Consider the following 113,931-nt stretch of genomic DNA (forward strand, 5'->3'; position numbering starts at 1 on the left):
CCCGTCGAAGTTGCCGGACACTTCGAGGCCAGCCAGCAGCACGTCGGGCGCCTGCCGCGGCGCCGCGGCCTGCAGCTGGCGCGCCAGGCTGCGCGCCTCGTCAGCGCCCTGGGTACAGAGCAGGGCGAACCGCTTGAGGATGTTTTCCGACTGCAGCCGGCAGCCATCGACGAAGGCGTCGAACGTGGCCTCGGCCATGGCGAACGGCCAATCGGGGCCGGCGACGAAACAGGGATTGCTGGCCAGGGTCAGCAGGCCGCGGCAGCGTTCGCCGCGCAGCGCCGCCAGTTCGCTGGCGAGCATGCCGCCGAGCGACCAGCCACCCAGCCAGGTGTCGGCGGGCAGGCGCTCGTCCAGCTCCAGCAGCCAGTCGCGCGGCTCGCCGCGGGTCAGCTCCGGCAGCGGTTCGATCTCCACCTTGAGCGCCGGATCAAGTCCGCGCAGGGCCTCGGCCAGTACCTCCAGCGGCAGGCTACCGAGGCCCCAGCCGGGCAGCAGGATTAGATGGTCACGCATCGCCATTCACCATCGGCCAGCATTCGGCCAAGGCAGCGAGCAGGCGCTCCAGCTGCGCCTCGCTGTGGGTGGCGGAGAGCGTCACCCGCAGGCGTGCGCTGCCGGCCGGTACGGTCGGCGGGCGGATGGCGCCGACCAGCAGGCCGCGCGCCTTGAGCAGCGCAGAGAGCTGCAGGGCGCGGGCACTGTCGCCGACCAGGATCGGCTGGATCGGCGTCGGACTGTCCATCAGGCTCAGGCCGATCTCGGCGGCACCCTGGCGGAAGCGTGCAATCAGTTGGTTCAGGTGCTCGCGACGCCAGCCCTCGGTGCGCAGCAGCTGCAGGCTCTTCAGCGTGGCGCAGGCCACCGCCGGTGGCTGGCTGGTGGTGTAGATATAGGGACGGGCGAACTGGATCAGGGTTTCGATCAGCTCCTCGCTGCCGGCGACGAAGGCGCCGGCGGTGCCGAAGGCCTTGCCCAGGGTACCGACCAGCACCTGCACATCGTCCAGGCCCAAGCCGAAGTGCTCGACGATGCCGCCGCCCGTGGCACCCAGCGGGCCGAAACCATGGGCGTCATCGACCATCACCCAGGTGTCTTTCCTGCGCGCCTCGGCACACAGCGCCGGCAGGTCGGCCAGGTCGCCGTCCATGCTGAACACGCCGTCGGTGACCACCAGGGTATTGCCCGTGGCTTTCTCCAGGCGGCTGGCCAGGCTGGCTGCATCGTTGTGCAGGTAGCGCGAGAAGCGCGCGCCGGACAGCAGCCCGGCGTCCAGCAGCGAGGCATGATTGATACGGTCTTCCAGCACCGTATCGCCCTGCCCGACCAGCGCCGTGACTGCCGCCAGGTTGGCCATGTAGCCGGTGGAAAACAGCAACGCGCGCGGGCGCCCGGTGAACTCGGCCAGCGCCTCCTCCAGCTCGTGGTGCGGGGTGCTGTGGCCGATCACCAGGTGCGAGGCGCCGCCACCGACGCCCCATCTTTCCGCGCCGTGGCGCATGGCGGCGATCACCTCGGGATGGTTGGCCAGGCCCAGGTAGTCGTTGGAACAGAAGGCCAGCAGCGTCTGGCCGTCGACCTGTACCTCCGGGCCCTGCGGGCTGGCCAGCAACGGGCGCTGGCGGAACAGATCGGCAGCCTGGCGCTCGGCGAGGCGGGAAGCGAGATCGAAAGACATGAGCAACCTTGATGGCCGTGGGAGCGATTGCGCGGCATTGCGCTGGGCGGCACCCTCGCCTCAACCGCGATGCTGTCTGGTCATCGCGGCTAAAGCCGCTCCCACAAAAGCGTTAGCGTCAGACGGCGGCGTCGTAGAACAGCTGCGAGTCGCGCTGCTCGACCAGGGCCTGCTCGATGGCGGCCTGGTGCACCTCGTCGGCGTGTTCTTCACGCTCCTCCGGCTTGATGCCGAGGCGGGCGAACAGCTGCATGTCCTTGTCTGCCTGCGGGTTGGCGGTGGTCAGCAGCTTCTCGCCGTAGAAGATCGAGTTGGCGCCGGCCATGAAGGCCAGGGCCTGCATCTGCTCGTTCATCTGCTCGCGGCCGGCGGACAGGCGCACATGCGACTTCGGCATCATGATCCGCGCCACGGCCAGGGTGCGGATGAAGTCGAACGGATCGACGTCCTTCTCCTCGGCCAGCGGCGTGCCCTTCACCTTCACCAGCATGTTGATCGGCACCGACTCCGGATGCTCGGGCAGGTTGGCCAGCTGGATCAGCAGGCCGGCACGGTCGTCGATCGACTCGCCCATGCCGAGGATGCCACCGGAGCAGATCTTCATCCCCGCCTCGCGCACATAGGCCAGGGTCTGCAGGCGCTCGCTGTAGGTGCGGGTGGTGATGATGTTGCCGTAGAACTCCGGCGAGGTATCGAGGTTGTGGTTGTAGTAGTCGAGGCCGGCTTCGGCGAGCGCCTTGGTCTGCTCCTGATCGAGCTTGCCCAGGGTCATGCAGGTTTCCAGGCCGAGCTTCTTCACGCCCTCGACCATCTTCAGCACGTAGGGCATGTCCTTGGCGGACGGGTGCTTCCACGCCGCGCCCATGCAGAAGCGCGTGGAGCCGATGGCCTTGGCCTCGGCGGCCGCCTCCAGCACCTTCTGCACTTCCATCAGTTTTTCTTTGTCGAGGCCGGTGTTGTAGTGGCCGGACTGCGGGCAATACTTGCAGTCTTCCGGGCAGGCGCCGGTCTTGATCGACAGCAGGGTGGAAACCTGCACGCGGTTCGGGTCGAAATGCGCGCGGTGCACGGTCTGCGCCTGGAACAGCAGGTCATTGAACGGCTGCTCGAACAGCGCCCTGACCTCGGCGAGGGACCAATCGTGACGGGTGACGGAAGCGGTACTGGCGCTCATCGGGGTAATCCTTGTTCTAGGCTGTGCAACACGGCTGCCGGCATCGTCAAGGGAAGGACCATGCACTGTCAACCATCGCGCGATAACTCGGTTTACAAGTGGACAAAAAACAAACAGCCGTGCCTGATCTGTGACGAGCAGAGCGACACCGGCGAGGCCCTGTGCAGCGCCTGCGAAGCCGAGCTGCCGTGGCTGAGCGGACACTGCAGCACCTGCGCCCTGCCCTTGCCGAGCGAAGGCCTGCTCTGCGGCCAGTGCCAGAAACGCCCACCGAGCTTCGCCCGGGTGGAGGTGCCGTGGCGCTATGCCTTCCCGGTCGACAGCCTGATCACTCGCTTCAAGCATCAGCAACAATGGCCCATGGGACGCCTGCTCGGTGCCTTGTTGTCACATCATCTGCAACACGCCTTCGCCGAAGGCCTGCCGCGCCCGGACCTGCTGCTGCCGGTGCCGCTGGGGCGCAAGCGTCTGCGCCAGCGCGGCTTCAACCAGGCCGGCATGCTCGCCGGCTGGCTTGCCCGCAGTTTGCAGTTGCCCCTGCAGGAACACTGGCTGCTGCGCCCGCGTGAAGGCGCGCACCAGCAGGAACTGGACGCCGCCGCGCGCAAGCGCAACCTGCGTCAGGCCTTCGCCCTGCACGATCGCGCGCAGGTGGCCGGGCGGCACATAGCGCTGGTCGACGATGTGCTGACCACCGGCGCCACCGCCGAGGCCATCGCGCGCCTGTTGTTGCGAGCAGGGGCAACCCGGGTGGACATCTATTGTCTGGCCCGTACGCCAAAACCCGGAGACTGAACCCCCGACGCACAGACGAGAGGGCTACACTGGGCGCCCTGAATGGAGCACCCCATGAGCCACCCCTTCGCCACCTTGACACCCGACCTGGTCCTCGACGCCGTGGAGAGCATCGGCTACCTCAGCGACGCCCGCGTGCTGGCGCTGAACAGCTACGAGAACCGCGTCTACCAGGTCGGCATAGAGGATGAGCAACCGCTAATCGCCAAGTTCTACCGCCCCGACCGCTGGAGTGACGAGGCGATCCGCGAGGAGCACAGCTTCAGCCAGGAGCTGGCCGAGTGCGACGTACCGGTAGTCGCGCCACTGCAGCGCGATGGCGAGAGCCTGTTCGAGCACGCCGGCTTCCGCTTTGCCCTATTCCCGCGCCGCGGCGGCCGCGCGCCTGAGCCGGGCAACCTCGACCAGCTGTACCGCCTCGGCCAGTTGCTCGGCCGCTTGCACGGCGTGGGTGCCAGCCGGCCCTTCGCGCACCGCGAGACGCTGGCCGTGGACAACTTCGGCCACGCTTCGCTGGCCACGCTGCTGGAAGGTGGCTTCGTGCCGCGCAGCCTGCTGCCCGCTTACGAGTCGGTGGCCCGCGACCTGCTGAGACGCCTGGACGAACTGTTCGCCCGCGTGCGCTACACGCCGATCCGCCTGCATGGCGATTGCCACCCGGGCAACCTGCTGCACCGCGACGACGCCTTCCATATCGTCGACCTCGACGACTGCCGCATGGGCCCGGCCGTGCAGGACCTGTGGATGATGCTGGCCGGCGACCGCCAGGAGCGTCTCGGCCAGCTCTCCGAGTTGATCGATGGTTACCAGGAATTCCACGACTTCGACGCCCGCGAGCTGCCGCTGATCGAGGGCCTGCGTGCCCTGCGCCTGCTCCACCACAGCGCCTGGATCGCCCGCCGCTGGGATGACCCGGCGTTCCCGCTGGCCTTCCCCTGGTTCGCCAACGAGCGCTACTGGGGCGATCAGATCCTGTCGCTGCGCGAGCAGTTGGCGGCGCTGGATGAAGAGCCGTTGCGGTTGTTCTGATCCGGCAGGCAGACTGCTAACGATTTCAGCCACTCGACAAGGATCGTCCATGGCCCGCCACACGCTCGCGCTGCTCTGTTTGCTCCCCCTGACCGCCAATGCCGCCAGTTTCGACTGCGCGCAGGCGAGCCATCCGCTGGAACAGAGCATCTGTGCCGACCCCACGCTAGCGGAAATGGACGAGCGATTAAGCACGACCTTCCGTCGAGCCCGTCAGTTCGGCATCGAGGGCGACGACGAACTGCTGAAGGAACAACGCAGTTGGCTACGGGAAACCCGCCAGGCCTGTGCCGCCACATCAGACATCGCGGCCTGCGGTCGCGAGCACTATGGCTGGCGCCTTCAAGAGCTGGCCTCGCTCCCCCACGCGGTCGAGAGCCTGCCTGAAACCGGTGCGCTGCAGCTTAACGAGGCCTCGGCTCAGTTCGATTTTTCCCTCGCCCTGGACGAACCCTGCGCCGACACCAGCTGCGAAGGAAGTGGTCGACTTGCCGTGCTGAAAAAAGGTTCGAGCAAGCCATTGCAGGTCATTGCCCTGCCTGGAGTCTTTCTCTCACGCCGCGCCGATGGCCAACCACTGGTCAACTCGGCACAGCTGTACGCCTATCAGGGGGTCGTCAATGTGGGTGACTTCAACTTCGATGGTGCCGAAGACTTTGCCGTGCAGAACGGCAATCGTGGCTCCTATGGCGGCCCCAGCTACGACGTATTCCTCTACGAACCCCGAGTCAGAGCCTTCCGCTATTCCCGCGCGCTGAGCGCCCTGATCGAATCAACGCTCGGGTTCTTCGCCGTAGACGAAAAGGCCAAGCGACTGGAAACCTTCGCCAAGAGCGGTTGCTGCTGGCACCAGCAGGAGCGCTACAAGGTCACCAACAATCGACCTGTTGCGGTGTGGCGCTTTACCGAAGATGCCACCGTCCAAGGTGACGTCGTGCTTCTAACCACAGAGGAGCTGATCGACGGCAACTGGCAGGTGACAGAGTCGAAGACGCTGCCCATCAAGGACTATTACGCGACGCCCTGAGTGATGTAACGAAGACGTTACGGGAATCCTCGTACGTGCACCCTGCGCAAAGCTGATCACACAGACAAACTCCCTGGACCGGCACTAGAATCAGCTGACTTTGTTAGCTGCCTAACCACCAAGGAAAACCATGGCCACCGCCCACCCCACTCGGGGTTATACCCTCGGCATTGCCGCCTACATCATCTGGGGCCTGTTCCCGCTCTACTTCAAAGCCATCCAGGCCGTACCGCCGCTGGAGATCGTGGTGCATCGGGCGCTGTGGTCGGCGCTGTTCGGCATGATCCTGCTGCAACTGTGGAAACACCCCGGCTGGTGGCGCGAGCTGCGCGACAACCCCAAGCGCCTGGCCGTGCTGACCGGCAGTGGCCTGCTGATCGCCAGCAACTGGCTGGTGTATGTCTGGGCGGTGAACAACGGCCGCATGCTCGAAGCCAGCCTCGGCTACTACATCAACCCGCTGATCAACGTGCTGCTCGGCATGCTCCTGCTCGGCGAACGCCTGCGCCGCCTGCAGTGGGTCGCGGTCGGCCTGGCCGCGGTCGGCGTGCTGCAGCAGTTGTGGCAGGTGGGCAGCATCCCCTGGGTGTCACTGGTGCTGGCGCTGACCTTCGGCTTCTATGGCTTGATCCGCAAGCAGGCGCCGGTTGCTGCGCTGCCTGGGCTGGTAGTGGAAACCTGGCTGCTGCTGCCGGTGGCCATCGGCTGGTTGCTGCTGCACCCGGCAGCGGTCAGTGCCCAGCCCGGCTTCTGGAGCAGCAGCGAGGCGCTGTGGCTGATTTCCGCCGGCCCGATCACCCTGGTGCCGCTGCTGTGCTTCAACGCCGCTGCGCGCCACCTGCCCTACACGACGCTGGGGTTCCTGCAGTACATCGCACCGACCCTGGTGCTGCTGCAGGCGGTACTGCTGTTCGGCGAGACGCTGGAATCGAGCAAGCTGCTGTCCTTCGTCTGCATCTGGGCCGCACTGTTCATCTACAGCCTGGATATCTGGCTGGGCATGCGCCGTCGTGGCCAGGCGGCCTGAGCGAAAAAAAAGCGAAACACTGCAAGCCGCGCCGTCTCAGGCGCGGCGCTATTGCTCCAGTGCTTGTCCACAGCCTCATCCCCAGACTCTGTGCACAAACGGCAACTGCCTGAACAATTCCTGAGCAAAACGCTGAGGCCTGCAGCAGCAGTGGCCCTGAGCCCGATCCCCCCAGGCTATCCACAGACCTGCCCCAGCAATCCGGGGATATCCGCCCGCTCTGCACCTGCGCCTTATATCCACATCCGCGGGCAATCGCTCCAGCAACACATCCACAGGCCTTGCGGATATCCACTGCACGCCCCTTCAGCGCCTCACGCTGAACAAAAAACCATCTAGTGCCGCAAAGTGCCGCACTGACTGGGCTGGAGCCAGTCATACCGACCTTACCCACAGATTCATCCCCGGACTTTGTGCACAAGCTCAGGCCGCTGACGCTTTTTCAGCCACTGCGCGCCAGGCCACGAATGACTAAGGCTATGGCGGCATCCCCCCAGCCTGCCCACAGAGCCATCCACAGTTTTCGGGGATATCCACCGCGCGCGGCAGGCCTCGCAATACGCAGTCGCAAGCTGCGCAAAAAACCAGCGATCACGCGCAGGCCACGTCGCTCCTGGGCTAGCGCCGGTCATACCGGTGTTGTCCACAGATCCATCCCCGGACTTTGTGCACAAGCGACGGCCGCTGGCGCTTTTTCAGCCACTGCGCGCCAGGCCAGGAATGACGGGGGCTATGGCGGCATCCCCCCAGCCTGCCCACAGAGCCATCCACAGTTTCCGGGGATATCCACCGCGCGTCGCCTGCCTCACACGCCGCAACCGCAAGCTGCGCAAAAAACCAGCGATCCCGCGCAGACCGCGTCGTACCTAGGCTAACGCCGGTCATACCGGCGTTACCCACAGCTTCATCCCCGATCTCTGTGCACAACCAGCAGTGGCCTGTGGATTTTCTGATCAGCCAAAGAAAAGCCCCGGGGCACTAAGCAGTGCGCCGGGGCTCCCCAGACTATCCACAGCTTCACCCCCACAAACTGGGGATCAATCCTCGCTGCGCAGGTTCAGCTCGACCATCAGGTCGTCGGCCAGGTTCTCCAGGCGCTCGCGCAACGCATCCAGTGACAGGCTCAACGGCACCGCCAGCAGCGCCTCGGCATGGAACAGCGGCTCGCTACTCATCGGCGCCGGCGCCACCTCGGTGTTGAGGCGCTCCAGGTTGATGCCCAGCTCGGCCAGCAGGCGGGTAATGTCGCGGACGATGCCGGGGCGGTCGTTGCCGACCAGATCCAGGTGGATGGGCTTCCAGGTGCAGGCCGGCTCGATGCCGCTTTCCGCCACCAGCACGCGGATGCCCTGGGTGTTGAGCTCCTGCAAGCCCTCGACCAGCTCGTCATACCCCACGGCCGGCACGGCCACCCGCAGGATGCCGGCGAATTGCCCGGCCATGCGCGACATGCGGCTTTCCAGCCAGTTGCCGCCGTGAGCAGCGATGCACTGGGCGATGCGTTCGACCAAGCCCGGCTGGTCCGGGGCGATGACGGTGAGTACCAGATGATCCACGGGTGACTCCTTGCGGCAGTTCGAAAAAGGGGCGCGCTAGAGCGCGAGCCAATAGGTATAGAACACCTCATCGCGCACATAGCCAAGCTTTTCGTAGAGCGCCTGGCCGGCGAAGTTGTCCCGCGCCGTTTCCAGTTGCAGGCCACAGGCGCCACAGGCAACGGCGTGCTCCCTGGCGGCCTGCATCAGCGCCTCGGCCACGCCCTGGCGCCGCGCCTCGGCGCGCACATAGAGGTCGCTGAGCAACATGGCCGGCGCCAGGTGCAGCGACGCGAAGAAGGGATACAGCTGAACGAAGCCCTGGGCCACGCCGCCAGCGTCGCGGGCGATGAACAGCGCCGAGTCGCCACGTTCCAGGCGTGCAGTGAGGAAGGCACCGATTTCTGCCGGCGCGCGCGGCACCTGGTAGAAGTCCAGATAAGCGGCAAACAGGGTACTCAGCTCGGCAAGATCGGCAATCACGGCGCGACTGACAGGCATGGCGGCTCCAAACACATGAGGGTCCTGCAGTATAGTCGGGCCCTTGCGGCGATCCGCCGGGCGGCCGCAGTTTGTGACTGATTTTTCCTTTCGAGTCATGTAGTATCCCGCCGCTTTTACTACATGGGCGTCCGGCCCGGATTTAGAGCTGTCTGGAATCAAGTGAGGCAAGCAATGACTGAGCGCGTTCAAGTCGGTGGCCTGCAGGTCGCCAAAGCCCTTTACGACTTCATCAACAATGAAGCCATTCCCGGTACCGGCATTGCTGCCGACAAGTTCTGGGCGGGCGCCGAAGCCGTGATCAACGATCTGGCCCCGAAGAACCGCGCCCTGCTGGCCAAGCGTGACGACTTCCAGGCGCAGATCGATGCCTGGCACCAGGCCCGCAAAGGCCAGGCCCACGACGCCGCTGCCTACAAGGCCTTCCTCCAGGAAATCGGCTACCTGCTGCCGGAGCCGGCCGACTTCCAGGCCACCACCCAGAACGTCGACGAAGAAATCGCCCGCCTGGCCGGCCCGCAGCTGGTGGTGCCGGTGATGAACGCCCGCTTCGCCCTGAACGCCTCCAACGCCCGCTGGGGTTCGCTGTACGACGCGCTGTACGGCACCGACGCAATCAGCGAAGAAGGCGGCGCCGAGAAGGGCAAGGGCTACAACAAGGTCCGTGGTGACAAGGTCATCGCCTTCGCCCGCGCCTTCCTCGACGAGGCTGCGCCACTGGCTGCCGGCTCCCACGTCGACTCCACCGCCTACAAGATCGTTGACGGCCGCCTGGTTGTCAGCCTCAAGGGCGGCAGCAACACCGGCCTGCGCGACGACGCGCAGCTGATCGGCTTCCAGGGCGATGCCGCCGCGCCGACCGCCGTGCTGCTCAAGCACAACGGCCTGCACTTCGAGATCCAGATCGACGCTTCCAGCCCGATCGGCCAGACCGACGCCGCCGGCGTGAAGGACGTGCTGATGGAAGCCGCCCTGACCACCATCATGGACTGCGAAGACTCCGTGGCCGCCGTCGATGCCGACGACAAGGTCGTGGTCTACCGCAACTGGCTGGGCCTGATGAAAGGCGACCTGGCTGAAGAAGTCAGCAAGGGCGGCCAGACCTTCACCCGCACCATGAACCCGGACCGCGTTTACACCAAGGTCGACGGCTCAGAGCTGACCCTGCACGGTCGCAGCCTGCTGTTCGTGCGTAACGTCGGCCACCTGATGACCAACCCGGCCATCCTCGACGCCGCCGGCAACGAGATTCCGGAAGGCATTCAGGACGCGCTGTTCACCAGCCTGATCGCCATCCACAACCTGAATGGCAACACCAGCCGCAAGAACACCCGCACCGGCTCCGTGTACATCGTCAAGCCGAAGATGCACGGCCCGGAAGAAGTCGCCTTCACCACCGAGATCTTCGGTCGCGTCGAAGACGTGCTGGGCCTGGCGCGCAACACCCTGAAAGTCGGCATCATGGACGAAGAGCGCCGCACCACCGTCAACCTGAAAGCCTGCATCAAGGCCGCCAGCGAGCGCGTGGTGTTCATCAACACCGGCTTCCTCGACCGTACCGGTGACGAAATCCACACCTCCATGGAAGCCGGCGCCGTGGTGCGCAAGGCGGCCATGAAGGCCGAGAAGTGGATCGGTGCCTACGAGAACTGGAACGTCGACATCGGCCTGGCCACCGGCCTGCAAGGCCGCGCGCAAATCGGCAAGGGCATGTGGGCCATGCCCGACCTGATGGCCGCCATGCTCGAGCAGAAGATCGCTCACCCGCTGGCCGGCGCCAACACCGCCTGGGTGCCGTCACCGACCGCCGCCGCGCTGCACGCCCTGCACTACCACAAGGTCGACGTGTTCGCCCGCCAGGCCGAACTGGCCAAGCGCGAGCGCGCTTCGCTGGACGACATCCTGAGCATCCCGCTGGCACCGAACACCAACTGGACCCCGGAAGAAATCCAGAACGAACTGGACAACAACTCCCAGGGCATCCTCGGCTACGTGGTGCGCTGGATCGACCAGGGCGTCGGCTGCTCCAAGGTGCCGGACATCAACGACGTCGGCCTGATGGAAGACCGCGCTACCCTGCGCATCTCCGCCCAGCTGCTGGCCAACTGGCTGCGCCACGGCATCGTCACCGAAGAGCAGGTGGTCGCCAGCCTCAAGCGCATGGCGCCGGTGGTGGACAAGCAGAACGCCAACGACCCGCTGTACCGCCCGCTGGCCCCGAACTTCGACAGCAACATCGCCTTCCAGGCCGCCCTGGAACTGGTAGTCGAAGGCACCAAGCAGCCGAACGGCTACACCGAGCCGGTGCTGCACCGCCGCCGCCGCGAGTTCAAGGCCGCCAACGGTCTGTAACTCGTAGCCGCTGTGAAAGAACCGCCCTCCGGGGCGGTTTTTTTATGGCCAAGCAGCTGAGGTGCTGCATGGTCTGCTGGGCGGCACCCAGCCTTGGCCACGACAACCGCAGCACGAAGTAGCTCCAAGCCCCGCCATCGCGGCTAAAGCCGCTCCCACAAGGGCCTCGCGGCATGTGCCTACTGGGGCGGCATGGCAGGGCTTGCGGGGGAGGTTGAACGACCCTGCGCTTTAGCCGGGATTACAGAGCCAAGGGCCACGCCGTGCTACCCACCCAAACGCCCGAAACGAGTGCAGCGGGACATTCCTGCTTATCGGGATAACTCGCGGTTATGCGCAGCACACGACGGCAAGCCCCAGCTGGCGGGCTTTGTCCAGCCCCTGGGGGAAACGCATCCGGCTGTCCTCACCTTTGGCTATGGGCATAAGGATTATTCAGAAGTCAGGACAGGGGCAGCCACCTAGGATGCCCCGGCACCTGTCATCAGGCTGCAAAGAAGTGATGCGCCGCGCGGCTCGTGCTGCCGGCCTTCTTTGACCAGCAGGAGAGCTCCATGAAAAGAACAACAACAGGCGCGAGGGCCATGCACCCTCACGCCCTGGCTCTGGCCGTAGCATTGGCAACAGCACTACCGGCCCAGGCCGCCAGTTTCAACATCGGGGAAATCGAAGGGCGCTTCGACTCGGCCCTGTCCATCGGCGCCAGCTGGGCCATGGACGACGCCGACGGCAAATTCATCGGCAAGGCCAACGGCGGCACGGCATCGAGCCGCACCAGCGACGATGGCCGCCTGAATTTCAAGAAGGGCGAGACCTTCTCCAAGATCTTCAAGGGCGTGCACGACCTGCAGCTGAGCTACGGCGAGACCGGCGTGTTCCTGCGTGGCAAGTACTGGTACGACTTCGAACTGAAGGATGAGCACCGTCTGAACTACGACATCGACGACAGCGGCCGCGACAGCGCTGCCAAGTCCTCCGGGGTCGAGTTGCTGGACGCATTCATCTACCACAACTATCTGCTGGGCGATCTGCCGGGCAGCGTGCGCGCCGGCAAGCAGGTGGTGAGCTGGGGCGAGAGCACCTTCATCGGCAACGGCATCAACGCCATCAACCCGGCCGATGTCGCTTCCTTCCGCCGCCCGGGCTCGGAAATCAAGGAAGGCCTGATCCCGGTCAGCATGCTCTACATCACCCAAGGCTTGAGCGACAACCTGTCCATCGAGGCCTTCTACCAGTTGAAATGGGAGAAGACCGTGCTGGACAACTGCGGAACCTTCTTCGGTGCCGACACCGCGGCCAAGGGCTGCAACCTGGGTGTGGCCACCTTCGGAAACGATTTCGACCGCGATCCGGCGGTGTACGGCTGGATACCGCGCCAGAGTGATCAGGAGGCGCGCGACGGCGGCCAGTTCGGCGTGGCCCTGCGCTGGCTGGCGCCGCAGTTGAACGACACCGAGTTCGGCTTCTACGCCATGAATTACCACAGCCGTACGCCGGAGAGCATGTGGACGGTGGGCAACGCCAGCCTCAGCGCCGTCACCGGCGCCCCTGGGCCGGGCAGCGCGCGCTACTACCTGGAGTACCCGGAAGACATCCGCCTCTACGGCATCAGCTTCGCCACCACCACTCCGGACGGCACCGCGCTGTCCGGCGAGATCAGCTACCGACCGAACATGCCGCTGTCGCTCAACGGTACCGACGTGTCCACCGCCGCCAGCGTCGGCGCGCTGGTCAACCTGCTCGGCATCGAAGGCCTGGCGATCTTCGACAGCGGCTGGGCCGATGCCCGCCAGGGCAGCCTGGTGCCGGGCTACCAGCGCCTGCCATTCACCCAGGCCCAGGTCAGCGCCGTGCGTACATTCGACAACGTGCTGAGCAGCGACCGCCTGGCCCTGGTCGGCGAAGTCGGTTACAGCCATATCGGCGACCTCGGCTCGGCCGACGGCTCCGACCTGCGTTTCGGCCGTAGCAGCGTGTTCGGCTACGGCCAGCTACCCGCATCCGCGGCGGCACTCGGCAACAACGGCAACCAGCTCTGCTCCGCCCTGCTCAATAGCGCCAACCCGGGGCAATGCACCGACAAGGGCTTCTACACCCAGAACTCCTGGGGTTATCGCCTGCGTGCACAGCTGGAGTTCAACGACGCCGTCGCCGGGGTCAACCTCAAGCCCAACCTGGCCTTCGCCCACGACGTCGAGGGCAACGGCCCGACCTTCACCGAGGGCAACCGGTCGGTGAGCATCGGTCTCGACGCCGACTACCTGTCCACCTACACCGCCAGCCTGAGTTACACCGATTACTTCGGTGGCGACTTCAACACCAACACCGACCGCGACTTCCTCGCCTTCAGCGTCGGCATGAGCTTCTGAGGTCTCTGCACATGACTCTTTCGATGACCCGCACGCAACTGCTGCGTACCGGCCTGCTCGGCCTCGCCCTGCTCGCCAACCAGACCCTGGCCGCGGTGCCGGCCGAGCAGATCGCCCGCCTCGACCGGGACCTGACCCCGGTCGGCGCCGAACGGGCCGGCAATGCCGACGGCAGTATCCCGGCCTGGACCGGCGGTCTGGCCAGGGACGCCGGCCAGCGCGACGCCGACGGCTTCCTTGCCGACCCGTTCGCCGCCGACCAACCGCTGTTCACCATCACCGCGGACAATCTCGGCCAGTACCAGGACAAACTGACCCCCGGCCAAATCGCCCTGCTCAAGCGCTACCCGCAGAGCTACCGCATCCCGGTCTATCCGACCCGGCGCTCGGTCAGCCTGCCCCCGGACTACCTGGAAGTCACTCGCCGCAACGCCTCCGACACCCAGCTCGCCGAAGGCGGCAACGGCCTGCTCGGCTATCGCAGCGGCGGCCTGCCCTTCGTCATTCCGCAGAACGGCCTGGAAGTGATTTGGAACCACATCGGCCGCTATCGCGGCCGGGCCTACCAGCGCATGGTGGTGCAGGCCTCGCCGCAGGCCAACGGCGCCTTCACCCCGAGCCTGATCAAGCAGCAACTGACCTACCCGGTGGCCCTGTCCGACTACACACCAGAGGAAATGGCCAACTTACTCTTCCTGTACCGCGAGGAGTTCCTCTCCCCGGCCCGCCTGGCCGGCGGCGTGCTGCTGGTCCACGAGACCATCAACCAGGTCAAGGAGCCGCGCATGGCCTGGCAGTACAACGCAGGCCAGCGCCGCGTGCGCCGCGCGCCGCAGGTCGCCTACGACAGCCCCGGTGCCGAAGGCATGCGCACCATGGACGATTTCGACATGTTCAACGGCTCGCCGGATCGCTTCGACTGGCAGCTGGTGGGCAAGAAGGAGATCTACATCCCCTACAACAGCTACCGAATGGGTTCGCCCAAGCTGAAGTACACAGACATCATCCAGCCCGGCCATCTCAACCCCGAACACGCCCGTTACGAGCTGCACCGGGTCTGGCACCTGACCGCCACTCTCAAGGCCGGAGAGCGGCATGTCTATTCGCGCCGCGATTTCTTCATCGACGAGGATAGCTGGCAAGCCGCCGAGGTCGATGCCTACGACGGCCGTGGCCAACTGTGGCGCGTGTCCGAAGGTCACAGCCTGTTCTTCTACGATCAGCAGGCCCCGCAGTTCAGCGCCGAAACCCACTACGACATACTCTCCGGTCGCTACGCCGTCAGCGCGCTGTACAACGAGCAGCAACGCGCCTACCAGTTCGACGTGCAATACAGCCGTAAACAGTTCACCCCCAGCGCCTTGCGTGCCGCGGGCATTCGCTGAGTTCCACGCGATACTCCACCTTGGGCGGCCTACGGGCCGCCGCTTTTTTATCGCTTGCAGCGACAACCTGTCGGTATTTGCCCCCGAGGTGCATCGTCTGCTTTAGAGTCCGCCACTCGCCCATGACATTCCGGCCTTGCTCATGAAGCTGCACCAGCTCCGCGCCATCGTCGCTATCAGCGAGAGTGGCAGTATCCAGGAGGCCTCGCGTCTGCTGTACATCTCCCAGCCGGCCCTGTCCAAAAGCATCAAGGAGCTGGAGACCGAGCTCGGCGTGCCCCTGCTGATCCGCTCCAACCGTGGCATCACGGTCACCGACTACGGCGAGCGCCTGGTACGCCGCGCCCGCCTGATCCTTGAAGAGGTGCGCCGCGCCCGCGAGGAGATAGAGACCCTCAAGGGCACCATGGACGGCAAGGTGGCCATCGGCGTGTCGCCGGTCACCCCCGGCGCCCAGTTCATCGATAGCCTCAACCGCTACCGCAAGCGCTATCCCAAGGTGCAGGTGCAGATCCACGAACTGCGTCCGTCCAAACTGATGGAGGCCCTGCGCGAGGGCCTGCTGGACTTGGCGCTGACTTCGCTACCGTCCAACCGCAACAGCGAAGGCTTTCACTGGATCTCGCTGTACAGCCAGCCAGCGGTACTCGCGGTGCGCAAGGGCCACCCACGTAGCGGCGCGCGCTCGCTGCGCGATCTACTCGACCAGGAATGGCTGGTACAGGAGCTGCTGGAGCAATCACAGATCGGCGCGATCTTCGAAGACAATGGCTTGCCCTACCCACAGCAGGTCACCGTGTGCTCCTCGGTGGTGCTGTTCAGCGAGCTGGTAGCGCAAACCGACGCCGTCAGCTACTGGTCACGCCGTGTGCTCGAGCATGTCCGCAAGCTCGGCCAGGAGCTGGAGGTGCTCGAAGTGAGCGAGCAGATACCGCCGATGAACATTTCGCTGGTCTGCCGCGACCAGGAGCTGATGACTCGCGAGGCCAAGGCCCTGGCCGACGAACTGGTGTACGCCTACAAGAGCCCGCATGCGCCTAGGCTGGGCGAATGAGTCAGGCTCAGCTGTAGCGCGGCTCGCAACTCACTTCGGTCTTTACCGAGCTGGCAATAAAGCATTCCTCGTGCGCCTCGTGGTGCAGAGCATCGAGCTGCACTCGGCTGGGCACGGCACCGTTGAAGCTCACTGCCGGACGTAGGGTGACGCGGGTCATGGCTAAGCGGCCCTCGGCGTTCCTGGCCATACGGCCCTCGGCCTGGTCGCGGTAGCTATCCACCTTCCAGCCGTTGCGCGCCGCCAGCGAGAGGAACCAGAGCATATGGCAACTGGACAACGAAGCGACGAAGGCCTCTTCCGGGTCCACCGCGTCCTCGCGCGAGCTAGGCAACGGCACCACATGCGGCGAGGACGAGGCCGGCACCTCGATGCCGCCGTCGAAGCGCCACAGGTGACCGCGACTGTAGCGGTTGTCGAGGAAGTCCTGGTCGCCGCGTGACCAGAGGATTTCGGCGGTATAGAGCGCCATTGTGGCTCTCCCGAACGGATGGCAGACCAGCATAACCAAAGCCGATACGCATGCGCAGAGGTGATTATCCGGCGCCCTCCGGCCTGCGGCATGCTGCGGCGCATCCTGGACAACACCACAAGGACACCCGATGCAGTCGATCCCGCAGATCCTGTCCTGGCAGGACGAAGTCGCGCATCGCAGGCGACACCTCCCGCAACGCCCGGAGATGGGTAGCGCGGATCACCCACCGGAAAGCCAGCAGAGCGAGTCCTGAGCCATGCAGTCGCCCTCCCCCACTCGCCGCAGGCTGGTGATCGCCATGCTGATGGCGGTGATGGTCATCAGCGTGCTGGACAAGACCATCTTCGGCTTCGCTGGCCTGGCAATCATGGAAGATCTGCAACTGAGCGCGGAACAGTTCGGTTTTGTCAGCAGCGCCTTCTTCTTCCTCTACTCGCTGTCCGGCGTGCTGGTGGGCTTTCTCGCCAATCGCCTGCCGACGCGCTGGATACTGGTCGGCATGTCGCTGGTCTGGGTCACCGCCCAACTGATGGTGACCTTCGCCAGCAGCCTGTGGACCCTCACCGCCAGCCGCCTGCTGCTCGGTGCCGGCTGTGGCCCGGGCAGCGCCGTGACCCAGCATGCAACCTTCAAGTGGTACGCGCCGCACGAGCGCGTGCTGCCGGGCTCGCTGGTCCAGGTAGCGCTGATGATCGGCGCGGCCCTGGGCGCCCTGCTGCTGCCCTTCAGCATCGAACACTATGGTTGGCGCACCGTCTACCTAGCGCTGGCCATACTCAGCCTGCTGTGGATCGGAGCCTGGTTACTGCTCGGCGGCGAGGGCCCCTATAGCGAGAACCAGGAAGAGCTGAAGAGCGCGGCACGGGTGCCCTATCGTCACCTGCTGCTCAACCGCACCTTCCTCTGGCTCAGCTTGGTGTGCTTCCTGGCCTACCTGCCCAGCGCCCTGGCCTTCAGCTGGACCGCAGTGTACGCGCAGAAGGGCCTGGGCCTGACGCCCATGCAGAACGGCTACCTGATGCTCACCGCCACCGTCCTCCTGATCATCTTCAACCTAGTGGTGCCGGGTCTGTCGCACCGCGCCCTGGGCCGCGGCGCCTCACTGCAGCGAGCCATGATCTGGCCGCCGATGCTGGCCTGCATGCTGGGCGGGCTGGCGCTGATCGCCCTCGGATTCATCGCCCAGAGCGTGGCGGCCAAGCTGGTCCTCTATGTGCTTGGCAGCGTGGCCCTGAACCTGGTGTTCAGCTACAGCATGAGCATCACCGCGCACATCTCCCCCAGCGTCCAGCGCGGCGCCATGCTGGCCATCCATGTCGCCAGCCTGACCCTCTCTGGCGCCTTCTATCCCTGGCTGGTCGGCAAGGCCACCACGCTGCTGAGCAATGACGTGAGTCGCGGGGTGGAACTCATCCTCGGCGTGTCCGGCACGGTGATCCTGATCGCCGCTCTGCTCGGCCTGCGCATGCTGACCCCGGAGCCGACTCGCCAGCGCCTGCTGCGGCTGAGCGGCCAACCGGACCAGCCGCTGAATCCCTCCACCCTGAGCGCCCTGAAGAGCCACTGAATCCTTTACCCCCACAGCGCATCGGCACTGGGCCTAACGAGAGCTCCGGCCCAGAGCGCTGAATCCTCCGTCCGATATCCGGCGGTACCACTCACCACACGGAAACACCATGGACCTGACCTGTTTCTCGCAGAGTTATGCCGAAGCCCGGCAGAAATTCCTCGACGCCTGCGCCGATGCCGGCTTCGCCGTCGAGTCGCACATCCACCCCCTGAGTGGTCGCGCTGGTGAACAGCTGGCCATGGACGTGGCCCGCCTCGGCCCGGCTAACGCCGCCAACCTACTGGTGCTGAGCAGCGGCTGCCACGGCGTGGAGGGTTTCTGCGGCTCCGCCGTGCAGCTCGACCGCCTGCGCGATCGCGTCTGGCTGGAACTCTGCCGGAGTGACGATCTGGCCGTGCTGTTCATTCATGCGCTCAACCCGCATGGCTTCTCCTGGCTACGCCGGGTCACCGAGGACAATGTCGACCTCAACCGCAACTTCCTCGACTTCGACCAGCCGCTGCCAGACAACCCCGACTACACAAAGATCGCCCACCTGTTGCTACCGAAACGCCAGCCTCCGACCTTGCTCAGCAACCTGGGGCTGCTCGGCTACGTCCTGCGCCACGGCCCGATGGCCCTGCAGGGCGCCATCTCGCGCGGCCAGAGCAGCGACGCCAGAGGCTTGTTCTTCGCCGGCACCGCCCCGACCTGGAGCAACCACACCCTACGCCAGGTGCTGGGGCGGCATGCCCAGCAGTGCCAGCGCATTGGCTGGATCGACGTACACACCGGGCTCGGCCCGCGCGGCGTCGGCGAGCGCATCTACATGGGCGACGGCAGCGCCACCGGAATGGCTCGCGCTCGCGCTTGGTGGGGCAAGGGCGTGACCAGCTTCCAGGACGGCAGCTCCAGCTCCGCGGTGCTGAGCGGCACCCTGGACCACGTCGTGCTAAAGGAATGCCCGCAGGCCGAGTACAACGGCGTGGCCTTGGAGTACGGCACCCAGTCGCGCCGGCAGGTACTCAATGCGCTACGCACCGACCATTGGCTATACCGCAACCCGCAGGCCCCTCAGGCCCTGCGGGAGCGGGTCGGCCAGCGGCTGCGCGACGCCTTCTACGTGAATACCGAGGACTGGAAGGAGCGGGTGCTTCAGCAGGCCCGGGAAGTACTGCGCCAGACCCTGGACGGGCTCGCCTCACCCCTCGAGCCGGTCGAGAGGAGCTTGGTTGAGCACCGCACTAGCCAGCCTGCGACTCCGGCGGGCTGACCAGTTCGACCACCTTGCTGCGCGACAGCCAGCCGACGAACTCGCCGTCGTCACCGGTCACCGCCAGCGGCTGGCGAGCCTGCAGCATCTGCGCCAGCACGCTGTCCAGGCCGGTGTCGGCGGGCACCGTGGCCACGTCGTCGAGGTAGCCGGCGATGGAGCGGGCACCGTCGGCCAGGGCACGCTGCGCCGCGGCCTGGGTCAGCACACCCCGTAAGGCCTTGCCGTCCAGCACCGGGGCGTATTCCAGGGCCAGCTGCTGCAGGCGCTGCAGGGCCGAGGCCGGCTCGGTGCGGGTGGTCAGGGTCAGCTTGCCCTGGCTAATGGCATGCGACACGGTGAGCACCTTGCCGCGGTTGACGTCCTGCAGGAAGGCCTGCACGTAGTCGTTGGCCGGGTGCAGCAGGATGTCCTCAGGGGTGCCCTCCTGCACCAGCTCGCCGTCCTTGAGGATGGCGATGCGGTTGCCCAGGCGCAGGGCTTCGTCGAGGTCGTGGGTGATGAACACGATGGTCTTGTTCAGCCGCGCCTGCAGCTCCAGCAACTGGTCCTGCATCTCGCGGCGGATCAGCGGGTCGAGCGCGGAGAAGGCCTCGTCCATCAGCAGGATCTCGGCGTCGGTGGCCAGCGCGCGGGCCAGGCCCACGCGCTGCTGCATGCCGCCGGACAGCTGGTGTGGGAACTGCTGTTCGAAGCCGGCCAGGCCGACCTGCTCCAGCCAGTGCCGTGCCTTGGCCTCGCGCTCGGCGCGAGCCACGCCCTGGATCTTCAGGCCGTAGGCAGCGTTGTCCAGAACGCTGTGGTGCGGCAGCAGGCCGAAACGCTGGAACACCATGCTCATGGTGCGCTGGCGAAAGCGCTCCAGCTCGCGCGGCCCCAGCTTCATCACGTCCTGGCCATCGACCAGGATCTCGCCGGCGGTGGGCTCGATCAGGCGGTTGAAATGACGGATCAGGGTCGACTTGCCGGAGCCGGACAGGCCCATGATCACATAGATGCTGCCAGCCTCGATGCTCAGGCTGATGTCGCGCAGGCCCAGCACATGCTTGCCCTCGGCCAGCATCTGTTCCTTGCTCATACCGGCGCGGGCCTTGTCCAGCCAGGCCTGCGGCTGCTTGCCGAACAGTTTGTAGATACCGCGGACTTCGATCTTGCTCATGTGCGGTCTCCACTCTGGCGCTTGCCATAGGCCTGGGTGATGCGGTCGAAGATGATCGCCAGCGCCACGATGGCGATGCCGGCCAGCAGGCCACGGCCGACCTCCAGGCGGTTGATGCCGAGCAGCACTTCCTGGCCGAGGCCACGGGCACCGATCATCGAGGCGATCACCACCATCGACAGGGCCATCATGGTGGTCTGGTTGATGCCGGCCATGATGTTCGGCAGGGCCAGCGGCAACTGCACGCCGAACAGCTGCTGGCGGGCATTGGCGCCGAAGGCGCGCGAAGCTTCCAGCACTTCGCTGTCGACCAGACGGATGCCCAGGTCGGTGAGGCGGATCAGCGGCGGCACGGCGTAGATCACCGTGGCGATGATCGCCGGGATCTTGCCCAGGCCGAACAGCATCACCACCGGGATCAGGTAGACGAAGCCGGGCATCGTCTGCATGACGTCGAGCACCGGCAGCATCAGCTTGCGCAGCCAGTCCGAGCGCGACATGAGGATGCCCATGGGGATGCCGATCAGCACCGAAATGGCGGTGGCCATGATCATCAGCGCCAGGGTCTGCATGCCGCGATCCCACAGGCCGAGCAGGCCGACCACGCAGAGCAGCGCGGCCATCGCCACGGCCAGGCCGATACGCCGACTGGCCAGCCAGGCCAGGCCGGCCACGGCCAGCACCACCAGCCACCAGGGCGTGCCGCGCAACAGTTGTTCGAGCCACACCAGCAGGTGCAGCACCGGGGCGGAAAGGCGTTCGAGGGTATCCGCGTACTGGGTCACCAGCTGCTCGACGAACTGGTCGATGGCCTGGCGCATGTCCCGCGCGGGAAGTAATTCGGGGAAGGAGCTGGACATAGGAATTCTCTAGCGAAAATGGCGGCAGGTGCCGGTGCTACACCGACACCTGCCCGGCACGGCTTAGAGCGCCTGCTTGACGCGTTCGGCCGCGTCCCGCGACAGCCACTGGCTCCAGGACTGCGGGTACTCACGCAGGTACTGGCGCGCGGCCTCGTCGCTTTCCGCGCCTTCGGCGGTGGCCCAGGCCAGCACCTTGTTCAGCTCGTCCGGCGCCACATTGACCTTGGCGAAGAACTCGGTGAGTTTCGGCGCCTGCTGGCTGAATTCGCTGTTGAGCGCAGTCAGCACCGGATTCTTCGGATAGGCGCTGGGCTTGGGATCGGCGCAATCGACGGCGGTGTTGCACTGGTGCGCAGCCTCGTCATAGGGCGGCATGTCCAGCTTGACCAGATCCAGCTCACCGACCAGCGGGGTCGGCACCCAGTAGTAGAAGACGATGTCGCGCTTGCGCTTGTAGGCCGAGGTGATGGCCGCGCGCTGTGCCGCTGCAGTGCCCGGCGAGTAGTAGGTGAAGCTGTCGCCCAGCTTGAAGGCCTTGAACAGGTTGCGTGCCGTGGCGTCGCAACCCCAGCCCGCCGGGCAACCATAGAAGCGGCCCTTGCCCGGCTCTTCCGGGTCGGCGAACTTGTCCTTGAACTTCGGCAGATCGCTGGCCGCCTTCAGCTCTGGGAAACGCTCGGCGGTATAGCGCGGGATATACCAGGCCTCATCACCCTGGTAGGCCTCGCCGGCGGTCTTCACCTTGCCGGTCTTCAGGGCCTTTTCCCACGGCTCGCGCAGGCTGTTGCTCCAGACTTCGGACATCACATCGATGTCGCCGCGCTGCAGGCCAGCCAGGACGGCCACCGACTCGCCGGCCTGAACCTGGGTCTTGCAGCCGAAGCCGTGTTCCAGGATGAAACGCTCGATATCGACCATGACCAGGTTCGAGTCCCAGCTCATGCCGCCGAAACTGATGGTGCGGTCGACCTCACATTTATCGGCGGCATAGGCGCCGAAAGTCGATGTCCCCAGGGTGATGGCCAGACAGCCGGCCAGCTTGGTAGAGAGTTTCATATTGTTCTCCAGTTGCAGTGCTCATGACGAGGCAGAGGAACCGCCGAAGCGGAAATGGACAGTGCGAACGAGGCCGCACAGAAAGCAGGACGCCAAAGCGGGAGCGTCCGGAAACGGATGTTTTGAGGGCGAAACGAAACGCTAAGCATCCCTACAGGTTAGCGAATAATAGTTTCAATAGAAACATTTATATGACGAGGTGCATTTTCAAACCCAGCAGAATCTGGCCATAAAACACAAATCCCATTGGGAAACAGCTCTATTCGTTTCAACTGAAATGATGCGCCACGAAACCGCCTGCCTCGGCGTGGCGCAGGGCAGGTAAAAGTGGCGAAGGCAGGGGGCCAAGATCACCCGCTCAGGTCCGCCACTGCTGCGCGGCGGCCAAGAGGAAATCGACAAACACGCGCACTCGAATCGGCACATGCCGAGCATGCGGATACAGCAGGGTGAAAGGCCGCGACGCGCCCGCGAAAGGCTGCAGCACTTCCACCAGTTCGCCCCTGTCCAGCATGGGCTGCACGGTAAAGCGATAGGCCTGGAACAGACCGGCGCCATGGCGCGCCAGGGTAACCCCTCCGAGCACGTCCGCAGCGCAGCAGTAACCGCCCCGCGTCACCACTTCACGCAATTGCCCATGCTCGTGGAACAACCAGGGAATGGGCCGACCGCTGCTGGGCAATTCGAACTGTACGCACTCGTGCTCGGCCAGATGCTCCAGACGAGTCGGCAGGCCGGCACGCTGCAGATAGTCCGGCGCAGCCACCACGACCAGAGCAGCGTCTTCCAGGTGCCGAGCGATCAGACCGGAGTCCGGCTGGGCGCGGGCGCGAATCGCCAGATCGAAACCTTCCTCGATGAAGTCGATGTTGCGATTGCTCAGATGCACTTCAACCCGCACTCCGGGATGGCGCGCGCGAAAGCTTGGCAGCAGCGGCAGCACCCGGTGATGGCCATAGGTGGTCGGCAGGCTGATACGCAGCGTGCCGAGCGCTTCGAGCTGTTGCCCGGTGACCCGGCGCTCGGCCTCCACCAGTTGCGCCAAAGCCTGGCGGCATTCTTCGAAGTACTCGTGACCGCCGTCGGTCAGGCGAATATGGCGGGTAGTGCGGGTAAACAGCCGCACACCCAGTCGCTCCTCCAGGCGCGCCACCGTCCGGCTCACGGCCGCCGGGGTTACACCGGCCACGCGAGCCGCTGCCGTGAAACCGCCGAGCTCGGCGGCAAGACAGAACAGCTCGATGCTGCCCAACTGGAGGTCGTCAAAACTGCGCCGCATTAGTTACACCATGTATCAGGTGAAGTGTTCGAAGGCTGATTTATCCACAAATCGCAGCTGAATACAGTGCCCGACAGCGCACCGTCCTCGCGGTGCTCCATTTCCGAGGAGAGCTGTCATGCACACCACCACCCCCACCGTGATCATCACCGGCGCATCCAGCGGCATCGGCCTGGCCATTGCCGAGACCTTTCTGGCCCAGGGCTACAACGTGGTCGGCAACGCCCGTAACGCCGCACGCCTCGAACAAACCCTTGCTGCCCTGAACTGCGGCGAACGCTTCCTGGCCGTAGCCGGCGACATCGCCGAGCCGAACACGGCCCGACAACTGGTCACGCACGCGGTGCAGCGCTTCGGGCGCATCGACGTGTTGGTCAATAACGCCGGCGTGTTCATCGCCAAGCCCTTTATCGAGTACGACCAGGGCGACATCGCACAACTGATCGCCACCAACCTCATGGGCACAGTCAACGCCAGCCAGGCGGTTGCCGCGCAGATGATCAAGCAGGGCAGCGGCCGCATCGTCAACGTCACTGCGAGCATTGCCCTGCAGCCACTGCAACGGGTGCCGTCGGCGATTCCGATCCTGATCAAGGGCGGCCTCAATCAGCTGACGCGCGCCCTCGCCCTGGAGCTCGCGCCGCACAACATCCAGGTCAACGCCGTGGCACCTGGACTGATCGACACCCCGATGCATACCCCAGAAACCCACGAGTTCCTCTGCGGACTGCAACCGGCCGGTCGCATCGGCCGCCCGCAGGAGATCGCCGACGCCGTTCTCCACCTGAGCCAGGCCGGCTTTACCAGCGGTGCCATTCTGCCGGTCGACGGCGGCATGAGCAGCGGCGTCTGGTAACCCATTCCCACCAACAGGAGTGCACGAAATGCCTTTCATCAGCCTGCGCATCACCAAGGACGGCGTGACCCGCGAACAGAAAGCCCAGGTCATCGCCGAGTTCACCGAAACCCTGCAACGGGTGCTGAACAAGCGCCCCGAGCTGACCCACATCGTCATTGAGGAAGTCGACACCGATAACTGGGGCGTGTCCGGCGTCACCACCACCGAATACCGCAGCCGCCAGAGCGGTTGACTACGGCAAGACCCGACAGCCCGGACGGCACTCGCCGCTCCGGGCTTTTGCGTGTCAGGCCTGCTCCAGCTCCGCGACCAGGGCTGCCAGCAACTCGGCAGCCGGCAGCTCACGGGCCAGCGGCGCTCCCTGGCCAGCCCACTGCGCGGCGAAGTCATGGCAGCCCTGGGCACTGGCGACGGCATGCAATGCCTTGGCCGCGTCGTAGGCGATGGGATAGTCCGGCAACGCTGCGCCGAGGTCGCCATACAGGCGATTGCTCAGGCCGCGTGCCGGGCGCCCGGAGATATTGGAAGTGATTGCCGTGGCGTGCGCCCGCTCACTCTTCAGCGCCTCACGGTAGGCCGCGTTGGCGGCGGATTCCGGGCACAGCACGAAGGCGGTGCCCAGCTGCACACCGGCCGCGCCGAGGGCCAGCGCGGCCTTGATGCCGGCACCGTCCATGATGCCGCCGGCAGCGATGACCGGCAGGCGGCACTGCCGCACCAGCACCCGTACCAGCGCCAGGGTGCCGATGGCGGCGTCGCCGCGTTCCGGCTCGAATACACCGCGATGGCCGCCGGCCTCGATGCCCTGGGCCACCAGCGCGTCGACGCCAACCGCCTCGGCCAGGCGCGCCTCCGCCGAACTGGTGACGCAGGCCAGCAGGCGAATGCCGGCCGCCTTGAGCGCATCGACCCAGTCCTGCGGCGGCAGGCCGAAGTGGAAGCTGACCACCGCCGGGCGCTGCTCCAGCAGCAGCTCGAGCATGGCCGGGTCGGCCAGGAAGCTCAGGTAGATCTCACGCAGCTGTTGCGGCGGCTCGGCACCGAACTCGGCGAACAGCGGGCGCAGGTGTTCCAGCCAGGCGCTTTCGCGGGTGGCATCGGCGTGCGCCGGACGGTGACAGAACAAGTTGATGTTGAATGGCTTGTCGCTTAGAGCGCGGGTCTGCTCGATCAGCTCACGAGCTTGCGCCGGAGTGCTGGCGCCGACACCCAACGAACCCAGACCACCAGCATTGGAGACCGCCGCGGCCAGCTGCGGAGTGGATACGCCGACCATGGGCGCCTGGATGATGGGGTGACGGATACCGAGCAGAACGCACAGCGACGACATGAAACACCTCGCAGGATTGACCAACCAATCTCTATTTAAGATTATTAACTAAACATTATTCTTTTTTTGAGATTTTTAGAAGCCCATGGATCTCACCAATCTCGCCCTCTTCCGCACCGTAGCCCTGGAGCAGAGCGTGACCCGCGCCGCCCAGCAGCTGCAGCGCGCCCAGTCCAACGTCACCACGCGCATCCAGCAGCTCGAAGAGGAGCTGGGCTGCGCCCTGTTCCTGCGTGAGGGCAAGCGCATGCAGCTGACGGAGCAGGGCCACACCTTCCTCGCCTATGCCGAACAACTGCTGGCACTGGCCGATGAAGCGCGCCAGGCCCTGCACCCGCAGACGCCCAGCGGCATCCTGCGCCTGGGCAGCATGGAGAGCACCGCCGCCGCGCGCCTGCCGAAGCCGTTGGCAGAACTGCACGAGCAATGCCCACAGCTGAGCCTGGAAGTCACTACCGGGCCCAGCCTGCCGCTGCTCGAAGCCGTGCAGGCACGGCGCCTGGATTGCGCCCTGATCGCCATGCCGCACAGCTGGCACAACGGCGCCTGGCAGGCCGACAGCCTGCCGTCAGCGCTGGAGATGGATGTGGTGTTCAACGAGGAGTTGCTGCTGGTGTTGCCGGCCGGCCATCCGCCCGTCAGTTCTCCTGCGGACGTGCTGCCCGATACCCTCGCCGGCTTTGCCCAGGGCTGCAGCTACCGGCACATCGCCCTCAGCTGGCTGGGCAGCAGCGGGAGGGCGATACGGGTGCAGGAGGTCGGCTCCTACCACGCCATCCTTGCCTGCGTGGCCGCCGGGCGCTGCATCGGTGTACTGCCGCGCGCCCTGCTCGACCTGCTGCGCGAACCACCGGCCCTGCAAGTCCAGCCACTGCTGTACCTCGATACCCTGCTGGTGCGCCGCCGGGGTTTCGCCACACCGGCCTTCGCCGCGCTGCGTAGCAGCCTGCTGCGGTCCGCCTGATGCGCGAAATACTGGCGGGCATGCTGCTCCTGGTGATCAGCATGGGCTTCGGCCGCTTCGCCTTCACCGGCCTCTACCCGCAGATGGTCAGCGACGGCATCTTCGACCTGCACGCGGGGGCCTGGGTCGCCTCGGCCAACTATGCCGGTTATCTGGCTGGCGCCCTGCTGCTGACCTGGCGCCACGCCTGGCGCGCAGAAACGCTGTGCCGGGTCGGCCTGTTCGGCAGCCTCGCCTGCCTGTTGGCGATGGCCCTGGTACAGGGTGTGGGCGCTGCGCTGCTGCTGCGCTTTCTCGCCGGGGTCGCCAGCGCCTTCAGCCTGGTCGGCGCATCGCTCTGGTTGCTGCGCCCGGGGCACTCCGCGCAGACCGCACCGCTGCTCTACTCGGGCGTAGGCCTGGGCATCGTGCTGTCGGCGCAGCTGCTGGTCGCGGGCCACTCTGGCGGCCTGAGCAGCAGCGGCCAGTGGCTGCTGCTCGGCGTGGCAGCGCTCCTGCTTAGCTTGCCCGTCTGGCGTGCCTGTGCTCGCCAGGCGCAACCCCGACAGCAGCACAGCGCTCCCGCAGAACACAGCCAACTGCCGGCCTGGCGCCTGGTATCGCTGTATGGCCTGGCCGGCTTCGGCTACATCATCACCGCCACCTACCTGCCACTGCTGCTCGGCGAGCACGGCGCGCTGCAGCCGCTGCAGATCTGGGCGGCCTTTGGCCTGGGCGCGGTGTTCTCATGTTTTCTCTGGCATGCCCTGCGCCAACGTCTGGGCACCTCGCCGTCGCTCATACTCAACCTCGGCCTGCAGGGGCTGGGCGTGATCCTGCCGGCGCTGCACGCCAGCACGGCGAGCTATCTGCTCAGCGCCCTGCTGGTCGGCGGCACCTTCATGGGCACGGTGACCATCGCCATGGCTGCCGCACGCAGCAGTCCGCGCCTGGCCGCCGGCATGACCGCCAGCTACGGCCTCGGCCAGATCCTCGGCCCGCTGCTGGCCGCCGCCCTGCAGGCGCATTACCAGAGCTTCTCGCCGGCCCTGCTGGCGGCCGGCGCAACACTCGGGCTGGCCGCCCTGCTGAGCCTACGACCTAGGTGCAATGGCTGAGCTGGCTATGCTGATCAATCATCAGTCGTAGCCAATCAGGACACCCGTGCATGTCGATTTCCACTGCAGGCAAGACCGCCGTGATGCAGAACATCCACGGCACCATGGAGTTCCTGCGCAAGTACCCGCCATTCAACCAGATGGACAGCGCCCGCCTGGCCTTTCTGGTGGAGCACTGCCAGCTGCGCTTCTACGCCGCCGGTGAGACCATCATCGCGCCGGAAGACGGCCCGGTGCAGTACTTCTACATCGTCAAGCAGGGCCTGGTGGTGGGCGAGCGCCCGCACAGCGCCAAGGGCGGCAGCGAGACCACGTTTGAGATCGCCAGCGGCGAGTGCTTCCCGCTGGCCGCCCTGCTCGGCGAACGTGCCACCCGTACCGCGCATCTCGCCGGCGAGGACACCTTCTGCCTGCTGCTGGGCAAGGAGGCCTTCGTCCGCTTGTTCGCCCAGTGCACCGCCTTCCGCGACTTCGCCCTGCGCGGCGTGTCCAGCCTGCTCGACCAGGTCAACCAGCAGGTGCAGATGCGCGCGGCAGAGAACCTCGGCGCCCAGTACTCGCTGGACACCAGCCTGCGCGAGCTGGCCATGCAGCGGCCGGTCGGCTGCCCGCCGGAAACCTCGCTGCGCGACGCCGTGCGGCAGATGCATGAACAGCATGTCGGCAGCATCGTCATCGTCGATGAAACACAGCGCCCGCAAGGCATCTTCACCCTGCGCGACCTGCGCCGGGTGGTGGCCGCCGGCGATTCGCTGGAACAGCCGATCAACGCGCTGATGACCCAGCATCCATTCCATCTGCCGCCCCAGGCCACGGCCTTCGACGCGGCCCTGGCGATGACCGAACGGCATATCGCCCACGTCTGCCTGGTGGAGGACGAGCGCCTGGTCGGCGTGGTCTCCGAACGCGACCTGTTCTCCCTGCAGCGGGTCGACCTGGTGCACCTGGCCCGCACCATCCGCCAGGCGCCGCGCATCGACACCCTGGTGGCGCTGCGCGCCGACATCCGCCTGCTGGTCGAGCGCATGCTGGCCCACGGTGCCAGCTCGACGCAGATCACCCAACTGATCACCCTGCTCAACGACCACACCGTGTGCCGGGTGATCGAACTGGTGCTGGAGGAACTGGGCGACCCGGGCGTGCCCTTCACCTGGCTGGTGTTCGGCAGCGAAGGCCGCCGCGAGCAGACCCTGCACACCGACCAGGACAACGGCATCCTGTTCGAGGCCGACGGCGCCGCCGAGGCCGAACGCATTCGCCAGCTGCTGCTGCCAAGGGCGCGGCGCATCAACCAGCTGCTCGCCGAGTGCGGCTTCACCCTGTGCCCGGGCAACATCATGGCCGGCAACCCCGAGCTGTGTCTGTCGCGCCAGGAATGGTCGCGGCGCTTCGCCGCCTTCGTCCGCGAGGCCACGCCGGAGAACCTGCTGGGCTCGAGCATCTACTTCGACCTGCGCGTGGTCTGGGGCCCCGAACAGGGCTGCGTGCAACTGCGCCAGCAACTGTTCGCCGACATCGCCGGCAACAGCATCTTCCAGCGCATGCTGGCGGCCAACGCCCTGCGCCATCGCCCGCCGCTGGGGCGTTTCCGCGACTTCGTGGTGGCGCGCAAGGGTGCCGAGAAAGACACCCTCGATCTGAAGAAGGAAGGCCTGACGCCCTTCGTCGACGGCGCCCGTTTGCTGGCCCTGGCCCACGGTGTGGACGAGTGCAACACCCAGCGCCGCTTCGCCGAACTGGTGCGTCGCGAGGTGATCGACGCCCAGGACGGCGCGGCCTACGAGGAGGCCTACCACTTCATCCAGCAGACCCGCCTGGAGCTGCACCAGCAGCAAGCCGCGCAGGGCCTGGCATTCTCCAACCGCCTCGACCCGGACAGCCTCAACCACCTCGACCGACGCATCCTGCGCGAGTCCTTCCGCCAGGCCCAGCGCCTGCAATCCAGCCTGGCGTTGAGGTATCCGTTATGAGCTTCCCCGCAGTTTTCAGACGCACGCTGGGAGCGGCTTTAGCCGCGATAAGACCAGACACCGCTACCGCGACCATTACCCCAATCACGGCTAAAGCGGGGTGCCGCCAAACCGCTCCCACGATGGAACGCACCTACACCTTTGCTCTGGTAGCCCGCCGATGAAACGCGTCCTCGACTGGCTCAGACCCGGCAACGACCCGCGCTGCAGCGAGCTGCCGGCGCCGCGCGCGCTGGATGATCGGCCACTGGTCGAGCAACGCCTGGTGGTGGTCGACCTGGAAACCAGCGGCCTCAACCTGCAGCGCGACCATCTGCTGGCCATCGGTGCGGTGGTGATCGAGCACGGCGCCATCGACTTCGCCCAGCAGTTCGAATGCACCCTGTGCCAGCCCGACCACAAGGCCAGCGCCAGTACCCTGATCCACGGCATCGCGCCCAGTGCCATCGCCGCCGGCAGCGAGCCGACCGAGGCCCTACTGGCCTTCATGGATTTCGTCGGCGATAGCCCGATGCTCGCCTTCCATGCGCCCTTCGACCAGCACATGCTGCAACGGGCGCTGAAGCAGCAACTGGGCTATCGCCTGCAGCATCCCTTCCTCGACGTCGCCGATCTGGCGCCCCTGCTGTGCCCCGAGGGGCCTCAGCGCCGCGCCGGCCTGGACGACTGGCTGAACCATTTCAAGCTGCAGGCTGCCGAACGCCACAACGCCAGCGCCGATGCCCTGGCCACCGCCGAACTGGCGCTGATCCTGTTCAGCAAGGCGCGCCGCCAGGGTCTCGACAGCCTGGCCGAACTGCAGCGCCGCGCGCAGTCCTGGCGCCGCCGGCAGACCGCTCCGTCGCTGTGAACAAAGCCGGCGCGATAACCGCACAGCAATGACACCCTGGCGGCTGGCCAGCCACCATGCGAGGCCCTAGAGTCACGCTTAGCCCCGCACCAAGGACCACAATGCCCAGCACACTCCCGCTCTCCGCCCGCACGGCACGCCTGCTGCCGTGGATAGTGGCGATTGCCTTCTTCATGCAGACGCTGGACGGCACCATCCTCAACACCGCGCTGCCGGCCATGGCCAGCAACCTGCACGAGGACCCGCTGCGCATGCAGTCGGTGGTCATCGCCTACATGCTCACCGTGGCCATCCTGATTCCCGCCTCCGGCTGGCTGGCGGACCGTTTCGGTACACGCCGCCTGTTCTTCGGTGCCATCCTGCTGTTCAGCCTCGGTTCGCTGTGCTGCGCGCTATCCGCCAACCTGACCCAGCTGGTCATGGCCCGCGTGCTGCAAGGTCTCGGTGGGGCACTGATGCTGCCGGTGGGGCGCCTGGTGGTGCTGCGTGCCTATCCGCGCAGTGACCTGGTGCGAATCATGGGTTTCGTCACCATTCCCGGTCTGCTCGGCCCGCTGATCGGCCCGACCCTGGGTGGCTGGCTGGTGGAGTACGCCTCCTGGCACTGGATCTTTCTGATCAACCTGCCGGTCGGCCTGCTCGGCTGCATCGCCGCGCTGAAGCTGATGCCGGACCTACGCGGCCCCGAGCGCAGCCGCTTCGATACGCCCGGCTTCCTGCTGTTCGGCGCCGCCATGGTGCTGATCACCATCGCCCTGGAAGGTTTGGGCGAGCTGCACCTGCCGCACCTGCGGGTGATGCTCCTGTTGTTCGCCGGCCTGGCCTGCCTGGCCGCCTACTGGCTGCGCGCCGGGCATATCGAGCAACCGCTGTTCGCTCCCAGCCTGTTCCGCACCCGCACCTTCGCCGTTGGTATCCTCGGCAACCTGTTCTCGCGCCTGGGCAGTGGCGCCCTGCCGTTCCTGGTGCCGCTGCTGCTGCAGGTGGCGCTGGGCTACTCGCCAGCCCAGGCCGGCATGAGCATGATTCCCCTGGCCCTGACGGCGATGCTGGCCAAGTCCCTGGCCAAGCCGCTGATCGAGCACTTCGGCTACCGCATTGTGCTGACCGGCAACACCCTGGCCCTGGGTCTCGGCCTGGCCAGCCTGGCGCTGGTCGATGCGGACTATCCGTACTGGCTGCTGGTGGTACAGCTGGCCCTGCTCGGCGGCATCAACTCGCTGCAGTTCACGGCGATGAACACCGTGACCCTGATCGACCTCGACGACCATAGCGCCAGCAGCGGCAACAGCCTGCTCTCGGTGGTGGCCCAACTCTCCCTGAGCCTGGGGGTGGCCTGCGCGGCGGCGTTGCTGGGCGGCTTCAGCGCAAGCATCGGCCAGGAGGTCGATAGCGTGCTCGGCGCCTTCCAGGCCACCTTCCTCTGCGTCGGCGTGCTGACCATGCTGGCGGCGGCCATCTTCCTCCAACTGGCCAGCGTCGATGGCCGCCGCGCGCGCATCCTGGCCAGCCGCCCCGAAGACTGAGCACCGTTAAAAACAGGCACTGAAGCGCCGAATGGTACTGGCGCCAGCACGCATCCGGCCTAGCGTTAGATCAGGCAGAGGCCGGATGCACAGGAGTGCGCCGTCCCTTTCTCCCGCGTTGTTCTGCCCCATCGCCGCCACGCCACGGGAGAACAGCCATGCTCTTCATCACCAATCGCTTCCCCACGGCCTCGATCCAGACGGTCGCCGGCCGCCCCTTCGAGTTCGACCTGAGCAACAACGCCCCCAGCCACTCGGTGTACTTCTGCGAGCGCAAGAGCAAGAAGAAGCTGATCGAAGTGGGCAGCCAGGCCTTCCTTGACCGCCTGCAGAAGGCTCCGCGCCGCCAGGTGCTGCTGTATATCCACGGTTTCTCCAACCTGCCGGACGACATCTTCGCCGGAGCGCAGGAGTTCCAGGACCTGTGCGACCTGAAAGATCCCAAGGAGGTGCTGGTGGTGCCGGTGATCTGGCCCTGCGACAACGACTTCGGCATCGTCAAGGACTACTGGGACGACCAGAAGTCCGCCGACTACAGCGCCATCTCCCTGGCCCGTGCCCTCAGTCTGTTCCTCAAATGGCGCGACCAGCGCGAAGAGGCCGGGGAGGACAGCTGCCTCAAGCGCATCAACGTACTGGCCCATTCCATGGGCAACCGGGTACTGCGCGAAACCCTCTGCGAGTGGGATCGCTACGACCTGGCCAACGGCGTGCCCATGCTGTTTCGCAACACCTTCCTGGTCGCCGCGGACATCGAGAACGAAAGCATCCACCGCGGCCAGCGCGGCGAGCTGATCTCCCACGCCTCGCGCAACGTGGTGGTCTACTACGCCTCCGACGACCTGGCCCTGCGCGGCAGCAAGGCTGCCAACCTGAAAAACCGCATCGCCTCGCGCCGCCTCGGCCACAGCGGCCCGGAAAACATGGAGCTGGCGCCGCACAACCTGTACGCGGTGGATTGCGACGACGTGAACACCCGCTACGACATGCCCAAGGGCCACTCCTACTTCCGCAGTGACGACAAGGGCCGCCCCGGCGTGGTGTTCGAGCACCTGTTCGAGTGCCTGCGCAATGGCCGGGTATTCCCCCAGGACGAGGCCAAGCGCTCGACCATATTGCGCGACCTCTCGCCCTGAGCCGGGTTGCCCCAATCCGGGCTGCCGGCTAGTGTGCCGACAGGGGCGCCGCGACGGCGCACCACGCCGCCGTCAAGGAGACTTCATGCGCCCATTGCTCAGCGCCGCCCTGCTACTCGCTACCACCCTCGCCGGCTGCGCCGGCCAAGTGCAGACCAATGCCAGCTCCGGCGAGCTGGAACTGTCCAAACAGGCCCGCCGCCATCTGCTGGTGCATATCGATGGCAGCCCCTCGGCCAAGGCCGACCCGCGCTGGCAGGAGATGGAGTCGGCCATGCGCTCGCACCTGGATCGCCAGGTGTTCAATGCGCTGTATCAGGTGACCTTCGTCGGCGAGCGCCGCAGCATCGCCCAACAGCCAGGCTTGATGGTCGAGGTGCAGATCAGCGACTTCAACTACCAGGAACAGCTGCCACGCTACTTCCTCGGCCCGGCCACCAGCGAAGCCTGGGTCGGTACCCAGGTGAGCTTGTATGACCTGCAGAGTGGGCGCCAGCTCGGCAGCCGCAGCTACCGCAGTTCGTCCTCTGGCTGGGGTGGCGTGTTCTCGGCCATGAGCGAAAAGCAGATCCAGGCCATGAGCAAGCGCATCGTCCAGGACATCCGCCAGGCCGAGGAAGCGCCCCTGCTGGGCAAGGCCGTAGTCATGGCGGACTGAGACTCCCCCCTCAGGGCGGCGCAGCAGTCCTCCACGCGGACGACTCAGTCCCGCAACGGCACCCAGACCTCCACATGGCCGGTGCCGGCCATGGGGTCGAAATCGCCGCTGTAGCGCTCGAACTCCGGCGCATCCGCCGCCTGCAGGCCGGACGCCGGCAGCCAGCGCTGAAAGATCGCGACGAAGGTCTCGTGGATGCTGGAGATATGCCCGCCGTGGCGGAACACCGCGTAGCGCCGCGCCGGCAGGCGCTGCAGGCGGAAGCCCGCTGGCAGTTCGGCGCCGCGGCTCACCCGCACCCCGGCGATGTACTCGAAGCTGCCGTCCTCGTCCGGATTGCAGCACAGGCCGAAGGTCTCCCAGCCCTGCTGCCCCGGCACCTTGCCGATATAGGGCACGAAGCGCTGCCATAGCGCGCTGATACCCTGCGACTTGTCCGCGCTGAAACGCTCGCCAAGGCCGGCGATCAGCAGTTCCTCGCCCTGTTCGAAGCGCGGTTCGGCGAGTGGGTAGGTGGTGGTCGGTTGCATGCGCATGGCCTCCCTCAGATCGATGCCATCCAGTTGGCCGCTCGCCCGCAGGGCCTCCGGCGTGATGCCGAACTGCTCGCGAAACGCACGGGTGAATGCCTCGTGGGAGCCATAGCCCGCCGCCAGTGCCAGGCCGAGAATATCCTGCGCGCCATCGACCAGGCTGTATGCCGCCCGGCTCAGGCGCCGCGCCCTGGCATAGCGCATCACCGGCCAGCCGGTGGCGAGCACGAAGGCCCGCGCTAGACCAAAGCGCGACATGCCACAGGCCTCGGCGATGGTCTGCAGGTCGAAGCGGCCATCGAGATCACGCTCGATCAGCCAGAGGGCCTTGCCGATGGGGTCCATGTCCGCTCCTCACGAATGCCGCCGCAGTATCGGCCCGCAGTATGCCCGCCGCTTGATCGTTCTTGCGCCGCCGGGGCGAAAGAACGCACTCGCATGCGCGTGCGGGCCCGGCAAAGTAGCCTGCCCCGCGGGTTGCCGGCGGAACAGGGGGTGTTTGCGTAGCCCGGGCGGCACTCTGCCCAGGTCGCGAAAGATGCGTGCTCCAAGGCCTTTTCGCAGCCGCAGCGCAGTACCGCCCAACCGCGCCCACTGCCGCAGAGGTGCTTCGGGAAAAGAGCCAAAAAAAGCCCGCCGGGGTGGGCGGGCAAGGGGAATAAACAGGCAGCCGGGGCTGCCAAATGCGCCGCAGTCGGCGCAGGAGCATCGGGGGCAGGAGGGTCAGAGCAGGCGCAGGTGGCGCTGGAAAAAGCGCTTGGCATCCTCGGCCAGGTCGGGGGCGACGAAGGGCCCGGAGCGCGCCACGCCGTCGACCAGCACATACCAGCAGACCAGGTGGCCACTGCTGCGCAGCGCCTCCGGGACGGCGCTGCCGATCATGGACATGATGTCGATACGGGGCATCTGAGTGATCTCCTGTGAACGTGGAGCCACTCTAGGCTGCGGCAGGTTCGAGCGGAAATCGCTGCTTTCGATAGTGTCTATGCGTGCGGCCGATAACAGCCGCTAGTGTCCATGCCGCGCACTGCTGGCCTGGACGATGCGCTGCGCCGGTACGCGCAGCTGGGTCAGCAGGTAAGCCGCGAAATCCGGCGCATAGGGCTGCTCGGCGATGGCCTGCTCCATGCACAGCAGCCAGGCCTCGGCCTGAGCCGGGCCGATCGGCCACTGCGCGTGAAAGCTGGGGATGCCGATGGAGCCGTACCTCTCGGCGAACAGCCGTGGGCCACCGAGCCAGCCACTGAGAAAGCACGCCAGTTTGTCGCGGGCCGAGTCCAGGCTCGCCGGATGCAGGGCACGCACCTCCGCGGCCTCGGGCAGCTCGTCCATATAGCGATAGAAGGCGTCCACCAGCCGGCGCAAGCCATCGATGCCGCCTGCGGCGCGATAGGAGGCGTCACCGACGCCGTACTGCTCGCTCATGTTGTGCCCCTCGGTAAAACCGGGATTCTAACCCCGCCGAGAGTTGCTCAGCCTCCGCCTTCGCCTCGGTAGCGGAGCCAAGGGCCGCTCCGTGCTGCCTGAGTCGCGGCCAAGGCCCCTCCTACGGAGTGTGACTTCACGAAACCAAGCGGCACCCGCCGATTTTGTGGGAGCGGCTGTACGGCACCCCGCTTTAGCCGCGATGACAGTGTATTGGGCAGCGCAGTGTTGCCTGCATCGCGGCTGAAGCCGCTCCCACAAAGCGCTGACATATCCGTGTGGGCGTGGCTTCGGCCGCGACTAACCCAGGCGGTGCCGAGCGGTAGGAGGGGCCTTGGCCGCGATAAATAGAGGTCTGATGAAGGCAGATGCCCTACCCAAACCCTCAGGCCCCGATCACCCCGCCGTCCTCGCGGGTAATCATCACCGTGGTCGAGCGCGGGCGGGTCTGGCCGTCGCTGGCCGGGTAGCTGATGCCGGGGTGCTGGATATTGGCCCACATGGTCCTGCCATCCGGGCTCCAGGCCAGGCCGGTAATCTCGCAGCCGCGCGGGCCAACCATGAAGCGACGCACTTCGCGGGTGCTCGGGTCGGCACACAGCAGCTGGTTGCAGCCCATGGCCTGCATGGCGGGGTCGATGTCGTCGTAGTCGGTCTGGATCCACAGGCGCCCGGCGGCGTCGAAGGCCAGGCCGTCCGGCGAGGAAAACAGGTCGCCGTCGATGGTGCCGGTAAGGTTGGCCGGGACCGTCTTACCGCTCTGGTCACGGGCGCCCTTGGCTTCGCCGGCGAGCAGGAACAGCTCCCAGATGAAGGTGGTGGCGGTCGGATCGGCATCCTGTTCGTTGAAGCGCAGGATCTGCCCGTGCAGGTTGTGCGGGCGCGGGTTGGCCTTGTCGGTGGGCTGCTTGTCGCCACGCCCGTCGTTGTTGGTCAGGGTGACGTATACCTCGCGGGTCTCGGGATGCACGGCGGCCCACTCGGGGCGGTCCATCGGCGTGGCGCCGGCGCGGTCGGCGGCAGCGCGGGCGTTGAGCAGCACCTCGGCCTGGTCGGCGAAGCCATTCTCGGCGCTCAGGCCATTCTGCCCGTGTACCAGCGCCAGCCACTGGCCGCTACCGTCGGCGTCAAAGCGCGCAACGTACAGCGTACCGCTGTCCAGCAGGTCGCGGCTGGCCTTGGGGTTGGCCGCGTCGAAGCGCCCGGCCGGGACGAACTTGTAGATGTACTCGCCCTTGGAGTCATCGCCGGAGTAATAGGCCAGACGCCCGTCATCCGTCATGCTCAGCGCCGCACACTCGCGGCTGAAGCGGCCGAAGGCGGTGCGCTTGACCGGCTGGCTCTGCGGGTCGAACGGGTCGATCTCCACCACCCAGCCGAAACGGTGCGGCTCGTTGACGTGGCCACTGTGGGCCTGCTCGGCATAGGGCGTGGCGTCGAAGCGCGGATCGGCGGTTTCCCAGGCGTAGTTCTTGCTCGTGCCGCTGTTGGCCAGACCATAGCGTTTGTGTGAAACCCGCGCTGCGTAGTCAGCCTGGTCGCGGTTGATAAAGTAGTTGTGCCAGTTCTCCTCGCAGGTGAGGAAGGTGCCCCAAGGCGTGATGCCGGTGGAACAGTTGTTCAGGGTGCCGCGCACCTCCAGACCGCTGGGGTCGCTGGCGGTCTTCATCGCATCGAGCCCGGCCAGCGGCCCGGCGATGCGCATCGGCGTAAGCATGCTGATGCGGCGGTTGTAGGGCGAATCCATGACCCGCTGCCACTGGCCGTCGGCGCCCTGCTTCACCTCGATCACCGACACGCCGTGGGCCGCCTGCTCCTTGCGCACCTCGTCCAGCGGGCGCGGCTGGCTCTGGTCGATCTGCCCGGACGGATGCAGCGGCGGATTGACGTACTCATGGTTCATCACCAGCAGACCGCGGTCGGTTTCGCCGGCGAAGGCGAAGAACTCCATGCCGTCATGGTTATCGCCGGCCTGTTTTAGCTGAGCCTGCCAATCGTCACTGGCATCCGGGTTCCAGTTCGGCGCGCCGGTCTCGACCGGATCGCCCCAGGAGAAGAACGGCACGGCGCGGTAGCCCTCGGCCACCAACACCTGGTCGAACTGGGCGTCGAGCTGCACCGGCACGCCGCGAAAATTCAGCAGCGGGCTGGCGCTGGCCTTGCTGCAGGCGCCGATGCCGCCGGCGAAGAAGCCCAGCGCGGCCAGGCTCAGACCGCCCTTGAGCACATTGCGCCGGCTCGGGTTGATCAGCTCGGCCAGCGGTGCATTGGCGCTGGGGTTGATGGCGATGTCGTCGTGGGCTTCCAGGCGGGTGTGAAAGCGGCTGTGTTCGTTCATCGTGGGCTCGCTGAAAAATGGGAATGATCTGAGCGCCCTCACCCCAGCCCTCTCCCGGCGGCAGAGGGGGTGGTCGAGGTGGGCTGGCGGCTCCTAAAACAGAGCGGTGTTATTCGATGCGGTAGTGGAAGGTGTTCTTCACCCCCTCCACGGCCACTGCCTTGCCGTTCTCCAGGCGCGGCTGGTAGCGGAAGGTCTTGGCGGCGGAGAGCGAGGGCCGGACGAACAGCGGGTGGCAGTCGCCGACCACCTGCGGGTTCTCCACCCGGCCTTGCGGGTTGACCCGGTAGTTCACCGTGCAGTCGCCTTCGATGCCCTTGTTCAGAGCGCGGTCCGGGTAGTCCGGCGCTTCCTTGGCAATCGGCAGGTACTGGCGGCTGGCCGCAGCAGCGGCTTCAGCCTGGTGGGCGCGCTCGGCGGCCAGGGCCTGTTCGGCCGCCAGGCGTTGCTGTTCCTGCTGACGAGCCAACTGCTCCTGGCGCTGTCGCTCGGCACGCTCCTGCTGCAGACGTTGTTGCTCCTGGCGCAGGCGCTCTTGCTCACGCTTGCGCGCCAGCGCCGCCTGCTCCAGACGCTGCTGCTCGATGCGCGGATCGGGCCTGGGTGTTTCCTCCACCACCGGCCGGGCCGGCTCGGGCACCACCGGCGCGGGCGGCACGATCTCCGGTGCGGGTGGCGCGGGCGGTGCCAGGGTGATCAGCCGGGTGGTCAGGGTGCGCACCTGCGGCGCCTCGGGCACGCTGCTCGGCCACTGCGCCAACAGCAAGCCCAGCACCAGCGCATGCAGGCCCACCGCGACCATAGCCGCGGCGCCATTACGCCAGACCCAGGGGCTTGGCAGCGGTGGCAGGTTCAGGCTCGACGAGGACATCAGTGCGGCACTCACTGCGGCGCCTCGGTGATCAGGCCGAGGTTGCTCACCCCGCCCTGCTGCAGCGCGGCCATGCCGGCCACCACGCGGGCGTAATCGACGGCGCCGTCGGCGCGGATATACACCTGGGTGTCGCCATTGGCGGCAATCAGCGCGCCGACCTTGGCGCTCATCTCGGCCAGGTCCACCGCGCTGTCGCCACGGCTGTCGATATCCAGCTCGGGGCCGAGGTTCCAGTAGTAGCCACCGTCGGCCTGCACCGACAGGGTGAGGATCTGTTGCTGGCTGTCGGCTGGCAGCGCTTCGGCGGCGACCTTGGGCAGCTCGACCTTGACGCCCTGGGTGAGCATCGGTGCGGTGACCATGAAGATCACCAGCAGCACCAGCATCACGTCGATATAGGGCACCACGTTCATTTCGGCCTTGGCGCCGTACTTGCTCTGCGGTTTGCGCATGACCTGATCCTCAGGCGGCCTGGGACAGTTTCGGCGCGGCCTGCAGCTTGCGCTGCAGACGGCCCTGCAGCTCATTGCCGAAGGCGTAGAAGCGCGCACTCAGGGTGGCCACGCGGGCGGCGAAGCGGTTGTAGGCAACCACCGCGGGAATCGCCGCGAACAGGCCGATGGCGGTGGCGATTAGCGCCTCGGCGATGCCCGGCGCGACGGTGGACAGGGTCGCCTGCTGCACCTGGGACAGGCCGATGAAGGAATTCATGATCCCCCACACGGTGCCGAACAGGCCGATGTAGGGGCTCACCGAACCGACCGTGGCGAGGAACGGCAGGCCTTTCTCCAGGCGCTCGTCCTGCTCGGCGATGGCCACCAGCAGGCTGCGCTCGACGCCGTCGATCACCGCCTCGGCCGGCACGCCCGGCTGGCGCTGCAGCTGGGCGAACTCGCCGTAGCCGGCGCGGAAGATCCGCTCCAGCGCGGCGTCCTGGTCGGTCTGCTCGCTACCTTCGCGGTGCAACTGAGCCAGGTCGCCCTGCTGGCGGAAACGCTTGAGGAAGTCCTTGTGCAGGCGCTCGCAGCGCCCCAGTAGCAGGCTGCGCTGGATGATCAGGTACCAGCTGGCCAGGGAGGCGGCGAGCAGAATGAGCATGACCAGCTTGACCAGCAGGCTGGCGTCGTTGATCAGGCTCCAGACGGTCATCTGTTCGAGGGTGGCGTGCATGGTGTGACTCCTTGTGCATAACGGGGTGAGGCGCATGCCTTGCCCCGGCCCTCGCCCAAGGGCGAGGGTGGATGGGCGCTATTCGATTACGTGGCGATTACCGGTTGATGACAGTCAGTCCAGCGCCAGGGCGCGGGCGACTTCGCTCCAGGGCACGAACTTGAAGTTCTGCGTGGCCTCGGGCATGCGCTTGCGCCCGTCCTGCACCACCAGCATGCCCTGGCTCCAGGGCCCGCCGAGGTTGGCCGAGGTGACTTCCAGGCCGTCGGTCTCGGAGGCACCGTCGATGCCCAGGGCGCCGTTGAGGCCGACGCGGAACGCGCCCTTGAGCGCATAGGGCGGCTCGGCATCCAGCACCACGTAGCTGTCGTTGCCCTGGCTGGAGATCACCAGGTAGTCGTGCTGACCAGACTGGTAGAGGCCTACGCCCTCCACATCGTCATGCAACACGTCACCGACCTTGAACACGCTGCTCAGCTCGGTCGAACCGTCGGGGCGAGCGTCCACGGCCCATACGCCGGTGTCTTCCTCGCCGAGGAACAGGCGCTGGCGCTGGTCGTCGGCGACGCAGCCCTCGGGCTGGCTGTCCACCGCGAAACGCCGCACCAGTTCGCCCTTCACTTCACCGCCGGCGCCGTCCAGGCGGTATTGCAGGAAGCTGCCGTCCTTGCCGTTGGCGAAGGCGTACAGCTCGCCGGTAGCCGGCTGGAACAGGCAGATGCCGTAGATCTCCTTGATCGGCGTGCGAATCTCGCCGGCCTCGCGCAGCTCACCGCTGCTGCGGTCGATGGCGAACAGGTGGATGCTGTCGTGGTCGCGGTTGCTGGCCACCGCCAGGTCAACAGTGGTGCCGCCGAGGTCGAAGCCGGGACGCACATCGACGTTGTTCAGGCGGCCGACCGGCAGTTCCTGCAGCAGCTTGCCGTCCAGGTCGTAGGCCAGCAGGCCCTGTTTCTTGTTGGTACCGAGCACACGCGACAGCGCCGGCTGTTCGGGGTGCACCCAGATCGCCGGGTCGTCGGCGGCATCGCCGTGACGACCGACCGGCGCGCTCTGGCGCAAGGCCGGCACATTCGCCAGCACCGGCGGCAGCTCGACGGCGGCCGGCTGCCAGTTCAGCTCGCCCTGATAGAAGCGCCCGGCGCCATCGTCCTGCACCAGCAATTCCAGGCCTTTTCCGGTACTGCGCACGGCCAGGCGCTCCGGCTCTTCCAGCCCCTGCAGCGGCAGATTGGCCACCGCGTTCCAGGCGTTGCCCTGCTGCTGATAGAGGTGCAGCTCGGCGGCGGAGGGGTCCAGCGCCAGCAGGCCGCCGGGCACGCTGGCCACGGCCCCGACGCTGTCTTTGAGGCTGCCGAACGGTACGCGGATATCCACCGGCACGCGGCTGGCATCGGCCTCCGGGTGGGCCGGGTAGGCCCACAGGCCGACGGTTTCCTCGTTGACGAACAAGCGGTTGCCGGCGTCGTCGGCCTGGCAATACTCGGCCTGCGGTGGCAGCGGCAGGCCGCGCACGCGCTTGGCCTCGGCGCTCAGCTGGTTGCCGGCGCCGACCAGCCACTGCTCGCCCTGGCCGTCTTCGCCGATCAGGAACAGGTAGAGGTTGGCAGCATCGTCACGGTACAGGCACAGGCCGCTGATGGCGTAGTCGCGCGCCGGCAACAGCTGCGGTCGATTCCACTGCTTCCCGGCGACATCCAGGCTGGCCAGGACGGCCTGCCCGGTGACGTTATCCAGGCTGGCGACGATCAGCGCCTGGCCGGCGCTGCGGCTGTCCAGTGTCGAGTAGCTGCCCGGCAGTCGCGCCAGTTCGGAGCCTTGCTCATCAAGCAGCAGCAGGCCACGACGCTCGCTGGCAGCGATACGCAGGTCGGCGCCAGCAGTCAGCTCGGCAGGCACGAAGCGCAGGTCTTCGGCCTTGACCTTGGCCGAGGCGCCCCAGGGGCTGAGGGCCAGTTTTGGCGTTGCTGCGGAGGCAGTTGGCGGCAACTGCTCGCAGCCGGCGAGCAGCAGGCTGGCGAGCAACAGGGAATACGCAAACACAGGTTTCATACAGCAGATGTCCTTGGCGAAGCATCGAACGCGCGCTCTTAGGAGACACGCAGAGGCAAGACCTCGCGAGCTAGAGCCGGGCTAGGCGGCGCAGGCCGAGGGAGCGGAGTTTGCTGAGAGCAAATGAGCATCCCGAGGTCTGCGCCAACAACGCCCGGCCGACGCGCAGCAGGTCGAAAGGGGTTAGAAATTGGTGTAGGTCAGGCCCAGCTTGTAGGTGGGCCCGTACTCTTCGTACTGGGCGTTGTAGGAGCGACTGCCGGTGTAGACGTAGTAGCTCTCGTCGGTCAGGTTCTGCGCCTCGAAGCGCAGCTGCAGGCCCTTGGTCAGGAAGTAGCCGGCGCTGAAGTCGACGAACACCTGATCGTCCACGTGCTGGTCGTGGGCCTTGTCGTCGATGCTCGCCACTTCGTAGAGGTAGTCGGACTTGTAGTTGGCCGACAGACGCAGGCTGAGCTTGTCGTCCTCCCAGCCGAGCATCAGGTTGCCGACGGTGTCGGACTGGAACGGCAGATCGATGTCGCGCTCCAGCTGGCGACCGCTGGCCAGGTCGCGCCCGGAGATGCTTGCCTCGGAACGGCTGAAGGTGGCGTTGGCGCCCAGCAGCAGGCCATTCCAGGGCGCCGGCAGCCAGTCGAACTTCTGCGAGTAGGCCAGCTCCAGGCCGTACAGGTCGGCGCTGTCGCCGTTGGCGAAGCTGTTGGCCTCGTCGAACGCGGTCCAGGCACCGGTGCCGGCCAGATCGGTGTTGTAGATGAAGCTGTCGATGTCCTTGTAGAACAGGAAGGCCGAGACCACGCCGGCGCGGCCCAGGTAGTGCTCGATCCCCAGGTCGATGTTGCTCGACTCCAGCGGATCGAGCGTCGGGTTGCCGAACTCGGCCTCGTCGCCGTCGATGACGAAGCCGGGGGCCAGTTGCTCGAAGGTCGGGCGCACCACGCTGTTGGTCCAGGCGAAACGCAGCTGGGTGTCCTTGTCCAGTTGGTAGCGCAGGTGCAGGCCCGGCAGCCAGTGGTGGTAGTCGTTGTTGGCCTTGATCGACTCGTAGGCGCCGTCGCGGATACCCGTGCCCTTGGCTTCGAACTCGGTGCCCTCGTAGCGCAGGCCGGCGATGATGCGCAGGTCGTCGATATCCACGGTCTGCATCAGGTACGCGGCGTCGATGTCTTCACTCATCTTGAAGTCATTCACCCGCGACTCTTCTTCGTTGTAGGCGGCGTCGCGATCGAGGCCGCCCAGCAGCGCTTCTAAGGCGTCGGCGCTGATCCCCGGACCGAAATGCCCCAGACCATAGTCGACGTTACCGTGCAGGTAGGCCTCCAGGCTGGTGTCAGCCGCCCCGAAGCTGTCGTAGGTCCACACATCGGTGTCGTTCTCCTTGTCGCGGCGACTGAGCTTGCCGCCGAACTTGACCTGCGCGGCATAGCCGGCCAGGTCGAAGTCACGAGCCAGGTCGAGCTTGATGTTCTTTTCCGTGTCGCTGGTGTCTTCCTCGGCCCACTCGACTTCGTCGAGGCTGAAATTGGCCGGATCATAGAAGTCGCCGCCAATATTCAGGTGCGGCTTTTTCGTGTCGCTGAAACCGGCATCGGCGAAGTCGCCATTGCCCTCGAACACCGCGCCAGCGATATGCCCGGGCGTGTCTTCGCTGGACTTGCTGTAGCCGGCCTGGGCATTGAGCGTCCACTGGCCGATCAGGCGTTCGCCGCCCAGCACATAGGACTGGATTTCCTGGGTCTCCTCGCGGTCCTTCAGCTCACGCCAGCCTTCGGCATCACCGCGTTCACCCGGGCGCTGGGCGTCGTCGAACTCGACGCCGGCAGCGTTACGGGTTTCCGTATCCTTGTAGCGGCTGTACAGGGTGCGCAGGTAGTAGCTGCTGTAGTCGTCGGCCTGGTAGTCGAAGTTCAGACCGAAGCCGGTGCGCTCACGGGTGATCTCGTAGTCGCGCTGCTCCAGCTCTTCGAGTCTGGCGCCGTCTTCGAAGTCCCACTTGCCGCCGGTCTCGACGTTGTCCGAACCGAAGTCACGCTCCTGCCAGCTGAGCGCGGCAGCCACGCCGAAGTTGTCGGTGCCATCACCCAGGCTGAAACGGTCGCTGATGGCGCCGGAGAACTTCGGGCTGGTCTCGCTGGTGTTGTCGTCGTAGCTGGCCTCGGCCGTGCCGGTGTAGAACAGGCCCTTGTGGTCGAAGGCCGACAGGCTCTCCACCTCGATGGTGCCGCCGAGGGAGTTGGCGTCCATGTCCGGGGTGAGCGTCTTGACCACCGACAGCGACTGCACCAGCTCGGCCGGCAGCACGTCGAGCGCCACGGCGCGACGGCCGCTTTCCGGCGAGGGCACCAGGGTGCCGTTGATGGTCACGCTGTTGAGGTCCGGGCCGAGGCCACGAACGCTGACGAAGCGGCCTTCGCCCTGATCGCGTTCGACCGACACGCCCGGCAGGCGCTGCACCGCTTCGGCGGCGTTCTGGTCCGGTAGCTGGGCCACACCATCGGCATGTACCACGCTCTCCACCTGATCGGCACGCCGTTGTTCTTTCAACGCCTGGTCCAGGCTGGCGGCCTGGCCGACCACATTGACGTGTTCGACGGCTTCGTCGGCCGCCCATAAAGGTGTGGCAGCGATGGCCAGCGCCAGGGCGCTGATGCGGAAACCTGCCCGGCGGGCAGTGAGACGCGGCTTGTGCATGTGGCTCTCCCCAAGAGATCGTTGCAACCGGCAGCAGTGGCCGGCGACTGGGAGCGCAAGCTAGGAGTGCGGCATGACGGTTCCGTGACAGCGCACGGCGGCAGCCCGCGAAACACGGGGTTTTGCCGGCTTAATGAACTGAAATGACCCGGCAGATACCTGCTTTTGTGGGAGCGGCTTTAGCCGCGATGCTCTGTGGTTGCAGGGATCGCGGCTGAAGCCACCGCCACAACGACCCGACAACCCGCGAGCGGTGCAAAAAAGCCCTGAGCCAATTCGACCTCCCCCGCTGCAACCATTCCGTCACATGGCTCTGTTCTGCTGGCGCGCAACGCCACTCGGAGCCACCGGACATGCCTTCCCTGCTCAGACTGCACCGCTTGAAACTGGCCGCCCTGCTGCTGGCCAGCAATCTCGCCCTGCTCCTGCACCTGGCCGCCGGCGACCTCAAGCCCATGGCCGAATGGGTCTGGCTGGATATTCTCGGCGAAGGCGGCTCGGCCCTGTTGTGCCTGGTCTGGCTGGGCCTGGTACTGAAGAGCCGTCCGGCTGGCCGGGTCACCAGCTTCCTGGCCATGGGCCTGGGTCTGGTGTTCTTCTCCTGGTGGGTGGACGCCCTCGACGAATTCATCAAGCTGCCCGACAGCATCACCTGGGATCACTGGCTGGAGTCGGCGCCAATGCCCTTCGGCCTGATCCTGCTGACCCTCGGCATCTACCACTGGCACCGCGAACAGCTGGCCATCAGCGCGCAGATGGAGAAGCGCGAACGTCTGTTCCGCGAGCACCGCCTGTTCGACAACCTGACCCCGCTGAACACCGCCGAGTACCTGCGCCGCCAACTGGATCAGGCACTGCAGCATGCCCGCAACGCCCAGCAGCCACTGTCGCTGGTGATCCTCGACCTGGATGATTTCAGCCGCATCAACCACCTGCACGGCCACGCCGAGGGCGACCGCGTGCTGCAGGCCCTGAGCCAGTTGTTGCTGCTCAACCTGCGCCACCAGGACCTGCTCTGCCGCCTGGCTGGCGACCGCTTCGTGGTGCTGCTGCCCAACACCGGCGAAGGCCAGGCCCGGCAACTGGCCGAAGAGCTACGCCGGGCCGTCGAGCACCTGGCGCACAAGGCCCGCGACCACGGCGAACGCCTGCAGCTGCATGCCAGCGTGGCCAGCGTGATGGCCCTGCAGGACGATGCCGAAGGCCTGCTACAGCGCCTCAACCAGGCCCTGGCCCGCGCCAAGCAGCCGCGCTATCCGCGCAGCGCCTGAGGCCCGTTCATGACCCTGAAGACCAACTGGTACGAGAACGACAGCCGCTTCATCCCCGGTCACTGGCAGCCGGCGGTGCTGGTCGACCTGGCGCTGTCGCGCGGCATCGACAGCCACCGCCTGCTACGCGGCACCGGTCTGTTCCACGAAGATCTGCAGGCCGGCCGGGCGCGCCTGAGCCCGCAACAGTTCCTGCAACTGATCGACAACGGCGAACGCCTGCTGGCCGCCGACGACACCCGCTTCCTGTTCGGCCAGCGCCTGCTGCCCGGCCACTACGGCGCCGCCAGCCACGCCCTGCAGCACGCCGCCAACCTGGGCCAGGCACTGGATATATTGCGCCGCCAGCGCGCCCTGCTCAGCCCACTGCTTAGCCCGCGGGTGTTGCTCGACGAACACCACGTGCACCTGTACTGGCTGGACAGTTGTGGCGCCGGAACCCAGCAGCGCTTCGTGGTCGAGGCCGCGATGACCTCCCTGCTGGCGATGAGCCGCTGGCTGGCCGGCGCGCCGCTTCCCTGGCAGGTCAGCATCGCCCAGGCGCGGCCGCGCCAGGTGGAACAGTACTGGGTGCACCTGGGCGAGGAGGTGCGCTTCAACGCGCCACTGGATCTGCTCAGCCTGCCGCGCGAGTACCTGCACCGCCCCTGGCCAGGCGCGGCACAGACGGCCGGCAGCGCCGCCCAGCAACAGTGCGAACAGCTGCTGGAGCAGCTGGGTTTCCACGGCAGCCTGCTCGACCACCTGTACCGCCACCTGCTGGCCAACCTGCGCCGGCCGCCGCAACTGGACAGCGTGGCGCTGGCCCTGGGCATGAGTCCCTCTACGCTCAAGCGCAAGCTGCAGCGTCACGGCACACACTTTCAGGAGCAGCTCGACCTGGCGCGCAAGCACATGGCCCTGTACCTCTATCAGGTCAAGGGACAGAGCAACGACGAGGTGGCGGCTCACCTGCAGTTCCATGACGCCACCAATTTCCGCCGCTCGTTCAAGCGCTGGACCGGCATGGCGCCCAGCGCGCTCCGCCAGCGCTGGCAGCTGGGCTGAACGAGAAGAAGGAGCGTGGCGAAAACTTGCGCGGCGCAAAAAAAGAAACCCCGCTGATGCGGGGTTCTGCAGACTGATTCCTGACATCCGTGATCGGTGCGCCGTCCTGGCGAACAATCCCTCATGTCCCTGTTACTTCTGATGCGCTTCCTGCGCTAAGTCCTTGAAAGCGAGATTAATCTGGCTAGTGGCACACTGATAGCAGCCTTCGCCGGCGCACCTTGTAAGCCAAAGCTTACACGGCCACCGAGCGGGAAAAGGTTCACAAAACCGGTGTGACGGCTATCATCGCGCGCCTTATTCCTGCGCCTGCGCGCACCCGAGTCCCGAAGATGAAACCGCAACTGATCGCCGCCGCCGAAATCGACCGCCTGGAAACCTGGAGCAAGTACAACAAGGACATGTGCAGCAGCTGCATGTCCACCTGCTGCACCATGCCAGTGGAAGTGCGCATCAGCGACCTGATCCGCATCGGCCTGGTCGACGAGTTCGAGCGCGGCGAGCCGCCGAAGAACATCGCCAAGCGCCTGCAGAAGGACGGCATGATCGAGCGCTTCAATGCCAAGTCGGGGATCTTCACCCTGACCCGCATGAGCAACAACGACTGCATGTACCTGGACCGCAAGACGCGCCTGTGCAGCATCTACGACAAGCGCCCGGACACCTGCCGCAACCATCCGCGCATCGGCCCGCGCCCGGGTTATTGCGCCTGGCGCCCGAAGCAGTAAAGCCCTGCGCCAACGCGTGGCACCCGCGCCCCATTTGGTGGCACGGGTGTGGTCTGCGCAAACGATAGAGCCCGCCAAACATCCCCACCGTACACAACAGCATATTTGCGCCAATTTTCAGGCGCCTATAAGGCGCTGTTTTTCAAAACTTTTCATCTACGCCTGAAAAAATCTGCACGCAGTTACGCATGCCGTTCGGCAGGTTCATCTAACTGCAAGAATTTTGGCGCACCCTTTGCAACTGTGAATTAGCCCACGCGACGGCGGCACGAACCGCCCGAAGCAGTCCGCCGGCAGGATGCCGACGAGTACCAAAACCAACAGTTGCGCTGGGCGCTGCCAACTACCTGCCGCCGTGATCCATCACATCGATCAACCCTTTCAGGATGAGAGGCCAGGCAATGGATTTGGGTATCGGATATCCCGGTTGTTCGCCTGTTTGCACGTCGCGCTCACGCGCCTCGGTGCCGACACGCAGCGCCGGACAGCGCGCCTCCACCCGCGGAGGCTGAGCATGAGCAGCCATATTGCGGGCGGCGCCACGGCGCCGCTCAAGAGCGACTTGTGCGCCCGCTTTTTCGGCTGGGCCTGCCTGTTCGCCCTGATCGTTCTGGCGTCCGGGCTGATCGACCCCGATCTGCTCGACCCCGAGCACAAGAAATTCATTCTGCTGGTCGGCGGCATCGGCCTGTGGCGCTATGGCAACGCGGCCATGCACTACCTGCGCGGCATGTACTTCCTGCACTGGAAGTTCCCGCGCATGCGCCGCGCCGTGGAGGCCATGGGCGATGCCGCGCTGCCGTCGCAAATATTCATGGTGGTGACCAGCTTCCGCATCCCCACCCACACAACCTACAAGGTGTACCGCTCGGTATTCGAGGAAGTGCAGCGCCTGCCGGTGCCCTGCACGGTGATCGTGTCGATCGTCGAGAAGGCCGACGAGAACTTCATCAAGCAGATCATGCGCGAGCAGGTGGTCGGTCGTGACGACATCCGCCTGGTGGTGGTGCGCGCCCGCGGCACCGGCAAGCGCGACGGCCTGGCCCACGCCTTTCGCGCGCTGTCGCGACAGATGCCGCTGGAAGACGCGGTGGTCGGCGTGGTCGACGGCGACACCATGATGCTGCCGGGCTGCGTGGAAAACGCGGTGAAGTTCTTCGCCTACCTGCCCTCGGTCGGCGGCATCACCACCAACGAGTTCTGCCAGGTCGAGGGCGGCAAGCTGGTGCGCGAGTGGCACTCGCTGCGCTTCGTCCAGCGCCACATCAACATGTGCTCGATGTCCCTGTCGCGACGGGTGCTGACCATGACCGGACGGCTGTCGTTCTTCCGCGCCAGCCTGATGACCGAGCCGGCCTTTATCCGCGATGTCGAGGCGGACTTTCTCGAACACTGGCGCCTGGGTCGCTTCCGTTTCCTTACCGGCGATGACAAGTCGTCCTGGTTCAGCCTGATGCGCGCCGGCTGGGACACCTTCTACGTGCCCGACAGCAACACCCTGACCGTGGAGCATCCGCCAGACAGCAACTTCTTCCGCGCCACCCGCCAGCTGATGTTCCGCTGGTACGGCAATTCCCTGCGGCAGAACTTCCGCACCACCCGCCTGCTCGGGCTGCGGCAACTGGGGCTGTTCACCATGTATGTGCTCTACGACCAACGCGTGTCCATGTGGACCAGCCTGCTCGGCCTGGCGGCTTCGGCCACGGCGGCGGTGCTGTACGGCGTCGAGTTCATCCTGGCGTACCTGTTCTGGGTGCTGCTGTCGCGCACCCTGGTGACCCTGCTGATGCTGAGTGCCGGGCACCCGGTCGATCCGCTGTATCCGCTGGTGCTCTATTACAACCAGATCGTCGGCTCGGCCATGAAGGTGCACGCCCTGTTCCACATGGATCAGCAGAGCTGGACCCGGCAGAAAACCACCCTCGACCGCAGCGAGACCAATGTCGACCTGGCCATCAACCACTGGTCCTCGAAAACCATGCAGGCCTCCGCCTTCGCTTTGTTCGGCGGCGCGGTAGCCCTGCTCCTGGCCCTATCACAACCCTGAGAGGCAGCCCCATGAACAGCGTTCTTTCCCCGGCAGCCAATGTCGTTCACGAAGCGGTCGACGAGCGCCAGCACGTGCGCAGCAAGCTCCCGGCCCGAGTCACCCTGAGCGGCACCGGCGACAGCTTCGCCTGCGAGCTGCAGGACATCTCCCTCGGCGGTCTCGGCCTGCGCTGCCCGCACGAGCTGAGCCCCGGCGCCCTGTATGCAGCGGCCATCCAGCTCGACCTCAACCGCGTGGCACTGACCCTGGATGTGCAGCTGCGCATCACCTCCCAGCACGATGGCATGACCGGCGCCGAGTTCGTCGACCTCGACCCGCAGAAGCGCGACATCCTGCGCTACCTGCTGAGCGCCTACATGTCCGGCGAGATCGCCGACGTCAACGGCCTGTTCAACGTCATGCAGCGGGAAAACTACATCAAGCAGCGCAAGCAGAAGTTCAGCGCCGACCGCACACCGCTGGAGCGCCTCAAAGCCGTGGCCGGCAGCGCGCTGTACCTGGTCGCCGGCGTCGCCGTGGCCAGTGTGCTGCTGTACAAGAGCTACCTGCTGTTCTTCAGCGTGCCGGCCAGTCAGGCGCTGGTCAGCGCCGATGCACACATCGTCAGCATGCCGGAGAACGGCTACGTGCGCTTCCTCATCCCCGAGGGCGCGACGCGGGTCAAGGCCGGCGAGCCGATCGCCAGCGTCTCCACCCAACTGGCCACCAGCTTCACCACCCCGGCCGACCTCGAAGCGCTGGCGCGCATCTCGCAAACCGACCTGCAGAGCCTGCTCGGCCGCGCCCTGATCGAGACCACCATCGCCAGCCCCTGCGACTGCTACGTCTACTTCCCGCGCAAGCAGAGCGATGGCTACGCCTACAAGTTCGACGAACTGGTGCACCTGATACCCGCCAGCGACGACCTCTACGTCAAGGCCAGCTTCCCGTTCGCCAAGCTCAAGGATCTCAACCGCATCAGCAGCATCGACCTGCAGGTGTTCGGCCAGGCCGAGGCGCTCAAGGGCCAGGTGATCCGCTCGGCAGTGGATGCCGAAACCCAGTCGCTGGTACTCAGCATCCGCCCGGACCAGCCGCTGCCCCTGGAGGCCTACCAGAAGCCGGTCACGGTCGAGCTGTTCAAGGGCCTGCCACTGACCAGCAGCCTGTAGGGAGTCGCGCCATGGTCAAGACCGGAATGACCGCAGCCCTCTGCGCCCTGCTGCTGGCGACCAGCAGCCAGGCCGCCAGCCTGGCCCAGGTGCAGTACCGCCTGCACCAGGATCAGAACGCCGACGTCGAAGCCGACCTGCGCGAGCTGGTCGCGCGTGGCGACCAGGCCTCCATGTTGCTGCTGGCCGACCAATTGGCGCGCCGTGGCCAGCACCAGGACGAAGCCATGCAGCTGTACCACCAGGCCTTCGCCAATGGCCACGGCAAGGTCACTGCCCTGGCGCCGCTGGCAGAGCTCGCCGAGCGCCTGCCCGACGGTCTGGAGCAGCAGCGCGCCTTCTTCAGCGACGCCCTGCGCCGCTACCCACTGACCCGTGATTTCGAGACCCTGAGCACCAGCCTCGACGTGTTCATGGTCTACCCCGAGCTGTTCACGCCCTACGAGCCGCAGGCGCTGATCGAGCTGTACCAGCGCGCCTGCGTGGACAACTGCCATGGCGTGCTGTACCGCGCCCGCCTGGCCGAGCAGCAGGGCAATCTGGCTCTGGCCGAGAACCTCTACCTGCAGGCCATCCACCAGGACGCCCGCGCCGTGCAGCGCCTCTATCAGGCGCTCGGCGACGCCCAGGACGAGCTGTTTCCGCAGAAGGTCAAACCCCTGCTGGCGGAAATCGACCAGTTGCCGGTGGCCAGCGTGCAGGCCATCGGCAGCCTGCTCAGCGGCATCCCCCGCGAGCACGACCCGGAGGTGCTGCTGTGGCTGGACAACGCCATCGCCCGCCAGGCCGACAGCGCCCTGGTGAGCAAGGCCAGCTACATGATGTCGGCGCCGCAGAACTACAGCGCCGACGAGGTGTTCGCCCTGATCGACCGGGTCGAGCAGACCCGCTCCCAGGAAGGCCGCGCCCTGCGCGCCTCGGCTTACCTGGTGCGCGGCTGGCGCAGCCTTGATCCGTTCAAGGCCAAGGCACTGATTGACCAGCTGCTCGCCGAGGGCTACCAGAACGCCTACCTCAACCTCGGCGAGCTCTACAGCATGGGCGGCCTGGATCAGGTCGACCAGGCCAAGGCCATCGCCACCTACCGCCTGCTCGCCGCCCAGGGCGTGGCCTCGGCCTTCTACCGCATCGCCACCATCTATGGCGGCGGCAAGGGCATCTGCCACGACAAGCGCAAGGCCTACGCCTACGCCAGCATCGCCGTGGAACGCGGCGAACTGGGCGCGCGCAAGTTCCTCCACGAGATGGAAAGCCAGCTCAGTGACGAGGATCGTCGCCTGGCCCTGCAGGCTCGGGTCGGCATCCTCGAGGAACTGGAGGCGACCCTATGAGACGTCAGCTCAGTGCACTGTTGTGCCTGCCCTGGCTGGCCCTGGCCCAGGCCGAGGAGTCGGCCCAGGAGATCGTCGACAACGCACCGAGCCAGGAGACGGTGACCGACCTGGGCCGCTTCGAGTTCGCCCAGAAAGTCACCCTGCAGGGCGGCTACGGCCCCGACCAGGGCGTGCTCGGCAATGACCGCAAGGGCTTCTACGGCCTGCGTTACGAACCGACCCTGGCCTGGTATTCCGAGGAAGGCGCCTGGTCGCGCTGGCAGGGCTTCACCCGCGCCTGGCTCAACTACAACTCGGGCCAGGCCAGCACCCCGCTGCAGGACAACGACACGCAGCAGATCGAATACTTCAGCGCCGAGCTGCGCGAGTTCTACCTGCGCCGCAACCTGCTCGGCGACGACCCACGCTTTTCCCTGTCGCTCGGCCGTCAGCGCTTCGGCGACTACTTCGGCCTGTGGTGGGACGACAGCCTGGAAGCCCTGCGCCTGGACTACGACGACAGCTTCGGCAGGGGCTTCGTCGCCGCCGCGCAGAAATTCCACAGCTACAACAGCGACATCAACGGCCTGGACGCCAGCCAGAAGGACATCGCCTACCTGATGGGTGAATACGCCTGGCGCTGGCAGGCCCAGCAGTGGTTCGGCCTGCGCCTGCAGCTGGAGGACGACCACAGCGACAGCGATGAAGCCGACGACCCGCAGGACTTCGACGGCTATCGCGCCGGCCTGTTCGCCACCGGCGAGCAGCTGGACTGGGGCCTGCTCAGCGACTACCGCCTGGAACTGGCCATGCTCGACGGCGACAGCGACTTCAACGACGGCAGCCAGCAGAGCCGCAACGGCTGGGCGCTGCTCGGCGAGGTCGGCAAGCGCTTCGACGAGCTGCCCTGGCAGCCGCGCCTGGTGCTGCACGCCGGCCTGACCGACAAGCCGGACGAGGAAGGCGATGGCTTCTACCTCAACGACATCCAGTCCGACCGCGTCGCCGACCCGCAGACCTACAGCACCGGCCTAGTCAGCGCCTTCATCGGCGTCGACCTGCGCAACCTGGCGTTCTACGGCATCGGCCTGGAAACCCAGCCGCGCCCGCGCCACCAGCTCGACCTGCGCCTGACCGACCTGCACCTGCGCGATGCCGACGGCGAGTTGCCGCTGCGGGTCGATGAAGACTCGCGCAGCGGCAGCCACAGCCTCGGCCAGAGCCTGGATCTCAACTACTTCTGGCGCATGTTCCCGCAGGCCTTCGAACAGCGCCAGGTGCAGGTCAACGCCCTGCTTTCCACCAGCTATTTCCGTGCCGGCAGCGCAGTTCGCGGCCTGGACAATGACTTCCAGGTCGCCTTCGGCCTGGTGCTGCGCTACTGACCGCGAGGTGTCGCCATGGTCTTCACATCCAACCTGTTCCTGTTCCTCTTCCTGCCGGTGTTCCTGCTGGTGTACTACGCGGTCAAGGACAACTGGCGCTCACACGTCATCGTGCTCGGCAGCTACGCCTTCTATGCCTGGTGGCGGCCGGACTTCCTGCTGTTGTTCGTCGGTATTTCCTACTGGAACTACTGGTTCGGCCTGCTGATCAAGCGGCGCCTGGATGCCGACGACAAACAGGGCGCCTTCCGCCTGCTGACCCTTGGGGTGATCGGCGACCTGGCCACGCTGGGCTACTTCAAGTACGCCAACTTCGGCGTCGAAGTGTTCAACGAGATCCTCGCGCCGCTGGGGGTGAACACCTTCACCCTGGAGCACATCATCCTGCCGCTGGGCATCTCCTTCTATGTGTTCCAGGCGATCAGCTACATCGTCGACATCTACCGCAAGGATGCCGAACCGACACGGCGCTTCGTCGACTTCGCCGCCTTCATCGCCCTGTTCCCGCAACTGATCGCCGGGCCGATCCTGCGCTACAGCCTGATCGACCAGCAGCTCAAGCAGCGCACCCACTCGCTGGAGCTGTTCAGCCTGGGCGCCAGCCGCTTCATGCTCGGTTTCGTCAAGAAGGTGCTGATCGCCGACTCGCTGGCGCCGATGGGCACGGTGATCCTCGGCGACGCCGAGCCGCAGATGCTCGACGCCTGGTTCGGCATGTTCATCTGCCTGGTGCAGCTGTACTTCGACTTCTCCGGCTACAGCGACATGGCCATCGGCCTGGGCATGATGATGGGCTTCCGCTTCGCCGAGAACTTCAACCAGCCGCTGCTGTGTCAGAGCATGACCGAGTTCTGGCGACGCTGGCACCTGACCCTGGCGGACTTCCTGCGCGACTACATCTACATGCCGCTGATCCGCTCCAAACGCATGGGCGCCGACGCCGCGCTGTTCTGCACCATGCTGCTGTCCGGCTTCTGGCATGGCGCGAGCTTCGCCTACATCGTCTTCGGCCTGTACTTCGCCGTGCTGATGCTGATCGAGCGGCGCATGAAGTGGGTGACCAAGGTCAACGGCCGCTACCGCTTCTGGCGCAATGTGCTGGCGTTGATGCTGGTGGTCGGGGTGATGCCCTTCTTCGCCACCGGCGACATCCAGCACGCGCTGAACATCCTCACCGGCATGGCCGGCCTGCGCGGCATCGGTTCGCTGGACGGCTACTTCCTCGCCACCTCGCAGATGACCGTGGCCTTCACCGCCGTGGCGCTGCTGTGGATGGCCCTGGCCGGGCGCATCAACGTGCGCTACTACGCCGGCGCCAAGCAGGGCTACTGGATGCAGCACGTCGGCGGCCTGAGCATGGCGCTGCTGTGGGCCGCGTTCGGCCTGTCGCTGACCCGCCTGGCCGCCAATTCCTTCTCTCCCTTCCTCTACTTCCAGTTCTAGGAGCGCGCCATGTTTCCGGTGATGACTTCCGCCCACAAGCTCAACGGCATCCTGTTCATCGTCATGCTGACGGCCATGCTGGCCTACTCCACACCCAAGGTGCTGCAGTTCGCCAGCACCCAGGCACCGGCGCAGGCCGCCGAGCAGTTCATGAGCGGTCAGCTGCTGCGCCAGTTCGAGCGCTACTACGACAGCAACCTGTTCCTCCGCGCGCCATCCATCGAGATGTGGGCCAGCGCGCAGTACCTGCTGTTTCGCGAGGGCTCCAGTGGCGTGGTGCTGGGCAAGCAAGGCTGGCTGTTCACCAATGCCGAGTACCTGGTGCCCAACGCCTACGAGGACAACCTCGACAGCAACCTGGCGAAGATCGCCGAGGTCGAGCGCACCCTGCGTGCGCACAACAAGCGCCTGATCATGCTGCCGCTGCCGATGAAGGTGGATGTCTATGCCGAGTACTCGTCACGCCCGCTCGATGGCCGTGCCCTGGGCCTGTACGAGGACTTCGTCGCCGGCCTGCGTCGCGCCAGCATCGAAACCAGCCCGCTGCGCGACGCCTTCCTCGCACACAAGGATCAGCAGGCGCTGTTCCTGCGCACCGACACCCACTGGACGCCCGAAGGCGCGCGCCTGGCCGCCCAGGAACTGGCGCGCCAGCATCCCGAGCTGATCGGCAGCACCAGCTACACCTCGCATCCGGTGGCGGAAAAGAGCCTGCCGGGCGACCTCAGCAACTACCTGCTGTTCAACCGCAGCCTGGCGCCCGAGCGCTTCCGCCCCAGCCCGCTGCAGCTCTACGAAACCCTCAAGAGCGAGCAGCAGGTCAGCGACGGCGCGCTGTTCGGCGAGGCCAGCCAGCCGATCATGCTGGTCGGCTCCAGCTACACCAAGATCGACGACTGGAACTTCCCCGGCTTTCTCAAGGAGTCGCTCCAGAGCGACCTGCAGACCACCGCGGTGGAGGCCAAGGGCCCCTATGCGGCGATGGAGCAATTCCTCGCCGGCGAGCGCCTCAAAGACCCGGATATCACCACGGTGATCTGGGAATTCCCGGTGCGCACCCTGCTCGCCGAGAAGCCCACCACCGGCGGCTGGCAGGTCGCCGCCAACCAATTCTTCTGATCGGAGACTGACCATGAACAACCTCAGCCAACGCCTGCTCCTGGCCCTGTGCCTCACCGTTCCCGTGCTGGCCCATGCCCAGGATGGCAATGCCGCCCTCTACGACGCCGTGGCCCCGGCCGGTTCGGCCTTCGTGCGCATGCTCAACCTGACCGGCAGCGGTAGCGAACTGATGGTCAGCGGCAAGAGCGCGGCGCAGAAGATCGGCGCCGGCCAGCTCGGCAACTACCAGTTCGTCGCCCCCGGCGCGCACAAGCTGAGCGCCGGTAGCACCAGCCTGCAGACCGAACTGAAGGCCAACAGCGCCACCACCCTGGTCTTCGACGGCCAGCAGTTGAAGCCCATCGCCGACACCTACAGCGAAGACAGCAAGAAGGCGCTGATCGCCTTCTACAACCTCACCGACAAGCCGCTGTCGCTGAAGACCCTGGATGGCAAGCACGCGGTGGTCGAGAGCGTGCCCAGCGGGCAGAGCGGCTCGCGCCCGGTCAACGAGATCAAGATCGGTTTCGCCGCCTATGCCGGCGAGCAGAACCTGGCCAAGTTCGACGAGCTGTTCCTGAAGAAGGGCCGCTCCTACAGCTATCTGGTGATCCCCGATGGCGCCGGGGTCCGCACCATCGCCTCGATGAACGGCCTAGACAGCATCAAGTAGGTAAGCCCATGAACATGCCGCGCCCGCTCCTCGTCGCCCTGCTGTTGTTTCTCGCGCCTGCCGCCCAGGCTGCCGAACAGCAGTGCGAGCTCGATTGCCTGCTGTGCTCCGGCCTGGCCGAGCCGAGCCATTACAGCGAAGGCATCATGAAGTCGATGAAGTACATCGCCCCGGGCGACGACACCTGGCTGTTTCGTTCCGAAGTGGACCTGAGTAACGACTTCGGCATCCCGCCCGACATGCGCGGCGAGTTCAAGCGGCTGATGGATGCCTTCCACGCCAAGGGCACCCAGGTGGTGATCGCCGTGCAGCCGACGCGCGGCATCATGCACCGCGACAAGGTGCGGGCAGATGCGGCCTATGGCTTCGACTTCAGCAAGGCGCGGCGCAACCTGGCCGCCTTCCTCGGCCAGCTGCGCGCCGGTGGCGCCGTGGTGCCGGACATCCTGCCGCTGGTCGACCACCCACCGCAGCAGGACTACTTCTTCCGCCGTGACCACCACTGGACGCCCACCGGCGCGCAGGTCACGGCCAAGGTGGTGGCCGACAGCATCCAGCAACAGCCCTTCTACGCCGAACTGACGAAGAAGAGCTACCGCACCGAGCCAGGCGTGATGCTGCCCAAGGACGGCACCATGAGCCGGGCCCTGAAGAAGATCTGTGGCAACAACTACGGTTTCCAGTACGCCCGCGGCTTCCAGACCGTGCCGGCAGGCGACGACCTCGGCGCACTGTTCGACGAAGAAAGCGAGCAGGAAGTGGTACTGGTCGGCACCAGCAACTCGGCCAGCCGCGACGACGACACCAAGAACTACAACTTCGACGGCTACCTCAAGGAATACCTCAGCGTCGACATCCTCAATGTCGCCCTGCCCGGCGCAGGCCAGGAAGGCGCGCTGCTCAACTACCTGCAGTCGGCCGACTATTCGCCGGATGCGCCACCGAAGATGATCATCTGGGAGCTACCGGCCAGCTTCCACCTGGAGGACCCGCTGCTCTATCGACAACTGCAGCCGGCGATTCGCGGTGGCTGCGCCAAGGCCCAGGTGCTCGGCAAACGCAGCGGCGAGCTGCCGGTCCTGCAACCCGGCCAGCGCCGCGAGCTGTTCAGCAATGCCGGCAGCAGTCGCCTGGATCTGCGCGGCAAGCCCGGCTTCATCGACCTCAAGCTGGGCGACAAGAACCTCAAGGACTTCTACCTGATCGTTTATTACGACAACGGCCAGCGCGACAAGGTGTGGTATCGCCGCGAAGCCATCGTCGAGGGTGGCCAGTATTACCTGGAGCTGAGCCGCGACCCGGTATTTCGCGACGCCAATCTGATCTCGGTGTTCTTCGAGCCCAGCGAGCCGCTGGAACATCCCAGCAGCGTGGAGCTGCAACTATGCCTGTGAAACCGCTGGCCGCCCTGCTGCTGACCCTGGCCGGCAGCGCCCAGGCCCAGTCGATCTGGGCGCCGCAGCCGACGGCACTGAGCAGCCAGGTCGGCGACTATCGCCAGCTGGAGTGCCCGAAGAAAGTCGCCGAGCCCTACACCGGGCCGCTGCAGATCGATAGCAAGTACGACCAGAGTGACGCCAGCCGCTCGACCCTGAGCAACAAGGTGTCGGCGCGCTCCAAGGAAACCCATGCGCGCATCGCCGAGTTCAGTCAGCGCCTGGCCCAGTTCGCCGATTACTACCTGCAGGCGAAGAACGCCAAGCAGGCCGGCACCGCACTGGCCTGCATCGACCAGTGGCTGCAGGCCTGGGCCGAAGCCGGTGCCCTGGAGAGCCGCGACACCAGCAAGACCGGCATGGCCGCGCGCAAGTGGACGCTGGCGGCCATCGCCTCGACGCTGCTCAAGACCCAGGCCGTCAGCGGCGGCCAGCCGCAGCTGTCGAGTGCACAGAAGCAGTGGCTGCAACGCCTGGCCGAACTGATGATGGCCGACTACGCGCCGCGCCTCGCACCCGACTTCGCCTATTTCAACAACCATGACTACTGGGCCGGCTGGGCCATGGCCGCCACCGGCATGCTGCTCGGTCGCGACGATTACATCGCCTGGGGCGAGCGCAACTTCCGCCGCGCCCTGGGGCAGATCAGCGTCTCGCCCCATGGCGACTACGCCTACCTGCCCAACGAGCTGGGCCGGGGGCGCCTGGCGGCCAACTACACCCATTACGCCCTGGTTCCGCTGATGCTGCTGGCTGAGTCATCACGCCTGAACGGCCCCGGCCTGAGCACCGCAGACCAGCAGAAACTGCAGCAACTGGCCAACTTCGCCGCCCTCAGCGTGCTGGACGAGCGCGCGCTGAGCGAGCTGCGCGGCCAGCCGCAATATCCGGTGCCGCCGTACAAGATGGTCTGGCTGCTGCCGTTTCTCAGCCAGTACCCGCAACACAAGCAAGCCCGCCACCTGTACACCAACGTCGGTGTCGCCGCCGATGGCTACAGCCAACTCGGTGGTCGCCTCGCGCCGCTGTATCCCGATGTTCACTGAATCACGAGGTGTCGCCATGCTCCCGCTCGCCATCCTGCGCCGCTGCATCGCGCCGCTCCTGCTGGCCAGCAGTGCCGCCACGGCCCAGCAAGGCCTCTACCACCATCACCTGGAGGCACTCAGCAGCCACCCGCAGCAGGCGCGCATCGCCGAACTGCTGGCGGCGCCAGCCCAGGGCCTGGACCCCGCCCTGTTCAGCGTCACGCCGCCCGGCGGCCGCGCCAGTGTCGGCCTGTCCAACCTGTTCTCGGCCCAGGCCGGCAGCTGGCCGTTCGAGCCCTTCGCCAGCAGCGGCCTGTTCCGCGTGATCGCCGATTATCAGGCGCACCACCCGCAGGCGCTGCTGCTGGACAACGGCAGCCTGAGCCTGGCCGAACTGGCCCAGCGGGTGAACGACCCGCGCGTACTGCAACGGCACAAGGACGGCTACCTGCTGAGCTATCCCCTGCTGATCGGCCCGCAAGGAGCGCTGCGGGTGGAGAACGAACAGCTGTACCTGAACAGTCGCGCCGGCGCCGCCGTGATCAACCGCGGCCTGCTGATCCTGCGCCAGGCCAAGGTGCAAAGCTGGAGCGGCGAACAAGCGCAGCTCTCGGCACAGAGCTTCCGCCCCTTCATCATGGCCTGGGCCGGCAGCACCACCCTGATCGAAGGCTCCGAGCTCAGCCGCCTCGGCTACAACGCCCACCTGGCCCGCGGCCTGACCAGCCTGCGCAGCCAGCAGCAGGCGGCTGCCACACCAGCCGCACGGGTGCTGATTCGCGCCAGCCAGTTCCACGAGATGTCCAGCGGCGCCGAACTGCACGACGCCCAGGCGCTGATCGAAGACTCCAGCTTTCACGACCTGCAGCAGTACGGCCTGGACTTCTCCGCCAGCCTGGTCAGCGTACGCGGCAATCGCATCAGCGGCGTGCGCAACCACAGCGCCATCCGCCTGCGCAACGGCAGCAGTGGCCTGATCAGCCGCAACCTGCTCAGCGATATCGGCAAGTCGGCCATCGAGGCCCAGCTGCAGCAAGGCGCTCTGGCCCTGCAAGGCAACCTGATCGGCGGCACCGGCGCCAGCGCCATCGCCCTGCTGGGCGACCCGCAACACCCAGTGGATGGCCTGCTGCTGGCCGGCAACCTGATTGCCAACAGCGGCGGCAGCGGCATCGAGGGCCAGCACATTCGCCGCGCGCTGATCCTCGACAACCGCATCAGCAGCACACCGGAATACGCCATCCGCATCATCAACCAGCCAGCAGTGGGCGGCAGCGAGATCAGCCTGCTCGATAACCGCCTGTCGGCAATCGGCAAGTCCATGATCAACCTGCAGGGCGTCGCCAGCCTGCTGCTGGGCAACAACAGCTACCAGGGCATGGCCGGCCTGCAGCAGGTGTTCGATGGCGACCTGCTGGCGGTGCAGAGCCTGCTACTGGAAACCACCCTCAAGCATGGCTGCGTGGCCCACCTGCAGGTGCTCGCTGCCAGCCAGGCCGGGCCGCCGCCGCTGACGGCGCCGCGCTGTGGACAGAGCATCTAGCGGCCGGCCGGACTAGTCCTCGGCCAACACCGGTGCCAACAACAGGGCATGCACGCGGCCAAAGGTATTGCGTCCCATGGCCACGATCACGCCCTGATCATTGATGCCCAGCCCCGCTTCGATGAACCAGCCACCGGCATCCGGCAGCAGGTCGTTGAGGTTCTGCATGCCCTCGGCGAGGCTCCAGACATAACCGACCGAGGCTGTCGCGGTATCGGCCTGGCCCACCACGCGCTGCGCACTGTTGACGCCCTTGGCATAGCTGTTGGCGCCGCCCAGGGTGCCCAGGTCCTGCATGCCGCCCGAGGGCGTCCAGATAAAAGCATGCTCGGCGCCGGCATAGCTGCCGTAACCGACCACCGCGCCGCTGCCGCCGATGGCCTTGCCGTAGCTGTTGCCACCGTCGAGGGTGCCGAGATCCTGCATGCCACTGCCGGGGTCCCAGCGAAAGGCGTGGGCATTGCTGCCGACATGGCTGAAGCCGGCCACCTGACCGGCGCTGTTGATGCCGGTGGCGTAGCTGTTGCTGCTGGCCGAGCCCAGGGTGCCGAGGTTGTTCATGCCGCCCTCGGCCGTCCAGCGATAGGCGCGGTACTTGCCGCTGGCAATCTGGCTGTAGCCTGTCACCTGCCCGGCATCGTTGATCTCGCGGGCATAGCTGGCCGCGCCACCGAGCGTGCCGAGCAGCTGCATGCCGGTGGCAGCGGTCCACAGATAGGCCTTGTCGCCCCCACTCTGCACGCCGTAACCGACCACCTGCTGCGCATCATTGACCCCATAGGCGTAGCTGGTGCTGCCGCCCAGGGTGCCGAGATCCTGTATGCCACCGCTGGCCGTCCAGAGGAACGCGTGGGCCCCGGTACCGGCATAGCTATAGCCAACCACATCGGCGTTCTCGCTGAGGCTATGCGGCACGCTGTAGGAGGTGATGATCAGGCTGCCGAGATCGGTCAGTGCATAGAACTGGGCCTGCGCCGGCAAAGCCAGGCAGCCACAACAGATACCCACGGCATAGGCCGTGGCCAAGACAGGATGAGACATGTCGCCGACTCCCGCTACAGGGTTGGGCAGGGGAAAGGCGACTGCTGAACGCGAAATACCAAGAAGGGAGAGAAAGCGGCGCCACATGCACTGTGGTCTGCCAGCGAATGTGCGCCGCAGGCCCGGCCTCGTCAAGCCGCGCCCGGGCTCTGCCGACGAGCAGCAGGGGCAAATGGCGGAAAACCGCCAAGCGCGAACACGACACTGGCGAAAAGTCGCCAACCCTCCAAGCACAGGCCCCGTGAATACTGGGCTGCGGCCGTGTTCCGGGCTGGCATCCGGGTTGCTATAGCTTCTCCCCGATGCAGCCCCGTCTACAGTGTTAGGGAAGCGGGGCGTGCCACGCGCTTCGACCTCACAATCACAACAAAGGAAAACTCCGCATGTTCAAGCAGACCGCCATGGCGCTCGCCTGCGCCTTGTCCCTCGGCATCTCCAGCCTGGCCCAGGCAGCCGACCCGATTGTCATCAAGTTCTCCCACGTGGTCGCCGACAGCACGCCGAAAGGCCAGGGCGCCCTGATGTTCAAGAAGCTCGCCGAAGAGCGCCTGCCTGGCAAGGTCAAGGTCGAGGTCTACCCGAACTCCTCGCTGTTCGGTGACGGCAAGGAAATGGAAGCCCTGCTGCTGGGCGACGTGCAGCTGATCGCGCCCTCGCTGGCCAAGTTCGAGCAGTACACCAAGCAGCTGCAGGTATTCGACCTGCCCTTCCTGTTCAACGACATGGCCGCGGTCGATCGCTTCCAGCACAGCCCGGAAGGCCAGAAGCTGCTGACCTCCATGGAGTCCAAGGGCATCACCGGCCTGGCCTACTGGCACAACGGTCTGAAGCAGCTGTCGGCCAACAAGCCGCTGCGTGAACCGAAGGACGCCCGTGGCCTGAAGTTCCGCGTACAGGCTTCCGCCGTGCTCGAAGAGCAGTTCAAGGCCGTGCGCGCCAACCCGCGCAAGATGAGCTTCGCCGAGGTCTACCAGGGCCTGCAGACCGGTGTGGTCAACGGTGCCGAGAACCCCTACTCGAACATCTACAGCCAGAAGATGCACGAGGTGCAGAAGTACATCACCGAGTCCAACCATGGCCTGCTGGACTACATGCTGATCACCAACACCAAGTTCTGGAACGGCCTGCCGGAAGACGTGCGCAGCGAGCTGGGCAAGATCATGGTCGAGGTCACCGCCGAGGTGAACAAGCAGGCCGACGCCCTCAACCAGGGCGACAAGCAGCGCATCCTCGACGCCAAGACCACCGAGATCATCAGCCTGACTCCGGAGCAGCGCAACGAGTGGCGTGAAGCGATGAAGCCGGTATGGAAGAAGTTCGAGGGCGAGATCGGCCCGGACCTGATCAAGGCCGCCGAAGCCGCCAACCAGTAAGAGTGGCCCGAGCCACCTGATGCTGTAGGCAGCTGCCTGCAGCCAAAGACCCCGCAGTCTGTTGTCGCGGGGTCTTGTCCATCACGCTGGAGAAGAAAACATGAATGCCTTGCGGCGAATCTGGGACCACTTCGAGGAAGCCTTCATCGCCTTTCTCCTGGGGGCCATGACGCTGGTGACCTTCGTCTACGTCATCCTCAACAACCTCTACACCCTGTTCTACACCCTGGCTGACCATTGGCCGGCGGCCAGCGACTTCCTGTTCGCCATCGGTGACGGCATTCTCGCCGCCGCCCAGGCCATGACCTGGAGCAGCGCGCTGACCAAGGCTCTGTTCGCCTGGCTGATCTTCTTCGGCCTGGCCTACGGTGTGCGTACCGCCGGGCACATCGGTGTGGATGCCCTGGTCAAGCTGGCGCCCAAGCACATCCAGCGGGTGATCGGCGTGATCGCCTGCCTGTGCTGCCTGGGCTATGCCGGGCTGATCAGCGTGGCCAGCTTCGAGTGGGTGCAGACCCTGTTCACCGCCGCCATCGGCGCCGAAGACCTGGGCCACTACGGCATCATGCAGTGGCACATCGGCCTGATCATTCCGCTGGGCTTCGCCCTGGTATTCATCCGCTTCGCCGAAATCCTGGTGCGCATCCTGCGCGGCCAACAGACCGGCCTGGGCCTGGCTGACGAAGCCGCCGAAGCCGTCAAACTGACCGAGCATGAGGAGCACAAGCCATGACAGTACTGTTCCTCTTCTTCATGCTGTTCGTGCTGATGTTCATCGGCGTGCCGATCGCCGTGTCCCTAGGCCTGGCCGGCTCGCTGACCATCATCTTCTTCAGCCCCGACTCCGTACGTTCGCTGGCGATCAAGCTGTTCGAGACCAGCGAGCACTACACCCTGCTGGCAATTCCGTTCTTCCTCCTGGCCGGCGCCTTCATGACCACCGGCGGCGTGGCGCGCCGCCTGATCGACTTCGCCAACGCCTGCGTCGGCCACATCCGTGGCGGCCTGGCGATTGCCGCCGTGCTGGCGTGCATGCTGTTCGCCGCGCTGTCCGGTTCCTCGCCGGCCACCGTGGCCGCGGTCGGCTCCATCGCCATCGCCGGCATGGTCCGTTCCGGCTACCCGCAGGAGTTCGGCGCCGGCATCGTCTGCAACGCCGGCACCCTGGGCATCCTGATCCCGCCGAGCATCGTCATGGTGGTGTATGCCGCCGCCACCGAAACCTCGGTGGGCAAGCTGTTCATGGCCGGCGTGGTGCCGGGCGTACTGCTCGGCCTGACGCTGATGATCGCGATCTACATCGTCGCGGTGAAGAAGAACCTGCCGGCCCTGCCGCGCGCCAGCCTGCGCGAGTGGCTGGGTGCCGCACGCAAGGCCATCTGGGGTCTGCTGCTGATGGTGATCATCCTCGGTGGCATCTACTCGGGCATGTTCACCCCGACCGAAGCGGCCGCCGTAGCGGCGGTGTACTCGGCCTTCATCGCCCTGTTCGTGTACAAGGACCTGACCTTCCGCGAAGTGCCGAAGGTGCTGCTGGAGTCCGGCAAGCTCTCCATCATGCTGATGTTCATCATCGCCAACGCGATGCTGTTCGCCCACGTGCTGACCACCGAGCAGCTGCCGCAGCAGATCACCACTTGGGTGATCGAGGCCGGCCTGACGCCGATCACCTTCCTGCTGGTGGTGAACATCGTGCTGCTGATCGCCGGGGCCTTCATGGAGCCTTCGGCGATCATCCTGATCCTGGCACCGATCCTGTTCCCCATCGCCACGCAACTGGGCATCGACCCGATCCATCTGGGCATCATCATGGTGGTCAACCTGGAGATCGGCCTGGTCACGCCGCCGGTGGGGCTCAACCTGTTCGTCAGTTCCGCGGTCACCGGCATGCCGCTGACCGCCACCATCCGCGCCGCACTGCCGTGGCTGATGATCCTGCTGGCCTTCCTGCTGTTGGTCACCTATGTGCCCTTCATCTCCCTGGCCCTGCCCAACTGGATCGGCATGAACTGACCCCCGAGCTACTCAGCAACTTTGCCCGGCCTCGTGCCGGGTTTTTTTTGCCTGCGCCAGGCACAGGCTGCCCGAGTACCGGCCCGGCTTCTGCGGGAGCGGCTTCAACCGCGATAAAGACCACGCGAAGCAGCCCGAGGCGCCGTCACCTGGCGCAAGCGACGTGCCGCCCAGAGGCTCCCAAAGAGCATCTCGCACGCGCAGCATCCAATCTTTTTTTCCTGCACCTGTAACGCTCGCGGGACGACCTACTCTAGTGTCATGTCCGGCAGCCAGCCGGTTCATACCAAGAGGAACTGACCATGACTCACAAGACCGCTTCCACCATGACCGGCGCCGCCCTGGCCCTGGCCGCCGCCGGCCTGTTCGCCAGCCTGCCGACCCAGGTGGTCGCCGAAGAAGCTCAGGTGCACTGCTACGGCGTGACCTCGTGCAAGGGCCAGAACGACTGCAAGACCGCCGAGAACAGCTGCAAGGGCCAGGCGTCGTGCAAAGGCCACGGCTTCAAGGCCATGACCATTGCCGAGTGCAATGCTGCCGGTGGCGAAGTCCGCGAGTAAGCGATGCGCGGGCCGACCCAGTCGGCCCGCACCCCGGCCACAAAAGGACATCCCAGCCCCATGCTTCCCTATCTCGGCCACGGCCTCGGCCTGCGCAGCCAGTACTACCAGGAGATTCTCGACCGCCGCCCGGCTGTGGACTGGTTCGAGATCATTTCCGAGAACTACCTGGTGGAGGGTGGCAAGGCCCTCTACTACCTCGACGCCATTGCCGAGCATTACCCACTGGTAATGCATGGCGTGTCGCTGTCGATCGGCGGCCCGCATGAACTGGATCGCGATTACCTGCAGCGCCTCAAGCAACTGATCAGCCGCGTGCACCCGGCCTGGGTCTCCGACCACCTGTGCTGGACCCGCGGTAATGCCCACCAGCTACACGATCTGTTGCCGCTGCCCTACAACGAAGAAAGCCTGGCCTACCTCAGCGAACGCGTGCGGCAGGTGCAGGACATCCTCGAACGCCCCCTGGTGCTGGAGAACCTCTCCAGCTACGTACAGCCGGCCAGCTCGACCCTCAGCGAGTGGGACTTCCTCGCCGCCCTCAGCGCCGAGAGCGGCTGCCAGCTGCTGCTGGACGTCAACAACGTCTACGTCAGTGCACGCAACCAGGGCTTCGAACCCTGGGACTTCATCAGCGCGTTGCCGCCGCAAAGCATCCGCCAGCTGCACCTGGCCGGGCACAGCGACTACGGCGACTACGTCATCGACACCCATGACCACCCGGTGGCAGATCCGGTGTGGCAGCTGTATCGGCGCACCCTGGAGCATCTCGGCCCGGTGTCCACCCTGCTCGAACGCGATGACCGGCTACCGCCGCTGGACGATCTACTGGACGAGCTGCAGCGCGCGCGCGAACTGGCCCGCGCTGCCCTGGAGGCGCGCCAATGCGCCTGAACGACTGGCAGCGCGAGCTGGAAAGCTACCTGCTGAACGACGACCCGCAGGCCATGCAGGCACTGCTGCCCGAACTGCGCGACGGGCCGACCCTGAGTGGCGCCGGCGGTCTGGGCATCTACCACAACGCCTATCGCGCGCGACTGCTGGAAACCCTGCGCGGCGACTATCCGACCGTGCACGCCTGGCTCGGCGACGCGGAATTCGACGCGCTGATGCACGCTTACCTGCGCGCCCATCCGCCACGCCACTACAGCCTGCGCTGGTTGGGTGAACAGTTGCCGGGCTTCGTCGACCGGCACCTGATCGCCGAGCAGGCCGCGCCACTGGCCGAACTGGCACGCCTGGAGTGGGCCTTTACCCTGGCCTTCGACGCCGCCGATGCTGAACCGCTGAGCCTGCAACAGATCGCCGCCTTGCCCGCCGAGCAGTGGCCGACGCTGCAGGTAAGTGGCCACCCCAGCCTGCAACGCCTGCCCTGCCGCTACAACAGCCTGGCGCAGTGGCGGGCAGTCAAGGCCGCGACCGACTTCCCCGCCAGCCAGGCACTGGCGGCCGAGGAACTGTGCCTGGTGTGGCGTCAGGATCTGGTCTGCCGCTACCGCGCCCTGGCCAGCGACGAAACCGGCGCCCTGCAGGCCATGCTCGCCGGCGCCACGTTCGGCGAGCTGTGCGCAAGCCTGGCCGCCCACGGCGAACAGGCGCCGGCACTGGCCGCCGGCTGGCTCAAGCAGTGGCTGCAGGACGGCCTGCTGGTTACCAGTCGAGCACCAGCCCCAGGCTGATGCCGTGCTGATCGGCGTCGCCGGCGTGCCGATAGCTGTAACCCAGCTGCCAGGCCAGGTCCGCCGCGAGCTGCTGACGCAGCCCCAGGGTGGCGCGGGTCAGGTCCGATTCGGGCTCGTAGCCCTTGAGCTCGAAGTCCACGCCGGCGACGCTGTTCAGCTCCATCTTCACCTCTTGCTGATCATCCTCGAACTCCCGTTCACGAGCGATCTCGCCGAACAGCTCGGCGTCGGCAGCCAGGGCAAAGCGTGCCTGCAGGCCAACCCCCAGGCGCTGCGACTCCACCCGTTGATCGTCATAGCTCAGCGCCGTCGAGCTGGCACCGCTCTCGCGATAGCCATTGACCTGGGTATGGGCGTAATCGGCACTGACGAACGGCCGCAGGCGCAAGCGCTCATCCACCGCGAACTCCATGCCCAGGCGCCCGCCCAGAGCCAGCAGCTGGCCATCGCTATCGCCTTTTTCGGTACGCGTGGTGATGCCCAGGGCGAAGCGGCGTTCGAGGTCGTGGTAATCCAGATAGCCTGTGCTGAGCATGACATCGCCCCACAACTGACCGTCGTCGTACTGGGCGAAGGCGCTGGCCAGGTAGCTGCGCAGGCCGTACTCGGAGTCACGCGGGCCAAGTTGCAGATCCTGATCCTGCAGCTCCAGCGCCACGCCCAGACGCCAGTGTTCGTCCAGACGGTAGCTGCTACCCATGCTCAGCGTCTTGCCATCGCCATCCCCCTCGGCGCTGGTATCGGCAGCGTCGAAATCCGCACGGCTCACCCCACCATCGATGAAGCCGCGCCATTTGCCGACTGCCTGCCAGCGCCCCCAGTCACCCAGCCACTGCTGCTGCAGCTTGCTCCGCGCGCTGCCCAGGGCGGACACGGCCGCTTGCGGCAGCAGGCTGACTTCCCAGGGTGCGGCCAGAATCGACAGCCCCTGGTCGGCGAGAATCCGCTGCATCGCCGCCGTCGGGTGGACCAGATCGGCGTAGATCAGCTTGCTCGGATCAGGCGTGGCACTCAGCGCTCCCCAGGTGGCGTTCTGGCAACCGGTGGCTCCGGTGATGGAGACGGCGTAGAAGCAGGTCCCCAGCAGGTTCTGGCTGGCGTCGAAACCGAACGCCCCGGGATTGGCCAGCACCTCGCGATACAGCAGCGGCACATTGAGCGGGATCACCTCGGCGTCGAGGCTCGCCATCTGCCGGATCAGCTCGCCGTTGAAGGCCTGCGCCAGGGTGTATTGGGCGGGATTGAAGGCGCCACCCGTGGTGGGGTTCGCCACGTCGACCAGCAGCGGGGTCATGAAGTAGCGGCCACCGGCGGCCTGCAGGGCGCGCAGAGAATCGCCGAGGCGCACCGCAGCAGCCTGGGCAGTCGGCACACTGACCACCAGGCCCTGGAGGAAGTCGTTGCCGCCGCCGTTGACGTAGAACAGGGTGTCCGGGTCTACCACCCGGCCGCCGACCAGAAAGCCGTCGCGAGTACGCAGCGGCACGCCGCCAGAGCTGACCACCGAGCCGCCCGGCTGGGTGATCGACTGGTAGATCTGTGCAGTGGTGTAGCCACCGACCGCCCAGTTGTCGCCGTCGGCCTGCCCCAGCGCCTGACGAAGCGGGCTGGTGGAGGCGGTCTGCGAGCCGAGGCCGAGACCTTCACCGATCAGCATCGGTGAAGTGCCGGCAAAGGACTCACTGGAGAAGTAGCTGAAGGTCGGCCCAACCTGGGTGGTGAAGCGAATCGGGTTGAGTCCGTTGGAGAACTGCCCCGCGTCGCTGAGGCTGTCGCCGAACACCACCATGCCGCTGTAGGCGGCGGCATGGATCGAAGATGGACCTGCCAAAAGGCAGGCGAGTGCCAGCGGCGTCAATATGCGCTTCATGAACCCAGTCCCCTGTTGTTCTTGTTGTGTTGGTTACGCGGCGGGGGACTTTAGGGTGTGTGCAGCGGGAACACACGATCGCTCGTGCAATTTCCCTCCTTCGATTGAGGCGCCGCGCGACGGGTTAATCCATTCGCGCGGCGGTCGCTCCAAGGTAGCAGGCGGCTTGTTGCGTTAGAGCGGTCGCTTCACCTCGTCGACGCCCTGTGAGGCGACATCCAGCTGCGCCGCCTTGGGTTTGATCAGACTGAAATCGATCAGGTTCTGCGGTTGCTGTGGATTGCCGATCAGCAGCGGCCGTACCTTGAACTGGGCATTGACCAGGCTCTTGCTGGGGTCGAGCTCGGCGAAGCGCAGCCCGGCCATGTCGGCCCAGGTGTGGATGAAATTGGCGCTGCTGTAGGGGCGCTGACGGGCGAAGCTGTAGTCCTGGCCCTGCCACTTCGGCGCCTGCCAGAGCATGAAGGGAATGGTGTACATCGGACTGGTCGGCGCCGCCTCGTTACGCCCGAGCACCTCGGGCTTGGGCGCATCGAACACCGCCTCGCCATGGTCGGACAGGTACAGCAGAAAGCCGTTGGGGTCGGTGGCAGCGAAGCGCTTGATCAGGCTGGACACCACGAAATCGTTGTACAGCACGGCGTTGTCGTAGCTGTTGTAGGTCGGCAACTGGGCATCGGTAACATGCGCCGGCGCGCCGCTGCGGTCGGTGAAGCGCTCGAACTCCGGCGGATAGCGGTACTGGTAGCTCATGTGGGTGCCGAGCAGGTGCACCACGATGAACTTGCGCGGTGCGCCATCGGCCAACACCTTGGCAAAAGGCTCCAGCACGTCACCGTCGTACTGGCGGGCGTTCTGCTCGCGGTTGTTGTTCAGATAGACCTGCTCGTCGGCCTCCTTGGAGAAGGTGGTGAGCATGGTGTTGCGCTTGGTCATGGTCTGCTGGTTGGTGATCCAGTAGGTGCGATAACCCGCCTGCTTCATCAGCCGGATCAGCGACGGCGTGCGCAGATAGTCATCAGGATGCTGCTGATCGGCGAAGGTCAGCACCTGCTGGAGGGCCTCGATGGTGTAGGGGCGCGGCGTGACCACGTTGTCGAACAGCTGCAGCTGGCTGCGCAGCTTGTCCAGTTCCGGCGTGGTTTCACGGGGGTATCCGTACAGGCTCATGCGCTGGCGGTTGGTCGATTCGCCGATCACCAGCACCAGCGTGGCCGGCTGGCCCGCATGGGCATCCTGCAGCGCGGTCAGCGGGGCGATCTTGCTGGCGCCGTCGAGTAGATCCTGCATGTTGGCCAACTGGCTGCGGTATTGCTGATAACCCACCAGCAGCTGCCAGGGCGTGGCCGGTTCCAGGCGCGCGGTGAAATGCTCGAAGGCCTCATGCAGATCGCCCTGCTTGAGATACTGGCGCAACGCCGGGTAGCCCAGCGAGACCGTGAACAGCACCACACTGGCCAGCACGGCCGCCTGCCGCGGCAGGTACACCGGCCTGATCTTGCGCCACAGCAGCCAGGCCCCCAGGCCATAGGCGAGAAACACCGGCACCATCCACCAGGCAAAGTACTGCGCCAGATACTCGCTGCCTTCGCTGACGTTGGACTCGAAGAGAATGAAGATCACGCTCTGCGAGAACTCCTGGCCGTAGATCAGGAAGTAACCGAACGCCGCCAGCGAACAGAGCCACAATGGCACACCGATGAGCGCAGCCAACAGGCGCGCCCGTGCCGGGAACAGCAGCAGCGGTATCAGCCACAGGCTGCTGAGCAGGAACGCCTGGCGAAAGCCGGTGAAGCCGGCGGTGCCGGTGAACTGGATCAACGCCTGGGTTACGCCGGAGAAATACCAGAAGAACAGGAAGGCCCAGCCCAGGCCGGCCCAGTCGACCCGAACAGCACGTCCGGCGGGAGTTTGCACGGTAGTCATCACGGTTTGCTCGTGGAGGAAACCGCGTCACTGTGCTCGGCTCGCTGTTAAAAAAGTGTCAAACGCCGCAGCGCCCCTCACTCCAGGTGAAAGTGCGCCGTGTTCTGCGCCAGGCTGCGGCTACCGGCGCTGAGGCGATCGGCAACGCCATGCACGGTCTGCGCACCCTGCAGCAGGCTGGCGGCGGCCTGGTCGACCTGCTGGATATTGCCGCTGACTTCCTCGGCGGTCGCCGCCTGCTGCTCAACGGCGGTCGCGATCTGCGCAATCATGTCGCTGACCCGCTGTACGGCGCCGGCGATCTCGCCCAGATGCTCACCCAACTCGGTCACCGCGCCGGCTTCGCTCTCGGCCTGGCTGCAGGCCGTCTGCATCAACTCCACGGACTGCAGCACCACGCGCTGCAGGGCCTCGACCGTGGCGCTGATTTCGCGGGTCGACTCCTGGGTGCGCTGCGACAGCGAGCGCACCTCATCGGCCACCACGGCGAAACCGCGCCCGGCCTCGCCGGCCCGCGCCGCCTCGATGGCGGCGTTGAGCGCCAGCAGGTTGGTCTGTTCGGCGATGCCCTTGATCACATCCACCACCCGGTCGATCTGCTGGGCCTGCTCGCGCAGCTCGCCGAACGCCGCGGCGGTATCGCCCAGGCGTGCGGTGAGCTGGTGCATGCTGGCGGTGGTCTGCTGGCTACGCTGGTTGCTCTGCTCGGCGATATGCCGGGTCTGGGTGGCATCCTGGGCGGCCATCTCGCAGTTCTCCGCCACGCTCTGTGCAGTGGCCGCCATCTGCGTGGCGGCTGCGGCGATCTGGCTGACCTGCTGCTGTTGCTGCTCCACCGCGCCGAGGGCGCGCCGCGCCTCCTCGCTGAGCACCAGCACAGTGTCGCTCAGCTCGGCACTTTCGCGGTTGACGCCCTGCAACGAGCCACGCAGCTGGGCCACGGCATCGTTCAGCGCCGCACCGATCAACGCCAGCTCGTCCTTGCCGTGCACGGTGACATGCCGGCGCAGGTCGCCATCACGCAGCGACTGCGCCAGCGAGGTGATGCGCCAGCTGCTGCCACGAATCGAGGCCTGCAGGCAGGCCAGCGCATAGAGCGCCAGCAGCACCAGCACGCCGAACGCGCCAAGGGTGAAAACCAACGCGCGCAAAGCCTTGCTGCGGTATTGGCTGAGACGCTTGTCGAGCGCCTCCAGGGTCGCGCGCTGCAGCTGCTCGATATGCTGATGGGCGCCATCCATGCCCTGCTCGAACGCCGCGACATCGAGCTTGAGCCCCTCGTCGCCGTACATCTTCTGATCCAGTTGCGCGAGCCAGGCGTCGAGTCCTTCCAGGCTCTGCGCGTAGGCCTGGTTCCAGGCCGACAGCGACTTCGGCAGCTCACCCTGCAGGCGCTCGCCGAGCTTGCCCAACTGCTGGCGCGAGACCCCGGTGGCGCTGCGGATCTCGCGCAACTGCAAACGGCTCTGCAGGCTGAACTGCCCCGCGGCCACCGCACCCTGCCCCACACTGGCCAGCACCCCGAGCTGCTGCTGCAGGCGCGGCGCATCCTGAGTGGCCAGTTGCATCAGCAGATAGGTTTCCAGCCAGGGATCGAGGATCAGGCCGCTCTCGGTCGCAACCTGCTCACGCAACACGTTGAGCTGCTGCAAGGCCAGGGTGAAACGGTCATAGGCATCGGGCCACCAGCCGACGCTGCTCAGGGCCTGGGCACGCAGGCCATCGCGATGCCCGCGCAGGGCCTGCAAACCCGCCAGCACCGGCTTGCCAGCGCCCTCCTCGGTCAAGATCTGCTGCAGCTGATCGAGCGCCTGATCCAGTTCGCCCTCGCGCTGCTGCAGCTGCGCCATGGCCGCCTGGGTCTCATCCGTAGCCTGGCGGCCACGTTCGGTGGATTTCCACCGGGCGGTGAGGTTGCGCTGATTCACCAGGGCTCGTTCGACCCGATCCAGGACCTGTAGCTGAATCACCCCGGAGTGCTCGTTATCCACCACCTCCAGGCGCCCGAGGTAGTTCTCACCGATGGACCAGGCGGCATAACCGAGTGGTAGCAGGAACAGCAGCGCCAGCAACTGGAACTTGCGAGCGAAGCTGAACTTTTCCAGGGCTCCCACCCCAGGCAGCAACAGCGCATTCATCGTCGAACTCCTGAATCGGACGAGACAGCAAAGCGCTTGACCTAGCAAATGCCGAGCCACGCCCTCACTGCCTCCGGACTACCCCTCAATATCGGAAGAGTCACAGACTTCATGAGCTGAACGATAGAAGGCAATGCGCCATCAACGTGCGAAAAAGCGCCAGGCGGCCATCGTTGCGGCTCATTCGTCGTAGGCAGCGATCCCCTGGCGCAGACTGTTGGCCAGGGCCTGAAACCCCTGCAGAAGCAGCTGATCGTCGTGCGCGGCATTGCTGACGCTGGCCCGGACGAACTGGGGTACCGCAGCACGCCCCACGGCGAACGCCTCCGCCGTGGCGATCAGGTAATTCTTCATCTTCAGGTCCGCGGCCACGTCCGAGGCCCGCCAGGGCTCCGGCACTTCGATCCAGAAGTGCGGGCACTGCGCATGGGTCCTGTAGTTCAACCCGTCCAGCAGTGCCTGCACCAATGCCTTGCGGCGGCCGATCTCGACCACCTGCTGCTGCAGCAGGCTCTGCGCCACACCGCTCTCGATCCAGTTGCTCGCCAACTCCATCGCCAGCGGCGTGGCCATCCAGCAGGAGGCACGCAAGGCAGCGGCGATGCGACCGAGCAACGGCGTCGGCGCGTGCAGATAGCCGACGCGCAGCCCGGCCGCCACCGCCTTGCTCAGGCTGCCGATCAACACCGTACGCTCCGGCGCATAGTGGCTCAGGGGCGGTGGCCGATCCGCCACCAGCACGGCATGCGCCTCGTCCTCGATGATCAGCAGGTTGTGTTCCCGACAGACGCCGACCAGCGCTTCGCGGCGCTGTGCGGAGAGCACGCCGGTGGTCGGATTCTGCAAGGTCGGCGTGCAGTAGATGGCACTGACCCGGTTGTGCCGGCAGAGCTCGTCGAGCGAGGCCGGAATCAGTCCCTCGGCATCCATCGCCGCCCCGAGCAGCTTGATGCCCAGCATGCGTGCTGCGGTGATCAGCCCGGGGTAGGTCAGCTGCTCGGTGACCAGGGTATCGCCAGCGCGCAGCAGGGCCATCAGGGTGCAGAGCAGACCGTGCTGACCACCGTTGACGCACAGAATCTGCTCGGCCTGGGGGCGAAAGTCGCCGTGGGCGAGCCAGCGCGCGCCCGCCTGGCGATAGCGCGGCAGGCCGCAGTCGGGCGTATACAGCGCGACCTCGGCGAGGGTCCGCGGGTCCCTGGCGAGTGCTTGCAGGCTCTGCGCCAGCAGGTTGGTTTCCGCACCGGGGATGTGCATGTTGCGGCTCATGTCGTACTGCTCTGGCCGCTCCTCGATAAAGTTGCTGAAGCCGGCATCGCGTTTGCGCTCCAGGTCGCGCTGCCGAACGAAGGTACCGTCCCCCACGCGCGCCACCACCAACCCCAGGCGCTCCAGCTCGGCATAGGCCCGGCTGACGGTGCCGATGGTCACACCGAGGCGGTCAGCCAGACTACGGTGCGGCGGCAGCTTGGCCCCGGCCTCGATACTGCCTTCCTGAATCCTGACCTGCATCGCCTCGGCCAGCCGCTTGTACTTGGCGCCCTGCCCGACACGAAGTGCCTCGCAAAGAATTGACACCGTGTCAATAATTGGTTTGACAGCCATTTTCCGTCCAAATAGCCTGATTGACCAGTATCAATCGCAATTGATTCCTGGATATTAGGGTTCAATTTTGTGATCACGAAGGATTGTCATCATGCCAATGTCTGCCGCAATTGCAAACACCGAGAAACCCACCAAGCAGTGGCTGGCCGCACTGCTCACCAGCCTGCTGTTCCTGATCGTCTGCCTGAGCTGGGGCACCACCTGGCTCGGCATCAAGATCGCCGTGGAAACCGTGCCGCCGCTGACCGCTTCCGGCCTGCGCTTTCTGATCGCCTTCCCGCTGTTCCTCTGCTTCGCCCTGATCCGTGGCGACTCGATTTTCTTCCCGCGCGGCAGCCTGGGCTTCTTCGTCTTCGTCACCCTGTGCTACTTCAGCCTGCCCTACTACCTGCTCAACTACGGCGAGACCCACGTGTCTTCCGGCCTCACCGCCCTGCTGTTCAGCTGCATGCCGGTATTCATCCTGATCTTCTCCGCCCTGTTCCTGCGTGAGCGCATCTACCTGTCACAGGTGACGGGCATCGCCATCGGCTTCGGCAGCCTGTACATGATCCTGCGCAGCCAGGGCCTGAGCCTGGCGCATGACGAGTTTGCCGGGGTGCTGGCGATCCTCGCCGCGGCGGTGATGCACGCGCTGTGCTACGTGATGACCAAACAAAAAGGGGCCGAGATCAGCGTCATCACCTACAACACCCTGCCCATCGGACTGGCCGGGCTGATGCTGTTCCTGGTCGGGCTGGGGGCGGAGCAGCCGGACTTCGTCAGCTTCAGCACGCGCTCCTGGTGGGCCTTGACCTACCTTGGCCTGTGCGCGTCGGTCGGCGGCTTCATCGTCTACTTCTTCCTGCTCAAGCGCCTGAGCCCGGTGATTCTGTCCTTCGTCTTCATCATCTTCCCGGTGTTCGCCGTGATCGTCGGCTCCTGGTACGAAGGGCAGCCGATTTCCCGCGACCTGGCGCTCTATTCCGCCCTGCTGCTGGCCGGCTTTGCCATCACCAAGGTGCCAATGGAAAAGCTCCTGGCGAAGAAGGCCTGAGCCCATGAGCGACACAGACATCCTCGACCAGCAGACCCTGCAGATCATTTACCGCCATGCGGCGCAGGCCTACCCCGAGGAATGCTGCGGCTTCGTCTTCGCCGACGCCCGCGTGCATTGCGGCGAGAACATCCAGAACCAGCTCCATCAGCGCGAGCCCGAGGTCTACCGGCGCAGCGCCGCCAATGGTTACACCTTCGCGGTGGCCGACACGCTGCTGCTCAATCGCAGCCTGCGCAGCGACAACCCGGTGCAGGTGATCTACCACTCGCACCCGGATGTCGGCGCGTACTTCAGCCGCGAGGACGAGGACAAGGCCCTGTTCATGGGCCAGCCCATTCACCCCGTGGCCTACCTGGTGGTGGACGTGCGTGCCGGGACGGCAATGGGCGCGAAGCTGTTCGAATGGAGTGGAGAAGGATTCGTCTGCAGCCGGGAGTTTCCCGGCGCCCTGTAATGGCCTACCGCTAAAAGGAGTTTGGTTATGAGAGTGGTGATAGTCCCGGAAGTGTTGAGCCGCGTCGCCAGGCTGCCCGCCACGCGACTCGAGGGCTCTGGGGACACGGTTCGGGAGCTGGTGGAAGACGTCTGCGCCCGCTATGCGGGGCTGCGCGAGCACCTGTTCTACGCCAACGACCAGTTCAAGGAACACTTCCTGCTCACCGCCGGCGGCGAGCTGGTCGAGGCCGAAAGTCCGCTACCGGCCAATGCCGAGCTGGACATCCTGCTGGCCACATCGGGCGGCCTGGACTGCGACGAACTGAGCAATGACGAAGTGCGTCGCTATGTACGTCATATCACCCTGCCCGATGTCGGGCGCCAGGGCCAACTGCGCCTGAAGAAAGCCCGTGTACTGATCATCGGCACCGGTGGCCTGGGTTCACCGGCAAGCCTCTATCTGGCCGCCGCCGGCGTCGGCACCCTGGGCCTGGTGGACTTCGACCGGGTCGAGAGCAGCAACCTGCAGCGTCAGGTGGTGCATGGCACGTCCACCCTCGGCCAAGCCAAGGTGGAGTCGGCGCGGCGCCGTCTGCAGGACCTCAACCCGGATATCCACATCGACGCCCACGACTGCGCGCTGACCCCGGACAATGCCCTGCAACTGGTGGAGGCCTATGACCTGGTGGTCGATGGCACCGACAATTTCGCCAGCCGCTACCTGCTCAACGATGCCTGCGTGCTGCTCAAGCGCCCGCTGGTCTATGGCGCCCTGCACCGTTTCGACGGGCAGATGAGTCTGTTCAACCATCTGGACGGCCCCTGCTACCGCTGCCTCTATCCGCAGAGCCCGCCCATGGAGCTGGCGCCCAACTGCAACGCAGGCGGGGTGATCGGCGTACTGCCGGGGGTGGTCGGGATGATCCAGGCCACCGAGGCGATCAAATTGATACTCGGCATCGGCGAGCCCCTGGTCGGCCGGCTCCTGCGCTTCGACGCCCTGGCGATGCGTTTCTCCGAGATCCGCTTCCAGCGCCGCCCCAATTGCCCCACCTGCTCGCCCTCGCGCAGCGACCGTGCGCTGCAAGCCATCGCCGCGACACAGTGCTCCAGCGCTTCGCCAGCCGCCGATGCGCTGGCGGCAAGCCTCTACATAACCCCCCTCGAACTGCAGCACGATCTCGCTCTGGGCAAGGAACTGCAGCTGCTCGATGTGCGCGAACCCAACGAACTGGAAGTCTGCCGTCTGGCCGGGTCGGTGAACCTGCCACTGGGTGAGCTCGACGCACGCCTGGCCGAGCTGGACCCGACCCGTCCGCTGTGCCTGATCTGTTACGGCGGACCGCGCGCCGAACGTGCCGCCCGGGTCCTGCTGGACGCGGGCTTCGCTCAACTGCAGGTATTGCAGGGCGGCCTCAAGGCCTGGGCTCGCGCCATCGACCCCGACATGCCGCTGTACTGAGGCCCAGGATGATTCACGACTCCCTGCTAAATGCCATCGGCAACACCCCGGTGGTACGTCTGGCCGCCTTCAGCGCCGAAACCGGGCTGGAGGTCTACGCCAAGCTCGAATCACTCAACCCGGGTGGCAGCCACAAGGCGCGCATCGCCCTGGCCATGGTGCGCGACGCCGAAGCCAGGGGCATCCTGGTGCCCGGCAGCGGCCAGACCATCATCGAGCCCAGCGGCGGCAATACCGGTATCGGCCTGGCCATCGCCGGCAACATCCTCGGCTATCGCGTAGTCCTGGTGATTCCCGACAACTACAGCCCGGAGAAGCAGAAGCTGCTGCGTCTGTACGGTGCCGAAGTGGTGCTGTCCGATAGCCGGCGCGGCAACAACTCGCATGGCGAGCTGGCCATGGAGCTGCAACTGGAAAACCCCGGCTACGTGATGCTCAACCAGCAACGCAACCCGGCCAACCCGGAGGTCCACCGGCGCAACACCGCCCAGGAAATCCTCCGCGACTTCGCCGACCATCCGCTCGACTGCCTGGTGGCCGGCATCGGCACCGGTGGCCATGTCACCGGCCTCGGCGAAACGCTCAAGGCGCACTGGCCGGCACTGCGCGTATACGGCGTGGAACCGGAGCAATGCGACCTGCTCGGCAATCGCCACGCACCACACGAGATACAGGGTCTATCCATCGGCCTGGTGCCGGCGATCCTCAACCTCGACGTACTCGACGGCATGCTCAAGGTCAGCAAGCAGGCCTGCCTGGAACGGGTGCGCCAGACCATGCGCAGCGACGGCGTCAGCCTTGGCCTGTCCTCGGCCGCCAACCTGGTGGCCATTACTCAGCTGGCGGGCGAGCTGCGACCAGGCACACGCCTGCTGACGCTGGTCTACGACAGCGTCGACAGCTACCTGGCGCATTTCGCCTGAGCCCCGTGGAGAACGACAGGATGCGTGGATATCTCGACCGGCTGCGACTCTACGATGGCTTGCTGGACCATCTGGTGCACACCCTCAGCCCCGAAGCCATGGGCCATCTGCTACCGCACCTGGACGGCATCATGGACTGCGCCGTCGAACAGATCACCGAGGATCTGCAAGCCTATGCCGAACGCGACCCCGCGTCCTGCGGGCGCAGCGAACTGATCTTCAGCACCTACGCCTCGTTCAAGGCCGTGCTGTTCCACCGTGTGGCGCATCAGGTCTGGCTGTGCGGCGGGCTGACCGACCGTGAATTCATTGCCCACCGCCTGGCCAACGCCGGCAAGCTGCAGTCGGGCGTCGAGATCCATCCGGCGGCGAGCATCGGCAAGCGCTTCGTGCTGGATCACGGCTTCGGCACGGTGATCGGCGAAACCTGCCGGATCGGCGACGACTGCTACCTGCTCAGCGGTGTCACGCTTGGCGCCGCCGGCATTGCCGACAATCCCGGGGGCAAACGCCACCCGCAGCTGGGCAATGGCGTCGAAGTCGGTGCCGGCGCGCGCATTCTCGGCGCGGTGCAGATCGGCGACAACGTCTTCATCAGCCCGGCCTGCGTCATCACCCGCGACGTACCGGCCAACACGCGCGTCAGCGTCGTCAATCAACTGCAGATGCAACGCAGCAGCTCTGCCTGCAGTCGCGGCTTTCTCGCGGCCTTCGCTCTCGGTGAGCGCCTGCATCTGGTGGGTGAACTGCCGGAGGCGGACGAGCTGTGCGTGCTCGACGCCGAGCATCAGCGTCTCGGCAACCTCAGCCTGGAGTGCACAGTGCGCGAACGCCACCACCGCCAATATCGCCTGCGCAACCTCGACGCCGTGAGCCCTGCGCCACTCTACCCCCTGCACCTGAGCGTCGCCGACACGACGCTGAACATGACCCTGCTGGACCCACCCGGCCTGAGCAGCCTGGTCCGCGCAGTGCTGAAACCTCACCTGCTCAGCATAGGAGGCTGACCCATGTCGGCGTTGACCCTGCAAACCCATGCCCTGTTCGATGAAGCCCCCTACCAGCACACGTTCACCACCCGCGTGGTGGCGGTCAGTGAACAGGGCGTGGCGCTGGAGCAAACCCTGTTCTACCCCAACGGCGGCGGCCAGCCCGGCGACCAGGGGCACCTCCTGCTGCCGGACGGCTCGGCCGTCGCCGTACTCGACACCCAGCGCGACCCGCTGCTGCGCTCGATCATCTGGCACCAGCTGGAAGAAACCCCGCCGGCCCTGCAGGCCGGCATCGAACTGCAGGGCTGCCTGGACTGGCAGCGCCGCTATCAACACATGCGCATGCACACTTGCCTGCACCTGCTGTGCTCGATCATCGACGCGCCGGTAACCGGCTGCAGCATCGGCATCGACAAGGGCCGCCTGGACTTCGACCTGCCGGAGTCGACCCTCGACAAGGAACACATCACGCGGAGCCTGAAGGAGCTGGTCGACGCGGAGCTGGACGTTCGCACCCACGAACTGCCGGTCAGCGAATACAGCCGCATGCTTGACCTCTGCCGCACCCGCATACCCGCGCCGATCACCCAGGGTCTGGTACGGGTGATCGACATCCCCGGCGTGGACATGCAGCCCTGTGGCGGCACGCACGTGGGCAACACCCGCGAAGTGGGAGCGGTGATCTGCGACAAGATCGAGAAGAAGAGCCGCCACAACCGCCGCGTCACGTTGCGCTTCGCCTAGCCCCACCCGCGCGCGGCAGCCACAGGCGGCTGTGCGCCCGCCGGCTTTCCCTTTTTCATCGCCAATGGCATGGCTACCCGCTTTCCGGCGGCGATGAGCCCTCCGCGCCGCCCACAAGGCGGCCGGAACCCAACCCTGCGGAGTACCGCTCCGCCCCCAAGGAGAAAACCATGCATAGGAAGTTGATCCAGCACCCCCTGTTCCTGGCCGCCCTGGCCACCCCGCTCAGCAGCTTCGCGGCGCAACTGGTCGATGTCGCCAGCCTGCCGAGCGCCCGTTCGGGCATCGCTGCCAGCGACATTCACACCGAACTCGGCCTGAGCCGGGATGAGCTCGACGCCGACACCAGCGCCCGCCTGCCCGGCGGTGCCCGCGTGACTCGCTACCAGCAGTACTACAAGGGCGTACGCGTATGGGGCGAGGCCATCACCGAGACCCAGGGCGTGCGCGCCAATCGCAGCGGACGCATGCTGGTCGGCATCGAACAGGACCTGGCGCGCGACGTCACCCCTAACCTCAGCGCCGACCAGGCCCTGCAGCAGGCCCGCCACCTGGCGGACAGCGCCGAGCCTCTGGGTAATGAACAGGCCGAGCTGGTGGTGCGGATGAACGAGCAGGGGCAGACCCAGCTGGCCTATGTGGTGTCCTTCTTCATCGCCGGGCCCACACCTTCGCGCCCACACTTCATGATCGAGGCCAACACGGGTGAACTGTTGCAGCGCTGGGAGGGGCTGGCCCACGCCAATGCCACAGGCCCGGGGGGCAACAGCAAGACCGGCCAGTACTTCTATGGCACGCAATATGGCCCGCTGAGCGTCAACAGCCGCTGCCAGATGAACAGCGGCGACGTGATCACCGTCGACCTCGCCAACCGCTACGACAACAGCAGCACAGTGCCCTTCCGCTTCGCCTGCCCATACAACGACTACAAGCAGGTCAATGGTGCCTTCTCGCCACTGAACGACGCGCATTACTTCGGCAACGTGGTGTTCCAGATGTACGGCAACTGGTTCGGCGGCCTGCGCCCCCTCAACGAGCGCAAGCTGTACATGAAAGTGCACTATGGCAACGGTTACGAGAATGCCTTCTGGGACGGTCAGGCCATGACCTTTGGCGATGGCCGCAACCGTTTCTTTCCGCTGGTATCACTGGACGTCTCGGCCCACGAGGTCAGCCATGGCTTCACCGAGCTCAACTCGGGCCTGGTCTACGACGGGCAATCCGGCGGCATCAACGAAGCCTTCTCGGACATGGCCGGAGAGGCTGCCGAGTTCTACATGAAAGGCCGCAACGACTGGCAGGTCGGCGCCGATATCTTCAAGGGCGACGCGGCCCTGCGCTACATGGACAGCCCCAGCCGCGACGGCGCCTCGATCGAACACGCCAGCCAGTACCACGACGGCATCGACGTGCACCTCTCCAGTGGCGTGTACAACCGCGCGTTCTACCTGCTGGCCAATTCGGTCGGCTGGAACACGCGCAAGGCCTTTGAAGTGTTCGTCGACGCCAACCGCTTCTACTGGACCGAAACCAGCGACTTCGATCGGGGCGCCTGTGGCGTGGCCCAGTCGGCGCGAAACCGCAGCTACAGCAGCGCCGATGTGGTCGCCGCGTTCGCCGCGGTCGGCGTACGCTGCCCCACCCGGCTCTAGGGCAAGCCCGGCAGGCTCCGCACCACGGGGCCTAGCCGACGCAATCGCCCCCCAATTCCTGCAACAGGAAGTCCACGAAGGCGCGCACCTTGGCCTGCAGATGTCGGCGCGAAGGGTAGATGGCATAGATCTGGGTCTGCACCATCTGCCAGTCGCCCAGCACCGCCTGCAGCGTACCCCGGGCCAGGTCTTCGCGCACATACAGCTCCGGCACCAGGCTGATGCCATGCCCACCCCGCAACGCAGCACATAGCGCCAGGCTGGAGTTGACCCGGTAGCGCCCACGCACCGGCACCCGGCGCGTCTCGCCGCCGCGCTGGAAGCTCCATTCCGCGGCATGCCCGGACAAGGTGAAGCTCACGCACTCATGCCGGCGCAACTCCTCCGGATCGGCGGGCACGCCATTGCGCTGGAAGTACGCGGGAGCGCCACACAGCACATGATCGAAGGTCATCAGGTGGCGCGCGACCAGACTGGAGTCCTCCAGGCGATCGCTGCCACGCAGCGCCAGATCGAAGCCCTCCTTGACCAGATCGACGCGGCGGTCGTCCAGCTGCAAGTCCAGGGACAACTCCGGATAGCGCTCCAGAAAACGCGGCACCAGTTCGGCCAGGCGAACCAGGGTGAACGACATCGGCGCACTGACCCGCAGCGTGCCACTGGGCTGCTCCTGCAATGGCCCCAGAGAACTGTCGGCATCCTGCAAGTCATCAAGCACCCGCACGATCTGTTCGTAGTAGCGACTACCGGCCTCGGTCAGGCTCAAGCGCCGCGTGGTGCGGTTGAGCAGGCGCGCCGCCAGATGAGCCTCCAGCTCGTTGATGTTCTTGCTCACGGCGGCCGGTGACAGGCCCAGATGCCGGGCGGCGGCGGCGAAACTGTCGAGTTCGACCACCTGGCGGAAAACATTGAGGGCGGTAAAGCGATCCATGCATTAGTCACTCGGAGTAAATAGACCATGCATCCTAACGCCAATTATCTATTCATCGGTGACGAATTAACCTGTCAGCAACCTACATCGACAGGAATCCCCCATGCATCCGCTACTCGAAGCCATCGCCCAACGCAGCTCCCTCAACCACTTCGACGCCGAAGCACGACTGGATGACGCCGACATCCGCGAGCTGATCGGCTGGGCCAGCCGCGCGCCCAGCGCCTTCAACCTGCAGAACTGGCGCTTCATTGCCGTGCGCAGCGAGAGCGGCAAGCAGCGCCTGCGCCAACTGGCCTGGGATCAGCCCAAGGTCAGCGAGGCGGCCGTGACCTTCATCCTCTGTGGCGTGCTGCCCGACACCGCACAGTTGCCGGCCCGCCTGCAATCCTCGGTGAACGCCGGCTTCATGCCCGCCGCCATGCCCCACACCTGGCAACAGGCGGCCGAGCAGCTGTACAGCGACTCGCCGCTGGCCCGTCGTGACGAAGCCGTGCGCAGTGCCACTCTGGCAGCCGCCACGCTGATGCAGGCCGGCCAGGCCCTGGGCCTGGGCGCCTGCCCGATGACCGGCTTCGACACCGAGGCTGTCGCCAGCAGCTTCGGCCTCGGCGCCGACGAGATTCCGGTCATGCTGGTCGCCATGGGCCGCGCGCGCGCCGGCAACTGGCCGCAGAAACCGCGCCGGCCACTGGAACAGATCCTCGAACTCGCCTGAGGCACCGCCATGAGCCGACATACCGACCTGCTCCTCACTGCCCTGGCCCCGACCATCTGGGGCAGCACCTATGTGGTCACCACGCTGCTGCTGCCGCCCGACTACCCGCTGACCATGGCCCTGTTGCGCGCACTGCCGGCGGGCCTGCTTCTGCTTCTGCTGGTTCGCCAGTTGCCCCAAGGCCATTGGTGGGGGCGCGTGTTCCTGCTCGGCGCCCTCAATTTCTCGCTGTTCTGGAGCCTGCTGTTCGTCGCCGCCTACCGCCTGCCGGGGGGCGTCGCCGCCACCCTGGGCGCACTGCAGCCGCTGCTGGTGATCCTCCTGGCGCGCCTGAGTCTGGGCACCCCGATCCGCGCCCTGGCCATCGTTGGCGCCCTGGGCGGCATCTTCGGCGTCGCCCTGCTGGTGCTCACGCCGCAAGCGACACTCGACCCACTCGGCGTCGCCGCCGGCCTTGGCGGCGCCCTGTCCATGGCGCTGGGCACCGTGCTCAGTCGGCGCTGGCAACCGCCGACCTCCACGCTGACCTTCACCGCCTGGCAGCTGGTGGCCGGAGGCGTGCTGTTGATCCCCCTGGTTATGCTGCTGGAGCCGGTGCCGCCGAGCCTGTCGTTGCCCAACCTGGCCGGCATCGCCTACCTGAGCCTGATCGGCGCCGCCTTCACCTACCTGCTGTGGTTCCGCGGCATCGCCCGGCTGGAGCCGGCAACCGTCTCTTCGCTGGGCTTCCTCAGCCCGCTCAGCGCCGCGCTGCTCGGCTGGGTGCTGTTGCAACAGAGCCTGAGCCCGCTACAGCTGGTGGGTATGGGCCTGGTGCTGGGCAGCGTCTGGCTCGGCCAGCACCGCCCCACTGCCCACCCCGGCCTGTTGCGAACCTGACGAAAAAGCCCCCGGGGATCACTCCACCGGGGGCTTTTCATTCACTGCGCGAGGCTTAGACCTTGCTGCGCTCGTACCGCTTGCGGTCGTTCTCGTTGAGCAGCTTCTTGCGCAGGCGAATCGACTTCGGCGTCACTTCCACCAGCTCGTCTTCGGCGATGAATTCCAGCGCCTGCTCGAGGGTGAACTTGATCGGCGGCACCAGGGCGATGACCTCGTCCTTGCCGGAAGCGCGCATGTTGTCGAGCTTCTTGCCCTTGGTCGGGTTGATCACCAGGTCGTTGTCGCGGCTGTTGATGCCGGCCAGCTGGCCTTCGTAGATCTCGTCGCCCGGAGCCAGGAACAGCTTGCCGCGGCTCTGCAGGGTTTCCAGCGAGTAGGTCAGCGCGGTGCCGGTGGCCATGGAGACCAGTACGCCGTTCTGGCGGTTGGTCACTTCGCCGGCCTTGACCGGGCCGTAGTGGCTGAAGGTCGAGGTCAGGATGCCGCTGCCCGAGGTCAGGGTCAGGAAGTTGTTACGGAAGCCGATCAGGCCACGCGCCGGAATGGTGTACTCCAGGCGTACACGGCCCTTGCCGTCGGGGATCATGTTGGTCAGATCGCCCTTGCGCAGGCCCATCTGTTCCATCACCGAGCCCTGATGCTGCTCTTCGATGTCGATGGTGACGTTCTCGTAAGGCTCCTGCTTCTCGCCGTCCTTCTCGATGATCACCACTTCCGGACGGCCCACGGCCATCTCGAAGCCTTCGCGGCGCATGGTTTCGATCAGAACCGACAGGTGCAGCTCACCACGACCGGAAACCTTGAACTTCTCGGCGGAGTCGCCGGCTTCGACGCGCAGCGCTACGTTGTGCAGCAGCTCCTTGTCCAGACGGTCCTTGATGTTGCGGCTGGTGACGAACTTGCCTTCTTTACCGGCGAACGGCGAGTCGTTGACCTGGAAGGTCATGCTCACGGTCGGCTGATCGACGGTCAGCGGTGGGCGCGCCTCGACGTTCTGCGGGTCGCACAGGGTGTCGGAGATGAACAGCTCGTCCATGCCCGATACGCAGACGATGTCGCCGGCTTCGGCCTCGGACACTTCCACGCGCTGCAGGCCGGAGTGGCCCATGATCTTGAGGATACGACCGTTGCGCTTGGTGCCGTCGTCGCTGATGGCCACGACCGGGGTGTTGGCCTTGATGCGGCCACGGGCGATGCGGCCGATGCCGATCACGCCGAGGAAGCTGTTGTAGTCCAGCTGGGAGATCTGCATCTGGAACGGACCGTCGACGTCGACTTTCGGCGCCGGTACATGGTCGATGATGGCCTGGAACAGGGCATCCATGTTGTCGTCCATGTTCTCGTGGTCCAGGCCGGCGATGCCGTTCAGGGCACTGGCGTAGACGATCGGGAAGTCGAGCTGCTCGTCGGTGGCACCGAGGTTGTCGAACAGGTCGAAGATCTGGTCGATGACCCAGTCAGGGCGCGCGCCCGGACGGTCGATCTTGTTCACCACCACGATCGGACGCAGACCGGCCTTGAACGCCTTCTGGGTCACGAAACGGGTCTGCGGCATCGGGCCGTCCTGGGCGTCGACCACCAGCAGCACGGAGTCGACCATCGACATCACGCGCTCCACTTCACCGCCGAAGTCGGCGTGTCCGGGGGTGTCGACGATGTTGATGCTGTAGTCGCCCCACTTCAGTGCGGTGTTCTTGGCCAGGATGGTGATGCCACGCTCTTTTTCCTGGTCGTTGGAGTCCATCACGCGCTCGTTTTCCGCTTCTTTGCGGTCGAGGGTGCCGGACAGGCGCAGGAGTTTGTCGACGAGGGTGGTTTTGCCATGGTCGACGTGGGCGATGATGGCGATGTTGCGCAGATTTTCGATCACGATGTCGTCTCGATTGATGATTCTGAAAGCGTTGGCGGCGCAGTCTACTCCGCCTTGATGAATACGGGGTTAAGCCACGACCCGATCCGGAGGGCGCCTGCGGCGCACTTCGGCCAGCAGCCGGGTGGTCCTAGCGCGGACGGTAGACGCGCACATTGGCATGCCCCTCGGAGAGTAGATGGTGGGCATGCAGGCGGCTCATCACGCCCTTGTCGCAATACAGCAGGTACTGGCGGGTCTCATCCAGTTCCTTGAAGCGATTGTTGAGGGCATAGAACGGCAGGGGCTGCACCTCGATACCCGGCAGTTCGAGCGGCTCGTCCTCGGCGGCATCCGGATGACGGATATCGATGACGATCTGCCCGGCCAGGGCCTCGGCCACTTCCTCGACCTGCAGGTCTTCACCCAGCTCGTCGATCACCTTGTCCACGGTCACGCGCGTGGCGCGTTCCAGGGCACGCTCGAGCACGGCCATGTCGAACAGGCTTTCTTCGTGCTCGATGCGGCCGCGCTTGGCGCGGGTGGTCGGGTTGACCGAGATCACACCGCAGTACTCGGGCATGTTCTTGGCAAATTCGGCGGTGCCGATGGCCGTGGCGGTGTCGATGATGTCCTGTTTGTGCGCGGCGATCAGCGGGCGCAACACCAGGGTGTCGGTGACCGAGTCGATCACCGAGAGATTGGGCAGGGTCTGGCTGGAGACCTGGCTGATCGCCTCGCCGGTGACCAGCGCATCGATGTTCAGCTCCTCGGCGATGCGGCTGGAAGCACGCAGCATCATGCGCTTGAGCACCACGCCCATCTGGCTGTTGTCGACCTTGGAGAGGATCTCACCGACCACTTCTTCAAAAGGCACGCTGATAAACAGCACGCGGTGCGAGCTGCCGTACTTCTGCCACAGGTAGTGGGCCACTTCCATCACGCCCAGCTCATGAGCGCGACCGCCGAGATTGAAGAAGCAGAAGTGGGTCAGCAGGCCGCGGCGCATGATCTGGTAGGCGGCGACGGTGGAGTCGAAGCCGCCACTCATCAGCACCAGCGTCTGCTCGATGGAGCCCAGCGGATAGCCACCGAGACCTTCGTGCTGGGCGTGGATGATCAGCAGGCGGTCGTAACGCACCTCGAAGCGCGCCTCGACCTCGGGCTTCTTCAGGTCGATACCGGCGGCACCGCACTCGCGACGCAAACGGCTGCCAACATGGGTGGCCAGCTCCATCGAGGAGAAATCATGGGTGTTGCCCGCGCGCTTGCAGCGCACGGCGAAGACCTTGCCCGCCAGCTGGGCACCGAAGTGTTCGCGGCACTTCTCGAAAGTGTCATCGAAATCGAGGTAGGGATATTCGTGTACTTCGAGGAAGTGAGCGATGCCCGGGGTGTTGCGCAGACGCTCGAACATCTCCGCCTGAATCTTCGCATCGCTCACCTGGCTGATCAGGTCGAGGTTGTCCCATTCGCCCTGTACGTCCAACGCCGGGTCCAGATCGCGAAGCACCGTGCGAATGTTCTTCGCCAGCTGGCGGATGAACTGCTTGCGCACCGGCCGGCTCTTGATGGTGATTTCAGCGAAAGGCTTGACGATGAGTTTCATGAAAACCGGGCGCCTGGGAGGCGGTCGAAAAACAGGGGCGCGGATTATAGCGGAAATTGCTCAAGCTTTGATCAAAAACAGCAAAGGAAGATTAATCGCACCAAATAAGTGCTTTCCGGATTTTTAAAGCACCTTAATAGTGCATAAATATGCTCAAAAAAAAGCCGCAACCCCCGCCACCCCTGAGCCGCAGCCTCTTCGTCCATTCCGGGGCACTGGCACGCAATTTGCTCCCTTGTGAGGCAGTCAGGCCTGGCGGACTATCGCGGCCGGCCTTACACCAATTTTTCGGAGACAGGTCAGTACCTGGCTCCTTTCCACCTGGAGGACAGCATGTCGAAGGCGATTCAACTGATCAAAGAACACGACGTGAAGTGGGTTGACCTGCGCTTCACCGACACCAAGGGCAAGCAGCAGCACGTGACCATGCCGGCCCGTGACGCCCTGGACGAAGATTTCTTCGAGCACGGCAAGATGTTCGACGGCTCCTCCATCCACGGCTGGAAAGGCATCGAAGCCTCCGACATGATCCTGTCGCCGGTGGACGAAACCGCCGTACTGGACCCGTTCACCGAAGAGCCGACCGTCATCATCGTCTGCGACATCATCGAGCCGAGCACCATGCAGGGCTACGATCGCGACCCGCGCTCCATCGCCAAGCGCGCCGAGGAATACCTGAAGTCCACCGGTATCGGTGACACCGTATTCGTCGGCCCGGAGCCGGAATTCTTCGTATTCGACGAAGTGAAGTTCAAGTCCGACATCTCCGGCTCGATGTTCAAGATCTTCTCCGAGCAGGCCTCCTGGAACACCGACGCCGACATCGAAAGCGGCAACAAGGGCCACCGCCCGGCCGTCAAAGGCGGTTACTTCCCGGTTCCGCCGGTCGACCACGACCACGAAATCCGCACCGCCATGTGCAACGCCCTGGAAGAAATGGGCCTGGTCGTCGAAGTTCACCACCACGAAGTGGCGACTGCCGGTCAGAACGAGATCGGTGTGAAGTTCAACACCCTGGTCAACAAGGCTGACGAAGTTCAGACCCTGAAGTACTGCGTGCACAACGTTGCCGACGCCTACGGCAAGACCGCTACCTTCATGCCGAAGCCGCTGTACGGCGACAACGGTTCGGGTATGCACGTGCACATGTCCATCTCCAAAGATGGCAAGAACACCTTCGCTGGCGAAGGCTATGCCGGCCTGTCCGACACCGCCCTGTACTTCATCGGCGGCATCATCAAGCACGGTAAGGCCCTGAACGGCTTCACCAACCCGTCCACCAACTCCTACAAGCGTCTGGTGCCGGGCTTCGAAGCTCCGGTCATGCTGGCCTACTCGGCTCGCAACCGTTCCGCCTCGATCCGTATCCCGTACGTTTCCAGCCCGAAAGCCCGCCGCATCGAAGCGCGCTTCCCGGATCCGGCTGCCAACCCCTACCTGGCCTTCGCTGCACTGCTGATGGCCGGTCTGGATGGTATCCAGAACAAGATCCACCCCGGCGATGCAGCCGACAAGAACCTGTACGACCTGCCGCCGGAAGAAGCTGCCAACATCCCGCAGGTTTGCGGCAGCCTGAAGGAAGCTCTGGAAGAGCTGGACAAGGGCCGTGCGTTCCTGACCAAGGGCGGCGTATTCTCCGACGACTTCATCGATGCCTACATCGACCTGAAATCCGAAGAAGAAATCAAGGTTCGTACCTTCGTACACCCGCTGGAATACGACCTGTACTACAGCGTCTAAGCCAGTAGCGTGACTAAAAAGGCCTCCTTCGGGAGGCCTTTTTTATGGCACCGATTTCTGGTGTGAGCGCAAGCCCAGCAGGCACAGCCTTAGCCGCAAATGTGGCCCGTACCGCGCCCAAGCCGCCGCTCTTGACGGCCCATGACAAAGTGCACTGTCGCTCTCTTTTCCGGCAGGCCCGGAACAACTCAACGCCCACCCCGGCAATTCTTTGCACCAGACCACGCCCCTCTGCAACGCAGCTTGCCAACCCGGCATTGCGATGCAACTCTTGCCGCAAGATCAATCAGGAGCTTACCGATGCGCCTGCTCACTGCCTGCCTGCTCTGCACCCTGGCCCTGCCAGCCATGGCACAGATCTACAAGTACACCGACGCCAACGGCAACACGGTATTCACCAACCAGCCACCGGAAGGCCAGAACACGGAAGCCGTGAACCTGCCGCCAACCAATACGGTGGAAGCACAACAGCCTGTGACCCCAGAGCCCAGCACACAGCCACAGGACAGCGGGCCGCCCTATCAGGTACTGGCGCTGTCCGACATCCCGACCGACGAAGCCCTGCGCGCCAACAACGGCACCTTCAGTGTCGGCGTACAGATCGAGCCGCGCCTGATGCCTGGCCACACACTGCGCCTGCTACTGGACGGGCAACCCTATGGTCAGCCGAGCAACGTGCCACGCCTGCAGGTAATCAACGCCGACCGCGGCGAGCACAGTCTTGCCGTGGAAGTGCTGGGCGGCGGACAGCAGATTCAACAGAGCGCGCCAGTGACCTTTACCGTGCAGCGGGTCAATACCAGCAGCCCGGCGCTGCGACCGAAACCGAAACCCGCCCCGTAAACCCGATCAGGTCATCTATGCCTCGCCTGCTGCTCTGCCTGTTGCTCTGCCTTAACGGCATGCCCGCCTACGCCGGCGTCTATACCTACATCGATGCCGACGGCAATCGAGTCTTTACCGATCAGCCGCCCTCGGGCAAGGCCCAGCGCGTCGAGATCGCCCCCAGCAACAACATGGCGCCTGCCGAGGTTCCCGCCAGCAACGTACCGCCTTACCCGAGCGCCCGAGTCGAACCGGCCTACGATGTCCTGCGAATTCTGATCCCCGAGCCAGATGCCACCATCCTGGATCAGAGCGGCAACCTGATCGTCACCGCCAACAGCGAACCGGCCCTGCACAGCGGGCACAGCTACCGTCTGATTCTCGATGGCCAGCCTTTTGGCGAAGCCGGGCGCAGCCCGGTATTTCCCCTGCAGAACATCGACCGTGGCAGTCACCAGGTATCGGTGGAAATCATCGACAGCCAGGGCCGCATCGTCGAGCGCACGCCCAGCCAGCCTTTCCACATGAAGCGCATCTCGCTGTCACAAAAACGGGCAGCGAATCCGTGCAAGAAGAAGGATTGGGGTGTGCGCCCGGAATGCCCCATCAAGGACAAACCCAAAGAGCCTCGCGACATTCCCTTCGTCCCCTTCATCTGAGCAGCGCACCATATCAGTGCATATCAGTGCACCGCTTTCTATGCTCTCCCTGTTTTGGTTCGCCAAACACCTGATCGACTGCGCCGAAACACAGCCCAGACCGCACCCGTAGCGAAAAACACGCGTCTTTTCGGGGCTTTGGTTTGCTTCTTGCATTTTCCTGCCCATAGCCAGGACCCTGCCATGATCAACGACGCACTGCATCGCCTACTGCTGGACAACCTGACCACCGCCACCATCCTGCTCAACGCCGAGCTGTGCCTGGAGTACATGAATCCGGCCGCCGAGATGTTGCTGGCGGTCAGCGGCCAGCGCAGCCACGGCCAGTTCATCAGCGAACTGTTCACCGAATCGCCAGAGGCGCTCAGCTCGCTGCGCCAGGCCGTCGAGCATGCCCACCCGTTCACCAAGCGCGAAGCCATGCTTACCGCGCTGAGCGGCCAGACGCTGACCGTCGACTACGCAGTGACTCCCATCCTCAACGCCGGGCAAACCCTGTTGCTGCTGGAAGTACATCCGCGCGACCGCCTGCTGCGCATCACCAAGGAGGAGGCGCAGCTGTCCAAGCAGGAAACCACCAAGCTGCTGGTCCGCGGCCTGGCCCACGAGATCAAGAACCCGCTCGGTGGTATCCGCGGCGCGGCACAGTTGCTGGCACGCGAACTACCCAACGAAGGCCTGCGCGACTACACCAACGTGATCATCGAAGAGGCCGACCGCCTGCGTAACCTGGTCGACCGCATGCTCGGCTCGAACAAACTGCCGTCGCTGGCCATGACCAACATCCACGAGGTACTGGAGCGGGTCGGCAGCCTGATCGAAGCGGAGAGCCAGGGCAGCATCACCCTGGTGCGCGACTACGACCCGAGCATCCCGGATGTGCTGATCGACCGCGAGCAGATGATCCAGGCCGTACTCAATATCGTGCGCAATGCCCTGCAGGCGCTATCCGCACAGAGCGACCTGCGCCTGGGCCGCATCAGCCTGCGCACCCGCACCCTGCGCCAGTTCACCATCGGCCACACCCGCCATCGCCTGGTGGTGAAGATGGAGATCATCGACAACGGCCCGGGCATCCCGCCGGAAATGCAGGAAACCATCTTCTACCCCATGGTCAGCGGCCGCCCGGACGGCACCGGTCTGGGCCTGGCCATCACCCAGAACATCATCAGTCAGCACCAGGGCCTGATCGAATGCGAGAGCCACCCTGGCCACACCGTGTTCTCGATCTTCCTGCCGCTGGAACAAGGAGCCCCACAGTCATGAGTCGCAGTGAAACCGTCTGGATCGTCGATGACGACCGCTCCATCCGCTGGGTTCTGGAAAAAGCCCTGCAGCAGGAAGGCATGACCACCCAGAGTTTCGACAGCGCCGACGGCGTGCTGAGCAAGCTGGCGCGCCAGCAGCCGGACGTGATCATCTCCGACATTCGCATGCCCGGCGCCAGCGGCCTCGACCTGCTGGCGCGCATTCGCGACCTGCACCCGCGCCTGCCGGTGATCATCATGACCGCGCACTCCGACCTGGACAGCGCAGTGGCCAGCTACCAGGGCGGTGCCTTCGAGTACCTGCCCAAGCCGTTCGACGTCGACGAGGCGGTTTCCCTGGTCAAGCGCGCCAACCAGCACGCCCAGGAACAGCAGAGCCTCGAGGCCCCCGCCGCCCTCTCGCGCACCCCGGAGATCATCGGCGAGGCGCCGGCGATGCAGGAGGTGTTCCGCGCCATCGGCCGCCTGAGCCACTCCAATATCACCGTACTGATCAACGGCGAATCCGGCACCGGCAAGGAGCTGGTCGCTCACGCCCTGCATCGCCACAGCCCACGTGCGGCAGAGCCTTTCATCGCGCTGAACATGGCGGCGATCCCCAAGGACCTGATGGAGTCCGAGCTGTTCGGCCATGAGAAAGGCGCCTTCACCGGCGCCGCCAACCAGCGCCGCGGACGCTTCGAGCAGGCCGACGGCGGCACCCTGTTCCTCGACGAAATCGGCGACATGCCCGCCGATACGCAAACCCGATTGCTACGTGTACTGGCCGATGGCGAGTTCTACCGTGTCGGCGGCCACACCCCGGTCAAGGTCGACGTACGCATCATCGCGGCCACCCACCAGAACCTCGAATCCCTGGTGCAGGCCGGCAAGTTCCGCGAAGACTTGTTCCACCGTCTCAACGTCATCCGCATCCATATCCCGCGCATGTCCGATCGCCGCGAGGACATCCCCACCCTGGCCCGTCACTTCCTCGCCCGCGCCGCTCAGGAGCTCGCCGTCGAGCCCAAGCTGCTGAAGAGCGAGACCGAGGACTACCTCAAGCACCTGCCCTGGCCGGGTAACGTGCGCCAGCTGGAGAACACCTGCCGCTGGATCACCGTGATGGCCTCCGGCCGCGAAGTGCACATCGACGACCTGCCGCCGGAGCTGCTGACCCAACCGCAGGAACACGCGCCGGCCGCCAACTGGGAACAGGCCCTGCGCCACTGGGCCGACCAGGCCCTCGGCCGCGGCCAATCCAGCCTGCTGGACAGCGCAGTGCCCGCCTTCGAGCGGATCATGATCGAGACCGCCCTCAAGCACACCGCCGGGCGCCGCCGCGATGCCGCCGTGCTGCTGGGTTGGGGTCGCAACACCCTGACCCGCAAGATCAAGGAACTGGGAATGAAGGTCGACGGCGGCGACGACGACGACGGCGAAGACTGATCACTCCGCACGCTGAACCACACGGGCCCTCGGGCCCGTTTTCTTTCATGCTGCGTATGCTTTTCGTGGGAGCGGCTTCAGCCGCGAAAGCTGTCCTGTGCCGAACGCCATAGCGCGACCTTTCCACACGACGTCCTGCACCACCAGCCATTGGCTGTCTTGCCATTGCCCCACCGGGCTATCCTCTGAACGAAAGGTCAATAAAATGGTGCCTCATGCGGGCCCGTCGCCGTCTTCTCGGCGCCCCTTTTCTTTTTCCATCAGGCTGCCATGTCCTCATCGTTGAATGACACCTTGCGCCAGCTATGGGCGCGCGAGAAGTTCACCTACGGCGTACGGGTATTCATCGCCCTGGCCGGTGCCATGGCGCTGTGCTGGTACCTGGAACGCATCGAGTTCGTCATCCCGCTGTTCCTCGGCTGCATCGCCAGCGCCCTGGCCGAGAGCGACGACCACTGGCGCGGCCGCCTGCAGGCGCTGATCGTCACGCTGATCTGCTTCGCCGCCACCGCCAGCGCCGTGCAGCTGCTGTTCCCCACGCCCCTGCTGTTCGGCGCCGGCCTGGCCCTGGGCGCCTTTGCCATGACCCTGCTCGGCGGCATCGGCGAGCGCTACGCGGCGGTCGCCTCGGCGACCCTGATCCTGGCGATCTACACCGCCATCGGCCTGGAACACCGTGGCGGCAGCATGGGCAGCTTCTGGCAGGAGCCTTTGCTGCTGATTTCCGGCGCCGCCTGGTACGGCGTGCTGGCCGTGCTGTGGGGGGCACTGTTCAGCCAGCAGCCGGTGCAACAGGCGCTCGCGCGAGTGTTCGATGAACTGGGCACCTACCTGCGCCTGAAAGCCTCGCTGTTCGAGCCGGTGCGCAAGATCGACATCGAGGCCCGCCGCCTGGAGCTGGCGCGGCAGAACGGCCGGGTGGTGACGGCCCTGAACCTGGCCAAGGACATCATCCTCAACCGCATGAGCCGCAAGCGCAGCGGGCAGAAGACCAACCGCTACCTCAAGCTGTACTTCATCGCCCAGGATATCCACGAGCGCGCCAGCTCCTCGCACTATCCCTACAACGCCCTGGCCGAGGCCTTCTTCCACAGCGACGTGATGTTCCGCTGCGGACGCCTGCTCAGCCAGCAGGGCAAGGCCTGCCAGGCGCTGGGCCGCGCCATTCGCCTGCGCCAACCGTTCGACTACAACGACAACAGCCAGGCCATGGCCGAACTCGATGCCTCGATGACCTACCTGCGCGAGCAGAACAACCCGGCCTGGCGCCGCCTGCTGCGCTCGCTCGGCGCCCTGGCCGGCAACCTCGCCAGCCTGGAGCGCAAGCTGACCAGCGCCAGCAACCCGGACGCCCTGGCCGACGAGCAGGACAGTGCCCTGCTCGACCGCTCGCCGCAGAACCTCAAGGACGCTTTCGCTCGCCTGCGCCAGCACTTCACCCCGACCAGCCTGGTGTTCCGTCACGCTCTGCGCCTGTCCATCGCCCTGCTCGCCGGCTATGGCCTGTTGCACTGGATTCACCCACAACAGGGCTACTGGATTCTGCTCACCACCCTGTTCGTCTGCCGCCCCAGCTACGGTGCCACCCGCCTGCGCCTGGTGCAGCGGGTCAGCGGCACACTGATCGGCCTGGTCATCGGCTGGGCGCTGATCCGCCTGTTCCCCGATCCACTGCTGCAATCGCTGTTCGCCGTGGCCGCCGGAGTGGTGTTCTTCACCAACCGGGTCGACCGCTACACCCTGGCCACCACCGCCATGACCCTGGTGGTGGTGCTCTGCTTCAACCAGATCAGCGACGCCTATACCCTGCTCTGGCCGCGCCTGGTGGATACCGTGCTGGGCACGGTGATCGCCGGCCTGGCGGTGTTCTTCATCCTGCCCGACTGGCAGGGGCGCAAGCTCAACCAGGTGCTGGCCAGCACCCTGAGCAGCAACAGCCGCTACCTGCAGCAGATCATGCAGCAGTATGAATCCGGCGCCCGCGACGACCTCAACTACCGCCTGGCCCGACGCAACGCGCACAACGCCGATGCGGCGCTGTCCACCACCCTGTCCAACATGCTGCTGGAGCCAGGGCACTTCCGGAAGGACGCCGAAACCGGCTTCCGCTTTCTGGTGCTGTCGCACACACTGCTCAGCTACCTCTCGGCCCTCGGCGCACACCGTGCCAGTCTCGCCGACGATGCCAGCGATGCCCTGCATGACCGCGCCGTGGCGCATATCAGCCAGACTCTGGAAGCCATCGCCGGCAACCTACGCGATGGCCTGCCCGTGGCGGTGTATGACGAGCAGGATCAGACCCTGGCCGAAGAGCTGGAGCAACTGCCCGAGGAAATGGACGAAGGCCATCGCCTGGTGCAGGTACAGCTCGGCCTGATCTGCCGCCAGCTGGCGCCGCTGCGCACGCTGGTCGCGCACCTGCAGAAGCAGCCGCAGCAGGGCGACAGCAAGGCGGCTTGAGCGATGGCAGGGCCAGCTTTTCTGTGGGAGCGGCTTCAGCCGCGAAAAGCCCTCCCTACAAAAGCGCTGCGCAGGGGGGACTCCTGGGCAGCACCTGAGCCGCCGAGCCATCGCGACTGAAGTCGCTCCCACAAAAAGCGCCTGAACTCCGAGCGACGCGACGACTACCCCTCAGGCACTGCAGCGCTTTCCGCTAGAATGCGCGCCTTCTGCGAACCTTCGAGGATCATCCCTTGCCCTTCTTCCCGGTCATCATCATCGGCGCCGGCGCCGCGGGTCTGATGTGCGCGGCCAAGGCCGCCGCGCGTGGGCGCGGCGTGCTGCTGCTCGACCACGCCAACAAGCCGGGCAAGAAGATCCTCATGTCCGGCGGCGGGCGCTGCAACTTCACCAACATGTACTGCGAGCCGGGCAACTTCCTCTCGCACAACCCGCACTTCTGCAAGTCGGCCCTGGCCCGCTACAGCCAGTGGGACTTCGTCGAGCTGGTGGTCAAACACGACGTGCCCTACCACGAGAAGAAGCTCGGCCAGCTGTTCTGCGACCGCAAGGCCAGTGACATCCTCAACATGCTGCTGGCCGAGTGCGACGAGCACGGCGTCGACCTGCGCCTGGACACCAGCGTCGAACGCATCGCCAAGCTGGATACCGGCTACGCCCTGCAAACCAGTGCCGGCGCATTCACCTGCGAGTCGCTGGTGATTGCCACCGGCGGCCTGTCCATCCCCACCCTCGGCGCCACCGGTTTCGGCTACCAGGTGGCCAGGCAGTTCGGCCACAGCCTGCTGCCGACCCGCGCCGGCCTGGTGCCCTTCACCATCACCGAGCCGCAGCTCAAGGCACTGTGCACCGAGCTGTCCGGCACCTCGGTGGAGGATTGCGTGGTGAGTTGCAACGGTGTGAGCTTCAAGGAAAATATCCTGTTCACCCACCGCGGCCTGAGCGGGCCGGCGATCCTGCAGATCTCCTCCTACTGGCAGCCGGGCGACGCCATCGAGATCAACCTGCTGCCACATATCGACCTGCCCGAGTGGCTGGCCGCCCAGCAGCGCGAACGCCCCAACAGCGAGCTGAAGACCTTGCTGGCCGAGCTGTTCACCAAGAAGATGGCCACCCTGCTGGCCGAGCAGTGGTTCGTCAGCAAGCCGCTCAAGCAGTACACCGTGGCGGAGCTGGAGGCAGTGACCAACAAGCTGGCCGGCTGGAGCCTGGTGCCGGCCGGCACCGAGGGCTATCGCACCGCCGAGGTGACCCTCGGCGGCGTGGACAGCCGCGAGGTGTCGTCGAAGACCATGGAATCGCAGAAGTCAGCGGGCCTGTACTTCATTGGTGAGGTGCTGGACGTCACCGGCCACCTCGGCGGCTTCAACTTCCAGTGGGCCTGGGCCTCGGCGCATGCGGCGGCGGAATACGTCTGAGCGGCGCCTCTCGGAAGTCCCCCCGAACAGCTTCTAGGGCCTGGGTAGCAGCTCGATAAAGCGCCGCATCAACTCATGCATATCACCCGGCCAGCGCCCGGATACATAACTGCCGTCGCGCACCACCCAGGCCGGGCGACTGTCGCTCGGCGTGTCGCGGTGCAGGCCACTGGTCTTGCGCCAGTAGTCAGGGGCGTCCTTGGGCACATCGAGGAAGTCCGCGGGGCTTGCCAGCAGGCGCCCCACCTCGCCCTGCACACTCATGTACCCGCCCGGCTCTCCCGGCGCCTCGCAATAGGTGCGGTAATAGGCGCTGTCCCACCAGCGGCCGTAGAAGCGGGTCAGGTCCCAGGCGGTCTTCTCCATCTTCCAGGTCAGCCCGGTGGTCTTGCGCCCATGCAGCACCGAGCGGCCATCCGCGCCCCGGCTGCGCGCCGCCAGCAGCACGCCGTGGCAGACCGCCGCCACCGGCTTGTCAACGGTGAACCAGGCGGCGACGAAGGCTTGCAACGACTCGCTCTCCAGGTACTCGCGCATGCCACGCGCCCAGTGTCCACCCGGTAGCACCAGGCCGACAAAGTCCTCCAGCCGAAGGCGCTCGTGGCGCAGCGGCTGCAGATAGTCCGGATCGCGCAGCATCTCGGCACAGGCCGCGCGCGCCTCGCCATTGGCTCGCAGCAACAGACCGAGCAGCTTCAGCCGGCGCAGGCCAGGCAGCAGGCCCCAGGCATCCAGGCCTTCGCCACTGATCATCTGCGGGTCCGGCTCCGCCGGCTGGCCATCCGGGGTGGCGAAGCACACCCGGTAGCCGGCCTGGCGGAGCAGGCGCCAGCTGAGTGCGGCCTCGCTGGGATCGTAGTCGCGGCGCGGCAGGGGAATCAGAACACAGGGGGCGGGCATGGCGGGCGCTCTCGGCTAGCAGAGGCCAGACCATAGCAGCTCGGCGCAGGGCTCGACACGCCGTGAGCGCCAAGCCTCAGGGCCAGGGCTGCCAGTCCATCTGCTGGTGCAGGACTTCACCGACACGATCCAGCTCGCCGTTCTCCTTGAGCGCCCGCAACGCCGCACCGAAACGCCGTGCCACGGTAGCGCCAGCGTCGCTATCGGCAACCAGCCAGCGCGCCTGATAGTCCGCGAACGCGACCGCCTGCAGCTGATCGCGCAGGCCCAGGCGATCGATCTCGGTTTCGACATTGATCGGGGCCAGCACATAGCCCTGAATACGCCCGCGCATCAGGCGCTCCAGGCTACCCCGTACCGTGTTGCTGGGCAGTGCCGGGAAGCCGAGTGTCTCGGTATGGGCGCGGTCGGTTTCCACCCGGTAGGGATACGCCAGCGCTTCGAGTTCGGCGTGCTTGCCCACCACGGCCTGCAACTGTTCCAGGCGCCAGCTACGTCCAAGCAGAGGCGCCAGACGCGCCTGCTGCTGTCCACTCAGACCGCTGGCGGCCAGCGCCGAGTCACTGAGCAGCCAGCGTGGGTCCAGCAGTTGCTCACGGGTCAACGGCTGGCCACGCCGGCTATAGAGCGCGAAGCTGACCTGCCCCAGGGGCTCGGCACCGTAGCGCAGCCCCTCGGGCGCTTGCGGCAGGCCGATATAGGGAATCTGGATGTCCGCCTGCCCCTGACGCACCAGCAGCAGGGTGCGGGCGAACGGCAACACCCTCAGCTCCAGGCTGACACCTTCCAGCTGACGATCCAGCGCTCGCAACTGCGCCAGCAACAGACCCTCGCCGTCACGCTCGGCGAGCACCGGCAACTCCGCCACGGCCACCACCCAGCGCTCTTCCGCCAGCAGCGGTGCGGCCAGGCCGCAGAGCCCCAGCAGCAAGCAGCGCAGAGCCCTAGCGCAAGGTTTCGGCAATGGCATGAATGTCCGCCCGATGCTTGACCACCCACTCAAGCTCACCGTTTTCGCCAACAAGGTTCAGGGGTGCTGCCAGCTTGTGGTAGGCCGCCAACTCAACCAGCAGGGGCAGATCGGCTTCGGCATTGCGTTCGCGAATGGCATGGAACAATGCCAGGTTGACCAGATCGATCAGGTCCAGCCCATTGCCCTCGTTGTGCTGCCAACTACCGGCGGCGCGAATCACTCGAATGTATTCGTCATCCACCGCCCACTTCTTCAGCACGATGATGCCCAGCGACTTGCTGTACTCGCGACAGAGTTTGTAATAGAGCTCGGCGGAGGGTATCTGCGCCTCGTCCTTGAAAGCGGACAGCACCGCCAGTGTGCCCACCTCGGCCAGCAGGCAGGCCAATAGCGCATGCTCCGGGGATACGCGCCCGAACAGCCGCGTCAGCATGGCGCAGGTTCCGGCCTTGAGCGTCAGGCGCTCCCAGGCATCCATGAACAGGCGTTTGTGTGCGGGGCTGTGCAGAGTGAACAGGCTCTTGATGCTGTGCACCATGGTGATGCGGTCCACCTCGCCCATGCCCAGCAGAGCGATCACATCCTGCAGTGTCTTGGGCGGTAGCGGATGACGATAGAGGGCACAGGAGGCATGCTTCATCAGCAACGCGGCGAGGGCCGGATCGCGACTCACCAGGCGTGCCAAGGCTCCCGTACTGGTCTGCCCATCGCTCAGTGCGCGACGAATATCCAGCGTCAGGCTCGGCAGACTGGGCAGTTGCTCCTGCCCCTGCATCAACTGCGAGACCACCCGCCGATAGATCGAATAATCGGAATCCTCGACAACCACCGCGCACCTCCAGCCCCAGAAGGAGTGTAGGTGGCGACCGCCAGTATTACCCGCAACTCGATGCGTCGAGACAAGCAACGCCAGCCCAGATGCACAGAGGGCGGATCGCCGGATCCGCCCTCCTGATTACACGAGCCTGGTCTCAGTAATTGCAGTTCTCGCGGTAGTCGGAAATGCTGTAGTCCGCCTCATGGTTGGGCCCACAGAGGAACTGGTTGTAACGGCTGTCGAAGTCGATGAAACGCTTCATCCAGGAGATGCCGTACATGCCCAGCAGGGACTGATCCGGGTAACCGGAGTTGGCGCAGAAGTGCGAGCCGTTGTTGATCTCCAGAAACGCCTTGGGAGTCGAGCTGGGCACGTCGTAGTAGAACGGCGAAGCATGCAGGGCAACCGGCGCCACGACATCCGACTCGCACGCCAGAATCAGGGTAGGCGTTTTGATATCGTCAAAGCTGTTGAAGCCCGCGTAGTAAGGCGCCTGCGGAATGATGGCATTCAGCGAACGCTGGGTCGCCAGCTTCAGCGAGCCACCGCCGCCCATCGACCAGCCGATGGCGCCCAGACGGGTGCTGTCGACCTTGTTGTAGATCGGGCTGGAAAAGGAACCGCTCTGGCTGATCAGGTAGTCCAGTGCCTTGCTCAGCTGGGTGGCGCGGCTATCGGGCTGGTCATAGATGGTATTGGTGTTCATGGTCATCACCACGAAGCCATGAGAAGCCAGGCGCGGCCCCCACCACTCGATGCTGCTCTCGTAGGACAGATACCCCGGGATGACGGCGATAGCGCCCATCTTGCCGGTGGTGTTGGTGGGGTAGTACACGGTGCTGTTGCCGAAACCCTTGAGGAAACCGGAAACATTGAACTTGGAGACGCTGAACGGACCCGAGGAGCTCTTCAGCGAGGCCACGGTCGGGTTCGGCCCACGGGTACAGTTGGAGCAAGGAGCAGAGGGGCCCGGCGCCGAAAAGGCGTAGGAACTTGCCGCCAGAGAGGCGACAAACAGTAGCGTCTTGACGATGGAAATCTTGGCATTCATGCGGTTCACCTTGTTAGTTATTGTTCTTGCGAAGCGATGGTGACCAGCCTGCAACTCACTCACACCGCAGGCTGCAGCAGAAAAACTAACAAGGGCTACAAATGACAACAATTACCAATGCCGCGCATTTCATACAAGCTCTCGCCACTTCGCGGCAGGGGTAGGCAGACCCGCCTGGAAGTCGCCAGCGGCTTGCGAGAAAGGAGGGGCAACACCATTAATGCCCTCCCTTTCCAGCATGCTCACTACTCCGAAAACCCGCGTCCTCAGTAGTTACAGTTCTCGCGGTACTCGGAAATGCTGTAGTCCGCCTCATGGTTGGGGCCACAGAGGAACTGACTGTAACGGCTGTCGAAGTCGATGAAACGCTTCATCCAGGAAATACCGTACAAGCCCAGCAGCGACTGATCCGGGTAACCGGAGTTGGCGCAGAAGTGCGAGCCGTTGTTGATCTCCAGGAAAGCCTTGGGCGTCGCATTGGGAATCTTGTTGTAGAACGGCGAAGCATGCGTCGCGACTGGCGCCACAACATCCGACTCGCAAGCCAGAATCAGTGCCGGAGTGTTGATCTGGTTGAAGTTGCTCAGGCCTGCGTAATACGGCGCCTGCGGAATGATGGCGTTGATCGAGCGCTGGGTCGCCAGCTTCAGCGAGCCGCCACCGCCCATCGACCAGCCGATGGCGCCCAGACGGGTGCTGTCCACCTTGTTGTAGATCGGGCTGGAGCTCGAACCGCTCTGGCTGATCAGGTAGTCCAAAGCCTTGCTCAACTGGGTGGCGCGGCTGTCGGGCTGGTCATAGATGGTATTGGTGTTCATGGTCATGACCACGAAACCATGCGAAGCCAGGCGCGGCCCCCACCACTCGATGCTGCTCTCGTAGGACAGATACCCCGGAATAACGGCGATGGCGCCCATCTTGCCCGTGGTGTTGGTGGGGTAGTACACGGTGCTGTTGCCGAACCCCTTGAGGTAACCGGAAACGCTGAACTTGGCGGTACTGAACGGCCCCGAAGAGCTCTTCAGCGAGGCCACGGTGGGGTTCGGCCCACGGGTACAGTTCGAACAGGGTGCGGAAGGGCTGGCCGAAAACGCATAGGAGCTTGCCAGCAGCGAGGCAGCCAGCAGGAAGATCTTGCTAATGGAAAACCTGGCATTCATTGCATATTCCTTATTGGTATTGTTTTACAGAACATATGTGAACTCGCTCACGCACAACTTGTACCGAGCGGCGGCCAGGCAAACTAACAAGCGCCTTTAACGCCAACAATCTGCAACTCTGCTCAATTCATACAAAGCTTACAGCGCTACCAGAACACCCAATACAAGTTGCTACTTTCCGTCACACCAAGTCCGCGCAAGCAAGAACCGCCACCTCACGCAGTAAAACCATATCCTATTGATTAAATTAAAAAACAAACCATTCATGCTTAACGAATTCAGCGCAAAACATTAAACAAGACCCCTTTCAAAACGCTGTCCGTCATACTTTCGCTCGACACCTAAAAGAGCGACAGAACACCAAGCAACCTGAGCCATTGACAGTTATCCGTAATTGCCTATCCTGCTCAAATCCGTGCAATCAGGATAAGTAGTTGGCCATGCGCACTGGCCACGACATGGAAGTTACAACTTCATATTCAATAATAAAAACCGATATGAACCCTGTAACTACGACCTCTGACCAACCTCCCGCCCTGGTGTATGTCTCCAACAAGAGATACCTCTATCTGGGGCGCACGCAACTACGTATCCGCGACTTTCACTCGGGCGCGTCATCCTTGGTCGTTTGCCTGGAAGGCACCATGAAGTTCTGCATGCCCGGCGAAAGCCACTGGATCAGCGCGAAAAGCATGCTGATCTCGGCGGGCAGTCGAATCGGCATCGATAACCAGGGTGCCGTCATATCGTCCTGTTACCTGGACGCCGCCAAGCCGGACTTTCTGACCCTCAAGAAACAGATGGTGTCGGTCCATCGCGGCGTCTATTACAGGCACGAAAACGAGGACCGACTGATCCGGAGCCTGCTCGGCCTGCGCGACGATGCACCAGGCCTGAACGAGGCGCAGCAGCGCATAGAGTCGATCATCTACCCCCATGCGGCCGATGCTATGGCCAACCTCGACGCCAGGGTTCGACACACGGTCGAACGCCTGAGAAGTACCGCCGCGCAGAATATTTCGGTACAGGCCCTGGCCGAAGAGGTCGGGCTTTCCGCCTCAGGGCTGATACGGCTGTTCAGCCAGCATGTCGGTGCGCCCCTGCGCAAACATCGCCTCTGGTACCGGCTGATCGACTTCGTCGTCCTGTCACTGTCCGGCGTGCCCACCGCCGCCGCCATCCGCGCCGCCGGCTTCACCGATGCCGCACACCTGTCACGCTGCTATAGCGGCTTTTTCGGGGTCAACTTCTCCTACGCGTTTTCGAAGCACACCAACGTGCGCTACATCTACGCCGACGAGCCGAGCCAGAGTTTCCTGCAGTCACCACCCCTTACGCAGACCGGTACGCCATCCGTGATGGCCGCACCCTGGTAGCGACGCCAGACCGCCAGCCGAATGCTGCCGCAACAGCAGATGCGGGCCACTTTTCTCGCGATCTGTATCGCGACCGGAGCGGGTCCACATGCCAGGATCGTGCTATCGCCAGCACTGGAACCCGCGCATGCTCGCCACAACCCTGCAAGCCCTTGCCGCCTTCCCTAGCCAACTGGAGGCCTACCACGCGAGCTTTCCCGCCGAGTTCGTAAACTGGCAACCGCAAAGCTGGCAAGGCATCCCCAGCGAAGCCTTCAGCGCCCTCGAACAGATCTGCCATGTGCGCGATATCGAGGTGGAGGGCTATCAGTCACGCATCCACCGCACTCTGGCGGAGGACAACCCGCTGCTGCCATCCCTCGATGGCGAATCCATGGCTCGTGAGCGGCGTTACAGCAGCGCAGACGCAGTGCTCGCGCTGGCGGACTTTCGCCGGGCACGCCAGCAGACCTTGGCCATGCTCGCCGATCTCAGCCCCGCACAGCTGCAACGCACGGCGCGTTTCGAGGGTTACGGCGCGCTGACCCTGAGCAGCCTGGTGCATTACCTGTGCAGCCACGATCAGCAGCATCTGGCCGGCCTGCAGTGGCTGCTCGGCAAGCTCGCCGCACGGCAGGCGGGTTAAAGTAGCGCCCTTGTCCCGCACGGAATGTCCCTGATGCATCTCGACTGGCACTGCAAACATCACAGCGAACTGAGCAAGGAAGAGCTGTACGCCCTGCTCGCCCTGCGCACCCGCGTCTTCGTGGTCGAGCAGAACTGCCCCTACCAGGAAGTGGATGGTCAGGATCTGCTGGGCGATACCTGCCACCTGCTGGGCTGGCGCGACGACGAGCTGATGGCCTACCTTCGCCTGCTCGACCCGCAGAACCATGCCGGCGAAGCCGTGATCGGCCGCGTCGTGATCGCGCCCGAGGCGCGCGGCAGCGGACTCGGCCACGAACTGCTGGAGCGCGCCCTGCAAGCCTGCGCCGAGCGCTGGCCAGGTCGGCCGATCTACCTCTCGGCCCAGGCCCATCTGCGCAACTACTACGGCCGCTATGGCTTCCTGCCGGTGACCGAGGTCTACCTGGAAGACGACATTCCGCATATCGGCATGCGCCGCCCCTGATACCTCAAGGCCGCCCTGGGGTATCCAGCAGCCCCGCAGGAATCTCCGGGCCCGGCAGCCAGCGCCGATAGATGAGGGCAAAGCTGCCATCGACCTTCATCGAGTCCAGCGCCTGCTGCCATTTCGCGATCACTCGATCATCGGTAGCCGGCGAAAAGGCGATATAGGCCTCGCTACGCAGAAAGCCATGAAGCGGTTCGACATCCTCGGGCCGCAGGCCGCCGAGGGCCAGCAGGTTGGCCAGCGTGACATTGTCGGCCACCACCACCGGCACCCGGCGATGTCGCAGCATGTCCATCATCTGTCGCGGTCCGCTCACCACATAGAGGTTGTCCAGGCCGCGGGATCGCAACTCCTGGTAGCTGTACCACTGACGCGGTACGGCAATGCTCTCCAGAGTGGCGGCCTGCTCCAGGCTCTCGATGGCGATACCCGAGTCTTTCAGCGCATAAAAGCTGGTGATCACGACCGCCACCGGCCCAACCCACTTGAACAGGGACTCGCGCTCGGTAGTGCGCATGGTCACAAACACCCCACTGCCGGCCTCGCCTTGCGCCTCGCGGTAGGCGCGTGCCCAGGGTACCAGGCTGATGCGCGCGCCATCTCCGGTACGCTCCAGCAGCTCGCGCACCAGATCGACGGCCATACCTGTCGGACGCCCCTCGCGGGCGAAATTCAGTGGCGGATATTCCTCGGTATAGAGTTGCAGCGTCTCGCCACGGCAGACGCCTACAAGACACAGAGCGAACAGGCATCCCAGCCAACGCCAGCGAGAGCCATGCATTGCCACCCATCCATCTTGCCGCGATTGCCTGAAGTCTAGTTCGCGACGGCGGCCAGGACGACTGATAACCTGCAGCTTTCGCAGCGCATCGATACCTCCATGAGCAAACTCCTGCTTCAGCAACAGGTCTGCCAGCACCTCGCGGCCGACCTGAACAGCCTGATCGCCGCCGCGGAAGCCGCGCACCAGGCTGCCACCCACGAAGAAAGCAAGGCGGAAAACAAGTACGACACCCGCGGCCTGGAAGCCTCGTACCTGGCTGCCGGGCAGTCGCGCCGGGTCGCGGAGATCCGCCGCGCGCTGGCCGCCTGGCGTAGCCTGCAACTGCGCCCCTACGACGACGCGGCGGGCATACAGCTCGGTGCTCTGGTGTGCCTGGCAGACGAGAAAGGTCGCCGGCAGCGCCTGTTGCTGGGCCCGGACGGAGCAGGCCTCAAGTTGCAGGACGCTCAAGGCGAAGTCGTGCTGATCAGCCCGCACTCACCGCTCGGCCAACAACTGCAGGGCCAAGGGCCCGGCGACTGGGTACAGGTCGCGCAAACGCGCTGGCAGGTGCTGCAGGTGGAATAAGCCCCGCCGCCGGCCCTGCGGCTAGGGCACGCTGACCTCCAGCGGCGCGGCCAGGCGCGCCAACTCGCCGGACTCGACCATCTGCCTGAAGGCCTCGTCGAAACGCCGCCGCAGCTCGAGGTGAAGGGCATCACGAGGAAAAGCAAAATAACCGCGCTGCACATCGATCAGCGGTGTCAGCTCGCGCACCTCATCGTACAGAGCCATGGCCGTTAGATGCGGCGCGGTATTGCGCTGGTTGCTGGCCAGCAGTTCGATACGCCCGGCCATCAGCATGCGCAGGCCGTTTTCCACGCTCTCCACCATGATCGGCTGCAGTTGCGCCCGTACCTCCTCGAACTGGCGGCCATAGACCCAGCCGCGCACCACGGCGATGCGCCGGCCGTTCAAGTCATGGTAATCACCGCTCCAGGTGGAGCCTGCGTCGCGACGGGCATAGAAGAGGATACGGTCCTGGTAGAACGGCTCGGCGGCAAAGGCAAAGCGTTGTTCGCGTTCGGCCGTAAGGTAGGGCCCGACCAGAATGTCCGCCGAGCCAAGCTCCACCATACGCTGGGCACGCGCCCAAGGGTGTAGTTCGAAATGCAGCTCACTCTCCAGGGAGCCCGCCAGCTCACGCAGCACCGCAGGCCCCAGGCCGCTGAACTGGCCATCCTCGGTCTGCTCGTAGACCCGAGGGAAAAAGGTGCCCACCACCCGCAACTCGCGAGCCTGCGCCACGGCGCCGAGGCAAAGCCAGAACAGCACGACCAGCACACTGCGCATGCTCAGATAGCCTCGTTCGAGAAGTCACTCGCAGGCTAGCGCAGTCTGCGCGTATCTGCCTAAGGCGGTGCTATCAGGCCACCGCCGTCGCCTCGCCCAGCAGGTAGGCATCGAAACCCATCTGGTTAAGCAGATGCACGGCCAGCTCGCTGCGAATGCCTCCCTCCGGCGTCACCACATAGCAGATCGCCCTGTCCAGGCTATCGGCATGAGTGCGCAGATTGGCCACCGGCATATTGATGCTCTCCGGCAGATGGCCAAGGCGATATTCGGCGGCCAGACGCACATCCAGCAGCAGATGGCGGCGCCGCCCCTGTTCCAGCTGCTGCAGGCCCTGATGGTCGAGGCGCGGGATCAACGCTGGTCGCACCAGCTCGACAAAGTGCTCGCGGTGCAGGCGCGCCAGCTCGCCCGCCTCCAGCATGACCACGCTGGCCGAACGCACAGCGCCACTGACCAGCGCCTCCTCGCCGAAGAAGTCACCCCGCTCCAGCACCAGGGCCGGTTGTTCGCGATAGGCCGACGGCAGGCTGATCCTGGCACGGCCGCTCTTGAGCACATAGAAGTGCTCGCCTGGCTCGCCATAGCGGACCACCTCTTCCCCGGCCGCCACCGCGACGTACTCGAAACGCGCCAGCAGGGCATGCAGGTGCGACGGCGGCAAACGGCCGAACAGTGGTGTGCTGAGCAGGCGTGCCAGCCAGTCGTCCTCGTCATGTTCCTCGACCATTACGCCATCACCGAGGCTGCTGACCTGGTAGGCGGCCTCCTGACTCCAGCCAAGCAGGCGCTCCAGCAGCTGATGCTCGACGGCGAACAGGCGCACATCACTGAGCGCCCTTACCGTACTCGGATTGACCGGCCCCGGATTCAGCGGTAGATGCGCCTGGGACGAGCCAGCCTCGACACGTTGCTTGGCGGAGCCATCATCCACGCTGACCTGCCCTTCCAGCAGGTAGTACTGGGCCAGCACGCGCTCGCCCTTCTGCAGCAGCAGGGTACCCGCCGGCCGCTGCAGGTAGTTGAGGCTGGCCTGCAGCTGCTGGCGGTAATGCGGGGTGAGAAAGTCCATCGGGCTGAAACTGCTCAGTTGCTCACAGCTCAGCTGGGACGGGGCAGTGCTCATGACTGAACCTCCGCGATAAAGCGCGGCCAAGCGCGCGGGGGAGCTTCCTTAGCAGGCTATGCCTTAACCATAGCGCCTGCCCACGGAGGTGCTACGGACGCTGGTCGGATTACCCATTCGGCGAACAATATCCTTATGCCTCAACGAGTTGCTCACAGAGCCCGGGGATGACTCTGTGGATAACAGGGGGAATAGTCGCTGCAATCCAGGCTACCTGCGGCCTGCACCATACTGCTCAGTTTTCACTCAGGCGCCACCCTGGAGTTCGCGCCAGGTCAGATACAGACGCAAGTCGAACTCCAGCTGGTGATAGTCCGGCAGCATGTGCCGACACAGCTGATAGAAGGCCTTGTTGTGCTCGGCCTCCTTCAGGTGCGCCAGTTCGTGCACCACGATCATGTTGAGGAACTCCGGCGCCGCCTCGCGAAACAGGCTGGCCACGCGAATCTCCTTCTTCGCCTTGAGCTTGCCGCCCTGCACCCGCGACACGGCAGTGTGCAGGCCCAGGGCACGATGGGTCAGGTCGAGGCGATTGTCATACAGCACCTTGTCGATGGCCGGCGCGCTGCGCAGGTACTGCTGCTTGAGATCGACCGTGTAGCCGTACAGTGCCTTGTCGCTCTGCACCTGATGGCGCTGCGGATAGCGCGTAGCCAGGTAATCACCCAGACGGTTTTCCGCGACCATCTGCATCACCTGCTGCTGCAGGTTGGCCGGGTAGCCCTGGAGGTATTTGAAAGGTGTGGTCATACGCGCAGTGTAACCGCAGCAGCCCGCCCCGCGGACGCCATGGACTGAGCAACTAGTTGCGCAACTGCCAGCAAAACAGTGAGCAAACGCATATAAACAGAGAGCACCGCTAACACCCAAGGCCCGCCTGCGGCACTGTCATCCACTTTCGCGCTCGCCGATAAGGAGATTGGCCATGGCTAAACCCGCCGCCCGCGTATCCGACACCGACGCCTGTCCACTGCCAGGCCACGGCCCCAACCCGGTGACCGCTGGTTCGCCCAACGTACTGATCAACAACCTGCCCTGCGCCCGCGTCGGCGACCCAACCGCCTGCGGCGATGCCATCGCGGTCGGTATCCCCACCATCCTGGTCAACGGCAAACCGATCGCCCATCTGGGCAGCGCCAGTGCCCACGGCGGAGTCATCGTCACCGGCTCGGGCAATGTGTTGCTCGGCACCTCCGGCGGCGGCGCGACGATGAGCCCGGTGGGGACTATGCAGATACTCGGCCAGGCCGTCACAAGCTTGCTCGCGCCAGGGGCCGTGACAACACAGAAACCTTACTCGGTACAGTTCAGAGCCGTCGACGAAACCACCGGGCAACCTGCGTACGACCTGCCCTATCGCCTGCAGATGGCTGACGGCACCTCGCTGCGCGGCTGCACCGATGCCGATGGCTACACGATGCGGGTAAATACGGCGCAGGCCGAAAGTGTTCAGCTGTTCTGGGAGTCGCACGTCGAGGACGAGGACTGCGACGACCACGCTGATACCTGTGGGTGCTGCTGATGATGAACAAGCCCGCCAATGCTTCCGCCCTGAGCACCCAAAGCAACACCGCAGTGCAAACCGTACAGGTTGCCAGCAAACGCAAGGTGACCTATCTCTTCAAGTTCACCTCCAGTTCCAACCTTTCTCTGCCCTATGCCATGGCGGTGAATGGCACGGTCACTGACCCGACCAGTGGTAAACCAAAGCGCCTGACCCACAATAAGGCCAAGACGTTCACCGTCGACGAAAACGCCGCCGTCACGCTGTACCTGAATAGCGACGCTCAGGTCTCGTTCCGCGAAGAGCCGGTGTACGCCATCACCCCGACCACGCGAGACGTGCACATCACCATCACCGAGAAGACCGGCAAACATAGCGACCAGACAACCCCGGTTTTCAAAGAGACCAAGAAAGGCAGTGACGGCAAGGAAGTGGATTACTACACCGCAGACCTAACCGGCGACGTGTGGTTGAAGGTGTCACACAAGTACACCGAGGCCGAAGCCAAGTCGCGAATCCCTGCCGGTACCGACAGCGCTATCCAGGACGCTGTACTGAATGTCTACCGGGGCCTGAGCACAGCACAGGTCACCGCTACGTTCGCCGCCACTGCCAGCAAGGCGGCACAGTCCATCACCATGAGCTTCGATGCCTCCAACAATGCCAGCAGCAATATCAGCACCTTCTCCCTGCTCAGCGATGGCTTACCACGCACCCACCCCAAGGGCCTGATAGCGCTGTTCCGGGCTGCCCAGCTGGCTGGCGTGAGCAAGCTGACCCTGAGCTCGGCGTGGCGCCCGATGCTGGGCTCCATCGCCCATAGAAGCGGGTTGGGGCTGGACATCAACTACATGGAGGCCGGCGACAAAAAGATTCGCGTCAATCGCGAAGAACTGCGCAAGAGCGCCCCTGATCTGGACTGGGTAAGTGCCGAAGAAAAGACCCTGTTCAGCACCTATGAGCAAGCGCAAAAGGATGCAGCCAGCGCAGCCAAGGAACAAAAGGCCGCAGCAGCCGCTCTGAAAAAGGCGCAGAAGGAACCGGACAAAATAGTTGATGCGCAGAAAGCCAAGGACGCGGCAGACAAGAAGAAAACCGATGCCGACAAGGCCAAAGTAGACGCAGAGAAAGCCTGGAATGACGAACGCGACAGAAATGAGCCCGCCGGACTCCGTTCGTTCCGCGAGTCACTTCAGGGCAACAGCCTGGTCAGCCAACTGTTCGACCCCTGGTACATGGACAGCAACACCCGAGACCAGGTCGCGGCAACGGCAAACAAGCAAGCCAGCGCCAACGAAAAACTGCACGCTCATCACTTGCACCTGACCGTCAGCGAGCCCGAACTGCTATGAAGCGCCTCCTCCTGCTGCTCCTGTTGCCGCCACTGCACACCTCCGCGGCCGAGAAAGCGCCCTCCGGCGAGCCCCTTCCTGCCATGGCCCTGGTGGAGCGTAGCGGTGTTTGGCAGTTACAGCCGACCCAACTGCAGTCGTATGTCGATGAACTCGGCGCACTGGCGGATATCCGCGGTTCGTTGGCAGACGCCAGGCTCAATCTGATCGATGCACGCCTACGCCCCGGCGCCGTGCCCTCCGTCCTCGAACTCGGTGCACAGAGCACGTGCTACAACGACGCCCATGAACCCAAGGCCTTCGTGCAGACGCTGCTGCAGGCCGGCGACTATCGACTGGAATGTAAGGGCGACGCTCTGGGCAACTACAGCCTGCGCCTGAGTGTCGGGAAACGCAGCCAGATGCTGCCCGGCGCCGACCCGGCCAGCGGTTCCTGGCAGTTGCTCTGGGCCGGTGACCTGGACCGCGACGGCAAGCCCGACCTGGTCAGCGAGTACAGCGTCGAGGGGGGCTATTGCCAGCAGGTGCTGCTCAGCGCCACCGCAGGTGCGGAGCAGTTGCTCGCTCCTGGCGAGCCACACTGCTTGGCCGACTAGGGCCGCAACGGGGCGCTGCTGACTTCGCCGCAGGCCCCGATCGCGCCATCGAGCAGCAGCGAACAGGGCTGGTCAGCCAGATAGCTGCGATAGACCCGCAACAGCTGTGCGGCGTCATAACGGCAGTTGGCAACCCGGCACTCGGCAGCGAACTCGAAGCGACTGTCGCGCGGCTCCGCCAGGCGGATCTGGATCGCCGGCCAGTCGCTGGGAGCCGCCTCGCTGGGAGTGAACAGAAGCCGCTCCCGACGCTGCACCATAGTGCCGCCTGCGGCGGCGTAGTCGAAGACGAACAACAGGGTGCGCGAGGTTTTGGTGGTGCACTCGGCCTGGCTGGCGCATTGCTGCGGATCACCGATTGCATCTACGGCAGTTGGAGAGCCGGCAACGGGCACAGTAGCGATCGGCTGTTGCGCGCAAGCGCTCAGCAACAGGGCGGCGCAAAACGTGGCGATGACTGATTTCATGCATGCACTCCAGCATTGACCCGTCAGGAGCAGGGCTCGCTCCTACAAGATGGGGTTCGTAAATCAGTGTGGCGGATACAAAAGAGCCCCGCATCGCGGGGCTCTTGGTGGCGCACAAAGCCTGGAGGCTTAGTTGACCTTGGCAGTCAGCTCGCCGCTGGCATAGCGCTGGAACATGCCTTCCAGGTTGATCGGCTTGATCTTGGAAGCGTTGCCGGCGGTGCCGAAGGCTTCGTAGCGGGCGATGCAGATGTCGCGCATGGCCACGATGGTCTTGGCGAAGAATTTGCGCGGATCGAACTCGCTCGGGTGCTCGGCCATCATGCGGCGCATGGCACCGGTGGAGGCCAGGCGCAGGTCGGTGTCGATGTTGACCTTGCGCACGCCGTGCTTGATGCCTTCGACGATTTCTTCGACCGGCACACCGTAGGTTTCCTTGATGTCGCCGCCGAACTCGTTGATCACCTTCAGCCACTCCTGCGGTACCGAGGAGGAGCCGTGCATCACCAGGTGGGTGTTGGGGATGCGCTTGTGGATTTCCTTGATGCGCTCGATCGACAGTACGTCGCCGGTCGGCGGCTTGGTGAACTTGTAGGCGCCGTGGCTGGTGCCGATGGCGATGGCCAGGGCGTCGACCTGGGTGCGCTTGACGAAGTCGGCGGCCTCTTCCGGGTCGGTCAGCAGCTGGCTGTGGTCCAGCACGCCTTCGGCGCCGACGCCGTCTTCCTCACCGGCCATGCCGGTTTCCAGGCTGCCCAGGCAGCCCAGCTCGCCTTCCACGGACACGCCGCAGGCGTGGGCGAAGGCCACGGTCTGCTGGGTGACGCGCACGTTGTAGTCGTAGTCGGCCGGGGTCTTGCCATCTTCCTTCAGCGAGCCGTCCATCATCACCGAGCTGAAACCCAGCTGGATCGA

Annotated in this window: 99 protein-coding genes and 2 pseudogenes (1 of these 101 only partly in view); 61 read left to right on the top strand and 40 right to left on the bottom strand. The window is 65.2% G+C overall.

Annotation, left to right across the window (positions count from 1 at the left end; all coding sequences use genetic code 11):
- The 3 genes from AYB31_RS00360 to bioB form a co-directional block, all read right to left on the bottom strand.
- On the bottom strand, positions 1-516 hold a 516-nt coding region (locus AYB31_RS00360), incomplete at its 3' end, for a transporter (RefSeq protein ID WP_068824629.1).
- Positions 509-1,678, bottom strand: a complete 1,170-nt coding sequence (gene bioF / locus AYB31_RS00365) for an 8-amino-7-oxononanoate synthase (RefSeq protein ID WP_068824631.1) — start codon at positions 1,676-1,678, stop codon at positions 509-511. The genes bioF and AYB31_RS00360, both read right to left, overlap by 8 nt.
- A gap of 118 nt (positions 1,679-1,796) precedes the next feature.
- A complete protein-coding gene (gene bioB, locus AYB31_RS00370) occupies positions 1,797-2,852 on the bottom strand; it encodes a biotin synthase BioB (RefSeq protein ID WP_068824633.1) in 1,056 nt (351 codons plus the stop codon).
- Positions 2,853-2,912: 60 nt separating this feature from the next.
- Here bioB and AYB31_RS00375 point away from each other — a divergent pair, with 60 nt between their 5' ends.
- The 4 genes from AYB31_RS00375 to rarD all read left to right on the top strand — a co-directional run bounded on the left by AYB31_RS00375 (position 2,913) and on the right by rarD (position 6,730).
- Positions 2,913-3,647 (top strand): ComF family protein, encoded by a 735-nt coding sequence (locus AYB31_RS00375; RefSeq protein ID WP_068824635.1) that lies wholly within the window; start codon positions 2,913-2,915, stop codon positions 3,645-3,647.
- Between the two features lie 54 nt (positions 3,648-3,701).
- Positions 3,702-4,676: a serine/threonine protein kinase gene (locus AYB31_RS00380; protein WP_068824637.1), complete on the top strand. Its 975-nt coding sequence runs from the start codon at positions 3,702-3,704 to the stop codon at positions 4,674-4,676.
- Positions 4,677-4,725: 49 nt separating this feature from the next.
- Positions 4,726-5,703, top strand: a complete 978-nt coding sequence (locus AYB31_RS00385; protein WP_068824639.1) for a lysozyme inhibitor LprI family protein — start codon at positions 4,726-4,728, stop codon at positions 5,701-5,703.
- A 130-nt stretch (positions 5,704-5,833) separates the two neighbouring features.
- Positions 5,834-6,730: an EamA family transporter RarD gene (gene rarD / locus AYB31_RS00390; RefSeq protein ID WP_068824641.1), complete on the top strand. Its 897-nt coding sequence runs from the start codon at positions 5,834-5,836 to the stop codon at positions 6,728-6,730.
- Positions 6,731-7,767: 1,037 nt separating this feature from the next.
- Here the strand turns inward: rarD and AYB31_RS00395 are convergent.
- Together AYB31_RS00395 and AYB31_RS00400 are read right to left on the bottom strand one after the other, a co-directional pair.
- Positions 7,768-8,286 carry a glycine cleavage system protein R gene (locus tag AYB31_RS00395; protein ID WP_068824642.1) on the bottom strand — a complete coding sequence of 173 codons (519 nt, stop codon included), beginning with the start codon at positions 8,284-8,286 and terminating at the stop codon, positions 7,768-7,770.
- A gap of 36 nt (positions 8,287-8,322) precedes the next feature.
- Positions 8,323-8,766: a GNAT family N-acetyltransferase gene (locus tag AYB31_RS00400; protein WP_068824644.1), complete on the bottom strand. Its 444-nt coding sequence runs from the start codon at positions 8,764-8,766 to the stop codon at positions 8,323-8,325.
- A 174-nt stretch (positions 8,767-8,940) separates the two neighbouring features.
- Here AYB31_RS00400 and AYB31_RS00405 point away from each other — a divergent pair, with 174 nt between their 5' ends.
- The 4 genes from AYB31_RS00405 to AYB31_RS00420 all read left to right on the top strand — a co-directional run bounded on the left by AYB31_RS00405 (position 8,941) and on the right by AYB31_RS00420 (position 15,926).
- A complete protein-coding gene (locus AYB31_RS00405) occupies positions 8,941-11,118 on the top strand; it encodes a malate synthase G (protein ID WP_068824646.1) in 2,178 nt (725 codons plus the stop codon).
- A gap of 554 nt (positions 11,119-11,672) precedes the next feature.
- Positions 11,673-13,487, top strand: coding sequence for a DUF1302 domain-containing protein (locus AYB31_RS00410; RefSeq protein ID WP_068824899.1), 1,815 nt, complete (start codon positions 11,673-11,675; stop codon positions 13,485-13,487).
- A gap of 23 nt (positions 13,488-13,510) precedes the next feature.
- Positions 13,511-14,872, top strand: coding sequence for a DUF1329 domain-containing protein (locus tag AYB31_RS00415; RefSeq protein ID WP_068824648.1), 1,362 nt, complete (start codon positions 13,511-13,513; stop codon positions 14,870-14,872).
- A 142-nt stretch (positions 14,873-15,014) separates the two neighbouring features.
- Positions 15,015-15,926 (top strand): LysR substrate-binding domain-containing protein, encoded by a 912-nt coding sequence (locus AYB31_RS00420; RefSeq protein WP_068824650.1) that lies wholly within the window; start codon positions 15,015-15,017, stop codon positions 15,924-15,926.
- Between the two features lie 7 nt (positions 15,927-15,933).
- Here the strand turns inward: AYB31_RS00420 and AYB31_RS00425 are convergent, their stop codons facing one another.
- A complete protein-coding gene (locus AYB31_RS00425; protein ID WP_068824652.1) occupies positions 15,934-16,398 on the bottom strand; it encodes an OsmC family protein in 465 nt (154 codons plus the stop codon).
- A gap of 130 nt (positions 16,399-16,528) precedes the next feature.
- On the opposite strand from AYB31_RS00425, the gene AYB31_RS22095 reads away from it, so the two are divergent.
- The 3 genes from AYB31_RS22095 to AYB31_RS00435 all read left to right on the top strand — a co-directional run bounded on the left by AYB31_RS22095 (position 16,529) and on the right by AYB31_RS00435 (position 19,223).
- Entirely contained in the window at positions 16,529-16,654 is a 126-nt protein-coding gene (locus AYB31_RS22095; protein ID WP_269085677.1) for a hypothetical protein, read from the top strand.
- A gap of 3 nt (positions 16,655-16,657) precedes the next feature.
- The gene (locus AYB31_RS00430) at positions 16,658-17,968 is read left to right on the top strand and encodes an MFS transporter (protein ID WP_068824654.1); all 1,311 of its coding nucleotides are present in this window, start codon (positions 16,658-16,660) and stop codon (positions 17,966-17,968) included.
- A 109-nt stretch (positions 17,969-18,077) separates the two neighbouring features.
- Complete coding sequence (locus AYB31_RS00435) at positions 18,078-19,223, top strand: M14 family metallopeptidase (protein WP_068824656.1); 1,146 nt, start codon at positions 18,078-18,080, stop codon at positions 19,221-19,223.
- Here the strand turns inward: AYB31_RS00435 and AYB31_RS00440 are convergent.
- The 4 genes from AYB31_RS00440 to AYB31_RS00455 all read right to left on the bottom strand — a co-directional run bounded on the left by AYB31_RS00440 (position 19,195) and on the right by AYB31_RS00455 (position 23,580).
- Complete coding sequence (locus AYB31_RS00440; RefSeq protein ID WP_068824658.1) at positions 19,195-20,382, bottom strand: quaternary amine ABC transporter ATP-binding protein; 1,188 nt, start codon at positions 20,380-20,382, stop codon at positions 19,195-19,197. The genes AYB31_RS00435 and AYB31_RS00440 overlap by 29 nt on opposite strands.
- Positions 20,379-21,242: an ABC transporter permease gene (locus AYB31_RS00445; protein ID WP_068824660.1), complete on the bottom strand. Its 864-nt coding sequence runs from the start codon at positions 21,240-21,242 to the stop codon at positions 20,379-20,381. The genes AYB31_RS00440 and AYB31_RS00445 overlap by 4 nt, the downstream gene beginning before the upstream one ends.
- Before the next feature lie 63 nt (positions 21,243-21,305).
- Entirely contained in the window at positions 21,306-22,301 is a 996-nt protein-coding gene (locus AYB31_RS00450; protein ID WP_068824661.1) for an ABC transporter substrate-binding protein, read from the bottom strand.
- 358 nt (positions 22,302-22,659) lie between these two features.
- A complete protein-coding gene (locus AYB31_RS00455) occupies positions 22,660-23,580 on the bottom strand; it encodes a LysR family transcriptional regulator (protein WP_068824663.1) in 921 nt (306 codons plus the stop codon).
- 118 nt (positions 23,581-23,698) lie between these two features.
- Here AYB31_RS00455 and AYB31_RS00460 point away from each other — a divergent pair, with 118 nt between their 5' ends.
- Together AYB31_RS00460 and AYB31_RS00465 are read left to right on the top strand one after the other, a co-directional pair.
- Positions 23,699-24,436: an SDR family NAD(P)-dependent oxidoreductase gene (locus tag AYB31_RS00460; protein ID WP_068824665.1), complete on the top strand. Its 738-nt coding sequence runs from the start codon at positions 23,699-23,701 to the stop codon at positions 24,434-24,436.
- Positions 24,437-24,464: 28 nt separating this feature from the next.
- Complete coding sequence (locus AYB31_RS00465) at positions 24,465-24,671, top strand: tautomerase family protein (protein WP_068824667.1); 207 nt, start codon at positions 24,465-24,467, stop codon at positions 24,669-24,671.
- Positions 24,672-24,725: 54 nt separating this feature from the next.
- On the opposite strand, the gene AYB31_RS00470 is transcribed toward AYB31_RS00465, so the two are convergent.
- Positions 24,726-25,769, bottom strand: a complete 1,044-nt coding sequence (locus tag AYB31_RS00470) for an NAD(P)H-dependent flavin oxidoreductase (protein ID WP_068824669.1) — start codon at positions 25,767-25,769, stop codon at positions 24,726-24,728.
- Positions 25,770-25,854: 85 nt separating this feature from the next.
- Here AYB31_RS00470 and AYB31_RS00475 point away from each other — a divergent pair, with 85 nt between their 5' ends.
- From AYB31_RS00475 to AYB31_RS00505, 7 genes are all read left to right on the top strand, one after another.
- Entirely contained in the window at positions 25,855-26,733 is an 879-nt protein-coding gene (locus AYB31_RS00475) for a LysR family transcriptional regulator (RefSeq protein ID WP_068824671.1), read from the top strand.
- Positions 26,733-27,830, top strand: coding sequence for a YbfB/YjiJ family MFS transporter (locus tag AYB31_RS00480; RefSeq protein WP_068824675.1), 1,098 nt, complete (start codon positions 26,733-26,735; stop codon positions 27,828-27,830). The genes AYB31_RS00475 and AYB31_RS00480 overlap by 1 nt, the downstream gene beginning before the upstream one ends.
- 50 nt (positions 27,831-27,880) lie before the next feature.
- The gene (locus AYB31_RS00485; RefSeq protein ID WP_068824677.1) at positions 27,881-29,800 is read left to right on the top strand and encodes a putative nucleotidyltransferase substrate binding domain-containing protein; all 1,920 of its coding nucleotides are present in this window, start codon (positions 27,881-27,883) and stop codon (positions 29,798-29,800) included.
- Between the two features lie 160 nt (positions 29,801-29,960).
- The gene (locus tag AYB31_RS00490) at positions 29,961-30,650 is read left to right on the top strand and encodes a 3'-5' exonuclease (protein ID WP_068824679.1); all 690 of its coding nucleotides are present in this window, start codon (positions 29,961-29,963) and stop codon (positions 30,648-30,650) included.
- A gap of 101 nt (positions 30,651-30,751) precedes the next feature.
- The gene (gene mdtD / locus AYB31_RS00495) at positions 30,752-32,176 is read left to right on the top strand and encodes a multidrug transporter subunit MdtD (RefSeq protein ID WP_068824682.1); all 1,425 of its coding nucleotides are present in this window, start codon (positions 30,752-30,754) and stop codon (positions 32,174-32,176) included.
- A gap of 158 nt (positions 32,177-32,334) precedes the next feature.
- Positions 32,335-33,312, top strand: a complete 978-nt coding sequence (locus tag AYB31_RS00500) for an alpha/beta hydrolase (RefSeq protein WP_068824684.1) — start codon at positions 32,335-32,337, stop codon at positions 33,310-33,312.
- A gap of 85 nt (positions 33,313-33,397) precedes the next feature.
- Positions 33,398-33,970, top strand: a complete 573-nt coding sequence (locus tag AYB31_RS00505) for a hypothetical protein (RefSeq protein WP_068824686.1) — start codon at positions 33,398-33,400, stop codon at positions 33,968-33,970.
- Between the two features lie 44 nt (positions 33,971-34,014).
- On the opposite strand, the gene AYB31_RS00510 is transcribed toward AYB31_RS00505, so the two are convergent.
- The 9 genes from AYB31_RS00510 to AYB31_RS00550 all read right to left on the bottom strand — a co-directional run bounded on the left by AYB31_RS00510 (position 34,015) and on the right by AYB31_RS00550 (position 45,053).
- Positions 34,015-34,848: an AraC family transcriptional regulator gene (locus AYB31_RS00510; protein WP_068824688.1), complete on the bottom strand. Its 834-nt coding sequence runs from the start codon at positions 34,846-34,848 to the stop codon at positions 34,015-34,017.
- Positions 34,849-35,226: 378 nt separating this feature from the next.
- Positions 35,227-35,409 (bottom strand): hypothetical protein, encoded by a 183-nt coding sequence (locus AYB31_RS00515; RefSeq protein ID WP_068824690.1) that lies wholly within the window; start codon positions 35,407-35,409, stop codon positions 35,227-35,229.
- Between the two features lie 102 nt (positions 35,410-35,511).
- Positions 35,512-35,928, bottom strand: a complete 417-nt coding sequence (locus AYB31_RS00520; RefSeq protein ID WP_068824692.1) for a group II truncated hemoglobin — start codon at positions 35,926-35,928, stop codon at positions 35,512-35,514.
- Between the two features lie 385 nt (positions 35,929-36,313).
- The gene (locus tag AYB31_RS00525; protein WP_068824694.1) at positions 36,314-38,266 is read right to left on the bottom strand and encodes a PhoX family protein; all 1,953 of its coding nucleotides are present in this window, start codon (positions 38,264-38,266) and stop codon (positions 36,314-36,316) included.
- Positions 38,267-38,375: 109 nt separating this feature from the next.
- The gene (locus tag AYB31_RS00530) at positions 38,376-39,152 is read right to left on the bottom strand and encodes an energy transducer TonB (protein WP_068824696.1); all 777 of its coding nucleotides are present in this window, start codon (positions 39,150-39,152) and stop codon (positions 38,376-38,378) included.
- The gene (gene tolR / locus AYB31_RS00535; RefSeq protein WP_068824698.1) at positions 39,149-39,592 is read right to left on the bottom strand and encodes a protein TolR; all 444 of its coding nucleotides are present in this window, start codon (positions 39,590-39,592) and stop codon (positions 39,149-39,151) included. The genes AYB31_RS00530 and tolR overlap by 4 nt, the downstream gene beginning before the upstream one ends.
- A gap of 10 nt (positions 39,593-39,602) precedes the next feature.
- Complete coding sequence (gene tolQ / locus AYB31_RS00540) at positions 39,603-40,310, bottom strand: protein TolQ (protein WP_068824699.1); 708 nt, start codon at positions 40,308-40,310, stop codon at positions 39,603-39,605.
- A gap of 114 nt (positions 40,311-40,424) precedes the next feature.
- A complete protein-coding gene (locus AYB31_RS00545) occupies positions 40,425-42,362 on the bottom strand; it encodes a phytase (RefSeq protein ID WP_068824701.1) in 1,938 nt (645 codons plus the stop codon).
- 183 nt (positions 42,363-42,545) lie between these two features.
- Positions 42,546-45,053 (bottom strand): TonB-dependent receptor, encoded by a 2,508-nt coding sequence (locus AYB31_RS00550; protein WP_068824703.1) that lies wholly within the window; start codon positions 45,051-45,053, stop codon positions 42,546-42,548.
- Positions 45,054-45,406: 353 nt separating this feature from the next.
- On the opposite strand from AYB31_RS00550, the gene AYB31_RS00555 reads away from it, so the two are divergent.
- The 13 genes from AYB31_RS00555 (at position 45,407) to AYB31_RS00615 (ending at position 61,222) form a co-directional block, all read left to right on the top strand.
- Positions 45,407-46,324 carry a GGDEF domain-containing protein gene (locus AYB31_RS00555; protein ID WP_068824706.1) on the top strand — a complete coding sequence of 306 codons (918 nt, stop codon included), beginning with the start codon at positions 45,407-45,409 and terminating at the stop codon, positions 46,322-46,324.
- Positions 46,325-46,333: 9 nt separating this feature from the next.
- Positions 46,334-47,371 carry an AraC family transcriptional regulator gene (locus tag AYB31_RS00560; RefSeq protein ID WP_068824707.1) on the top strand — a complete coding sequence of 346 codons (1,038 nt, stop codon included), beginning with the start codon at positions 46,334-46,336 and terminating at the stop codon, positions 47,369-47,371.
- A 332-nt stretch (positions 47,372-47,703) separates the two neighbouring features.
- Complete coding sequence (locus AYB31_RS00565) at positions 47,704-48,099, top strand: YkgJ family cysteine cluster protein (RefSeq protein WP_068824709.1); 396 nt, start codon at positions 47,704-47,706, stop codon at positions 48,097-48,099.
- 514 nt (positions 48,100-48,613) lie between these two features.
- Entirely contained in the window at positions 48,614-50,146 is a 1,533-nt protein-coding gene (locus AYB31_RS00570) for a glycosyltransferase (protein ID WP_082805166.1), read from the top strand.
- Between the two features lie 11 nt (positions 50,147-50,157).
- On the top strand, positions 50,158-51,300 hold the full coding sequence (locus AYB31_RS00575) for a PilZ domain-containing protein (protein ID WP_068824711.1): 1,143 nt from the start codon (positions 50,158-50,160) through the stop codon (positions 51,298-51,300).
- A gap of 11 nt (positions 51,301-51,311) precedes the next feature.
- Positions 51,312-52,631: a tetratricopeptide repeat protein gene (locus AYB31_RS00580; protein WP_068824713.1), complete on the top strand. Its 1,320-nt coding sequence runs from the start codon at positions 51,312-51,314 to the stop codon at positions 52,629-52,631.
- Positions 52,628-53,998, top strand: a complete 1,371-nt coding sequence (locus AYB31_RS00585; protein WP_068824715.1) for an alginate export family protein — start codon at positions 52,628-52,630, stop codon at positions 53,996-53,998. The genes AYB31_RS00580 and AYB31_RS00585 overlap by 4 nt, the downstream gene beginning before the upstream one ends.
- A 15-nt stretch (positions 53,999-54,013) precedes the next feature.
- A complete protein-coding gene (locus tag AYB31_RS00590; RefSeq protein WP_068824717.1) occupies positions 54,014-55,441 on the top strand; it encodes an MBOAT family O-acyltransferase in 1,428 nt (475 codons plus the stop codon).
- 9 nt (positions 55,442-55,450) lie between these two features.
- Positions 55,451-56,560: an alginate O-acetyltransferase gene (locus AYB31_RS00595; protein ID WP_068824719.1), complete on the top strand. Its 1,110-nt coding sequence runs from the start codon at positions 55,451-55,453 to the stop codon at positions 56,558-56,560.
- Between the two features lie 13 nt (positions 56,561-56,573).
- The gene (locus AYB31_RS00600; RefSeq protein ID WP_068824721.1) at positions 56,574-57,215 is read left to right on the top strand and encodes an alginate O-acetyltransferase AlgF; all 642 of its coding nucleotides are present in this window, start codon (positions 56,574-56,576) and stop codon (positions 57,213-57,215) included.
- 8 nt (positions 57,216-57,223) lie between these two features.
- The gene (locus AYB31_RS00605; protein ID WP_068824723.1) at positions 57,224-58,609 is read left to right on the top strand and encodes an alginate O-acetyltransferase AlgX-related protein; all 1,386 of its coding nucleotides are present in this window, start codon (positions 57,224-57,226) and stop codon (positions 58,607-58,609) included.
- Entirely contained in the window at positions 58,600-59,697 is a 1,098-nt protein-coding gene (locus tag AYB31_RS00610) for a polysaccharide lyase (protein ID WP_068824725.1), read from the top strand. The genes AYB31_RS00605 and AYB31_RS00610 overlap by 10 nt, the downstream gene beginning before the upstream one ends.
- A 16-nt stretch (positions 59,698-59,713) precedes the next feature.
- A complete protein-coding gene (locus AYB31_RS00615) occupies positions 59,714-61,222 on the top strand; it encodes a right-handed parallel beta-helix repeat-containing protein (RefSeq protein WP_068824727.1) in 1,509 nt (502 codons plus the stop codon).
- 12 nt (positions 61,223-61,234) lie between these two features.
- Here AYB31_RS00615 and AYB31_RS00620 read toward each other — a convergent pair whose 3' ends face one another.
- Positions 61,235-62,263 carry an HAF repeat-containing protein gene (locus AYB31_RS00620; RefSeq protein ID WP_068824730.1) on the bottom strand — a complete coding sequence of 343 codons (1,029 nt, stop codon included), beginning with the start codon at positions 62,261-62,263 and terminating at the stop codon, positions 61,235-61,237.
- A 383-nt stretch (positions 62,264-62,646) separates the two neighbouring features.
- Here AYB31_RS00620 and dctP point away from each other — a divergent pair, with 383 nt between their 5' ends.
- From dctP to AYB31_RS00650, 6 genes are all read left to right on the top strand, one after another.
- Positions 62,647-63,636 (top strand): C4-dicarboxylate TRAP substrate-binding protein DctP, encoded by a 990-nt coding sequence (dctP, locus tag AYB31_RS00625; RefSeq protein ID WP_068824732.1) that lies wholly within the window; start codon positions 62,647-62,649, stop codon positions 63,634-63,636.
- A 100-nt stretch (positions 63,637-63,736) separates the two neighbouring features.
- Positions 63,737-64,369: a TRAP transporter small permease gene (locus AYB31_RS00630; RefSeq protein ID WP_068824734.1), complete on the top strand. Its 633-nt coding sequence runs from the start codon at positions 63,737-63,739 to the stop codon at positions 64,367-64,369.
- Entirely contained in the window at positions 64,366-65,649 is a 1,284-nt protein-coding gene (gene dctM, locus AYB31_RS00635) for a C4-dicarboxylate TRAP transporter large permease protein DctM (protein ID WP_068824736.1), read from the top strand. The genes AYB31_RS00630 and dctM overlap by 4 nt, the downstream gene beginning before the upstream one ends.
- Before the next feature lie 302 nt (positions 65,650-65,951).
- A complete protein-coding gene (gene bufA2 / locus AYB31_RS00640) occupies positions 65,952-66,209 on the top strand; it encodes a BufA2 family periplasmic bufferin-type metallophore (protein WP_068824738.1) in 258 nt (85 codons plus the stop codon).
- A gap of 60 nt (positions 66,210-66,269) precedes the next feature.
- Entirely contained in the window at positions 66,270-67,103 is an 834-nt protein-coding gene (gene bufB, locus AYB31_RS00645) for an MNIO family bufferin maturase (RefSeq protein WP_068824740.1), read from the top strand.
- Positions 67,094-67,888, top strand: coding sequence for an HvfC/BufC N-terminal domain-containing protein (locus AYB31_RS00650; protein ID WP_068824742.1), 795 nt, complete (start codon positions 67,094-67,096; stop codon positions 67,886-67,888). Before bufB ends, AYB31_RS00650 begins: the two co-directional genes overlap by 10 nt.
- Here AYB31_RS00650 and AYB31_RS00655 read toward each other — a convergent pair.
- From AYB31_RS00655 to AYB31_RS00670, 5 genes and pseudogenes are all read right to left on the bottom strand, one after another.
- Positions 67,860-69,761, bottom strand: coding sequence for an autotransporter domain-containing SGNH/GDSL hydrolase family protein (locus tag AYB31_RS00655; RefSeq protein WP_068824744.1), 1,902 nt, complete (start codon positions 69,759-69,761; stop codon positions 67,860-67,862). The genes AYB31_RS00650 and AYB31_RS00655 overlap by 29 nt on opposite strands.
- 174 nt (positions 69,762-69,935) lie before the next feature.
- A complete protein-coding gene (cptA, locus tag AYB31_RS00660) occupies positions 69,936-71,687 on the bottom strand; it encodes a phosphoethanolamine transferase CptA (RefSeq protein ID WP_153020612.1) in 1,752 nt (583 codons plus the stop codon).
- A gap of 77 nt (positions 71,688-71,764) precedes the next feature.
- The gene (locus AYB31_RS22185; RefSeq protein WP_442961782.1) at positions 71,765-72,472 is read right to left on the bottom strand and encodes a methyl-accepting chemotaxis protein; all 708 of its coding nucleotides are present in this window, start codon (positions 72,470-72,472) and stop codon (positions 71,765-71,767) included.
- 153 nt (positions 72,473-72,625) lie between these two features.
- Positions 72,626-73,825: pseudogene (locus AYB31_RS22190) on the bottom strand (HAMP domain-containing protein); the annotation flags it as partial.
- A gap of 180 nt (positions 73,826-74,005) precedes the next feature.
- Positions 74,006-75,430 carry an aminotransferase-like domain-containing protein gene (locus AYB31_RS00670; protein ID WP_068824750.1) on the bottom strand — a complete coding sequence of 475 codons (1,425 nt, stop codon included), beginning with the start codon at positions 75,428-75,430 and terminating at the stop codon, positions 74,006-74,008.
- A 97-nt stretch (positions 75,431-75,527) separates the two neighbouring features.
- On the opposite strand from AYB31_RS00670, the gene AYB31_RS00675 reads away from it, so the two are divergent.
- From AYB31_RS00675 to AYB31_RS00705, 6 genes and pseudogenes are all read left to right on the top strand, one after another.
- Positions 75,528-76,466 (top strand): DMT family transporter, encoded by a 939-nt coding sequence (locus AYB31_RS00675; RefSeq protein WP_068824752.1) that lies wholly within the window; start codon positions 75,528-75,530, stop codon positions 76,464-76,466.
- A 4-nt stretch (positions 76,467-76,470) separates the two neighbouring features.
- Positions 76,471-78,366: pseudogene (gene moeB, locus AYB31_RS00685) on the top strand (molybdopterin-synthase adenylyltransferase MoeB).
- A gap of 8 nt (positions 78,367-78,374) precedes the next feature.
- Positions 78,375-79,289: a PLP-dependent cysteine synthase family protein gene (locus AYB31_RS00690; protein WP_068824758.1), complete on the top strand. Its 915-nt coding sequence runs from the start codon at positions 78,375-78,377 to the stop codon at positions 79,287-79,289.
- A 20-nt stretch (positions 79,290-79,309) separates the two neighbouring features.
- Positions 79,310-80,296: a serine O-acetyltransferase gene (locus tag AYB31_RS00695; protein WP_068824760.1), complete on the top strand. Its 987-nt coding sequence runs from the start codon at positions 79,310-79,312 to the stop codon at positions 80,294-80,296.
- A gap of 3 nt (positions 80,297-80,299) precedes the next feature.
- Complete coding sequence (locus AYB31_RS00700; protein ID WP_068824762.1) at positions 80,300-81,025, top strand: alanyl-tRNA editing protein; 726 nt, start codon at positions 80,300-80,302, stop codon at positions 81,023-81,025.
- A gap of 170 nt (positions 81,026-81,195) precedes the next feature.
- Positions 81,196-82,677, top strand: coding sequence for a M4 family metallopeptidase (locus AYB31_RS00705; RefSeq protein ID WP_068824764.1), 1,482 nt, complete (start codon positions 81,196-81,198; stop codon positions 82,675-82,677).
- A 31-nt stretch (positions 82,678-82,708) separates the two neighbouring features.
- Here the strand turns inward: AYB31_RS00705 and AYB31_RS00710 are convergent, their stop codons facing one another.
- On the bottom strand, positions 82,709-83,608 hold the full coding sequence (locus AYB31_RS00710) for a LysR family transcriptional regulator (RefSeq protein ID WP_068824766.1): 900 nt from the start codon (positions 83,606-83,608) through the stop codon (positions 82,709-82,711).
- Positions 83,609-83,711: 103 nt separating this feature from the next.
- Between AYB31_RS00710 and AYB31_RS00715 the strand changes: the two genes are divergently transcribed.
- Complete coding sequence (locus AYB31_RS00715) at positions 83,712-84,326, top strand: nitroreductase family protein (protein ID WP_068824768.1); 615 nt, start codon at positions 83,712-83,714, stop codon at positions 84,324-84,326.
- 9 nt (positions 84,327-84,335) lie between these two features.
- On the top strand, positions 84,336-85,205 hold the full coding sequence (locus tag AYB31_RS00720; RefSeq protein ID WP_068824770.1) for an EamA family transporter: 870 nt from the start codon (positions 84,336-84,338) through the stop codon (positions 85,203-85,205).
- 55 nt (positions 85,206-85,260) lie between these two features.
- On the opposite strand, the gene typA is transcribed toward AYB31_RS00720, so the two are convergent.
- Both typA and thiI read right to left on the bottom strand, forming a co-directional pair.
- Complete coding sequence (typA, locus tag AYB31_RS00725; RefSeq protein ID WP_068824772.1) at positions 85,261-87,078, bottom strand: translational GTPase TypA; 1,818 nt, start codon at positions 87,076-87,078, stop codon at positions 85,261-85,263.
- Between the two features lie 130 nt (positions 87,079-87,208).
- Positions 87,209-88,666, bottom strand: coding sequence for a tRNA uracil 4-sulfurtransferase ThiI (gene thiI / locus AYB31_RS00730; RefSeq protein WP_068824774.1), 1,458 nt, complete (start codon positions 88,664-88,666; stop codon positions 87,209-87,211).
- Positions 88,667-88,999: 333 nt separating this feature from the next.
- Between thiI and glnA the strand changes: the two genes are divergently transcribed.
- From glnA to AYB31_RS00765, 7 genes are all read left to right on the top strand, one after another.
- Positions 89,000-90,406, top strand: coding sequence for a glutamate--ammonia ligase (gene glnA / locus AYB31_RS00735; RefSeq protein ID WP_068824776.1), 1,407 nt, complete (start codon positions 89,000-89,002; stop codon positions 90,404-90,406).
- 300 nt (positions 90,407-90,706) lie between these two features.
- Positions 90,707-91,249 carry a DUF4124 domain-containing protein gene (locus AYB31_RS00740; protein WP_068824778.1) on the top strand — a complete coding sequence of 181 codons (543 nt, stop codon included), beginning with the start codon at positions 90,707-90,709 and terminating at the stop codon, positions 91,247-91,249.
- Positions 91,250-91,266: 17 nt separating this feature from the next.
- The gene (locus AYB31_RS00745; RefSeq protein ID WP_068824780.1) at positions 91,267-91,890 is read left to right on the top strand and encodes a DUF4124 domain-containing protein; all 624 of its coding nucleotides are present in this window, start codon (positions 91,267-91,269) and stop codon (positions 91,888-91,890) included.
- Positions 91,891-92,073: 183 nt separating this feature from the next.
- Positions 92,074-93,156, top strand: a complete 1,083-nt coding sequence (gene glnL / locus AYB31_RS00750; RefSeq protein ID WP_068824782.1) for a nitrogen regulation protein NR(II) — start codon at positions 92,074-92,076, stop codon at positions 93,154-93,156.
- Positions 93,153-94,586, top strand: coding sequence for a nitrogen regulation protein NR(I) (ntrC, locus tag AYB31_RS00755; RefSeq protein WP_068824783.1), 1,434 nt, complete (start codon positions 93,153-93,155; stop codon positions 94,584-94,586). Before glnL ends, ntrC begins: the two co-directional genes overlap by 4 nt.
- Positions 94,587-94,856: 270 nt before the next feature.
- Positions 94,857-97,046, top strand: coding sequence for a YccS family putative transporter (yccS, locus tag AYB31_RS00760; RefSeq protein WP_068824785.1), 2,190 nt, complete (start codon positions 94,857-94,859; stop codon positions 97,044-97,046).
- Positions 97,047-97,279: 233 nt separating this feature from the next.
- On the top strand, positions 97,280-98,464 hold the full coding sequence (locus tag AYB31_RS00765) for an NAD(P)/FAD-dependent oxidoreductase (protein ID WP_269085678.1): 1,185 nt from the start codon (positions 97,280-97,282) through the stop codon (positions 98,462-98,464).
- Between the two features lie 33 nt (positions 98,465-98,497).
- Here AYB31_RS00765 and AYB31_RS00770 read toward each other — a convergent pair whose 3' ends face one another.
- The 5 genes from AYB31_RS00770 to AYB31_RS00790 form a co-directional block, all read right to left on the bottom strand.
- On the bottom strand, positions 98,498-99,364 hold the full coding sequence (locus AYB31_RS00770; RefSeq protein WP_068824789.1) for a type 1 glutamine amidotransferase domain-containing protein: 867 nt from the start codon (positions 99,362-99,364) through the stop codon (positions 98,498-98,500).
- Positions 99,365-99,440: 76 nt separating this feature from the next.
- Entirely contained in the window at positions 99,441-100,295 is an 855-nt protein-coding gene (locus tag AYB31_RS00775; protein ID WP_068824791.1) for a hypothetical protein, read from the bottom strand.
- Positions 100,296-100,308: 13 nt separating this feature from the next.
- Positions 100,309-101,166, bottom strand: coding sequence for an HDOD domain-containing protein (locus tag AYB31_RS00780; RefSeq protein ID WP_068824793.1), 858 nt, complete (start codon positions 101,164-101,166; stop codon positions 100,309-100,311).
- Positions 101,167-101,308: 142 nt separating this feature from the next.
- A complete protein-coding gene (locus AYB31_RS00785) occupies positions 101,309-102,205 on the bottom strand; it encodes an alpha/beta hydrolase family protein (RefSeq protein ID WP_068824795.1) in 897 nt (298 codons plus the stop codon).
- 266 nt (positions 102,206-102,471) lie between these two features.
- The gene (locus AYB31_RS00790; protein WP_068824797.1) at positions 102,472-103,365 is read right to left on the bottom strand and encodes an alpha/beta hydrolase family protein; all 894 of its coding nucleotides are present in this window, start codon (positions 103,363-103,365) and stop codon (positions 102,472-102,474) included.
- Between the two features lie 644 nt (positions 103,366-104,009).
- Between AYB31_RS00790 and AYB31_RS00795 the strand changes: the two genes are divergently transcribed.
- From AYB31_RS00795 to AYB31_RS00805, 3 genes are all read left to right on the top strand, one after another.
- Positions 104,010-104,741, top strand: a complete 732-nt coding sequence (locus tag AYB31_RS00795) for a helix-turn-helix domain-containing protein (RefSeq protein WP_068824799.1) — start codon at positions 104,010-104,012, stop codon at positions 104,739-104,741.
- Positions 104,742-104,868: 127 nt separating this feature from the next.
- Complete coding sequence (locus AYB31_RS00800) at positions 104,869-105,366, top strand: DinB family protein (protein WP_068824801.1); 498 nt, start codon at positions 104,869-104,871, stop codon at positions 105,364-105,366.
- A 33-nt stretch (positions 105,367-105,399) separates the two neighbouring features.
- Positions 105,400-105,852 carry a GNAT family N-acetyltransferase gene (locus AYB31_RS00805; protein ID WP_068824803.1) on the top strand — a complete coding sequence of 151 codons (453 nt, stop codon included), beginning with the start codon at positions 105,400-105,402 and terminating at the stop codon, positions 105,850-105,852.
- A gap of 4 nt (positions 105,853-105,856) precedes the next feature.
- On the opposite strand, the gene AYB31_RS00810 is transcribed toward AYB31_RS00805, so the two are convergent.
- On the bottom strand, positions 105,857-106,636 hold the full coding sequence (locus AYB31_RS00810; RefSeq protein ID WP_068824805.1) for a substrate-binding periplasmic protein: 780 nt from the start codon (positions 106,634-106,636) through the stop codon (positions 105,857-105,859).
- Positions 106,637-106,735: 99 nt separating this feature from the next.
- Between AYB31_RS00810 and AYB31_RS00815 the strand changes: the two genes are divergently transcribed.
- On the top strand, positions 106,736-107,206 hold the full coding sequence (locus AYB31_RS00815) for a GreA/GreB family elongation factor (protein ID WP_068824807.1): 471 nt from the start codon (positions 106,736-106,738) through the stop codon (positions 107,204-107,206).
- Positions 107,207-107,227: 21 nt separating this feature from the next.
- Here the strand turns inward: AYB31_RS00815 and AYB31_RS00820 are convergent, their stop codons facing one another.
- The 3 genes from AYB31_RS00820 to AYB31_RS00830 form a co-directional block, all read right to left on the bottom strand.
- Positions 107,228-107,971, bottom strand: coding sequence for a substrate-binding periplasmic protein (locus tag AYB31_RS00820; RefSeq protein WP_068824809.1), 744 nt, complete (start codon positions 107,969-107,971; stop codon positions 107,228-107,230).
- Positions 107,972-108,044: 73 nt separating this feature from the next.
- Positions 108,045-109,097 carry a cyclic nucleotide-binding domain-containing protein gene (locus AYB31_RS00825; RefSeq protein ID WP_068824811.1) on the bottom strand — a complete coding sequence of 351 codons (1,053 nt, stop codon included), beginning with the start codon at positions 109,095-109,097 and terminating at the stop codon, positions 108,045-108,047.
- A 246-nt stretch (positions 109,098-109,343) separates the two neighbouring features.
- Complete coding sequence (locus AYB31_RS00830; protein WP_068824813.1) at positions 109,344-109,847, bottom strand: M48 metallopeptidase family protein; 504 nt, start codon at positions 109,845-109,847, stop codon at positions 109,344-109,346.
- A 175-nt stretch (positions 109,848-110,022) separates the two neighbouring features.
- On the opposite strand from AYB31_RS00830, the gene AYB31_RS00835 reads away from it, so the two are divergent.
- Genes AYB31_RS00835 through AYB31_RS00845 form a run of 3 tightly spaced genes read left to right on the top strand, consistent with a single transcriptional unit; the run spans position 110,023 to position 112,549 of the window.
- The gene (locus tag AYB31_RS00835; RefSeq protein ID WP_068824815.1) at positions 110,023-110,619 is read left to right on the top strand and encodes a PAAR domain-containing protein; all 597 of its coding nucleotides are present in this window, start codon (positions 110,023-110,025) and stop codon (positions 110,617-110,619) included.
- Entirely contained in the window at positions 110,619-111,953 is a 1,335-nt protein-coding gene (locus tag AYB31_RS21790) for a hypothetical protein (protein ID WP_177332265.1), read from the top strand. The genes AYB31_RS00835 and AYB31_RS21790 overlap by 1 nt, the downstream gene beginning before the upstream one ends.
- The gene (locus AYB31_RS00845; RefSeq protein WP_068824817.1) at positions 111,950-112,549 is read left to right on the top strand and encodes a hypothetical protein; all 600 of its coding nucleotides are present in this window, start codon (positions 111,950-111,952) and stop codon (positions 112,547-112,549) included. Before AYB31_RS21790 ends, AYB31_RS00845 begins: the two co-directional genes overlap by 4 nt.
- On the opposite strand, the gene AYB31_RS00850 is transcribed toward AYB31_RS00845, so the two are convergent.
- Both AYB31_RS00850 and fba read right to left on the bottom strand, forming a co-directional pair.
- On the bottom strand, positions 112,546-113,016 hold the full coding sequence (locus AYB31_RS00850) for a hypothetical protein (protein WP_068824819.1): 471 nt from the start codon (positions 113,014-113,016) through the stop codon (positions 112,546-112,548). The two genes, AYB31_RS00845 and AYB31_RS00850, sit on opposite strands and share 4 nt — an antisense overlap.
- 129 nt (positions 113,017-113,145) lie before the next feature.
- Positions 113,146-113,931, bottom strand: the 3' portion of a protein-coding gene (gene fba, locus AYB31_RS00855) for a class II fructose-bisphosphate aldolase (protein WP_068824821.1). Its footprint extends 279 nt past the window's final position; the window shows 786 of its 1,065 coding nt (coding positions 280-1,065); the start codon falls outside the window, past its right edge; the stop codon is at positions 113,146-113,148.

This window comes from Pseudomonas sp. BMS12, assembly GCF_001592875.1.
Classification (GTDB): domain Bacteria; phylum Pseudomonadota; class Gammaproteobacteria; order Pseudomonadales; family Pseudomonadaceae; genus Aquipseudomonas.

What these genes read in the sequence shown, in the direction of transcription:
- AYB31_RS00815 (WP_068824807.1), top strand. Translation starts at nt 106,736, where the DNA reads ATGAGCAAACTCCTGCTTCAGCAACAGGTCTGCCAGCACCTCGCGGCC.
- AYB31_RS00785 (WP_068824795.1), bottom strand. Translation starts at nt 102,205, where the DNA reads ATGAATGCCAAGATTTCCATCGTCAAGACGCTACTGTTTGTCGCCTCT.
- AYB31_RS00595 (WP_068824719.1), top strand. Translation starts at nt 55,451, where the DNA reads ATGTTTCCGGTGATGACTTCCGCCCACAAGCTCAACGGCATCCTGTTC.
- AYB31_RS00425 (WP_068824652.1), bottom strand. Translation starts at nt 16,398, where the DNA reads ATGGCGCTCTATACCGCCGAAATCCTCTGGTCACGCGGCGACCAGGAC.
- AYB31_RS00420 (WP_068824650.1), top strand. Translation starts at nt 15,015, where the DNA reads ATGAAGCTGCACCAGCTCCGCGCCATCGTCGCTATCAGCGAGAGTGGC.
- AYB31_RS00605 (WP_068824723.1), top strand. Translation starts at nt 57,224, where the DNA reads ATGAACATGCCGCGCCCGCTCCTCGTCGCCCTGCTGTTGTTTCTCGCG.
- AYB31_RS00400 (WP_068824644.1), bottom strand. Translation starts at nt 8,766, where the DNA reads ATGCCTGTCAGTCGCGCCGTGATTGCCGATCTTGCCGAGCTGAGTACC.
- AYB31_RS00465 (WP_068824667.1), top strand. Translation starts at nt 24,465, where the DNA reads ATGCCTTTCATCAGCCTGCGCATCACCAAGGACGGCGTGACCCGCGAA.
- AYB31_RS00770 (WP_068824789.1), bottom strand. Translation starts at nt 99,364, where the DNA reads ATGCCCGCCCCCTGTGTTCTGATTCCCCTGCCGCGCCGCGACTACGAT.
- AYB31_RS00805 (WP_068824803.1), top strand. Translation starts at nt 105,400, where the DNA reads ATGCATCTCGACTGGCACTGCAAACATCACAGCGAACTGAGCAAGGAA.
- thiI (WP_068824774.1), bottom strand. Translation starts at nt 88,666, where the DNA reads ATGAAACTCATCGTCAAGCCTTTCGCTGAAATCACCATCAAGAGCCGG.
- AYB31_RS00810 (WP_068824805.1), bottom strand. Translation starts at nt 106,636, where the DNA reads ATGCATGGCTCTCGCTGGCGTTGGCTGGGATGCCTGTTCGCTCTGTGT.
- AYB31_RS00740 (WP_068824778.1), top strand. Translation starts at nt 90,707, where the DNA reads ATGCGCCTGCTCACTGCCTGCCTGCTCTGCACCCTGGCCCTGCCAGCC.
- AYB31_RS00475 (WP_068824671.1), top strand. Translation starts at nt 25,855, where the DNA reads ATGGATCTCACCAATCTCGCCCTCTTCCGCACCGTAGCCCTGGAGCAG.
- AYB31_RS00415 (WP_068824648.1), top strand. Translation starts at nt 13,511, where the DNA reads ATGACCCGCACGCAACTGCTGCGTACCGGCCTGCTCGGCCTCGCCCTG.
- AYB31_RS00655 (WP_068824744.1), bottom strand. Translation starts at nt 69,761, where the DNA reads ATGAAGCGCATATTGACGCCGCTGGCACTCGCCTGCCTTTTGGCAGGT.
- AYB31_RS00820 (WP_068824809.1), bottom strand. Translation starts at nt 107,971, where the DNA reads ATGCGCAGTGTGCTGGTCGTGCTGTTCTGGCTTTGCCTCGGCGCCGTG.
- AYB31_RS00470 (WP_068824669.1), bottom strand. Translation starts at nt 25,769, where the DNA reads ATGTCGTCGCTGTGCGTTCTGCTCGGTATCCGTCACCCCATCATCCAG.
- AYB31_RS00550 (WP_068824703.1), bottom strand. Translation starts at nt 45,053, where the DNA reads ATGCACAAGCCGCGTCTCACTGCCCGCCGGGCAGGTTTCCGCATCAGC.
- AYB31_RS00455 (WP_068824663.1), bottom strand. Translation starts at nt 23,580, where the DNA reads ATGCGGCGCAGTTTTGACGACCTCCAGTTGGGCAGCATCGAGCTGTTC.
- AYB31_RS00435 (WP_068824656.1), top strand. Translation starts at nt 18,078, where the DNA reads ATGGACCTGACCTGTTTCTCGCAGAGTTATGCCGAAGCCCGGCAGAAA.
- AYB31_RS00650 (WP_068824742.1), top strand. Translation starts at nt 67,094, where the DNA reads ATGCGCCTGAACGACTGGCAGCGCGAGCTGGAAAGCTACCTGCTGAAC.
- AYB31_RS00700 (WP_068824762.1), top strand. Translation starts at nt 80,300, where the DNA reads ATGTCGGCGTTGACCCTGCAAACCCATGCCCTGTTCGATGAAGCCCCC.
- AYB31_RS00500 (WP_068824684.1), top strand. Translation starts at nt 32,335, where the DNA reads ATGCTCTTCATCACCAATCGCTTCCCCACGGCCTCGATCCAGACGGTC.
- AYB31_RS00460 (WP_068824665.1), top strand. Translation starts at nt 23,699, where the DNA reads ATGCACACCACCACCCCCACCGTGATCATCACCGGCGCATCCAGCGGC.
- AYB31_RS00590 (WP_068824717.1), top strand. Translation starts at nt 54,014, where the DNA reads ATGGTCTTCACATCCAACCTGTTCCTGTTCCTCTTCCTGCCGGTGTTC.
- ntrC (WP_068824783.1), top strand. Translation starts at nt 93,153, where the DNA reads ATGAGTCGCAGTGAAACCGTCTGGATCGTCGATGACGACCGCTCCATC.
- AYB31_RS00565 (WP_068824709.1), top strand. Translation starts at nt 47,704, where the DNA reads ATGAAACCGCAACTGATCGCCGCCGCCGAAATCGACCGCCTGGAAACC.
- AYB31_RS00515 (WP_068824690.1), bottom strand. Translation starts at nt 35,409, where the DNA reads ATGCCCCGTATCGACATCATGTCCATGATCGGCAGCGCCGTCCCGGAG.
- AYB31_RS00835 (WP_068824815.1), top strand. Translation starts at nt 110,023, where the DNA reads ATGGCTAAACCCGCCGCCCGCGTATCCGACACCGACGCCTGTCCACTG.
- AYB31_RS00620 (WP_068824730.1), bottom strand. Translation starts at nt 62,263, where the DNA reads ATGTCTCATCCTGTCTTGGCCACGGCCTATGCCGTGGGTATCTGTTGT.
- bufA2 (WP_068824738.1), top strand. Translation starts at nt 65,952, where the DNA reads ATGACTCACAAGACCGCTTCCACCATGACCGGCGCCGCCCTGGCCCTG.
- AYB31_RS00520 (WP_068824692.1), bottom strand. Translation starts at nt 35,928, where the DNA reads ATGAGCGAGCAGTACGGCGTCGGTGACGCCTCCTATCGCGCCGCAGGC.
- AYB31_RS00850 (WP_068824819.1), bottom strand. Translation starts at nt 113,016, where the DNA reads ATGAAATCAGTCATCGCCACGTTTTGCGCCGCCCTGTTGCTGAGCGCT.
- AYB31_RS00405 (WP_068824646.1), top strand. Translation starts at nt 8,941, where the DNA reads ATGACTGAGCGCGTTCAAGTCGGTGGCCTGCAGGTCGCCAAAGCCCTT.
- mdtD (WP_068824682.1), top strand. Translation starts at nt 30,752, where the DNA reads ATGCCCAGCACACTCCCGCTCTCCGCCCGCACGGCACGCCTGCTGCCG.
- AYB31_RS00690 (WP_068824758.1), top strand. Translation starts at nt 78,375, where the DNA reads ATGATTCACGACTCCCTGCTAAATGCCATCGGCAACACCCCGGTGGTA.
- bioF (WP_068824631.1), bottom strand. Translation starts at nt 1,678, where the DNA reads ATGTCTTTCGATCTCGCTTCCCGCCTCGCCGAGCGCCAGGCTGCCGAT.
- AYB31_RS00585 (WP_068824715.1), top strand. Translation starts at nt 52,628, where the DNA reads ATGAGACGTCAGCTCAGTGCACTGTTGTGCCTGCCCTGGCTGGCCCTG.
- AYB31_RS00695 (WP_068824760.1), top strand. Translation starts at nt 79,310, where the DNA reads ATGCGTGGATATCTCGACCGGCTGCGACTCTACGATGGCTTGCTGGAC.
- glnL (WP_068824782.1), top strand. Translation starts at nt 92,074, where the DNA reads ATGATCAACGACGCACTGCATCGCCTACTGCTGGACAACCTGACCACC.
- AYB31_RS00790 (WP_068824797.1), bottom strand. Translation starts at nt 103,365, where the DNA reads ATGAATGCCAGGTTTTCCATTAGCAAGATCTTCCTGCTGGCTGCCTCG.
- AYB31_RS00490 (WP_068824679.1), top strand. Translation starts at nt 29,961, where the DNA reads ATGAAACGCGTCCTCGACTGGCTCAGACCCGGCAACGACCCGCGCTGC.
- AYB31_RS00600 (WP_068824721.1), top strand. Translation starts at nt 56,574, where the DNA reads ATGAACAACCTCAGCCAACGCCTGCTCCTGGCCCTGTGCCTCACCGTT.
- AYB31_RS00800 (WP_068824801.1), top strand. Translation starts at nt 104,869, where the DNA reads ATGCTCGCCACAACCCTGCAAGCCCTTGCCGCCTTCCCTAGCCAACTG.
- AYB31_RS00545 (WP_068824701.1), bottom strand. Translation starts at nt 42,362, where the DNA reads ATGAAACCTGTGTTTGCGTATTCCCTGTTGCTCGCCAGCCTGCTGCTC.
- AYB31_RS00440 (WP_068824658.1), bottom strand. Translation starts at nt 20,382, where the DNA reads ATGAGCAAGATCGAAGTCCGCGGTATCTACAAACTGTTCGGCAAGCAG.
- AYB31_RS00410 (WP_068824899.1), top strand. Translation starts at nt 11,673, where the DNA reads ATGAAAAGAACAACAACAGGCGCGAGGGCCATGCACCCTCACGCCCTG.
- AYB31_RS00610 (WP_068824725.1), top strand. Translation starts at nt 58,600, where the DNA reads ATGCCTGTGAAACCGCTGGCCGCCCTGCTGCTGACCCTGGCCGGCAGC.
- bioB (WP_068824633.1), bottom strand. Translation starts at nt 2,852, where the DNA reads ATGAGCGCCAGTACCGCTTCCGTCACCCGTCACGATTGGTCCCTCGCC.
- AYB31_RS00825 (WP_068824811.1), bottom strand. Translation starts at nt 109,097, where the DNA reads ATGAGCACTGCCCCGTCCCAGCTGAGCTGTGAGCAACTGAGCAGTTTC.
- AYB31_RS21790 (WP_177332265.1), top strand. Translation starts at nt 110,619, where the DNA reads ATGATGAACAAGCCCGCCAATGCTTCCGCCCTGAGCACCCAAAGCAAC.
- AYB31_RS00630 (WP_068824734.1), top strand. Translation starts at nt 63,737, where the DNA reads ATGAATGCCTTGCGGCGAATCTGGGACCACTTCGAGGAAGCCTTCATC.
- dctM (WP_068824736.1), top strand. Translation starts at nt 64,366, where the DNA reads ATGACAGTACTGTTCCTCTTCTTCATGCTGTTCGTGCTGATGTTCATC.
- bufB (WP_068824740.1), top strand. Translation starts at nt 66,270, where the DNA reads ATGCTTCCCTATCTCGGCCACGGCCTCGGCCTGCGCAGCCAGTACTAC.
- AYB31_RS22185 (WP_442961782.1), bottom strand. Translation starts at nt 72,472, where the DNA reads ATGGCGGCCACTGCACAGAGCGTGGCGGAGAACTGCGAGATGGCCGCC.
- AYB31_RS00570 (WP_082805166.1), top strand. Translation starts at nt 48,614, where the DNA reads ATGAGCAGCCATATTGCGGGCGGCGCCACGGCGCCGCTCAAGAGCGAC.
- AYB31_RS00845 (WP_068824817.1), top strand. Translation starts at nt 111,950, where the DNA reads ATGAAGCGCCTCCTCCTGCTGCTCCTGTTGCCGCCACTGCACACCTCC.
- yccS (WP_068824785.1), top strand. Translation starts at nt 94,857, where the DNA reads ATGTCCTCATCGTTGAATGACACCTTGCGCCAGCTATGGGCGCGCGAG.
- AYB31_RS00705 (WP_068824764.1), top strand. Translation starts at nt 81,196, where the DNA reads ATGCATAGGAAGTTGATCCAGCACCCCCTGTTCCTGGCCGCCCTGGCC.
- AYB31_RS00525 (WP_068824694.1), bottom strand. Translation starts at nt 38,266, where the DNA reads ATGAACGAACACAGCCGCTTTCACACCCGCCTGGAAGCCCACGACGAC.
- cptA (WP_153020612.1), bottom strand. Translation starts at nt 71,687, where the DNA reads ATGACTACCGTGCAAACTCCCGCCGGACGTGCTGTTCGGGTCGACTGG.
- AYB31_RS00505 (WP_068824686.1), top strand. Translation starts at nt 33,398, where the DNA reads ATGCGCCCATTGCTCAGCGCCGCCCTGCTACTCGCTACCACCCTCGCC.
- dctP (WP_068824732.1), top strand. Translation starts at nt 62,647, where the DNA reads ATGTTCAAGCAGACCGCCATGGCGCTCGCCTGCGCCTTGTCCCTCGGC.
- tolQ (WP_068824699.1), bottom strand. Translation starts at nt 40,310, where the DNA reads ATGCACGCCACCCTCGAACAGATGACCGTCTGGAGCCTGATCAACGAC.
- rarD (WP_068824641.1), top strand. Translation starts at nt 5,834, where the DNA reads ATGGCCACCGCCCACCCCACTCGGGGTTATACCCTCGGCATTGCCGCC.
- AYB31_RS00560 (WP_068824707.1), top strand. Translation starts at nt 46,334, where the DNA reads ATGACCCTGAAGACCAACTGGTACGAGAACGACAGCCGCTTCATCCCC.
- AYB31_RS00615 (WP_068824727.1), top strand. Translation starts at nt 59,714, where the DNA reads ATGCTCCCGCTCGCCATCCTGCGCCGCTGCATCGCGCCGCTCCTGCTG.
- AYB31_RS00795 (WP_068824799.1), top strand. Translation starts at nt 104,010, where the DNA reads ATGAAGTTCTGCATGCCCGGCGAAAGCCACTGGATCAGCGCGAAAAGC.
- AYB31_RS00485 (WP_068824677.1), top strand. Translation starts at nt 27,881, where the DNA reads ATGTCGATTTCCACTGCAGGCAAGACCGCCGTGATGCAGAACATCCAC.
- AYB31_RS00715 (WP_068824768.1), top strand. Translation starts at nt 83,712, where the DNA reads ATGCATCCGCTACTCGAAGCCATCGCCCAACGCAGCTCCCTCAACCAC.
- AYB31_RS00555 (WP_068824706.1), top strand. Translation starts at nt 45,407, where the DNA reads ATGCCTTCCCTGCTCAGACTGCACCGCTTGAAACTGGCCGCCCTGCTG.
- AYB31_RS00385 (WP_068824639.1), top strand. Translation starts at nt 4,726, where the DNA reads ATGGCCCGCCACACGCTCGCGCTGCTCTGTTTGCTCCCCCTGACCGCC.
- AYB31_RS00575 (WP_068824711.1), top strand. Translation starts at nt 50,158, where the DNA reads ATGAACAGCGTTCTTTCCCCGGCAGCCAATGTCGTTCACGAAGCGGTC.
- tolR (WP_068824698.1), bottom strand. Translation starts at nt 39,592, where the DNA reads ATGCGCAAACCGCAGAGCAAGTACGGCGCCAAGGCCGAAATGAACGTG.
- AYB31_RS00510 (WP_068824688.1), bottom strand. Translation starts at nt 34,848, where the DNA reads ATGGACCCCATCGGCAAGGCCCTCTGGCTGATCGAGCGTGATCTCGAT.
- AYB31_RS00380 (WP_068824637.1), top strand. Translation starts at nt 3,702, where the DNA reads ATGAGCCACCCCTTCGCCACCTTGACACCCGACCTGGTCCTCGACGCC.
- AYB31_RS00580 (WP_068824713.1), top strand. Translation starts at nt 51,312, where the DNA reads ATGGTCAAGACCGGAATGACCGCAGCCCTCTGCGCCCTGCTGCTGGCG.
- AYB31_RS00430 (WP_068824654.1), top strand. Translation starts at nt 16,658, where the DNA reads ATGCAGTCGCCCTCCCCCACTCGCCGCAGGCTGGTGATCGCCATGCTG.
- AYB31_RS00450 (WP_068824661.1), bottom strand. Translation starts at nt 22,301, where the DNA reads ATGAAACTCTCTACCAAGCTGGCCGGCTGTCTGGCCATCACCCTGGGG.
- AYB31_RS22095 (WP_269085677.1), top strand. Translation starts at nt 16,529, where the DNA reads ATGCAGTCGATCCCGCAGATCCTGTCCTGGCAGGACGAAGTCGCGCAT.
- glnA (WP_068824776.1), top strand. Translation starts at nt 89,000, where the DNA reads ATGTCGAAGGCGATTCAACTGATCAAAGAACACGACGTGAAGTGGGTT.
- AYB31_RS00830 (WP_068824813.1), bottom strand. Translation starts at nt 109,847, where the DNA reads ATGACCACACCTTTCAAATACCTCCAGGGCTACCCGGCCAACCTGCAG.
- AYB31_RS00480 (WP_068824675.1), top strand. Translation starts at nt 26,733, where the DNA reads ATGCGCGAAATACTGGCGGGCATGCTGCTCCTGGTGATCAGCATGGGC.
- AYB31_RS00445 (WP_068824660.1), bottom strand. Translation starts at nt 21,242, where the DNA reads ATGTCCAGCTCCTTCCCCGAATTACTTCCCGCGCGGGACATGCGCCAG.
- AYB31_RS00670 (WP_068824750.1), bottom strand. Translation starts at nt 75,430, where the DNA reads ATGGCTGTCAAACCAATTATTGACACGGTGTCAATTCTTTGCGAGGCA.
- AYB31_RS00710 (WP_068824766.1), bottom strand. Translation starts at nt 83,608, where the DNA reads ATGGATCGCTTTACCGCCCTCAATGTTTTCCGCCAGGTGGTCGAACTC.
- AYB31_RS00375 (WP_068824635.1), top strand. Translation starts at nt 2,913, where the DNA reads ATGCACTGTCAACCATCGCGCGATAACTCGGTTTACAAGTGGACAAAA.
- AYB31_RS00720 (WP_068824770.1), top strand. Translation starts at nt 84,336, where the DNA reads ATGAGCCGACATACCGACCTGCTCCTCACTGCCCTGGCCCCGACCATC.
- AYB31_RS00675 (WP_068824752.1), top strand. Translation starts at nt 75,528, where the DNA reads ATGTCTGCCGCAATTGCAAACACCGAGAAACCCACCAAGCAGTGGCTG.
- AYB31_RS00745 (WP_068824780.1), top strand. Translation starts at nt 91,267, where the DNA reads ATGCCTCGCCTGCTGCTCTGCCTGTTGCTCTGCCTTAACGGCATGCCC.